The organism is Corynebacterium sp. Marseille-P4321 (genome assembly GCF_903645305.1).
Taxonomy (GTDB): Bacteria; Actinomycetota; Actinomycetes; order Mycobacteriales; family Mycobacteriaceae; genus Corynebacterium.
Genome location: NZ_CAHJXO010000003.1, coordinates 168139 through 282811, shown reverse-complemented (window position 1 = coordinate 282811; position 114673 = coordinate 168139). Strand labels below are relative to the sequence as shown.

General features: G+C 63.9%; 107 protein-coding genes, 4 tRNA genes, 1 pseudogene and 1 CRISPR repeat array (2 of these 113 running past the window's edge). Of the genes and pseudogenes, 74 read left to right on the top strand and 38 right to left on the bottom strand.

Features of this window, described 5'->3' with window-relative positions:
* On the top strand, positions 1-1157 hold the 3' portion of the coding sequence (locus tag HWX32_RS09745; protein ID WP_175935699.1) for an NADH:flavin oxidoreductase. Its footprint begins 130 nt before the window's first position; the window shows 1157 of its 1287 coding nt (coding positions 131-1287); its start codon lies off the left edge, out of view; it ends in the stop codon at positions 1155-1157.
* Between the two features lie 4 nt (positions 1158-1161).
* On the opposite strand, the gene HWX32_RS09740 is transcribed toward HWX32_RS09745, so the two are convergent.
* Positions 1162-2178, bottom strand: coding sequence for an HAD family phosphatase (locus HWX32_RS09740; RefSeq protein ID WP_075469630.1), 1017 nt, complete (start codon positions 2176-2178; stop codon positions 1162-1164).
* Positions 2179-2269: 91 nt separating this feature from the next.
* Between HWX32_RS09740 and HWX32_RS09735 the strand changes: the two genes are divergently transcribed.
* The 11 genes from HWX32_RS09735 (at position 2270) to HWX32_RS09685 (ending at position 14676) form a co-directional block, all read left to right on the top strand.
* On the top strand, positions 2270-2488 hold the full coding sequence (locus HWX32_RS09735) for a glutaredoxin family protein (RefSeq protein WP_075469644.1): 219 nt from the start codon (positions 2270-2272) through the stop codon (positions 2486-2488).
* A gap of 48 nt (positions 2489-2536) precedes the next feature.
* Complete coding sequence (locus HWX32_RS09730; RefSeq protein WP_175935698.1) at positions 2537-3880, top strand: glutamyl-tRNA reductase; 1344 nt, start codon at positions 2537-2539, stop codon at positions 3878-3880.
* Positions 3881-3893: 13 nt separating this feature from the next.
* Positions 3894-4775 carry a hydroxymethylbilane synthase gene (gene hemC / locus HWX32_RS09725; protein WP_175935697.1) on the top strand — a complete coding sequence of 294 codons (882 nt, stop codon included), beginning with the start codon at positions 3894-3896 and terminating at the stop codon, positions 4773-4775.
* A 214-nt stretch (positions 4776-4989) separates the two neighbouring features.
* Complete coding sequence (locus tag HWX32_RS09720) at positions 4990-6684, top strand: uroporphyrinogen-III synthase (protein ID WP_175935696.1); 1695 nt, start codon at positions 4990-4992, stop codon at positions 6682-6684.
* A gap of 21 nt (positions 6685-6705) precedes the next feature.
* Positions 6706-7701: a porphobilinogen synthase gene (gene hemB, locus HWX32_RS09715; protein WP_175935695.1), complete on the top strand. Its 996-nt coding sequence runs from the start codon at positions 6706-6708 to the stop codon at positions 7699-7701.
* A 10-nt stretch (positions 7702-7711) separates the two neighbouring features.
* Positions 7712-8284 (top strand): hypothetical protein, encoded by a 573-nt coding sequence (locus tag HWX32_RS09710; protein WP_175935694.1) that lies wholly within the window; start codon positions 7712-7714, stop codon positions 8282-8284.
* Positions 8285-8779 carry a hypothetical protein gene (locus HWX32_RS09705; RefSeq protein ID WP_175935693.1) on the top strand — a complete coding sequence of 165 codons (495 nt, stop codon included), beginning with the start codon at positions 8285-8287 and terminating at the stop codon, positions 8777-8779.
* 3 nt (positions 8780-8782) lie between these two features.
* Positions 8783-11311 carry a cation-translocating P-type ATPase gene (locus HWX32_RS09700; RefSeq protein ID WP_075469635.1) on the top strand — a complete coding sequence of 843 codons (2529 nt, stop codon included), beginning with the start codon at positions 8783-8785 and terminating at the stop codon, positions 11309-11311.
* A gap of 28 nt (positions 11312-11339) precedes the next feature.
* On the top strand, positions 11340-12434 hold the full coding sequence (hemE, locus tag HWX32_RS09695; RefSeq protein WP_175935692.1) for a uroporphyrinogen decarboxylase: 1095 nt from the start codon (positions 11340-11342) through the stop codon (positions 12432-12434).
* Entirely contained in the window at positions 12434-13822 is a 1389-nt protein-coding gene (locus HWX32_RS09690; RefSeq protein WP_175935691.1) for a protoporphyrinogen oxidase, read from the top strand. The genes hemE and HWX32_RS09690 overlap by 1 nt, the downstream gene beginning before the upstream one ends.
* Positions 13823-13857: 35 nt before the next feature.
* A complete protein-coding gene (locus HWX32_RS09685; protein WP_175935690.1) occupies positions 13858-14676 on the top strand; it encodes a DedA family protein in 819 nt (272 codons plus the stop codon).
* Positions 14677-14720: 44 nt separating this feature from the next.
* Here the strand turns inward: HWX32_RS09685 and HWX32_RS09680 are convergent, their stop codons facing one another.
* On the bottom strand, positions 14721-15563 hold the full coding sequence (locus HWX32_RS09680) for an NAD(P)-dependent oxidoreductase (RefSeq protein ID WP_175935689.1): 843 nt from the start codon (positions 15561-15563) through the stop codon (positions 14721-14723).
* A 20-nt stretch (positions 15564-15583) separates the two neighbouring features.
* On the opposite strand from HWX32_RS09680, the gene hemL reads away from it, so the two are divergent.
* From hemL to HWX32_RS09640, 8 genes are read left to right on the top strand one after another with little or no spacing between them, the layout of a single operon-like run.
* Positions 15584-16900, top strand: coding sequence for a glutamate-1-semialdehyde 2,1-aminomutase (gene hemL / locus HWX32_RS09675; protein ID WP_175935688.1), 1317 nt, complete (start codon positions 15584-15586; stop codon positions 16898-16900).
* A 15-nt stretch (positions 16901-16915) separates the two neighbouring features.
* Positions 16916-17527, top strand: a complete 612-nt coding sequence (locus tag HWX32_RS09670) for a histidine phosphatase family protein (RefSeq protein ID WP_175935687.1) — start codon at positions 16916-16918, stop codon at positions 17525-17527.
* Between the two features lie 41 nt (positions 17528-17568).
* On the top strand, positions 17569-18144 hold the full coding sequence (locus HWX32_RS09665) for a TlpA disulfide reductase family protein (RefSeq protein ID WP_175935686.1): 576 nt from the start codon (positions 17569-17571) through the stop codon (positions 18142-18144).
* Positions 18145-18924, top strand: coding sequence for a cytochrome c biogenesis CcdA family protein (locus tag HWX32_RS09660; RefSeq protein ID WP_175935685.1), 780 nt, complete (start codon positions 18145-18147; stop codon positions 18922-18924). It abuts the gene before it with no gap.
* Positions 18924-20564, top strand: a complete 1641-nt coding sequence (locus HWX32_RS09655) for a cytochrome c biogenesis protein ResB (RefSeq protein ID WP_175935684.1) — start codon at positions 18924-18926, stop codon at positions 20562-20564. Before HWX32_RS09660 ends, HWX32_RS09655 begins: the two co-directional genes overlap by 1 nt.
* 28 nt (positions 20565-20592) lie before the next feature.
* Entirely contained in the window at positions 20593-21636 is a 1044-nt protein-coding gene (gene ccsB / locus HWX32_RS09650) for a c-type cytochrome biogenesis protein CcsB (protein WP_175935683.1), read from the top strand.
* Positions 21636-22631 (top strand): UDP-glucose 4-epimerase GalE, encoded by a 996-nt coding sequence (gene galE / locus HWX32_RS09645; protein ID WP_175935682.1) that lies wholly within the window; start codon positions 21636-21638, stop codon positions 22629-22631. The genes ccsB and galE overlap by 1 nt, the downstream gene beginning before the upstream one ends.
* A complete protein-coding gene (locus tag HWX32_RS09640; protein ID WP_075466094.1) occupies positions 22632-22892 on the top strand; it encodes a helix-turn-helix domain-containing protein in 261 nt (86 codons plus the stop codon).
* On the opposite strand, the gene HWX32_RS09635 is transcribed toward HWX32_RS09640, so the two are convergent.
* On the bottom strand, positions 22889-23161 hold the full coding sequence (locus tag HWX32_RS09635) for a hypothetical protein (protein WP_075466096.1): 273 nt from the start codon (positions 23159-23161) through the stop codon (positions 22889-22891). The two genes, HWX32_RS09640 and HWX32_RS09635, sit on opposite strands and share 4 nt — an antisense overlap.
* 40 nt (positions 23162-23201) lie before the next feature.
* Between HWX32_RS09635 and HWX32_RS09630 the strand changes: the two genes are divergently transcribed.
* Positions 23202-23549 (top strand): DUF4229 domain-containing protein, encoded by a 348-nt coding sequence (locus tag HWX32_RS09630; protein WP_254868393.1) that lies wholly within the window; start codon positions 23202-23204, stop codon positions 23547-23549.
* Positions 23550-23755: 206 nt separating this feature from the next.
* On the top strand, positions 23756-24700 hold the full coding sequence (locus HWX32_RS09625) for a hypothetical protein (RefSeq protein ID WP_175935680.1): 945 nt from the start codon (positions 23756-23758) through the stop codon (positions 24698-24700).
* Between the two features lie 129 nt (positions 24701-24829).
* Here HWX32_RS09625 and HWX32_RS09620 read toward each other — a convergent pair whose 3' ends face one another.
* The 7 genes and pseudogenes from HWX32_RS09620 to HWX32_RS09590 form a co-directional block, all read right to left on the bottom strand.
* Positions 24830-25732 (bottom strand): AEC family transporter, encoded by a 903-nt coding sequence (locus HWX32_RS09620; RefSeq protein WP_175935679.1) that lies wholly within the window; start codon positions 25730-25732, stop codon positions 24830-24832.
* Positions 25733-25742: 10 nt separating this feature from the next.
* Positions 25743-26429 carry a methionine ABC transporter permease gene (locus HWX32_RS09615; RefSeq protein ID WP_175935678.1) on the bottom strand — a complete coding sequence of 229 codons (687 nt, stop codon included), beginning with the start codon at positions 26427-26429 and terminating at the stop codon, positions 25743-25745.
* Entirely contained in the window at positions 26430-27452 is a 1023-nt protein-coding gene (locus tag HWX32_RS09610; RefSeq protein WP_175935677.1) for a methionine ABC transporter ATP-binding protein, read from the bottom strand.
* A 6-nt stretch (positions 27453-27458) separates the two neighbouring features.
* A complete protein-coding gene (locus HWX32_RS09605; RefSeq protein ID WP_175935676.1) occupies positions 27459-28292 on the bottom strand; it encodes a MetQ/NlpA family ABC transporter substrate-binding protein in 834 nt (277 codons plus the stop codon).
* 488 nt (positions 28293-28780) lie between these two features.
* A pseudogene (locus HWX32_RS09600) lies at positions 28781-29698 on the bottom strand (1,4-dihydroxy-2-naphthoate polyprenyltransferase); the annotation flags it as partial.
* Positions 29699-29769: 71 nt separating this feature from the next.
* Complete coding sequence (locus tag HWX32_RS09595) at positions 29770-30357, bottom strand: copper chaperone PCu(A)C (protein ID WP_175935675.1); 588 nt, start codon at positions 30355-30357, stop codon at positions 29770-29772.
* Positions 30358-30474: 117 nt separating this feature from the next.
* Entirely contained in the window at positions 30475-30798 is a 324-nt protein-coding gene (locus HWX32_RS09590; RefSeq protein ID WP_175935674.1) for a helix-turn-helix transcriptional regulator, read from the bottom strand.
* Positions 30799-30853: 55 nt separating this feature from the next.
* Between HWX32_RS09590 and arsB the strand changes: the two genes are divergently transcribed.
* The gene (gene arsB / locus HWX32_RS09585; RefSeq protein WP_175935673.1) at positions 30854-31921 is read left to right on the top strand and encodes an ACR3 family arsenite efflux transporter; all 1068 of its coding nucleotides are present in this window, start codon (positions 30854-30856) and stop codon (positions 31919-31921) included.
* A 9-nt stretch (positions 31922-31930) separates the two neighbouring features.
* A complete protein-coding gene (locus HWX32_RS09580) occupies positions 31931-32332 on the top strand; it encodes a low molecular weight phosphatase family protein (RefSeq protein WP_175935672.1) in 402 nt (133 codons plus the stop codon).
* Here HWX32_RS09580 and HWX32_RS09575 read toward each other — a convergent pair.
* Positions 32329-32484 (bottom strand): hypothetical protein, encoded by a 156-nt coding sequence (locus tag HWX32_RS09575; protein ID WP_175935671.1) that lies wholly within the window; start codon positions 32482-32484, stop codon positions 32329-32331. The genes HWX32_RS09580 and HWX32_RS09575 overlap by 4 nt on opposite strands.
* A gap of 361 nt (positions 32485-32845) precedes the next feature.
* Between HWX32_RS09575 and HWX32_RS09570 the strand changes: the two genes are divergently transcribed.
* Positions 32846-32992, top strand: coding sequence for a hypothetical protein (locus HWX32_RS09570; RefSeq protein WP_175935670.1), 147 nt, complete (start codon positions 32846-32848; stop codon positions 32990-32992).
* A gap of 132 nt (positions 32993-33124) precedes the next feature.
* Here HWX32_RS09570 and HWX32_RS09565 read toward each other — a convergent pair whose 3' ends face one another.
* Together HWX32_RS09565 and HWX32_RS09560 are read right to left on the bottom strand one after the other, a co-directional pair.
* On the bottom strand, positions 33125-38077 hold the full coding sequence (locus HWX32_RS09565) for a DEAD/DEAH box helicase (protein WP_175935869.1): 4953 nt from the start codon (positions 38075-38077) through the stop codon (positions 33125-33127).
* A 195-nt stretch (positions 38078-38272) separates the two neighbouring features.
* Complete coding sequence (locus tag HWX32_RS09560) at positions 38273-40714, bottom strand: DUF262 domain-containing protein (RefSeq protein ID WP_175935669.1); 2442 nt, start codon at positions 40712-40714, stop codon at positions 38273-38275.
* 246 nt (positions 40715-40960) lie between these two features.
* Between HWX32_RS09560 and HWX32_RS09555 the strand changes: the two genes are divergently transcribed.
* From HWX32_RS09555 to HWX32_RS09545, 3 genes are all read left to right on the top strand, one after another.
* The gene (locus HWX32_RS09555; protein ID WP_175935515.1) at positions 40961-41164 is read left to right on the top strand and encodes a hypothetical protein; all 204 of its coding nucleotides are present in this window, start codon (positions 40961-40963) and stop codon (positions 41162-41164) included.
* 242 nt (positions 41165-41406) lie between these two features.
* A complete protein-coding gene (locus HWX32_RS09550; protein ID WP_175935668.1) occupies positions 41407-41841 on the top strand; it encodes a hypothetical protein in 435 nt (144 codons plus the stop codon).
* Positions 41831-42055: a hypothetical protein gene (locus tag HWX32_RS09545; RefSeq protein WP_175935667.1), complete on the top strand. Its 225-nt coding sequence runs from the start codon at positions 41831-41833 to the stop codon at positions 42053-42055. Before HWX32_RS09550 ends, HWX32_RS09545 begins: the two co-directional genes overlap by 11 nt.
* A 108-nt stretch (positions 42056-42163) precedes the next feature.
* On the opposite strand, the gene HWX32_RS09540 is transcribed toward HWX32_RS09545, so the two are convergent.
* Positions 42164-42805, bottom strand: a complete 642-nt coding sequence (locus tag HWX32_RS09540; RefSeq protein ID WP_175935666.1) for a copper chaperone PCu(A)C — start codon at positions 42803-42805, stop codon at positions 42164-42166.
* Positions 42806-43064: 259 nt separating this feature from the next.
* Here HWX32_RS09540 and HWX32_RS09535 point away from each other — a divergent pair, with 259 nt between their 5' ends.
* A complete protein-coding gene (locus tag HWX32_RS09535; protein ID WP_175935665.1) occupies positions 43065-44279 on the top strand; it encodes an ATP-binding protein in 1215 nt (404 codons plus the stop codon).
* A 27-nt stretch (positions 44280-44306) separates the two neighbouring features.
* Here HWX32_RS09535 and menE read toward each other — a convergent pair whose 3' ends face one another.
* A complete protein-coding gene (gene menE, locus HWX32_RS09530) occupies positions 44307-45398 on the bottom strand; it encodes an o-succinylbenzoate--CoA ligase (RefSeq protein WP_217702909.1) in 1092 nt (363 codons plus the stop codon).
* A 251-nt stretch (positions 45399-45649) separates the two neighbouring features.
* On the opposite strand from menE, the gene HWX32_RS09525 reads away from it, so the two are divergent.
* Entirely contained in the window at positions 45650-46723 is a 1074-nt protein-coding gene (locus HWX32_RS09525; RefSeq protein ID WP_175935514.1) for a hypothetical protein, read from the top strand.
* A gap of 68 nt (positions 46724-46791) precedes the next feature.
* Here the strand turns inward: HWX32_RS09525 and HWX32_RS11320 are convergent, their stop codons facing one another.
* Together HWX32_RS11320 and HWX32_RS09515 are read right to left on the bottom strand one after the other, a co-directional pair.
* Positions 46792-48504: a reprolysin-like metallopeptidase gene (locus HWX32_RS11320; protein WP_175935663.1), complete on the bottom strand. Its 1713-nt coding sequence runs from the start codon at positions 48502-48504 to the stop codon at positions 46792-46794.
* Positions 48505-49118: 614 nt separating this feature from the next.
* On the bottom strand, positions 49119-50051 hold the full coding sequence (locus HWX32_RS09515) for a 1,4-dihydroxy-2-naphthoyl-CoA synthase (RefSeq protein WP_075466510.1): 933 nt from the start codon (positions 50049-50051) through the stop codon (positions 49119-49121).
* Between the two features lie 70 nt (positions 50052-50121).
* On the opposite strand from HWX32_RS09515, the gene HWX32_RS09510 reads away from it, so the two are divergent.
* The 10 genes from HWX32_RS09510 to HWX32_RS09465 all read left to right on the top strand — a co-directional run bounded on the left by HWX32_RS09510 (position 50122) and on the right by HWX32_RS09465 (position 59976).
* Positions 50122-50361, top strand: coding sequence for a FeoA family protein (locus HWX32_RS09510; RefSeq protein ID WP_075466498.1), 240 nt, complete (start codon positions 50122-50124; stop codon positions 50359-50361).
* Entirely contained in the window at positions 50361-52307 is a 1947-nt protein-coding gene (gene feoB, locus HWX32_RS09505) for a ferrous iron transport protein B (RefSeq protein WP_175935662.1), read from the top strand. The genes HWX32_RS09510 and feoB overlap by 1 nt, the downstream gene beginning before the upstream one ends.
* Complete coding sequence (locus HWX32_RS09500; protein WP_175935661.1) at positions 52307-52636, top strand: hypothetical protein; 330 nt, start codon at positions 52307-52309, stop codon at positions 52634-52636. Before feoB ends, HWX32_RS09500 begins: the two co-directional genes overlap by 1 nt.
* A complete protein-coding gene (locus HWX32_RS09495; protein WP_175935660.1) occupies positions 52633-53619 on the top strand; it encodes an o-succinylbenzoate synthase in 987 nt (328 codons plus the stop codon). The genes HWX32_RS09500 and HWX32_RS09495 overlap by 4 nt, the downstream gene beginning before the upstream one ends.
* 49 nt (positions 53620-53668) lie before the next feature.
* Positions 53669-55249, top strand: coding sequence for a DASS family sodium-coupled anion symporter (locus HWX32_RS09490; protein WP_175935659.1), 1581 nt, complete (start codon positions 53669-53671; stop codon positions 55247-55249).
* A gap of 130 nt (positions 55250-55379) precedes the next feature.
* On the top strand, positions 55380-55949 hold the full coding sequence (locus tag HWX32_RS09485) for a hypothetical protein (protein WP_175935658.1): 570 nt from the start codon (positions 55380-55382) through the stop codon (positions 55947-55949).
* A gap of 10 nt (positions 55950-55959) precedes the next feature.
* Positions 55960-57576 (top strand): 2-succinyl-5-enolpyruvyl-6-hydroxy-3-cyclohexene-1-carboxylic-acid synthase, encoded by a 1617-nt coding sequence (gene menD / locus HWX32_RS09480; protein ID WP_175935657.1) that lies wholly within the window; start codon positions 55960-55962, stop codon positions 57574-57576.
* Positions 57576-57998, top strand: a complete 423-nt coding sequence (locus HWX32_RS09475) for a DUF3592 domain-containing protein (RefSeq protein WP_175935656.1) — start codon at positions 57576-57578, stop codon at positions 57996-57998. The genes menD and HWX32_RS09475 overlap by 1 nt, the downstream gene beginning before the upstream one ends.
* A gap of 48 nt (positions 57999-58046) precedes the next feature.
* On the top strand, positions 58047-59255 hold the full coding sequence (locus HWX32_RS09470) for a glycosyltransferase family 1 protein (protein ID WP_175935655.1): 1209 nt from the start codon (positions 58047-58049) through the stop codon (positions 59253-59255).
* A gap of 43 nt (positions 59256-59298) precedes the next feature.
* Positions 59299-59976, top strand: coding sequence for a metal-dependent transcriptional regulator (locus HWX32_RS09465; RefSeq protein ID WP_175935654.1), 678 nt, complete (start codon positions 59299-59301; stop codon positions 59974-59976).
* Here HWX32_RS09465 and HWX32_RS09460 read toward each other — a convergent pair.
* From HWX32_RS09460 to HWX32_RS09445, 4 genes are read right to left on the bottom strand one after another with little or no spacing between them, the layout of a single operon-like run.
* Entirely contained in the window at positions 59877-60800 is a 924-nt protein-coding gene (locus HWX32_RS09460) for a metal ABC transporter permease (protein ID WP_175935653.1), read from the bottom strand. The two genes, HWX32_RS09465 and HWX32_RS09460, sit on opposite strands and share 100 nt — an antisense overlap.
* Positions 60797-61522 carry a metal ABC transporter ATP-binding protein gene (locus tag HWX32_RS09455; protein ID WP_175935652.1) on the bottom strand — a complete coding sequence of 242 codons (726 nt, stop codon included), beginning with the start codon at positions 61520-61522 and terminating at the stop codon, positions 60797-60799. The genes HWX32_RS09460 and HWX32_RS09455 overlap by 4 nt, the downstream gene beginning before the upstream one ends.
* The gene (locus HWX32_RS09450; RefSeq protein ID WP_175935651.1) at positions 61519-62442 is read right to left on the bottom strand and encodes a metal ABC transporter substrate-binding protein; all 924 of its coding nucleotides are present in this window, start codon (positions 62440-62442) and stop codon (positions 61519-61521) included. Before HWX32_RS09450 ends, HWX32_RS09455 begins: the two co-directional genes overlap by 4 nt.
* A 46-nt stretch (positions 62443-62488) precedes the next feature.
* Positions 62489-62725 carry a hypothetical protein gene (locus tag HWX32_RS09445; RefSeq protein ID WP_075466476.1) on the bottom strand — a complete coding sequence of 79 codons (237 nt, stop codon included), beginning with the start codon at positions 62723-62725 and terminating at the stop codon, positions 62489-62491.
* A 93-nt stretch (positions 62726-62818) separates the two neighbouring features.
* Here HWX32_RS09445 and HWX32_RS09440 point away from each other — a divergent pair, with 93 nt between their 5' ends.
* Positions 62819-63508 carry a demethylmenaquinone methyltransferase gene (locus HWX32_RS09440; RefSeq protein WP_075466474.1) on the top strand — a complete coding sequence of 230 codons (690 nt, stop codon included), beginning with the start codon at positions 62819-62821 and terminating at the stop codon, positions 63506-63508.
* On the opposite strand, the gene HWX32_RS09435 is transcribed toward HWX32_RS09440, so the two are convergent.
* Complete coding sequence (locus tag HWX32_RS09435) at positions 63505-64752, bottom strand: geranylgeranyl reductase family protein (RefSeq protein ID WP_175935868.1); 1248 nt, start codon at positions 64750-64752, stop codon at positions 63505-63507. The two genes, HWX32_RS09440 and HWX32_RS09435, sit on opposite strands and share 4 nt — an antisense overlap.
* 78 nt (positions 64753-64830) lie before the next feature.
* On the opposite strand from HWX32_RS09435, the gene HWX32_RS09430 reads away from it, so the two are divergent.
* From HWX32_RS09430 to HWX32_RS09360, 15 genes are all read left to right on the top strand, one after another.
* Positions 64831-65850, top strand: coding sequence for a polyprenyl synthetase family protein (locus tag HWX32_RS09430; protein WP_175935650.1), 1020 nt, complete (start codon positions 64831-64833; stop codon positions 65848-65850).
* 65 nt (positions 65851-65915) lie between these two features.
* A tRNA-Tyr gene (locus tag HWX32_RS09425) sits at positions 65916-65997 on the top strand.
* 241 nt (positions 65998-66238) lie between these two features.
* Positions 66239-66311: transfer RNA gene (locus HWX32_RS09420), tRNA-Thr, on the top strand.
* A 52-nt stretch (positions 66312-66363) separates the two neighbouring features.
* Positions 66364-66435 (top strand) — tRNA-Met (locus tag HWX32_RS09415).
* Between the two features lie 59 nt (positions 66436-66494).
* A tRNA-Trp gene (locus HWX32_RS09410) sits at positions 66495-66570 on the top strand.
* A gap of 20 nt (positions 66571-66590) precedes the next feature.
* Positions 66591-66914 carry a preprotein translocase subunit SecE gene (secE, locus tag HWX32_RS09405; protein ID WP_075466470.1) on the top strand — a complete coding sequence of 108 codons (324 nt, stop codon included), beginning with the start codon at positions 66591-66593 and terminating at the stop codon, positions 66912-66914.
* A 113-nt stretch (positions 66915-67027) separates the two neighbouring features.
* Positions 67028-67987, top strand: a complete 960-nt coding sequence (gene nusG / locus HWX32_RS09400; protein WP_254868387.1) for a transcription termination/antitermination protein NusG — start codon at positions 67028-67030, stop codon at positions 67985-67987.
* Positions 67988-68146: 159 nt separating this feature from the next.
* Positions 68147-68575: a 50S ribosomal protein L11 gene (gene rplK, locus HWX32_RS09395; protein WP_075466466.1), complete on the top strand. Its 429-nt coding sequence runs from the start codon at positions 68147-68149 to the stop codon at positions 68573-68575.
* A gap of 90 nt (positions 68576-68665) precedes the next feature.
* Positions 68666-69376, top strand: a complete 711-nt coding sequence (gene rplA, locus HWX32_RS09390) for a 50S ribosomal protein L1 (protein ID WP_075466464.1) — start codon at positions 68666-68668, stop codon at positions 69374-69376.
* 1029 nt (positions 69377-70405) lie between these two features.
* Positions 70406-70930 (top strand): 50S ribosomal protein L10, encoded by a 525-nt coding sequence (rplJ, locus tag HWX32_RS09385; RefSeq protein WP_075466462.1) that lies wholly within the window; start codon positions 70406-70408, stop codon positions 70928-70930.
* Positions 70931-70994: 64 nt separating this feature from the next.
* Positions 70995-71384 carry a 50S ribosomal protein L7/L12 gene (gene rplL, locus HWX32_RS09380; RefSeq protein ID WP_175935649.1) on the top strand — a complete coding sequence of 130 codons (390 nt, stop codon included), beginning with the start codon at positions 70995-70997 and terminating at the stop codon, positions 71382-71384.
* Between the two features lie 78 nt (positions 71385-71462).
* The gene (locus HWX32_RS09375) at positions 71463-72941 is read left to right on the top strand and encodes a succinic semialdehyde dehydrogenase (RefSeq protein WP_175935648.1); all 1479 of its coding nucleotides are present in this window, start codon (positions 71463-71465) and stop codon (positions 72939-72941) included.
* Positions 72942-72952: 11 nt separating this feature from the next.
* Positions 72953-73879: a DUF3068 domain-containing protein gene (locus tag HWX32_RS09370; RefSeq protein ID WP_175935647.1), complete on the top strand. Its 927-nt coding sequence runs from the start codon at positions 72953-72955 to the stop codon at positions 73877-73879.
* A gap of 362 nt (positions 73880-74241) precedes the next feature.
* A complete protein-coding gene (locus HWX32_RS09365) occupies positions 74242-77739 on the top strand; it encodes a DNA-directed RNA polymerase subunit beta (RefSeq protein WP_175935646.1) in 3498 nt (1165 codons plus the stop codon).
* A 71-nt stretch (positions 77740-77810) separates the two neighbouring features.
* The gene (locus HWX32_RS09360) at positions 77811-81809 is read left to right on the top strand and encodes a DNA-directed RNA polymerase subunit beta' (RefSeq protein ID WP_175935645.1); all 3999 of its coding nucleotides are present in this window, start codon (positions 77811-77813) and stop codon (positions 81807-81809) included.
* Between the two features lie 187 nt (positions 81810-81996).
* On the opposite strand, the gene cas2e is transcribed toward HWX32_RS09360, so the two are convergent.
* The 9 genes from cas2e to HWX32_RS09315 form a co-directional block, all read right to left on the bottom strand.
* Positions 81997-82335: a type I-E CRISPR-associated endoribonuclease Cas2e gene (cas2e, locus tag HWX32_RS09355; RefSeq protein WP_175935644.1), complete on the bottom strand. Its 339-nt coding sequence runs from the start codon at positions 82333-82335 to the stop codon at positions 81997-81999.
* The gene (gene cas1e, locus HWX32_RS09350; RefSeq protein ID WP_303049148.1) at positions 82332-83270 is read right to left on the bottom strand and encodes a type I-E CRISPR-associated endonuclease Cas1e; all 939 of its coding nucleotides are present in this window, start codon (positions 83268-83270) and stop codon (positions 82332-82334) included. Before cas1e ends, cas2e begins: the two co-directional genes overlap by 4 nt.
* A gap of 1 nt (position 83271) precedes the next feature.
* Positions 83272-83973: a type I-E CRISPR-associated protein Cas6/Cse3/CasE gene (cas6e, locus tag HWX32_RS09345; protein WP_175935642.1), complete on the bottom strand. Its 702-nt coding sequence runs from the start codon at positions 83971-83973 to the stop codon at positions 83272-83274.
* Complete coding sequence (gene cas5e / locus HWX32_RS09340) at positions 83970-84692, bottom strand: type I-E CRISPR-associated protein Cas5/CasD (RefSeq protein ID WP_175935641.1); 723 nt, start codon at positions 84690-84692, stop codon at positions 83970-83972. Before cas5e ends, cas6e begins: the two co-directional genes overlap by 4 nt.
* Positions 84692-85840, bottom strand: coding sequence for a type I-E CRISPR-associated protein Cas7/Cse4/CasC (cas7e, locus tag HWX32_RS09335; RefSeq protein ID WP_175935640.1), 1149 nt, complete (start codon positions 85838-85840; stop codon positions 84692-84694). The genes cas5e and cas7e overlap by 1 nt, the downstream gene beginning before the upstream one ends.
* 13 nt (positions 85841-85853) lie before the next feature.
* Positions 85854-86501, bottom strand: coding sequence for a type I-E CRISPR-associated protein Cse2/CasB (gene casB / locus HWX32_RS09330; protein ID WP_175935639.1), 648 nt, complete (start codon positions 86499-86501; stop codon positions 85854-85856).
* Positions 86498-88201 carry a type I-E CRISPR-associated protein Cse1/CasA gene (casA, locus tag HWX32_RS09325; RefSeq protein WP_175935638.1) on the bottom strand — a complete coding sequence of 568 codons (1704 nt, stop codon included), beginning with the start codon at positions 88199-88201 and terminating at the stop codon, positions 86498-86500. Before casA ends, casB begins: the two co-directional genes overlap by 4 nt.
* Before the next feature lie 55 nt (positions 88202-88256).
* The gene (gene cas3 / locus HWX32_RS09320; RefSeq protein ID WP_175935637.1) at positions 88257-91058 is read right to left on the bottom strand and encodes a CRISPR-associated helicase Cas3'; all 2802 of its coding nucleotides are present in this window, start codon (positions 91056-91058) and stop codon (positions 88257-88259) included.
* A 203-nt stretch (positions 91059-91261) separates the two neighbouring features.
* Positions 91262-95882: a CRISPR direct-repeat array (repeat unit 28 nt; unit sequence GTGCTCCCCGCGTGAGCGGGGATGAGCC).
* Between the two features lie 389 nt (positions 95883-96271).
* Positions 96272-96547: a hypothetical protein gene (locus HWX32_RS09315; RefSeq protein ID WP_175935636.1), complete on the bottom strand. Its 276-nt coding sequence runs from the start codon at positions 96545-96547 to the stop codon at positions 96272-96274.
* A gap of 109 nt (positions 96548-96656) precedes the next feature.
* Between HWX32_RS09315 and rpsL the strand changes: the two genes are divergently transcribed.
* From rpsL to HWX32_RS09290, 5 genes are all read left to right on the top strand, one after another.
* Complete coding sequence (gene rpsL / locus HWX32_RS09310; protein WP_075466448.1) at positions 96657-97028, top strand: 30S ribosomal protein S12; 372 nt, start codon at positions 96657-96659, stop codon at positions 97026-97028.
* Between the two features lie 3 nt (positions 97029-97031).
* Positions 97032-97499: a 30S ribosomal protein S7 gene (gene rpsG, locus HWX32_RS09305; RefSeq protein ID WP_075466446.1), complete on the top strand. Its 468-nt coding sequence runs from the start codon at positions 97032-97034 to the stop codon at positions 97497-97499.
* Positions 97500-97687: 188 nt separating this feature from the next.
* Positions 97688-99811 carry an elongation factor G gene (gene fusA / locus HWX32_RS09300; RefSeq protein ID WP_175935635.1) on the top strand — a complete coding sequence of 708 codons (2124 nt, stop codon included), beginning with the start codon at positions 97688-97690 and terminating at the stop codon, positions 99809-99811.
* A gap of 282 nt (positions 99812-100093) precedes the next feature.
* Positions 100094-101284 (top strand): elongation factor Tu, encoded by a 1191-nt coding sequence (gene tuf / locus HWX32_RS09295; protein WP_075466442.1) that lies wholly within the window; start codon positions 100094-100096, stop codon positions 101282-101284.
* A 94-nt stretch (positions 101285-101378) separates the two neighbouring features.
* Positions 101379-102065, top strand: a complete 687-nt coding sequence (locus HWX32_RS09290; protein ID WP_175935634.1) for a hypothetical protein — start codon at positions 101379-101381, stop codon at positions 102063-102065.
* Here the strand turns inward: HWX32_RS09290 and HWX32_RS09285 are convergent.
* The 6 genes from HWX32_RS09285 to HWX32_RS09260 all read right to left on the bottom strand — a co-directional run bounded on the left by HWX32_RS09285 (position 102062) and on the right by HWX32_RS09260 (position 105479).
* The gene (locus HWX32_RS09285) at positions 102062-102622 is read right to left on the bottom strand and encodes a hypothetical protein (protein ID WP_175935633.1); all 561 of its coding nucleotides are present in this window, start codon (positions 102620-102622) and stop codon (positions 102062-102064) included. The genes HWX32_RS09290 and HWX32_RS09285 overlap by 4 nt on opposite strands.
* The gene (locus HWX32_RS09280) at positions 102619-103356 is read right to left on the bottom strand and encodes a DUF6286 domain-containing protein (RefSeq protein ID WP_175935632.1); all 738 of its coding nucleotides are present in this window, start codon (positions 103354-103356) and stop codon (positions 102619-102621) included. Before HWX32_RS09280 ends, HWX32_RS09285 begins: the two co-directional genes overlap by 4 nt.
* The gene (locus HWX32_RS09275) at positions 103340-104356 is read right to left on the bottom strand and encodes an Asp23/Gls24 family envelope stress response protein (RefSeq protein ID WP_175935631.1); all 1017 of its coding nucleotides are present in this window, start codon (positions 104354-104356) and stop codon (positions 103340-103342) included. Before HWX32_RS09275 ends, HWX32_RS09280 begins: the two co-directional genes overlap by 17 nt.
* On the bottom strand, positions 104356-104556 hold the full coding sequence (locus tag HWX32_RS09270; RefSeq protein WP_075466432.1) for a hypothetical protein: 201 nt from the start codon (positions 104554-104556) through the stop codon (positions 104356-104358). The genes HWX32_RS09275 and HWX32_RS09270 overlap by 1 nt, the downstream gene beginning before the upstream one ends.
* Before the next feature lie 66 nt (positions 104557-104622).
* On the bottom strand, positions 104623-104925 hold the full coding sequence (locus HWX32_RS09265) for a hypothetical protein (protein ID WP_075466430.1): 303 nt from the start codon (positions 104923-104925) through the stop codon (positions 104623-104625).
* 2 nt (positions 104926-104927) lie between these two features.
* Entirely contained in the window at positions 104928-105479 is a 552-nt protein-coding gene (locus HWX32_RS09260; protein ID WP_175935630.1) for an Asp23/Gls24 family envelope stress response protein, read from the bottom strand.
* A 641-nt stretch (positions 105480-106120) separates the two neighbouring features.
* On the opposite strand from HWX32_RS09260, the gene rpsJ reads away from it, so the two are divergent.
* The 13 genes from rpsJ (at position 106121) to glmS (ending at position 114354) form a co-directional block, all read left to right on the top strand.
* Positions 106121-106426 (top strand): 30S ribosomal protein S10, encoded by a 306-nt coding sequence (gene rpsJ, locus HWX32_RS09255; RefSeq protein WP_075466428.1) that lies wholly within the window; start codon positions 106121-106123, stop codon positions 106424-106426.
* 38 nt (positions 106427-106464) lie between these two features.
* Positions 106465-107121 carry a 50S ribosomal protein L3 gene (gene rplC / locus HWX32_RS09250; protein WP_075466426.1) on the top strand — a complete coding sequence of 219 codons (657 nt, stop codon included), beginning with the start codon at positions 106465-106467 and terminating at the stop codon, positions 107119-107121.
* Positions 107118-107780 carry a 50S ribosomal protein L4 gene (gene rplD / locus HWX32_RS09245; protein ID WP_075466424.1) on the top strand — a complete coding sequence of 221 codons (663 nt, stop codon included), beginning with the start codon at positions 107118-107120 and terminating at the stop codon, positions 107778-107780. Before rplC ends, rplD begins: the two co-directional genes overlap by 4 nt.
* A complete protein-coding gene (gene rplW / locus HWX32_RS09240) occupies positions 107781-108086 on the top strand; it encodes a 50S ribosomal protein L23 (protein ID WP_075466422.1) in 306 nt (101 codons plus the stop codon).
* 42 nt (positions 108087-108128) lie between these two features.
* Positions 108129-108962 (top strand): 50S ribosomal protein L2, encoded by an 834-nt coding sequence (gene rplB, locus HWX32_RS09235; protein WP_075466420.1) that lies wholly within the window; start codon positions 108129-108131, stop codon positions 108960-108962.
* Positions 108963-108978: 16 nt separating this feature from the next.
* Entirely contained in the window at positions 108979-109254 is a 276-nt protein-coding gene (gene rpsS, locus HWX32_RS09230; RefSeq protein ID WP_075466418.1) for a 30S ribosomal protein S19, read from the top strand.
* A 3-nt stretch (positions 109255-109257) separates the two neighbouring features.
* Positions 109258-109617 (top strand): 50S ribosomal protein L22, encoded by a 360-nt coding sequence (gene rplV / locus HWX32_RS09225; RefSeq protein WP_075466416.1) that lies wholly within the window; start codon positions 109258-109260, stop codon positions 109615-109617.
* Positions 109617-110366 (top strand): 30S ribosomal protein S3, encoded by a 750-nt coding sequence (gene rpsC / locus HWX32_RS09220; protein ID WP_075466414.1) that lies wholly within the window; start codon positions 109617-109619, stop codon positions 110364-110366. The genes rplV and rpsC overlap by 1 nt, the downstream gene beginning before the upstream one ends.
* A gap of 3 nt (positions 110367-110369) precedes the next feature.
* A complete protein-coding gene (gene rplP, locus HWX32_RS09215; RefSeq protein WP_175935629.1) occupies positions 110370-110786 on the top strand; it encodes a 50S ribosomal protein L16 in 417 nt (138 codons plus the stop codon).
* Positions 110786-111016, top strand: a complete 231-nt coding sequence (gene rpmC, locus HWX32_RS09210) for a 50S ribosomal protein L29 (protein WP_175935628.1) — start codon at positions 110786-110788, stop codon at positions 111014-111016. Before rplP ends, rpmC begins: the two co-directional genes overlap by 1 nt.
* Positions 111017-111018: 2 nt before the next feature.
* Positions 111019-111342, top strand: coding sequence for a 30S ribosomal protein S17 (gene rpsQ / locus HWX32_RS09205; protein WP_075466408.1), 324 nt, complete (start codon positions 111019-111021; stop codon positions 111340-111342).
* A gap of 129 nt (positions 111343-111471) precedes the next feature.
* Positions 111472-112422 carry an NAD(P)-binding domain-containing protein gene (locus HWX32_RS09200; protein ID WP_175935627.1) on the top strand — a complete coding sequence of 317 codons (951 nt, stop codon included), beginning with the start codon at positions 111472-111474 and terminating at the stop codon, positions 112420-112422.
* Positions 112423-112488: 66 nt separating this feature from the next.
* Positions 112489-114354, top strand: coding sequence for a glutamine--fructose-6-phosphate transaminase (isomerizing) (gene glmS, locus HWX32_RS09195; protein WP_175935626.1), 1866 nt, complete (start codon positions 112489-112491; stop codon positions 114352-114354).
* 4 nt (positions 114355-114358) lie between these two features.
* Here the strand turns inward: glmS and HWX32_RS09190 are convergent, their stop codons facing one another.
* Positions 114359-114673, bottom strand: the 3' end of a protein-coding gene (locus HWX32_RS09190; protein WP_175935625.1) for a carbohydrate kinase. 561 nt of this gene lie beyond the right edge of the window; only the last 315 of its 876 coding nucleotides appear in the window; its start codon lies off the right edge, out of view — the gene reads right to left on this strand; its stop codon occupies positions 114359-114361.

The following is a 114673-nucleotide window of genomic DNA, read 5'->3' as shown; positions in this document are numbered from 1 at the left end:
AGGTCACCGACGAACTCATCGCTTACCATGAGGGCTTCGCCGCAGGTGGGGTTGGCATGACCACCCTGGCGTACTGCGCGACCTCCCCGAAGGGATTCTCCGCCCCGGGTCAGATCCTCATGTCCAAGGACGCGCTGCCGGGTCTGAAGGACTTCACCGCCACCATGCACCAGCACGGTGCGAAGGCGTCGGCGCAGCTGGGGCATGCGGGCCCGGTGGCTACCCGCCAGCAGATCGGCGAGACGCCGTGGGCGCCGAGCCGGTTCATCAACCCGACCAGCTTCAACTACTGCCGCGGTATTGACAAGAGCGAGATCAAGACGGCGGTGCGCGAGTTCGCCGACGCCGCAGAGCTGGCAGCCGAGGCAGGGTTCGACGCGCTTGAGCTGCACTTCGGCCACCTCTACCTGCCCAGCTCCTTCCTGTCCGGCTGGATCAACCGCCGCGACGACGAGTACGGCGGCAACATCGAGAACCGCTCCCGCTTCGCGCGCGAGATCGCGGCGGCGGTGAAGGAGCGCGTGGGCGACGACGTGGCCATCATCGCCAAGATGTCCATGACGGACGGCATCCCGGGCTCCATCGAGCTGCCGGATTCGCTGCAGACGGCGCAGATGCTGGACGCGGACGGCAACGTCGACGCGATCCTGCTCACCCAGGGTTCCTCGGTGCTGCGCCAGATGTGGCTGTTCCGCGGCGACCCGCCGCTGAAGGGCTTCGCGGAGCACATGCCGTTCCCCTTCAACGTGGGTGTGCGCATGTTCGGCAAGCCGATGCTGGGCGACTTCGAGTACAAGGACATGTACATGTTCGACGACGCCCGCCAGTTCCTGGACAAGGTGCACAACTCCAAGCTGATTCTGCTCGGCGGCCTGACGCAGCGCGAGCACTTCGAGAAGGGCTACGCCGAGGGTTTCGAGTTCTTCGAAATCGGCCGTGCGCTGCTGCGCGAGCCCGACATGGTGAAGAAGATCCAGGCGAACGGCAACTACCGCACACTGTGCGACCACAACAACTACTGCATGCCGTCGGTGTTCGGCAAGACGCACTGCATCTACTCGCCGGATTACGCCATGGAGCCGGAGGACCGCCAGATCCGCCCGGAGGAAACCGCAGGTGGTTCGACCACCATCGAGGCTTCGAACCCGAAGAAGTAAAAAACTAGCGTTTTTTCCGCCGCCGCCACACGCCCCAGCCAACAAGCCCGATGAGGGCGGCTGGGGCGGCGGCGCGTTTCACGGCGCGGCGCATGGAGCGGTAGTCGCGCACAGCCCAGCCCTGCTCCTCGGCGTGGCGGCGCAGCGCGCGGTCCGGGTTGATGGCCACCGGCGAGCCGACCATTTCCAGCATGGGCAGGTCGTTGATGGAGTCGGAGTAGGCGGTGCACTGCTCCAAGTCGAGCTTCTGCAGCGCTGCGAGCGCGGCGACTGCGTGCTGCTTGCCGGGGCCGTGCAGGATGTCGCCGACGAGGCGGCCCGTAAATTTGCCGTCTTTTTCTTCCGCCACGGTGCCCAGCGCGCCGGTGAAGCCGAGGCGTTCGGCGAGCGCTTGGCCGATCTGCACGGGGGTCGCGGACACGAGCCAGACCTGCTGGCCCGCGGCGAGGTGCATGGAGGCGAGTTCCACGGTGGCTTCGTAGGATTTGTCGAGCATGTGCTTATCGACGATCTCCCGGCACGCCTCCTTCAAATCCTCGACGTTTTTTCCCTTCACGATCTCCAGCGCCTGTTCGCGGCCCTCCGCGATGTCGTCGGCGTTTTCGGAGCCGGACAGGCGGAAGCGCAGCTGTTTACGCAGGGCGGGCAGGAGTTCTTTCAGCGTGATGAAGCGCTTGCGGAACAGCCCCTCGGCCAAGACGATGAGCGAAGAGCCCTGGATGAGAGTGTTGTCCACGTCGAAGAACGCGGCTGCCTCGGTGTCCTGGGGCACCTCTGGGTCCGGCTGAGTGATCTTTTGCCGGCCCGCGCTGGCGAATGCGCCGCCGACGGAATCCACACCAAGCGCGAAGTCCTCGAGTTTGAGGCCGAAGGTGTCCTCCACGGCGGCGGCCACGGCGGCTTCACCGGCGGTGCGCTGCGCGTCGTCGCCGATGGGCGGCAGCGCGGTGTCTTCGAGGAAGCGGCGCAGGTTGCCGTGCGAGATGGACCATTGCGCGAGGAAGTCGCGCTGTTCGGACATGGTGGTGCGGCCCCTTTCGCTGGCGGTGTTAGCGTGTGCAATCGTACAACGCGCGGGCGAGGAAGGAGCAGGTGTGAAAACGGTTGAGCTGATGGTGCGCGAAAGCTGCGGGTCGTGCGAGAGGGTGGCGGGGCAGATCGCGCCAGTCGTCGAAAAGCATGGCGCGAAGCTGGTGCTTGTCGACGTTGACGCGGACCCTGATGCGGCCGCCGAGTACGGCGACCGCGTGCCCGTTGTGGTCGTCGACGGCGAAGAGTTCGCGTGCTGGGAGGTGGACAACGCCGACCTCGCGGCGGAGTTGGCGCGCTAGACGGCTATACTTTAGTTTGATTTTTGCCGTGCCGAGGGAGGTTTGTTTGTGAGCGTGCTGGTCGTGGGGATGTCGCACAGGTCGGCGCCTGTGGCCCTGCTTGAGCGCCTCAGCATGGATGAGACGGTGCAGCACGGGGCGGGATCTGCGCTGGTTGCGCAGCCTTCGCTGTCGGAGGCGATGATCGTGTCCACCTGCAACCGGCTGGAGGTCTACGCGGTGACTAACGCGTTCCACGCCGGGGTGGAGGACGTGCTGAAGGTGCTCGCGGACGTGTCCAGGGTGGGCGCGCCCGAGCTGCGGCACTACCTCTACGTGCGCTACGCCGACGCGGCCGCGGAGCATATGTTCCGCGTGGTCAGCGGCCTGGATTCGATGGTGGTGGGCGAGCAGCAGATTATCGGCCAGGTGCGCGCCGCCTACGTGGACGCCTCTGAGCGCGGCACGGTGGGCCCGAACCTGCACTCGCTCGCGCAGACGGCACTGCACACCGGCAAGCGGGTGCACGCGGAGACGGCTATCGACGAATCGGGCGCCTCAATGGTCACCGCGGCGCTGGAGGAGACGCTGCGGGCGATGGGGGCGCAGGACTTCTCCGGCACCACGGCGGTGGTGCTCGGCGCCGGCGCGATGAGCTCTTTGGCCGCCACGCACCTGGGCAAGCAGGGCGTGGACCGGCTGGTGATAGCGAACCGCACACGCTCACGCGCGGAACGCCTCGCCGAGCACGCCCGCGAGGCCGGCGTGGCGGCGGACGTGGTGGATTTCTCCGACCGCGCGGACGCCATCGCGGGCGCGGACGTGGTGGTTTCCGCCACAGCCTCCGACGGGTTCACCATCACCCCGGAACTGGTCGGCGGGCCGGTGATGCTCGCGGACCTGTCGCTGCCGCGAGACATCGACGATGCGGTCGCGGACCTGCCGGGCGTGCACCTGGTGAACATCGAATCCCTCAGCGAGTCGCTGAACGGCGCAGATACCGCCGACTCTCGTGCCCTTCGCAGCGCCGAGGCGATCGTGGACGAAGAGGTGCGCCAGTTCAGCTCGGAGCAGCGCATGCGCGAGGTCGCCCCGGCGGTCACGCGCCTGCGCAGGGGAGCGGCCGAGATCTCCGGCCAGGAATTGGAGCGGCTGCGCACGCGGCTGCCCCATCTGCCCGAGGAGGATTTCGAGCAGATCGCGCGGATGGTCAAACGTGTCGTCGATAAGCTTCTGCACGCTCCGACCGTGAAGCTGAAGGAGTTCGCTGCGGCGCCCGAGACCGTGAGCGCGGAAGAGGTGGTCGAGGAGCTGTTCGGCTTCGAGCACACCTCGGTGGCCGTGTCCGCGGAGCGCTTGCCGCTGCTCGGGGAGATGGGCGCACCGGCCGAGAAAGAAACCGGCAAGGAATAGGAAAGGCACGAGGATGCTGCAGATTGGAACCCGCGGGTCGCACCTGGCCACCACTCAGGCCGGGCACGTGCGCGACGCGCTCATCGAGGCCGGATACCCGGCGGAGCTGAAGATTGTCTCCACCGCGGGCGACCTGTCACAGGCGCCGGTGGAGCGCATCGGCGTCGGCGTGTTCACCTCCGCGCTGCGCGAGGAGCTTTTCGCGGGCGGGGTGGATATCGCGGTGCACTCCATGAAGGACCTGCCCACCGCCTACGAGCCGCGCACGCACCTCATCGTGCCGGTGCGCGAGGACAGGCGCGAAGCGCTCATCGCCCGCGACGGGCTCACGCTCGCCGACCTGCCCGAGGGTGCGCGTGTGGGCACTTCCGCGCCGCGGCGCATCTCGCAGCTGCGCGCTGCGCGCCCCGACCTGGACATCCGCCCGCTGCGCGGCAACATTGAGACGCGCATGGGCTACGTGGAAGCAGGCGACCTTGACGCGATCGTGCTCGCCTACGCGGGACTTGCACGCGGCGGCTACGGGGATCGGGCTACGCAGCTGTTCGCGCCGGAAGAGTTCATGCCGGCGCCGGCCCAGGGCGCGCTTGGAGTGGAGTGTCGGGTGGACGACGCCGCGGCGCGCGAGGCGATAGACAGCCTCTTCGACGCTGACGCGGCCGCGCAGGCGCGCGCCGAGCGCACTGTGCTCGCGACGATGGAGGCGGGATGTACTGCGCCGGTGGCTGCCACTGCCACGATTGAAGGCGGCGAGGTGTCGCTGCGCGCCGGCGTGTTCGCCCTCGACGGCTCGCGCCAGCTCACGCACGCCGCGACCGGGCGCGACCCGGAGGCCGTGGGGCGTGAGGTGGCCGAGGAGCTGCTTTCCCGCGGCGCGGCAGAGCTCATGGATTAGCCAGGGGAGTGACCGCGCGGTAGCAGGGGAGTAGCCGGGCGGTAGCTCTGCGGTTTTGATATGGGGCAGCTCGCCTTTAAGGTGGAGATACCATACTAGATTTTCCTCCGTACACCGGGGTCGCCTTAGGGATATTCCTAGGCGCCACTGGCAGTGCGGGGGCAATTGTTTGTGCCTGCAAACCATATTTTTTGAGACCCAGAAGAGATCTTCTATGACACAGTCCGCCCACGCCCCCCAGCCGCTGGGGAAGGTGATCTTCGTGGGGGCAGGACCCGGCAACCCGGAGTTGCTCACCGTCCGCGCCCGCGAGGTGATGGAGTCTAATTCTATAGCGCTCGTTGACCCCGAGGTGTCTGAGGGGGTTCGAAGCGTTGTCGCGTCCGCGCTCACCGTGCCGAAGGCGAAGTTGGAGGAGGCGAACAAGGCCTACGAGAAGCTTTGCGCCGAGGCCAAGGAGGCCGGTGCGCGCCGTAAGCCCCCGCGCCCGGAGCCGCCGACGGCGGCTGAGCTGGAGGAGGTTGAGCTGGGGGAGGGCATCGTCGACAAGCTGAAGCAATCGCTTGACGACGCAGCCTCCGCCTTCGAACGCGGCGACGGCGGCGACGGCGACGTCATCCGCCTGGTGGCCGGCAACCCGCTCACGCGCGATTCGGTGATGGAGGAGATCTCCGCCGTCGCCGCGGCCGGGCTGGAGTTCCAGGTGGTGCCGGGTATGTCGCTGCCGTCGACGGTGCCGTCGTTCGCGGGCATTGCGCTGGGGTCCACCTACACCGAGACCGACCTAGCGAACGAGCCGGTGGACTGGGACCAGCTGGCCCAGGCGCCGCAACCGCTGGTGTTCCAGGCGCTGCAAGAGCACTTAGAGACCATGGCGGCCGCGCTGATGGAGCGTGGCTTCGCGGGCACCACCGCGGTGACCATCACCACGAACGGCACGACGCGGCTGCAGCGCACGTTCGACGCGACGCTGGAAACCGTGGGCAAGCTGGATGCCGACTTGGCCGGTGCGCTGGTGGTCACCCTCGGCACCGTCGCCGACGACCGTTCGAAGTACTCCTGGTGGGAAAACCGGCCGCTGTACGGCTGGCGCGTGCTCGTGCCGCGCGCGAAGGAGCAGGCCGGCCCCATGAACGCCCGGCTGAGCCAGCACGGCGCGATTCCGCACTCCGTGCCCACGATTTCGATGGAGCCGCCGCGCAACCCCGCGCAGATGGACCGCGCGATCAAGGGCATCGTCGAGGGGCGCTACCAGTGGGTGCTGTTTACCTCCGTCAACGCGGTGAACGCTGTGTGGGACAAGTTCGAGGAGTTGGGCCTGGACGCGCGCTCGTTCGCCGGTGTGCACCTGGGTGCGGTGGGGCAGAAGACCGCGGACGCGATCAAGGCCCTCGGCATGCAGGCGGAGCTGGTGCCGCACCGCACGAAGCAAAACGCCGCCGGGTTGGCCGAGGCGTTCCCGGAGTACGTCGAGGACATCGACCCGGTGGGCCGTGTGCTGCTGCCGCGCGCTGATCTGGGCTCCGACGTGCTGGTCGACGGCCTGGTGCAGAAGGGCTGGGAGGTCGACGACGTGGTCGCCTACCGCACCGTGCGCGCCGCCCCGCCGGCGCCGGAGACCCGCGACATGATCAAAACCGGCGGCTTCGACGCCGTGTGTTTCACCTCCCCGTCCACGGTGAAGAACCTGGTGGGCATCGCGGGCAAGCCGCACGCGCGCACGATCATCGCCTGCATCGGCCCGGTCACGGCGCAGGAGGCGCGCGAGCAGGGCTTGCGTGTCGACGTTGTGCCGGAGGAGGCAGACGTGGACCATCTGGTGGACGCACTGGCCGACCACGTGGCGTCGCTGCGCGCCGCAGGACAGCTGCCGCCGCCGCGCAAGAAGCGTCGTAAGGCGGCCAGCTAGCGGGGAACTACAATGGCGCCCATGTCTGAGATCACCCGGCGCCCCAGGCGCCTGCGCCAGAACCCTGCGATGCGCGAGCTCACCGCTGAAACGCGCCTGCACCCGGCGGATTTCATCTTGCCGCTGTTCATCGCCGACGGGCTTGACTCCCCGCGCGAGATCGCGTCCATGCCGGGTGTGTACCAACACACCGCGGACTCGCTGAAGACCATCTGCCACGACGCGCTCGAGGTGGGCGTGAAATGCGTCGACCTGTTCGGCGTCCCGCGCGAGGAGGACAAGGACGCCACCGGATCGGTGGGCATCGCCGAGGACGGCGTGCTCAATGTCGCGCTTGGGCAGCTTCGCGACGAGTTCGGCGACGACCTGCTCATCATGGCCGATACCTGCCTGGACGAGTTCACGGACCACGGGCACTGCGGCGTGCTCGCCCATGATGCCCGCGGCAACGAGTACGTGGACAACGACGCGACGGTTGAGCTGTACTGCGACATGGCACTCGCCCAGGCCCGCGCCGGTGCCCACATTGTGAGCCCGTCCGGGATGATGGACGGCCAGATCGGCGCCATCCGTGCAGCCTTGGACCGCGAGGGCTTCACCGAGGTGGCGATCATGGCCTACTCGGCGAAGTACGCCTCCAAGTTCTTCGGCCCGTTCCGCGACGCCGTCGGCTCCTCGCTCAAGGGCGACCGCCGCACCTACCAGCAGGACCCGGCGAACGTGCGCGAGTCCCTGCTCGAGGTGGATCTGGATGTGGCCGAGGGAGCGGACTTTGTCATGGTGAAGCCCGCCATGCCGTATCTGGATGTGCTTGCCAAGGTGGCGGAGGTCTCCCCGGTGCCGGTTTCGGCCTACCAGGTCTCCGGCGAGTACGCGATGCTTGTGGCCGCCGGGCGCAACGGCTGGCTCGACTTCGAGGAATCGATGATGGAGGCTCTGACATCCATCAAGCGGGCTGGCGCGGAGCAGATTCTCACGTACTACGCGATTGAGGCGGCGAAGCGGATCAATGGCTAGCCTTCCACCCGTGAATCCGCAGGCGCCGTCGCGTGTGGAGCCGCGTGCCGTCGATAAGCAAAATGCTCCAGGCGGCGTGCCCGAGGCCGTGCGCTACATGCTGCTGAGCTGGGCCGTGATGATCGCCGGCGAGTTTTTGCACCAGATTCTTGTGGTCACCGCGGCGGTGCTCGATCCGGCGCCGCTACGCGAACAGGCCAAGGAACAGGCGAAAGCCGCGGGCGAGCAAGCCTCGGACGCGATGTTAAACGTGAGCGTGTACGGCGCGATCGCGGTGATGGCGCTGATCCAGCTTGTCTTCATTCTGCTGCTCGCGCTCGCGCTGCGCGCCATTAAGCAACAGAAGAGCTGGGCGGCGAACGCGCGGCGCCTGCTGCAAGTTTTCGGCGTGTTTTTCGGCGTGCGGGTGCTTACCCTGTTCATGCTGTCGTCGGCCGCGACCTCGCTGCCGGTGGCGTTCTACGCGTTCGATGGCATCATTCAGATCATCCTCGGCGTCGCCGGGGTCATGGGCATCGTGTACTCCGCGGACAAGGCGTCCGTGGAGTGGACAGAATCCAAAGCCAACCGCAAGGAGCAGTAAATGGCAGGCATGTTCCCGACGATGGTGTCGGACCCCGGCGACCGCAACCGCCGCTTCACCGGCGAAGTAGGCGAGCGCTGGCCGGGCACCCTGCGCACCAGCTACTACCTGTGCCTGGTGTCCGCGGTGCTCATGCTGGTGATCGGGTTCGCGCAACTCGCGAAGGGCGCGCCCGCCGACTTCGACCCGGACTCCGGCTCGAAGTTCATGCTTAACCTGCGCGTGCTGGCGTGGGGAAACATCATCTTCGGCATCGGCCTGACGTGTGCCGCCGCCTACTTCCCCAAAGGCTCGAAGACGGCGCGGCGGGTGGCGGCGGCGTTTATCGGGCTGACCATTTTTGTGAACCTTGCGGGATTTGTGGTGAACGTGTCCGGTTGGGCGTCGTTTACCGTGGTGATCGTGCTGGTATTTGCGCTGTTTTTCGCCTTCCGCCCGGACGCCAACGCGTACGTGGACAAAATGAGCGGCGACGTGTGGCAGGGCGTGGAGTAGACCATGGAACAGGGTGGAGGGTTGGAGCGCCTCGACGCATCCATCCAGGCTGCGCACGAAGCGGCGAAACACGCAGGCATCGACCCCACAGCGGCGGCGGTAGACCTCGACGGGGAACTGGTTCGTCCGAACGCCTCCTACGCGTTCAAGCTTGAGGGCGTGGAGGACGGACCCCAACTCAGCGAAATCGAGGCGGCGTTGGAGAACATCAAGGGTGTCTCCGCCAGGCTGGTCTACCCCAACCGCATGGCGTGGGTGACCGCCCCGGCGTCGCTTCCGCTCTCCGCGATCACCGAGGTGATCGAGCGCTTCGGCGTGAGCGCCAACGTTACTGATTCCACCCTGTGGCGCCGCGCCAACGGACGCTACTGGCAGGACCACCCCATGCCACGCCGGGCGAAAAAGCGGCGCAGCGACGAAGCGACGCTGATAGCCCGTGCCCAGGGTTTCGCTGCCCGCGGCCCCCGCGCAGTGCGACCGGCAGGCGACGTGCTGTTTACCGCCCGCGACCTTGTCACGCCGGTGCGCCTGTGGATGGCAGTGGCGCTGACCATCCCGGTGCTCGTGCTCACCTACTTCCCCTCGCTGGAGTTCCCCGGCTGGCAATGGGTTTGCCTCGCACTGGCCACCCCGGTTGCGCTGTGGTGCGCCTCCCCGTTCCACCGCGCGATGGCCGGTGGTGTGCGCCGCGGAATGTCGGCGCTGGACGGGGCGAGCTCTATCGCAATTCTGGCGTCCTACGTGTGGTCGGTGGGAGTGCTGCTGTTTACCGACGTCGGTTCGCTGGGCTACACCTCCTCTGCGGAGTGGGTGCCGCTGAACATGCAGCGCGGCGCGGAGCTCTACCTCGAAGTCAGTTGCGCGGTGACCACGCTGCTCTTGGCGGGGCGCTACTACGCCATCCGGGCGCGCTCGAACCTGCTGCACGAGCTCGATGCGCGCCGACCCGGGGCGGAAACCCAGTACGAGGTGAGCCACCGCCTGCGCCCCGCGGCGGGCGGGGCGGAGAAGCTGCCTGCCACCGAGATCCGGCGCGGCGACGACGTGCTGGTGAAAGCCGGTCAGATTATCCCGGCGGACGGGGAAGTGGTCGGCGGCTCCGGCGAGGTTGACCAGGAGCTGGTGGACACCCGCCGCGACCCCGCGTTGAAGGTCGGCTCCCGGGTGTATGCCGGCACCGTGTTGCGCGCCGGGGAGGTCAAGGTACGCGCCGAGCGCGTCGGCCACACCACGCGCTTCACCGCCATCCAGCGCTGGCTGCGAGATGCCACGCAGCACGAAAACGCGGCCACGCTGGCTGCCACCCGCAGCGCGAACATGCTCATCCCGGCCGCGTACGTCATCGCGGTGCTGGACTTCGGCCTGTGGCTGCTGTTTACCGGAAACTGGAACGCCGCGGTGTCTACGGCGCTGGCGATCCTGATTGTGGTGGCGCCGGTGAGCCTTGCGCTCTCGCCCGCGCTGCCGACGCGCGAGGGCCTGCAGTCCGCGGTGCGAAACGGGGTGCTGGTGCGCGATTCGACCACCATGCGCACCCTGGCCGCCACGGACACGGCCGTGTTCAACCGTGTGGGCACCCTGGTCACGCCAGAGATGCATGTGGAGACGGTCACCGCCGCGCGCGGGGAGAGCACCGAGATGGTGCTGCGCGTCGCCGGCGCCTTGGCCGCGGATTCGGGCCACCCGGCGTCCAAGGCGATGGTGAAGGCAGCGCGTGAGGCCCGCGACGCGCGAAACGGCGACCCGGACCTGCCGAACTGGATCGAGGTGGACGACGAGGAGCCCACGCCCGACGGCGAGCTTGGCGGCCGCGTCACCTTGCACTACGGCCAGCGCACGGAGACCATTACTGCCTCGCTGTGGCGCCCGACCAATCTTTCACAGCTCACCGGCCGTCTCGGCGCGGCTGCGACTGCCGGCGGCACGCCTGTGGTGGTGCGGTGGCAGGGCAAGGACCGCGGCGTGGTCACGCTCTACGACCCTGCGAAGGACGACGCGATCGAGGCTATCGACCGCCTCGAGGCGATGGACGTGGAGACGGTGATGCTCACTCGCGACACCTACCCGGTGGCGCGCCGCTTCGCGGACTTCTTGGGCGTGTCCCAGGTGCTGGCTGGCATCCCGGCGCCGCAGAAACCGGGGGCGGTGCGCGCGCTGCACACCCAGGGAGCGACGGTGGCGATGGTGGGCGACCAAAGCGTGCTGCCCACCTTGCGCGTGGCCGACACCGGCATCCTCTACGCCGGCGGGGACTTAGACGCGGTGCGCACGGACGACACGCGCTGGGAGCGCGCCTGCAGCGTGGTGCTCATCCGCGACGACGTGATGGCGGTGCCGCAGCTCATCGAGCACTCGCGCCGGGTGACCCGCATCGCGAACGCGAACATGACGTTCGCCACCGTGTACAACGCAGCCGCGATCACGCTTGCCGCGGCCGGAGTGCTGCCGCCAGTTGGCGCCACCTTGCTCATGCTGGGAAGTTCCCTGCTCATCGAGGCAAATTCCAGGCGCGCTCGCCGGTTCCCGGGCTGAATCGGCGGCACCGGTAGGCTTGGAAAGCATGACCGGCACCGCACATGGACGCACGCAGAGACGTCAGCTTGCACACGCCCCGCTCATCGACGCCGCCTTGGGCCGCACCCCAACCCGAACCCCGGTGTGGTTCATGCGCCAGGCGGGCCGCTCGCTTCCGGAGTATCGCAAGGTGCGCGAGGGTATTGCCATGCTGGACTCGTGTTTCATGCCGGAGCTGCTCGCCGAAATTACGCTGCAGCCGGTGCGCCGCCACGACGTTGACGCGGCGATTTTGTTCTCCGACATCGTGGTCCCGCTCAAGGCAGCCGGGGTGGACGTGGAGATCGTGCCGGGGAAAGGCCCGGTGGTGGGGGCGCCGGTGAGGAGCCGTCAGGACGTCGATAAGCTGCCTCTGCTCGAAGGCGACGTGCAGGAAGTGGCCGACGGCATCCGGATCATCCTGGACGAGCTCAGCGACACCCAGGCGCTCATCGGCTTCGTGGGGGCGCCTTTTACGCTGGCCAGCTACCTCGTGGAGGGCGGGCCGAGCAAGAACCACGAGCGGACCAAGGCGATGATGCACGCCGACCCGGAGACGTGGCACACGCTCATGCGCCGGCTTGTGCCCACCATCAAGGCGTTCCTGCGCACGCAGGTCGAGGCGGGCATCGACGCGATGCAGCTGTTCGATTCCTGGGCGGGTTTTCTCACCGAGCGCGACTACCGCGAGTATGTCCTGCCGTACTCCACCGAGATCCTGGAGTCGGTCGCGGGCGAGATTCCGCGCATCCACTTCGGCGTGGCCACCGGCGAGCTGCTCGGCGCGATGAGCGAGGCGGGCAGCGAGGTCATGGGCGTCGATTGGCGTGTGCCACTCGACGTTGCGGCAGCACGCTTTACGACGCCACGTGTGCTCCAAGGCAACCTCGACCCCGCCATGCTCTTCGCCGGGGAAGACGTGGTGCGCCGCGAGGTGACCCGCATCAAGGGCGAGGCCGCGCGCGCCATCGACGCAGGCCTGGCCACCGGCCACATTTTCAACCTGGGCCACGGCGTGCTGCCCACCACCGACGCGGACGCCGTGACCGAGGCTGTGCGCATCATCCACGAAGAGCTTGAAGGGCTTGAAGAGGAGGCCTAATGAACATCGCAATCATCGGCGCCGGCTTGGCAGGCCTGACCTGCGCGTACGAGCTGCGCGATACCGGCGCCAAGGTGGACGTGTACGAAGCGACCGACCGTATTGGCGGCAAGCTGCACACCGTCGCGTTCGAGGGCGGGCCAACCGACATGGGCGCGGAAGCTTTCTTGGCGCGCCGCACCGACGCGGTCGAGTTTTTCCGCGAGCTCGGCCTGGGTGACTCGTTGATGGAGCCGTCCGGCCTGCGCTCGCTTGTGTGGGTCGACGGCGAGGCACGCCAGCTGCCGACCGGCGGTGTGATGGGCATCCCGTCCACCTCCGAGACGGTGAAGCACCTGGTCAGCGAGGAGACCGCAGCGCGTATCGACGCCGAAGGCGAGACCGGCTTCGAGTGGGAAATCGGCGGCGACGTCAACGTGGGCGCGCTGGTACGTGAGCGCTACGGAGACGAAGTGGTGGACAACATTGTCTCCGCGCTACTCGGCGGGGTGTACTCCTGCACGGCCGACGACCTGGGCCTGCGCGCCACCGTCCCGCAGCTGGCCGGGGAACTCGACCGCATGGCCGCCGACGGGCTGGTGACCCTCTCCGGCGCCGTGGCGAACCTGGAGCGCTCGCGCCGCGAGATGCCCACCGGCCACGGCGCGGTATTCAACGCGTTCAAGGAGGGCTACCAGGAGGTCTACGAGGCGCTCGCGGAGCAGTCCGGCGCGGACATCTACATCGACGCGTTCATCTCCGGCATCGAACCCGCCCCCAACGGGGGTTTCAAGCTGAAGGGCGGCGAGGACACGGTCTACGACCACGTGATCGTCGCCGTGCCCGCCCCCACCGCCGCGCTGCTGCTCAAGCCGCTCGCGCCCGAGGCCGCGGAGTCGCTCAAGAGCGTGAAGCTGGCGAACTCGGTAGTAGTGGGCATGCGCTTTGCTAACGACGAGGGGCTGCCGCAAAACTCCGGCGTCCTCGTCGCCAACGGCGCCGAAGACGTCACCGCGAAGGCATTCACGTTCTCCTCGCGCAAGTGGCCACACCTCGCCGAGCGGGGCGGCGCACTGGTGCGCGCCAGCTTCGGCCGCTTCGGCGACACCATCGCCATGAGCGCCGACGAGGACGACCTGGTGGACTGGGCCCTCGACGACCTGAAAACCATCACCGGCTTTGACGGCCGCGAAGCCGGCCTGGAGGAAATCTACGTGCAGCGTTGGCTCGGCGGCCTGCCACGCTTCGACGAGCACCACTTGGCCACCGTGGCAGAGGTCCGCGGCGCACTCGAGGGGCTCGACGGCATCTCCGTCACCGGCGCTTGGGCCGCGGGTGTGGGGGTGCCGGCGGTGGTGGCGGACGCACGGGTGGTAGCGGCAGCCGTCGCAAAGCAACTGCAAACCTAGGGGTTTCCGCGCCGCGTGCACTAGGTTGATCACCTATGGAATCACACGCGCGCGACGCCGAGCAGGCCGAAGAATCTTCGGCCCAGACTTCGGCGCAGACTTCGGGGGACACTTCGGCCGAGACTGCGGCGGAGAAGGAGTGGTGGGAAGAAGAGGGCCTGCCGTGGAACTCCAAACCCACGAAGGCGGACTACTGGTGCCTCGCCTGGTTCGGGTTTGCGGGCCTGTTCGGCATGGCCATGATCCCGCTGCGTGCGTGGCTTCTGGGCCTCGACCCGCCGATCATGCTGGCCCTGACCGGCTCGCGCCTCGGCGCGGCATCCACAGGTGCGCTGGCCGCGGTGGGGCAAGCCGACCACTGGCTTGTCATGCTGCTCATCGGCTCCGTGGTGGCCATCAAGTTCGACTGGATCTACTGGTGGGCCGGCAAACTGTGGGGCCGCGGCATCCTGGAAGTGCAGGGCGCGAACTCGAAGCGCGCCGCCCGCAACATCGAGCGTGTCGAAGGGTGGGCGGTGAAGCTCGGCTGGCTGGGCATCTTCCTGGCGTACCTGCCGATCCCGCTGCCCATCGCGTTCGTCGTGTTCGTGCTGATGGGCATTACCGGCATGCCGGTGGGCAAGTTCATGCTTTTGGACTTCATCTCGAAGACGCTGTGGTCGTTTTTGTACCTGGGGCTGGGCTGGTGGATCGGCGAACCCGTGGTGTACGTGCTTGACCAGTACGCGAAGGTGGCCAACTGGATCGCGATCGCCCTGATTGTGGTCGTGTTCGTGGGCGTGTTCCGCAACCAGTCGAAGAAGGAGAAAGCAGCCCAGATGACGATGGGCGGGGCAGTCGACGCGTCTCACTAGCAGGGCCCGTTTCCGGCCGGGGGCAGGGGCGCCAACCAGGCCACCTAGTCCCGGTACACCACCACGGAGGAGAGGTCCTCGTCGCCGTGGCCGGCGTCCTGCTGCGCCTCAAGCGACGCAAGTGCCGCACGCACGGCGGGCAGGTCGGTGCTGTCGGCGGCGTCGAGCATCAACCGCGCGTCCTTCGCAATCGCGTCGACGGAGAAGTCGCCGGGGTCGGTGGAACGCTCACCCAGCACGAACGGGGCTTTCATGTTCACGATGAACTCCAGGCCCGTCCCACGCAGCATCTTCACCACCTGCTCTGCGGAAATGCCCTGCGCGGCACCCAGATCCAGGGCTTCGCGGAACCCCTCCAAGGACACCGCAAGCGCGAGGTTTGCCAGCAGTTTGCCTACGGCTGCGTCGGCGGCCGATTCGACTTCTACCAGGCGTTCCGGGTTGGCGGCGGCCCACGGGGCGACGACAGTGGCGACACGGGAGCGTCGATAAGCATCTGCTCCTCCGACGTACACGCCGAGCTTGCCTTCGCGCGCGGGCGGCAGCGAGCCGACCACCGGGGTGTGCACGAAGCCGGGCACGGCGGCGGCGAACTCGGTGGCGTCGTCGGGCGAGATGGTGGTGGCGTCCGCCCAGGTCACGCCGTCTGGGATGAGGGCGGGTTCGATGACTACGGAGCGGATGTCGTCGGGGCCGAAGAGCGAAGTGATCACCAGCTCTGCGCCCTCGACGGCCTCCGAGGGCGACGCGGCGGCGGTGGCGCCCTTTGCCACCAGCGGTTCGCACTTGGATGCGGTGCGGTTCCACACTGTGAGCTCGTGGTCGCCAACAAGTTTGAGTGCCAGTTCAGTGCCCATGCGGCCGAGGCCTAAAAACGCGATTCTCATATGGCCTACGATAGACAACCATGACTGCCCAGAACCCGACCTCAGCGAACACCACCCGCTCCCACGAGCTTTTCCAGCGCGCTCAGCGCGTGACCCCCGGCGGGGTGAACTCGCCGGTGCGCGCGTTTGGCTCGGTGGGCGGGCAGACCCGGTTCATTGCGAGTGCGCAGGGTTCGCAGCTTATCGACGTGGACGGGAACTCTTACGTGGACCTCGTCGGTTCGTGGGGCCCGATGCTGCACGGCCACGCGCACCCGGAGATTGTGTCCGCGGTCAATGAGGCGCTCTCGCACGGCTTGAGCTTCGGCGCGCCGACGGAGGCGGAGGTGCAGATCGCGGAGATGATCACGCAGCGCACCAGCGTGGATGAGGTGCGCATGGTCAACTCCGGTACCGAGGCGACGATGTCTGCGGTGCGTTTGGCGCGCGGTTTCACTGGCCGGCCAAAGGTGCTCAAGTTTGAGGGTTGCTATCACGGGCACGTGGATGCGTTGTTGGCGTCGGCGGGCTCAGGCTTGGCGACGTTTGCCTTGCCGGATTCCCCGGGCGTAACCGGTGCGCAGGCCGCGGACACCATCGTGGTGCCGTACAACGATGTGGCGGCGGTGGAGCGGGCGTTCCTCGAGCACCCGGGCGAGATCGCGGTGATTATCACGGAAGCGGCCTGCGGCAACATGGGCACCGTCGCCCCGCAGGACAACTTCAACGCGAAGCTGAAGGAGATCGCGCACGCGGACGGTGCGCTGTTGATCGTCGATGAGGTGATGACGGGCTTCCGCACGTCCTACTCCGGCTGGTACGGCGTGGACGGTGTAGCGGGCGACCTGACCACCTTCGGCAAGGTGATTTCCGGCGGGCTGCCGGCGGCGGCGTTCGGTGGGCGCAAGGATGTCATGGAGCGCCTCGCCCCGAATGGGCCGGTGTACCAAGCGGGCACCTTGTCCGGTAACCCGGTTGCCATGGCGGCTGGCATGGCGTCGCTGCGCCTGGCCAGCGAGGATGCGTACCCGGCGCTGCAGGAAAACGCGGACACGTTGGCGCGGCTGATTTCCGAGGCGTTGGAGCGCGAGGGGGTGGCGCACCACATTCAGCGCGCCGCGACGATGCTTTCTGTGCGCTTCGCGGAAGGCGAGGGGACGAACTTCGCCGAGATGCAGGCGGCGGAGACGTTCCGTTACGCCCCGTTCTTCCACGCGCTGCTGGATGCTGGCGTGTACGCGCCGCCGAGCGCATTCGAGACGTGGTTCGTCTCCACCGCTCTGACCGGCGAGGACTTCGGCCGCATCGAAGAGGCGCTCGGCGCGGCAGCGAAGGCCGCGGCGCAGGCTGAGGCTTAGGCGGAGACGTAGGCGATGGAAGAACAAAAGCGCACCACAGTGCACTTGGTCCGCCACGGCGAGGTGTACAACCCGAAACAGGTGCTCTACGGGCGCATGCCGGGCTACCACTTGTCTTCGCGCGGGAAATCCATGGCGGCAAAAACGGCCCGTTTTTTCGAGGGCCGCGACGTGGTATACCTCGCGGCGTCGCCGCTGGAGCGCGCCCAAGAGACGGCGGAACCGATCGCTGAGGTCACGGGACTAGACATCGATACCCGCGAGGACATCATTGAGGCCGCGAACACTTTCGAGGGGCTTCGCACCAAGGGGTGGCGCACGCAGCTGCTCAACCCGATCCGCTGGCGCCACATGACGAACCCGTTCGAGCCGAGCTGGGGCGAGCCGTACGACGAGATTCTTGCGCGCATGCTCAAAGAGGTGGATCACGCGGCGTCGAAGGCCGAGGGCCGCGAGGCTGTGTTGGTGTCGCACCAGCTGCCGATTGTCATGGTGCAGCGCCACGTGCAGGGCAAACGACTGGCGCACATGAGGCGCGAGTGCGACCTGGCCTCGGTGACCTCACTTGTGCTTGAGGCGGGGCGTGTTGTTGACTTTACGTACGCAACGCCCGCTGCATCGATCTAAACAGAGCGATCTGAGAAGAGACCTGAGAAGAGAAGGACCTTATGCGAAAGCTCCTCGCGCCCGTGTGCGCCGCCGCGGCGCTGGTGTTGGCAGGCTGCGGCGCTGGTGGCGACGACGGGGGGACGTTTTCCTTCCATTCGCCGGGCGGGCAGACGGAGATTTTCTACGAGCCGGAGGAGCGCGCCCCGCTCGATGGCTTCGAGGGCGAGAGCCTGATGGAGCCGGGAGAGACGATCGCGTTGTCCGATTTCGACGGGCAGATCGTGGTGCTCAACGCGTGGGGGCAGTGGTGCGCGCCGTGCCGCGCGGAGGTGGACGACTTGCAGGCCGTGCACGAGCATTTGCTTGAAGATGCTGCCGGCACCGTTTTAGGCATCAACGTGCGGGACCCGAACCCGCAGATCGCCCGCGATTTCGTGGTCGATAACGGGGTGACGTACCCGTCCATCTACGACCCGCCGTTTGTCACCGCTGCGCACCTTGGCGGGGTGCCAAGTTCCGTCATCCCCACCACCGTGGTGCTGGACGCGCAGCACCGCCCGGCCGCGGTGTTCCTGCGCGAGATCACGGCGGACGAGCTCATTGAATTGGTGGACAGGCTGAAGGAGGAGGCGTAGATGGGGGAGGCGTTTTCCAGCCTCGCGGCCGACGGGCCCCTTCTGCTCGGCTTGTTCGCGGCGGCGTTGGCGGGGCTGGTGTCGTTCGCCTCGCCGTGCGTGATCCCGCTGGTGCCGGGCTACATGTCGTACCTCACCGGTGTGGTGGGCGGCGAGATGGAGTTCGCCGAGGAGGGTGTGCGCGTGAAGAGCAAGAACACGCGCGTGGCGGGCGCGGCCGCGTTGTTCATCGCGGGGTTCACGCTGGTGTTCTTGCTGGCCACAGTGTCGGTGTTCGGCGTGGTGAGCTTGATCCAGCTCAACGCGGACACGCTCATGCGCGTTGGCGGCGTGGTGACCATCGTGATGGGGCTCGTGTTCATGGGTGCCGTCCCGGCGTTGCAGCGCGACACGCGGCTCAGCCCGAAGCGCTGGACCACGATCCTCGGTGCGCCGCTTTTAGGCGGGGTGTTCGCCCTCGGCTGGACGCCCTGCCTGGGCCCCACGCTCGCGGCGATCATTTCGGTGTCTGTGGGCACCCAGGGGCTTACGGCAGCGCGCGGGGTGCTGCTGGTCGTGGCGTACTGCATCGGTCTGGGCCTGCCGTTTTTGCTGGTGGCGCTGGGGTCGATGCAGGCGGTGAAGTCCATCGACTTTCTTCGTAAGCATTCCCGCGCCATCCAGATCATCGGCGGGGTGCTGATGATCGTGGTGGGGCTCATGCTGCTCACCGGCGCCTGGAGCAACTTCATCGGCTGGACCCGTAACCTGGTCGGCGATTTCGGCGGGACGGTCATCTAATGCTGCAGATGCTGCGGAAGTTTTGGCACTGGCTGACCAGCATGCGCACCGCGCTTCTGCTGCTGTTCGTCCTCGCGCTCGCCGCGGTGCCGGGCGCGCTGTTGCCGCAGCGCCAGGTGAGCAGCTCGCTTGTGGACGACTACTTGCGCGCCAACCCCACCATGGGCCCGATCTACGACAGGCTGCAGCTTTTCGACGTGTTCGAGTCCACCTGGTTCGTCGCAATCGTGCTGCTGCTCATGGTCTCGCTGGTGGGCTGCATCATCCCGCGCTCCATGGATCACTGGCGCGCCTACACCACCCCGCCCACCCGCGCCCCGAAGTACTTGGCCCGCATGCCGATGCACGCTGAGGGTGAAGTGGAAGGGGATCTGGGAAGCGTCGATAAGCATGTGCGCGAAACCCTGTCCAAGTGGCACCTGCAGGCGTACGAACCGGACGAAGACCGCGCCGGCACGTACTCCATTTCGGCGGAGCGCGGGTACGCGCGCGAGCTGATGAACCTGGTGTTCCACATCGGGCTGGTGGCCATGATTGTCACCTTCGCGCTCGGGCGCATGCTCTACTACGAAGGCCAGGTCATCGTGGTGACCAACTCCGAGGCGGAATCGGCGGTGCCGGTGGAGCGCTCCACGGTGTTCTGCAATACCTCCCCCGCGAACTTCGACGTGTTTCGCGCCGGGGCGCTTTTCGACGGCACCGGGCTGACCCCCTTCTGCTTCGACGCACAGAACTTCCGCGCGGACTACCTCAACACCGGCCAAGCGCTCGGGTTCGCCTCCGACATCACCTTCACCGACGACGTGACGAAGCCACAAGACGAGTGGGAGCCGTACACCCTCGAGGTGAACACCCCGCTGCGCGTCGGCGGCGACCGCGTGTACCTGCAGGGCCACGGCTTCGCCCCGCAGATCACCGTGACATGGCCCAACGGCGAATCGCGCACCCAAATGGTGCAGTTTCGGCCCACCGACACCACCACGTTCCTCTCCTCCGGCGTGATGCGCTTCGACCCGCCCGCCGGCATGTACCCGGACCTCACCGAGCGCCGCGAGCACCAGATCGCCGTGGAGGGCAACTTCGCGCCCACCGCCGAGTGGTCCGGCCCCAACGACGACCTGCTGTCCTCCGCGTTCCCACAGATGGACGCCCCGGCGGTGTCCGTGGACGTCTACCGCGGCGACGCCGGCCTGGACACCGGCCGGCCGCAAAACATCTTCGTGCTGGACCAGAACCTCATCGCCGACGGCAGGCTGCAGAAAGTCGAGCGCCTCAACCTCACCCCAGGCCAGGAGGCGACGGTCTCCGACGGCGACGGCGGCGAGGTGACCGTCCGCTTCGACGGTGCCGCCGAGTACGCGAACTACCAGATTTCCCGCGACCCCGTCCAAGGCTGGGTGCTCGCCTCCACCGTGGTGATGATCGCCGCGCTCGCCGGCTCCCTGGCCATTAAGCGCCGCCGGATCTGGGTGCGCCTGCGCCCGCAGCCGGGTGGCAAGGTCGTCGTGGAAATCGCCGGGCTGTCGCGCACCGACCGCGCCGGGTGGGGCCCCGAGTTCGAGCGCATCGTGGAGGAGCTTCTCGGCACCGCGCCGAGCGCCCCGGACGAGGTAGACGAGGACGCGGACATCCTTTTATAAAGCCCCGCTGGTGGGGTAGGTTGAGTTCATGCTTGTCGATTCCACAATGGCAGAGCTCTCCGATCTGACCTTCCGCACCGCGTTCATCATTTACATCGTCGCGCTGATCATGTCGTTCGTGTACTACGGCCGCGTGAACAGCGTCATCGAGGTGCGCCGCGAGAAGCTCAAAGCACAAGCCGCCGCCAGCTCAAAGGTTGCGGTCGGCGCCGGAGGCCCGCCGGTAGTGGAGGGGCAGGAGCTTATCGACGCTTCCGTGTCCGACCCCAATACGGACCCCATTACCGACGAGGAGTACGAGGCCAAACTCGCCTCCGCCCGCAAGTGGGCCGGAATGACGCAGGCGCTGGTGTGGGTCGGCGTGGCGTTGCACCTCGCCGCCTTTGTTACCCGCGGTCTCGCCGCGAGGCGCTTCCCGCTGGGCAACCTGTACGAGTACATCCTGTTCATGACCGCGGTGGTGATGGTGGTCGCCGCCGTGGTGATCCAGCGACGCGGCTGGCACACCGTGTGGCCGTGGCTTCTGTTCCCCATGGTCATCGCGATGTTCTTGAACTCCACGGTGTTCCACATGCAGGCCGCGCCCGTGGTCCCGGCGCTGCAGTCCTACTGGATGCCGGTGCACGTGTCCACCGTGTCCATCGGCGCGTCCGTCGGTTTGGTCTCCGGCGTGTTCGCGCTGCTCTACCTGTTGCGCATGTGGCAGCCAAAGGGGTCCGAGCACGGATTCTTCGGCATGTTGGCGCGCCCGCTGCCGAGCGCGAAGACGCTGGACCAAATCGCGTACAAGACCGCGGTGATCACTCTGCCGCTGTTCGGCATCGGCATCGTCTTCGGCGCTATCTGGGCGGAGGTGGCCTGGGGCCGCTTCTGGGGCTGGGACGCGAAGGAAACCGTCTCCATGATCACGTGGATCCTCTACGCGGCGTACCTTCACGCCCGCGCCACGGCCGGTTGGAAGAGCACCACGGCCGCCTGGATTAACGTGTTCGCCATGGGCATGACCATCTTCAACATGACGTACGTCAACACGGTGCTGGCCAGCCTGCACTCGTACGCGGGGCTGGGATAGTGAAGGTACTCATTACTGGTGGTGCCGGCTACATCGGCTCAACCATCGCGTCGTGCTGCGACGATGCTGGCATCACGCCGGTGATTCTGGATGATTACTCCACCGGCCTGCACGCCTTCGGCGAGCGTTTCGCCTGCTACGAGGGCGACATCGCGGACGTCGAACTGCTGAACCGCATCGGCGAAGAGCATCCGGACATCGACGCAGTGGTGCACTGTGCAGCGAAGATCGTGGTGCCGGAATCCGTCGATAAGCCGCTTGCGTACTACGACAACAACGTGGGCAAATCCATCACCCTGCTGCAGGCGCTGGACCGCCTGGGCGTGCGGCGGTTCATCTTGAGCTCCACGGCGTCGATGTACGAGCCGGGGCCGGACTACATGGTGGACGAATCCAGCCCCGTCGACCCGCAAAGCCCGTACGCGGCGTCGAAGTTCCTGCTGGAGCGGGTGCTTAAAGACACGGCGGCGACCGGCAGGCTGAACGTGATTGCGCTGCGCTACTTCAACCCGATCGGCGCGGACCCGAAGCTGCGCACCGGCCTGCAGAACCCGGCGCCCACGCACGCGATGGGCAAGATGATTGAGGCGCACAACGCAGGTCGGCCTTTCACCGTCACCGGGGTGGACTGGCCCACCCGCGACGGCTCGGGCCTGCGCGACTACATCCATGTCTGGGACCTCGCGCGTGCGCACGTGGCGGTGCTTGAGCGTTTCGACGAGGTGAGCACCGGCTACGACGTGATCAACCTGGGCACCGGCCAGGGCACCACCGTCTTCGAGTTGGCGGAGGCGTTCGGCGAAGCCACCGGCACGCCCTTGGACGTGCGCACCGGCCCCGCCCGCCCGGGCGACGTGGTGGGGTGCGCGAGCCGTACCGACAAGGCGCGCGAGGTGCTGGGCTGGACCGCGGAGCGTTCCATTGCCGACGGGGTGCGCGACGCGCTCGCCTGGGCCGAGAAACTGCCCGCGGTGTTGGCGGGGGAGGAGACCTAGATGACTACACCGCGCAACGCGCCGCGTAAGAAGACCGGCAAGCCGGCTAGCGAGAACCCGAAGCTGATTAAGCTCGGCCAGCAGATCAGCGAGCGCCGCCGCGCCACCGGGCGCCTGCAGCAGGAGGTGGCGGACTCAGCCGGGGTGTCGCGCTCCACCTTGCACACCATCGAGCACGGAGGTGCGGGTGTGCGCTGGGAGAAGCTCATCGCGGTCGCGGAGACGCTGGACCTCGAGATGGTGCTGCGGGAGAAAAATTAGGCGTTTTTTGGGTCGTCCCCGCCACCGCGGCGGCGCCGGCGCTCCTCTTCCTCGAGGCGCTTGCGTTCCGCCTCTTCTTTCGCGCGGCGTTCTTTGAAGCGGTTCTTCTCGATGTTCCACAGGAACTCTTCGTCGTCGTCCGGTCCCTTGATGGCCGGAGGCTGCTCCTTCGCCGGCGTGCCGTAGCGTTCTTTCGAGCCCGGGCCGAAGGCCCGCCACAACAAGAAGATGGCGAGGGCGACCAGGAGGATAAGTAGCACTCTTCCCATGACTTCCAACATACTTGGTCGCCCGTTAGGGTTATGCACTGTGAACGACGCAGCCCGAGCCCCCCAAGACACAGCCGCAGAAGCAGTGGAAGCCCCCGAGGTTGACCCGCGCGCGAAATCCCGTGCGAACAAGGCGGTGGCCCTCTACGGCCTGTACCGCCTGTTGCTGTTTATCGGCCTGACGGTGCTCATCCAGGCGTTCGCCATGCTCATTGGCGCGCCGGTGCCGGTGATCATGTCGGCGCTGTTGGCGCTCATTGTGGCGTTCCCGCTGTCCATGCTGGTGTTCAAGCGCAGCCGCCTCGAGGCGAACGCCGCGGTGGCGGAGCTGCAGCGCCAGCGCACGGAGCGCAAGGAGTGGGTGCGCCGCGAGTTGGACGGGCGCTAGGGGGCTGGGGTCGTCCCCACCCGTCCGCCTGCCCGCCCGTCCCCCCACCGCAAAACCGAGCCAGAGGAAGCGGACCAGGGAGTTATATTCACGCCCCGCCGGTGAATTTAACCGTATGGATCGGGTTTGGTGGCTCGGTGTGGGAAAAGGCGGCGGTTTTTCGTGGGGGAGGGAACCGGGGGCCGCTTGGCGGAGTCTAAGCGTGTATGGGGATCGATAAAGAGAATCAACAGGTGCTGCGGCGCTGGGATCAGCGGAAAAACGAGCTGCGGGGGCAGTTCGTCGATTTGCGCGGGCTGCCGCGAGAGAAACTGCCCGAGATGCGGGGCGAGTGGATCGAGGTGGACCCCGTCATCTGGTTTCCCAAGAAGGTGTGGCGCGAGCTCCCGTTCCACGAGCGGCGCTGGGTCGAGGTGGAGGCCGCCGCGATGAGCAGCAGATCGGCTGTGCTCGTCGGCAGGTCTGCGGCGCGGAAGCTGGGGATGTGGGTGGTGAGCCTGGATGACGAGTGCGTGGAGGTGGCGCTTCCGTCGCAAGGCAGTTCGCCTAACCGTAAAAAGCGGCGGAATTTCATCTTCCGGCGCTCCAGGCTGGTGCCGGAAGAGGTGCTCACCTACGAGGGCCACCGGGTGACTGACCCGGTGCGCACGTTTATCGACATCGCCCGCTACCACGGCTTCGCCGAGGGGCTAATCGCGCTCGATTATGTTCTGCGGCGCGGCAAGACGGTCGACGAAATCGAGCGAAAGATCCGGCTCATGGGCCGGGCGAAGGGGATCGCCGTCGCGCGGCGCTGCCTGAAGTACGGGGTGGCCAACTCGGAATCGCCGTACGAAACCCTCGCCAGGGCGCTGTTAATCGAGGCGGGCATCGGCAATTTGGCTCCGCAATTCGAGGTCGGCGGGAAGTTCGTCGATATTTGCGTCGACGGCTGGCTCGTGATCGAGATCGACGGCGACCTCAAGTACGAGGGGCCGGGCGGGGAAGAGGCGTGGAAGGCGGAGATGAAGCGGCAGAAGTTTATCGGCAATCAGGGGTTCGTCTTCCTCCGGTACAGCCCGGACTTCATCCGCGACTACCCCGAAAAGTTCATCGCGCAGGTGCGGGAGACTCTGGCGTCGCGCGAGGCGCTCGCTCTTCGGATTGGGTAGGGCCGTCCCGCGGCCAAAACCGAGCCACAGGAACCGGTCCATCCGTTTTATTCGCGCTGTCGGTGTAAATATAACACCTTGGATCGCACCCGTTGGCTCGGTTTTGGCGGGGTGGGGCCCGAGAACCCCCTAGAACACCGCGGCGATGACCAGCATGGCCGGCAGCGCGAGGAACGTGGTGAGGAAGACGGTGTCGCGCGAGATCACTTCGCCGGAGCCGTACGTCGCGGCGTAGTTGTACACGTTTTGCGCGGTGGGCAGGGCGGAGAGGATGAGGGCGGCGTAGAGCTCGTCGCCAGTAAGCCCCAGGGCGGTGCCTACCGCCCACGCGATGGCGGGCATGCCCACGAGCTTCAGCGCCGTGGCGGTCAGGGTGGGGCCGCGGTGGGAGGCGAGGACTTTCTCGCCGGTGAGCGAGGCGCCGAAGCTCATCAGGATCAGCGGGATCGATGCCCCGCCGAGAATCTGCAGCGGGGCTAACACCGGCTCCGGCACCTCCACCTCGAGTGCGGAGACCGCAAACCCTGCGAACGCCGCGACGACCACCGGGGCGGTAAGGCCGGACCACATGGACTTCATGAACCCGGACGAGCCGCGGTCCAGGCCGGCGATGATGACGGGGGAGAGTACCGCCATCTGCAGGACGAGGGCGGGGACGACGAAGGTGGCGTCGCCAAGCACGTAGGTGGCAATGGGCAGCCCGATGTTCACCGAGTTGTAGTAGCTTGCCGACGCAGCTCCCGCCATGGTCTCCGCGGTGTCCTGCCTGAACGCCGCGGCGCTGATCGCCCAGTACACCAGCATGGTGGCCGCGGTAGCCACCGCGATCACCAGCACCACCGGCGAGAAGAACGCCGAGGTGTCCGACGTAGCCACGGAGGAAAAGATGAGCGATGGCGTGGCCACGTAAAACGCGATGCGGTTGAGCATCAAGCGCTCATCGCCGGGGCCGATGACGCCTTTTTGCGAAAGCAACCATCCCGCCGCGATGACGGCGAAGATGATTGCGAAGCCGGTGAGTACGTCGAGCACGTCTTCGAGCTTAAGCCCGTGCGCGCTGTGCCAGGTTGTTACCCAGGGATTGGATGGCTTGCACCACGATGATCAGGATGATCACGGTGGTGAGCATGGCCACCGAATCGAACTGTTGGTAGCCGTAGGAGATGGCCAAGTCACCCACGCCGCCGCCGCCAATGGTGCCCGCCATCGCGGTGGCGGAGATCAGGCCCACGGTGGCGGTGGTAATGGCCAGGATGATGGAGCTTTTCGCCTCAGGGAGTAGGAAGTGGCGGATGGTCTGCCACATGGTTGCGCCCATGGAGTCGGCGGCTTCCGTGATGCCGGGGCCGACCTCCAGCAGCGACTGCTCGATAAGCCTTGCGATGAACGGGGCGATGTACAGCGTCAGCGGCACGAGCGCCGCCGTGGTGCCGATGGCGGTGCCCGCGATCACGCGCGTGAAGGGGGAGATGGCCACAAGCAGGATGATGAAAGGAAGGGAACGCACGATGTTCACCAACACGTTGAGCAGCCCGTAGACGAATTTGTTCGGCTTTAGGCCGCCGGGGCGGGTGATCACTAGCGCGAGCGCGAGCGGGATACCCACCAGTGCGCCGATGAACAGGGAGATGCCCACCATGTAGAGCGTCTCGCCGAAGGAGTCGACGTACATGGACGGGGTCACGCGCGAACCGGTCGTGTCGCGCCACCAGGTGTTGAGCTGTTCCATTTACTCCACTTCCTTTGCTTGCACGCCCTCGAGACCGCCCAGCCAGGCAAGAGCGTCCGCGGTGTTGCCGCCGCGCAGGCCGAGCAGGGTGGTGCCCACGGTGGTGTCGGCGAGCTCGGTGCCTGACGACGCCAACAGCTGCGCATCCACACCGAAGTCACTGACCAGGTGGGTAAACACGCCTGCGGCGGCGTCGCCGGTGTGGGTGAGCTGCACGACCCGGTCGTACACGCCGTCCCGGACGGCCGCGTGCACCGCGTCGGGGATCTCGCGGGGCACTACCGTCTCCACGAAGCGCTGGGTGAGCGGGGCCTGCGGGTCGGCGAACACGTCGGCCACACGGCCGAACTCGACCAGCTTGCCGGCTTCCAGCACGGCGACCTCGTCGGCTAGCCGGGCAACGACGTCCATCTGGTGCGTAATCAACAGGATGGTCACGCCCAACTCGGAGTTGATGCGCCGCAACAGGTCCAGGATCTGGGTAGTGGTGAGGGGATCGAGGGCGGACGTGGGCTCGTCGCAAAGCAAAATGCTCGGATTGGTCACCAGTGCACGCGCAATGCCCACGCGCTGGCGCTGACCGCCGGAAAGCTGGCGCGGCTTGTGATCCGCGCGGTCCGCGAGCCCCACCATCTCGAGCGCCTCAGCGACGCGACGCTGCGCCTCCGCCTTCGGCACCTTCGCCAGCACGAGCGGGGTGGCCACGTTCTGCGCCACCGTTTTCGTCTCCAAAAGGTTGTAGTTTTGGAACACCATCGACACCTCGCTGCGCAGGTTGCGCAGCTGCTTCGGGCGCAGCGTGGCGGGCTCAACGCCGAGGGTCTCGACGGTGCCGGACGTGGGAGTTTCCAGCCCATTGACCGTGCGGATCAGCGTGGACTTGCCCGCGCCGGAGGTGCCCACCACACCGGAGACCCCGCCCTTGGGTACGGTAAACGAAATATCGTCCAGCGCCGCGAATTGGCCGGAAGCGGTGTCGAAGGTCTTGGAGACGTGGTTGAAAACGATGGCGTGTTCAGACATGTGGGTTTACTGCAGCGATTCCGGCAGGAACCAGTAGTTGTTCTCGTTGTTGGCGTCGAAGTACTCCTTGAACTCCTCGGAGCGGTACGCGTCAGCCACGGCCTTCGCCCACTCGGAATCCTTCTTGTCCTCGGTGGTGGTGGCCACCAGGATCAGCTCCGGGCGCAGGGTCTCCTGGAAAACCTGCAGCTTCGGATCCAGGCCCGCGGCGTAGCTCATGGAGCCCGGGATAACCGCCCAGTCCAGGTCCGGCAGCGAGCGAGACATATTCGCGGAGTCCATCGGGATGATCTCCAGGTTGTGCACGTTGTCCTTGATGTCCGCCTCGGAGAGCAGTGTGTCGTCCGCGGCGTCGTTCAGGGTGATCCAGCCCGCGTCCACCAGCACGTGGATCGCGCGAGACTTGTTAGAGCCGTCCTGCGGGATGGCCACCGACTGGCCGTCCGCTACCTCGTTGATGTCCGTGTGCTTATCGGAGTACAGGCCAGCCGGCACCGTGGGCACCTCGGTAATCGAGGTAAGGTTCGCGCCCTTCTCCTCGTTAAACACCTTGATCCACGCGGAGTGCTGGTCCACGTTCAGGTCTGCCTGATCCTCGGCGAGCGCCGCGTCGGCCTGGTTCAGGTCGGTGAAGGACTGAAATTCAACGTTGTAGCCCTCCTTCTCCAGGATGGGCGCGACACCGTCGGTGAACAGCTCCGAGTACGGACCAGGGGAGGTGGCCACGCGGATAGTCTTCGTGTCGCCAGCGGCCTCGGTGTCGGCGCTCTCGCCGGAGCAGGCCACCAGGCCAAGGGACAGGGCGGCAGCCGCGGTGACGGCGGTGAGTTTCTTCAGCATTTGCGTGCTTCCTCTCTTCAGGGCAGAATAACCTCCCGAGAGAATAAACAACTCTGTCTATAAGTTCAAAACTAGGCTGTCTAAGGTCTCGTCCGGCGCCGCGAAGTTTGACCCCCAACCATCGCTGAACAGCAAAAATCCCCGGGCGGCACCCGGGGATTATCATTCACGCGGTTGGCTTACTCCGTGATCACCACGTCCGCGTCGCCGTACAGGTCGTTCTCGTCGTACGGGTCCGCGAACGGGCTGTACACCTGCGGCTCGGTGGCAATCACCGGGGTTTCCAGCTCTGTGGACACCTCCGTGCGGGTCTCTGTCTCGGTTTCAGTCTCAGTTTCCGTGACGCTGTCGAAGTATTCGTCGGCGCTGCCGTACTCGTCGCCAGGCACCGCGAGCGGGTCCTCGGCGAACGGGTCCTCTAAGAACGAGTTCTGGCTCGACGGCTCATCCTCGTACGGCACCGTGCGCCCGAGCGCGGCGCCGCCGAACGCGAAGGCGAGAGCGGAAATCAGCGCCCACGCCAGCATCGCGCGGCCGTTCATGCCCAGCACCGGGATAAGGTCCGCGCCCTGCGCGCCGCGGCGCACCACCAGGATGGACGCCACAGCTAGCGGCAGCGCCGCTAGCCCAGCCAGCGACGGCAAAAACGACATGCACAGCGCCACCGACACGATGAACGGCACGAGCGTGAGGACGCAGAACAGGGTGCGCGCGTGCTCGTCGCCAATGCGCACCGCGAGGGTCCGCTTACCCGCGGCCGCGTCCGTGGGGATGTCGCGGATATTGTTCGCCAGGTTCACCGACGCGGAGATCGCACCGACGCCCAAGGCGAGCAGGAAGCCCTCCCAGCTCACAAACCCGGACTGCACGAACTCGGTACCCATCACCGCAACGAGCCCGAAGAATACGAACACGGCCAGCTCGCCGAACCCGGCGTAGCCGTACGGGTGCTCCCCGCCGGTGTAGAACCACGCCGCCAGGATGCAGGCAGCGCCGATGATGATCAGCCACCACGCCCCAGCCGTGATGGTGAGGATAAGCCCCACAACCGCCGCCAACGCGAACGCCGCGTACGCCGCGAGCTTCACTTCCTCCGGCCGGGCGAGCCCGGACGCGGTGAGGCGTGTCGGGCCCGTGCGTCCCTCATCGGTGCCGCGGATGCCGTCGGAGTAATCGTTGGCGTAGTTCACGCCCACGATCAGCGCCCACGACACAATGAGCGCGAGCAGCGCCCGGCCGATGTGCGCCTGGCCGTACAGCGCGGCCGCGCCGGTACCGGCGACCACGGGGGCGATGGCGTTCGGCCACGTATGCGGACGCGCCGCCTGCCACCAATCGTGGAAGGTGGCGGCGTTTCCTGTGCTGGGACCTTGCGGTACGGCGGACTCGGGCGCGGGAGCAGTCATGCCCACCATCATGCCCTGTTCCGCTGGCGGGGGCTAGAGCGTCTCCAGCTCGTCGTGAAGCAAATGCCCCCCTAGTGGTCGTGGCCTTCGCTTCCATCGTGCTCCGCGCCGTGCTGGTGGCCCTGGAGCTCGCCGTCCTCGCCGTAGCTTTCGTCGCCAGGCAGCATGGTGCGAACGGCGATGTCCTTGATCTCGGCGGTGGAGCCGTCCGCGAATTCGAGGGTGACAGTAACGGCGTCGCCGGCCGGGATCTCCGGCGCGTAGTCCATCACCATGAAGTGGTCCGCGCCGGGCTTAAGCTCGTGGGATTCGCCGGCGGGGATGATGATGCCGCCTTCCTTCTGCTGCATCACGCCGTCCACAACCTCATGGATCTCGTAGGATGCCTCGCCCAGGGAGGTGGAGAAACCGGTGAGCTCGATGTCCTCGTCGGTGTTGTTCTGCAGCGTGCCGAAGATGGAGGTCATATCGTTGCCGTCCGGCGCATCCGCGGCGTTCTTAGCGCGCACGGTGGCGTTGAGGAAATCAACGTCGGCGGCGTCCGCGGCTGCAGTGGCCCCGGTGGCGTCGGTAGCGGTAGTGGTCTCCTCGTTCGCGCAGGCGGTGAGGGACAGTGCCAGTGCGCCAGCGGCGCAGGCTGCGAAAACACGGCGGTTCATGGAATGCTCCTTCTGTCTAATCAGGGCATCTGCCCTTGGTGCTGCGGTGCCGCGCTTGCGGGCGGACACGTCATGAGGGAGTAGTCGCGCGCCGGGGCCGGGAAGTTCCCCGGCCTCCTAGTCCATCTGCAGAACCGCGCGGAGGTCGGCAAACGGCTCGGGGCGCACACGGTGGGTCACTACCCGTCCTGAGCGCTCCTTTTCCAGCAGTCCGGCGTCGGTGAGTTTCTTCAGGTGGTGTGACACCGTCGGCTGGCTTAGGCCGGAGAGCTGCGCCAACTCGGTAACGCTCATCGGCTCGCACCCCTCGGCCGCGAGCCGGGAGAGCAACTGAAGGCGGCCCGGTTCCGCCAACACCTTGAATAGGGCGGCGTAGTGCTCGGCCTCATCGTCGTTGAGCGGGCCCGCGCTTAGGGAACAGCATGGCGCATCGGAATTCATGCTCCCACCTTCTCATATTGACGAGCGCCAATACCAGCGCTTACCATTCGCATTGATGAGCATCAATACCAAGCCGCCCCGCCTGTCCTTCCTCGACCGCTTCCTGCCGGTGTGGATCCTGCTGGCCATGGCGCTGGGCCTCGGCCTGGGCCGCGTGGCCCCCGGCTTGGGTAACACGTTGAAGAGCCTGGAGGTCGGCGGCATCTCCCTGCCGATCGCGCTTGGCCTGCTGGTCATGATGTACCCGCCGCTGGCCAAGGTGCGCTACGACAAAACCCGCGAAATCACCGCCGACAAACGCCTGATGACGGTCTCTATTATCCTGAACTGGATCGTCGGCCCCGCGTTCATGTTCGCGCTGGCGTGGATCTTCCTGCCGGACGCCCCGGAGCTGCGCACGGGGCTGATCATCGTGGGGCTGGCCCGCTGCATCGCCATGGTGCTGGTGTGGTCCGACCTGGCGTGCGCGGACAGGGAGGCCACCGCCGTGCTGGTGGCCATCAACTCGGTGTTCCAGGTGCTCATGTTCGGCGTGCTCGGCTGGTTCTACCTGCAGGTGCTCCCGAGCTGGCTGGGCCTGGAAACCACCTCGGCGGACTTCTCCTTCACCGCCATCGTTACCGCAGTCCTCGTTTTCCTTGGCATCCCGCTTCTCGCCGGCGTGTGCTCGCGCATCATCGGCGAGCGCACCAAGGGCCGCGACTGGTACGAGAACACCTTCCTGCCCAAGATCTCCCCGCTGGCGCTCATCGGTCTGCTGTACACGATCGTGCTGCTGTTTTCCCTGCAGGGCGACCAGATTCTTTCGCAGCCGTGGACCGTCGCCCGCGTCGCCGTGCCGCTGCTCATCTACTTCGTGGGCATGTTCACCATCGCGCTGATCGTGACCAAGGCAACCGGCATGAACTACGCCCAATCCGCGTCCGTGTCCTTCACCGCGGCCGGCAACAACTTTGAGCTGGCGATCGCGGTGGCAATCGGCACGTTCGGCGCCGAGTCCGCCCAGGCGCTTGCCGGTACGATCGGCCCCCTCATTGAAATCCCAGTCCTCGTCGGCCTTGTCTACGTCATGCGCGCCCTCGGCCCGCGCCTCTTCCCGGCCGACCCAACCCTTCCCAACTAAGGAGCCCCCATGCGCCCCAAAGTCCTCTTCCTCTGCGTCCGCAACAGCGGCAAATCCCAGATGGCCGCAGCGCTTGCCGAAAAGCACGCGGGCGAGCGCCTCGAGATCCACTCCGCCGGCACCGAGCCCGGCACGAAACTCAACCAGGAATCCGTCGAGGCCATCGCGGAAGTCGGCGCCGACATGTCTCAGGGTGTGCCAAAACCGATCGATCCGGAGGTGCTGCGCACCGCCGACCGCGTGGTGCTGCTTGGCTCCGAGGTCCAGCTCGACGCCCCCAACACGGAGCGTTGGCTTATCGACGAACCTTCGGCCCGCGACATCACCGGACCCGAACGCATGCGCCTGGTGCGCGACGACATCGACGCCCGCGTGCAGAAGCTCGTGAGCGAGCTCCTGGATAAGGCCTAGAACGCCGGCACCATCGGCTTTCGCTGCTTGTGCCGCAACCGGGACGCCTGCATGCGCGCCGGCGAGGTGTCGCGGTAGTGGGTAGTCGAGGGGGAGGTCGCGTACTTCGGATTTGTGGACGGTTTACGGGAGCGTAGCTTCTCTAGCCTCACGCTTACGCATTGTTGCACGAATTACACGGTTGTGCTTTGTACGCGCCAATACGCGACACCATCGACCGTCGCGGCTCAACCATGTACTCGCGCTTCCACAACCAGAGGCTCGCAGACCTCCTCATTGCTGAGGCGGTCATTTGGGAGTCGGCCCTCGCGGAGCCCTAGTAGCCGCCCGCTTATCGACGACTTCGGGTCACCATCCCCGCACGTCACAGCCGTGTCGGGCCCACTTGCTACGTTCTTTGTCGTGCTCGTTGTGGGCACCCCTTCCTAGTGGCGCGCTCGTCTCCGCCACTAGGCGGGACGGGTGCGCTCTCTGGTGAGGGTTCACTCCGACCGTGGGAAGGGGGTGAGATGGATGCCTAAGCGCAAATCCGGTGATCAGCCGGACAAGCCGAAGGCCCGGAAAGCGATCCGTGAAATCGCGATCCGGGCCGTGGGCGGGCTTCTGGCCAATCTGCTCGCGGACATCGTCCGTGAGCTAACAGGCTGGCCAGATAGCTAGTCTCACCAAACCCTCGCGCTGTACCTCAAAGCGGCGCGGGGGCCTAGCCGTGTGGGCCGACATGATTAGCAGTCATGTCGCATCCAATTGTAACCGCTGCGCCGACACGCACAAGAGGTCAACCTGCGTGAGCTATTCTCCCAACCCTCGTACGATTCGGTTCGTCTCCATCGCCACGCGCGTGACCTTGCCAACCAGGTCCACGATGTAGCGCGGGTTTCCTACCTCGTCCGCCCAGTCGTTCGGGTCGTTCACAATCCCGGATGCCTTGTCTTTCTTCACCTGGTACCGGTCGATGATCCACCCGAGCGCCGAGCGCGATCCCAGCTGGTATTCCTCGGCTTCTTCCGGGATCCCGCTGATGGTCACGAACTTGTTGTAGATCATCTTCGTCGTGTCGTTGACGTTCTTCCCAGTTTCGGGGTCCTTCTTCTTCGCCCACTTTGGCTTCAGAACACGCCACGTCTCGCGGTCATCCGGATCACCTTTCACTTCTACCTCAAGCGGGTAGGGCTCAAGATCCTCGTAGTTCACGTGCAGGTCCATCAGCTCTCTACCGGCGGCCGCAAACTTATCGAACTCCTCACGTTCCGAAGGCGTCTCAATATGCGGCAGCATCTTCTTTAGGTCCGCCGCGTACTTTGTGCGGTACTCCGGATCGTGCAGTTTGCCGTACACGAAGTGGAAAATGTCGTCACCGGTGATGTCCTCGCCGAGCGCATCGCGGTACAGCTTCTTCATCTCTTCAGTCACGTTATCCACGCGCAAATACCCGTCGACAACTTCACCTATCTGCCCGTACGTGGACAAGTCGGTTATCTCTCCGGGAAGATCCGAAACGCCGATCAGCTCACCGTCGAGTCTTTCAGTAGTTTTCCATGTGAAGCGCGAGAAAAACTGCCCGCCTCCTGAACCATAAAAGGCTAGATCTGGCACCAACTGGGTCGCCATGACGGAAAAAGGTTTGTCGTTCCCTGGGTTAACGACATAGAAACCAATATTTGGGGTGGAAGGAGAGGGGAACATGCTTGGGAGCCGACCCCTAGTGTTGTTGAGGTCCTCGTCGAAAAACACTTTCTGCTTCTGGAATGGTCGATACTGAGCATTGATGACGGATCCGCCGAGACTGAGCGACTTTCTGGCTTTCAAGCGGTTTGTAAGTCCGAGTGCCCATTTAATAGCAGTGGGATCCGAATACTCCGGAGCACGGTCGAACAGTTCCGAGGAAGTTTCGCCGTCGGTGATCTCTGCCAGCGCGCGATGATAGGTTTTACTTAAACGATTTACGTTAGTCCGTACAGTTTCTTCCGAGAAGTTGTAGACCCAAGCGTCACGATTCGTTGCGAGCCCTAGTGAATAAGAAACGAAGAAGGGTTTCGTGTCTGAATCTTTCTTTACTCCGATGGCGGGATATGTCGAAAACTCAGTGGACCGAACATGAATCCAATCTCCATGTTGATTAGGAGATATATGTTCCCATTCAATCGTCTCTAGCCGCGATTCTTTAACGATTCGGAGCTTTTCAGGTGCTGACAGGTAGTCTCCGATATCTCGGTAGAAAATCCTCGTAGTCTTAGGCTGTTGATCCTTAACAGCAATTAGGATTGCGACAGTTGCACGCGATCCGGACCCGAATACTTTGCCACCTTCGCGTTTGGAAAGCTCACCGGAAGTTCTCTGGTTGCCACGAAGATTGAAGACATAAATGGCTGCGAACTCTTCTTGGAGACTTTTACGAATGCCATCTGCGTTGTTAGCGTCGATCCAGCCACCATTCGTCACGAAAGCCATCACTCCGTGGTCATCGATTCGGTCCGAGGCCCATCTGATTGCCCGAATATACGAATCGTAGAGCTTGTTTTTTAACTGGACTTCCGACCTCGCGGCGTAGGTTTCCTCGATTCTGCGATCCAAGCTTGGATAGATGAGGTTCGCATTATTGTCGTTAGCCGACTTTTGGCCCGCGGAATACGGCGGGTTGCCAACGATCACGTTGATGCGAGCTGCCTTCTGCCTCTCAACGGATGCGTTGTTCTCGGCGAAGATCTCGAGGTCCGGGATGTCATCGTCCTCGTGGATCTGGAAGGTGTCGGCCAACGCGATGCCTGTGAACGGTTCGTACTCGGGTTCGGGTTCGCCGGCGATACGCGCGTGTTCCGTGCGCAGCGCGTTGTACGTCGTCTCGATGTTCACGGCAGAGACGTAGTAGGCCAACAGCATGATCTCGGTAGCGAAGAGCTCGCTCGCGTACTTGCGGGCGAGGTCCTCCGGTTTGATCAAACCGGACTGTAGGAGGCGAACCATGAATGTGGAGGTTCCGGCGAAGGGGTCGAGGATGGTGACGCCTTCGTCGGTAAGCCCCTTACCAAAGTGCATGCGAGAAACGTCGTCGGCGGCGCGGAGGATGAAGTCCACGATTTCCACCGGGGTATAGACGATGCCCAGCGCCTCCGCCTGCTTCTTGAAGGCCTTGCGGAAGAAACGCTCGTACAGATCTTTAATCACTTGCTGCTTGCCGGATGCGCTGGTGACCTCCGACGCGCGGACACGAACAGACTCGTAGAACTTATCAAGGCTGGCGGTTTCGGATTCCAGGTTGGCGTCGGAAAGCGCCTGCACCATACGCTCCATCACCTGGGCGACGGGGTTGTGCTCGATGAAGTCGTGGTCCTCGAAAAGCGCGTTGAACACCGGTGCGGTGATGAGGTGCTGGGAGAGCATGCTGATGGCGTCGTTCCGCGTGATGCCGTCGTTGAGGTTGTTGCGCAAACCTTCCACAAACCGCTCAAACTCGCGCTCAAGCTTCGGACTCGCGTTCTCGAGGAGTTTGTTGATGCGGACGACCTGGTTCTCCGCGATCACTGCAACATCGTCAGCCCAATCTTCCCAATAGGTGCGGGTACCCACCTTGTCCACGAGCTTGGTGTAGATCGCCTCTTGCCAACCCTCTAGCGAGAACAGTGCGACCTGCTGCGCAGTAAGCTCGCCCGAGCTATACGGGGTTGTGTCGGTAGTGGTATCGCTCTTATCGAGCTTCTCCTGATTCTCTTGCTTCTCCTTATACGGATCGATCACCGGCTCCACGATGATCGGAAGCTCTTGCGGCGAACCCTCGTTTAGAGCAATCGAATTTACTTTGGCGTTGAAGCGATCGTCATGCGCTCGCAACGCGTTAAGGATCTGCCAAACGACCTTGAAACGGGTGTTATCGTCGAGCGCTTCAGAAGGCGACTTCCCCGGAGGAACAGCGACGGGGAGGATGATGTAACCGTAGTCTTTGCCTTCGGACTTGCGCATGACGCGGCCGACAGACTGGACCACGTCCACCATCGAGTTGCGAGGGTTGAAGAAGATCACGGAGTCGAGCCCGGGGACATCGACACCCTCTGAAAGACAGCGGGCGTTCGTGAGGATACGGGTTTCGTCTTCATCCATCGAAGCCTCAAGCCACGCGATCTTGTTGCCACGCTCCATCGCGTTCATGCTGCCGTCGACGTGCTGGGCTGCGACCGAGAGATCGACGTTGTGGAGCGAGACATCGTTTAACGCTGCGTGCTCTCGAAGCGTTTCCTGGTGGCTCGCGATGAGGCCCGGGTACGTATCTGCGATAAGTCGCGAGGTCTTGATGTCTTTTGCGAAAGCGACTGTCCGGCGCATGGGGGCCGCGTTCTCTTCGAACCCGCCTTTCCCACCCTGCAGCCGGCCAGAGCGCTTGGCCAGGCCGTTCCATGCTCCAATCATTGCTGAGGCCGTGGATAGGTTCATGCCGTCTTGCGTGTGGCGTGCCATTGCTTCGGCAGCGACATCTTCATCGACTGTCATGACCAAAACGCGGTAGTCGGTGAGTAGGCCTTTATCTACCGCTTCCCCAAAGCCGAGCCGGTGGAACTCGGGGCCGTAGATCGCCTCATCATCCATCGAGGCGATCTCCGCAGAATGCTCCTCAGCTTTGACCTTGATCGAGTCATCGAACAACCGAGGCGTTGCAGTCATGTAAAGGCGGCGCGAAGCTTTTATGTATTCGGGGTCGTGGATGCGGACGAAGTTTGACTCGTCTGTGCCAGCAAGCGTGACGCCGGTGGTGCGGTGTGCTTCGTCGCAAATGACGAGGTCGAAGTCGTTCAGGCCCTTCTCTTGGGCCTCGCGTACGGCAGGCAGCGACTGGTACGTGGAGAAAACGACGTTGAGACCCTTTGCCCGTTTTCCGGAGTCAAAGCGGGCTGCAATGTCAGAGCCATCGGTAGACACGGGGACTTCGAGATCATAGGGAGCGATGTCCTCAGCCTGACGGCTCGCCTTGCTGTCAGAACACACGGCGAAGCTCTTGAGGTCTAGGCGGGCTTGAGCGGTCCATTCTCGCAGGGTCTGCGCCAGGAGGGCGATTGAGGGGACAAGGAACAGAACACGGGCGCGGCCGCCGTTTTCCTCAGCAACCTGTTCGGCAAGGCGCAGTGCGGTAAAGGTCTTGCCCGTTCCGCAGGCCATGATGAGCTTTCCGCGGTCGTGTGACTGGAACCCAGACATCACGTTTTTAATAGCGGCTTGCTGATGTGGGCGAGGCTCGAAGGTCTCGCGCCGCGTGAGGTGCACCTGCATCTCAGAACCGGGGAACACTACGTCCCAGTTGACGGGGGACTCAGCGATCTGGCTATAACCGATACGGCTGGTTGGGATCTGCTGATTTTCTAGAGCTTCCTCCGCGTTCTTCGACCACTTATCCGTGGTGGAAATGATGTAGCGGTGCACGAAGTGCTCGACCGCAGACTCGGTTTCGAAAGAATGCCCCGAGGCTTCGAAAAACGAATCGATGTTTTGCTTCTGGATGTACGTCGAATCCTTGTAAAACTTCGCCTGGATAGCGACCCATTTTCCGTCGTCCTTGCGGCGTGCAACGAGGTCGATACCTGTGTCAGTCTTGCCCCCGTTGTAGCGCCACTTGTCCCAACGCTGCACTTCGTCGAACTGCGCCGAGAGGACAGGATCCGCCTCGAAGAAATTCACCATCAATTTCTCAAACGCGATCCCGTATTTTCCCTGGGGCTGGTTTTCGCGGAGCTGCTCGAGGACTTCACCAAATGACGACATGCGTTTCATTTTGCCGTGCTTGTGCAACGGGGGAGGCGAATTGTCGGAGTGAAGTTGACTCTGCCGTAGGGCGTCCATACCCTTAGGTACTGCTCACGCTTGGTTTCCTTCCTGTGTGAGCGGCCCGCCCAATTATGGTGTTGCAGCACCGGGCGGGCTTTTTCCGTGCCCCTTATTACTGTGGTCCAGGGTCCATCACTCCGCTAGGCGGAGTACCCAAGCGCTGAGGGTCCCGTCGACGATTCTGTTGTGGGTGTATCCCTGGCCGAGCACCGATGCCGCGGCGAGAATTTGACTGATCACCGCAAGTGCTTCAACTTCCGAGGCCTCAGCCGGGTTTCTAGAAGCTAGATAATCCCCGATCGGAGTTCCGCCGAGAAGGCTCGCAGGATTCTCCGGGGCGAATGCTGCGAAGTCCTCGGCAAACTGTTTGCGGAGTTCCATTGTGGAGTCGAGCGGCCCTTTAAGGGACTCCGCTTGGTCAAATTCGTCGAGGTACTTCGTGATGGGCGCATACTTGTTGGCCGAGCGCTCATCTCCATCCGCCTCAGCGGAACCTTGAGTGTCTGCTTGCGTAATAGCCGCACCTTTGAGTGCGCGGAGGGTGAACACTAGCTCATCATTTTCGATCCCAAGGTGGTCGAACAACCCGCGGAGGAAACTGATCTTGGAGTCTGTGTTGGTTGCGGTGAACACGATCAAGCTTTCGTCCACACGCCGCCATTCAGCAGGTGTCTCCTCTTGCGCACGGATGATCTTCAGAGGGCCGTAGTCCTTCACGTACCCCAGAATTTCCGACCTGTGCTCCCGCACCAGGTGTGCAAGCAGCACCCGCACCATCTCAGCCCAGGATTCGACAGTCTGGTGGAAGTCTCCGATCTGGAACGAGACAATTTCCCTGCCCTTAAAACTTCCTTCGTCGCCCATCGGTTCGGTTGGCAGAACTGCAGCAGGGGGTTCAAATGTGGTGGTTGGAGCGATCCAATACTTCAAGGCTTTCTCAGTGAACGCTTCAGTGCGCTCACGCATTTCCTCGACGCCCCAAGAATCTGCAGTCTTGACCATGTCGTTAAGGCGGTAGGGGGTGCCGTTCAGCCCATCCTGCATTGTTTTCTTTCGCTCGAAAGGAGCGTTGGAATATGAGGAGTTGTATCCGGTAACGGTGAGATTGCCGATACGGTTCAGCCAAATCTCATGGATTTCGTCAGCATCCGGTCCAAGTTCTTCCTTCCATGCAGGGGTGAGAGTCTGTGGCATGATGTGCTCGATCGAAATGTCGCCGTTCTGAAGAGCTCTCGAGATATCACGCACATCGTTCGAATCGCCGTTCTCAAGCACGTCGAAGATGTAATCTCGCCACGCCGCGCGCAATGCGTACATGTTCTTCGTGGAGAAGGCTTCGCGGAATTCCGCGTCGCTGGGGAAACGACCTGACCCAGTGCGTCGGAGCAGCGAGTACGCAAAAACTTCTGCATAGGGCTGGCTGTCTGTACGGAGCTTCGACACTTCCGAGAACGCGGTTGCGAAAATCTTGTTCAAGGCGTTGGTCGCAATGCCGACGACGAAGCGGCGCGTGATGTATGACTCGATCGTTTTCAAGACCTTGTAGAAGTCGTCGTATGAGGTCTCGCCGTTTTCGACTTCGCGGAGGAGCGGCATGAGGAACGGGACCGTGACGGCACCACGGATCGGGTTCATGCGCGCAAGCAATCGATCGACTGAAGCATTGCCGGTTGCCGCGTTTTTCAGTTTCTTGAAGTACCCCGAGTACTCGTAAAGATCACCCAGCACGTCTTCCGTTTTCAGATCTCGCTTTGCCACGTACCCCTTGAAAGCCTCGTAGACATCTTGCTCTTTCGGCGTGGAGGACGTCTTCGTTGTGAGATACCAACGGATGAACGCGTCTGTTTCGAAACCACTGTTTTCCTCGATCGGGTTCCAACGTTCTTCGTAGAGTCGAGTCTGCGTTTTGGAGTCATGCCCCATGAGCACGAAGTTGCGGATCTTGTCTGCTTCCTTGAGCTCGAGACCAGTGGAGTTGAGGGACTCGAATATGCGTTGTGCGTCGTCGTATGCCTCCAAGTCGAGGTGCATCACTTCGAGAGCGCGAATGGCGTCCCAAATTTGATCCGCAGTAAACGGAGTTTTCGCAAGCCGCTGGCGGAAGTACCGATAGTTCTCGGTGATGTTCGATCCGTCCACGAACTCTTTCTCCGGTCCAAAAAGGCGACGGTATGCAGCATCATCGTCTTTCACCGGCTTAAGCTTGAATTTCGTTTCGTCTTTGTTCGATCCGACGCGTAGATAGTCGAGTTCGATTTTCTGTGCTAGTTCATCGTCATCCGATTCGATCTCGCCTGCTCGCAAAGCGTTCGCCAAAGCGAGCATCAGGATGCTGACCGTGGTCAGGCGCTGCTGGCCGTCGATAACAACCCACTGCCAGGACCCCTCTGGCTTGCCCACCACGGCACCGAAGAAGTGCTTGGGGCGGTCCTTCTCAATGATCTCCTCAAGGTCTTGGAAGAGCCTTTCGCATTGTTTGATCTGCCAATCATAATTCCGCTGGTAAACCGGGATGAAAAGCGTTTTATGGTTGCCGTCGAAAGCGTTGAGAATGGGGTTAGTTGTGCCCTTCATAGTGAATGGTCTCCAGTGCGATCAATGCGTGCAACGTCAACATATGTGTATCAAACTCACGATTAGGGTTCTGGTTGTCAACGAAGATCGCTTGCCGGCAGGGGCTCGTCGTAAAGCTGCCCCTGCAACTTCCGGTGTTGCGCGATGACCGATGATCCGCATGCGTGCCATCTTTCAAAGGCGTCGCGTCGCCCCATCGAGTAGTAGTTATGAATTGGAACAGGCACGGGCGAAAGGACGGTGCAGATGAACGTGTACACGGTTACCGCAGAGCGCGGTACTAGCGGGGTATGGGTTCTGGAATGCGAAGAATTAGGCGTGGTATCGCAGGCTGAGCAGCTCGGCCAAGCGAAGGCGGCGGTGGTGGAAGCCATCGCGTATCAATCCGGGTTGGAGACGAATGCCTTCGAGGTTGAGGTTGTGCCAGTTTCATCCGAGAGAACTACGTAGCTTCACTTGCCGGGCGGGCAACGCACGTCGACATGCCTGGCGGGTGTCGAAGCGCGAGCCCGTGAATCAGTCGGATAAGCCGAAGGCCCGGAAGGCGATGGTTGAGACCGCGGCCAGCAGCCGGATTGCGCAGACGTGTTCGAGGTCGTGGGGAAAGCCACGATGAACGGCAGCGGAATGTCGCATTCGAGCTATCCCGAAAGTTGAGGGAACCGCTTGCGTGGTTGTCGCGTCTAATGGTCATGAAGAATTGGAAAAATTTCCCATGGCTTGTAAGCGGCCTGGCGGTAGCGGTTGCGTTGTCCTATGGAGTGGCTCTGGCAATGGGACCGCCAAGAATGACATCGCAGGTACTGGATTTCACTGCGAAACTGATCGGCCCCTTGGGCGCGGCGTTCATTGCGTGGGCGGGTGTCTCGCACACCGTGCTGAATTCTCGGAGGCAAGAAACATCCAGAGAATGGCATCAAGATCTACGTTGGGCAACCGAGCTATGCGCGTCAGAAAATCCATTTGAGGTGACGGTGGGAATCGCGCTACTCGACGAGCTTGACGACTATAGCTTCCTGGAGCCTGATCAAGTTAGGATTGTGGGGACGATTTCCGAGACGGTGGCAAACGCGTTTTACCACGATTTCGAAGCTGGCGTTGAAGGGGCTGATGGCGATGACGGATAAGCAGAATTCGGAAGAGCCGCGGCCGCTGCTCATTGCGAAGCGGCCGCCACATATGGGTGAGGTGGCGGCGGCCAAATTCATCATCAAGCGAGTCGAAGAGGGTAAAAGTGACCGAGAGATCACGCCTCTTCTGCGTTGGCTGGCCAACTACGGCCAGGTTGACGAGAGCCGGGTGCCTGACATCGTGCTGCACCCGGAGGATAACGCCCGGTAAGGGAGTGGCACCGGGGTGGGGAGCGTCGATTAGCAAGAAGCCCCTCGATAAAGCGGGTGAGGGGGCGTCGTTGCTTGAGGGGCAGGCGCGCGACCCGATGGGCGGACGTTAGTGCTTGTGCTCGGTCTGTTCCGCGTTCTCGCCGTGGCCCTCGTGCTCCGCGCCGTGTTGGTGGCCCTGGAGCTCGCCGTCCTCGCCGTAGCTTTCGTCGCCGGGCAGCATGGTGCGCACGGCTACATCCTTGATCTCGGCGGTGGAGCCGTCGGCGAACTCGAGGGTGACCGTGACGGTGTCGCCGGCGGGGATCTCGGGGGCGTAGCCCATGATCATGAGGTGCTCGGCGCCGGGGGCGAGGGTGTGGGACTCGCCGGCCGGGATGACGATGCCGGTTTCTTTGGCTTGCATGACGCCGTCGACAACCTCGTGGATCTCGTAGGACGCGTCGCCAAGCGAGGTGGTGAAGCCGGTGAGCTCGATGTCCTCGTCGGTGTTGTTCTGCAGCGTGCCGAAGATGGCGGTCATCTCGGTGCCCTCCGGGGCGTCGGCGGCGGGCTTGGCACGCACGGAAGCGTCGAGGAACTCGATGTCGGTGGCTTCGGTGCCGGCGGTGTTGTTATCGGTGGCCTCCGCTTCGGTGGCCTCGGTAGTTGCGGCGGCCTCGGTTGCGGTGGTGGTCGCCTCGTTCGCGCAAGCGGTGAGGGACAGAGCCAGTGCGACTGCGGCGCAGGCGGTGAGAACGCGACGGTTCATGGGGTCTCCTTTCCTAGCCCGGACCGTTGCCCAGGGGTGGCGGCGCCGCCGTTTCCGGCGGGCATCTCGTGGGGGAGTAGTCGAGCACCGGGGCGCGGAAGTTCCCGGGTGCCCCTGGGGTGCGGGTCTGGTGGGTATGCTTCCGCGCCAAAATGCTGGTTGAAACGGCGCCAAAGTGCTGGTTGAAACGGCGCCAAAGTGCTGGTTGAAACCGCGCCAAAGTGCTGTCTGTGCAGATAGAGGGTATGGTGTGGGAGCTATGGAATACTTGCCGAGACGCGCCGATGAATTGATCTCGGACGCCCTGACTTTCAGCGGGGGTGTCGCAATCCAGGGGGTAAAAGGTGGCGGGAAAACGGAGACGGCGAAGCAATTCGCGAAGAGCATGCTCCGGGTGGATGTAGACCCCAATGTGGCGCCAGCGCTCGGGATAAACCCGGGAAGTCTTCTCGAAGGTGAGACACCACGCCTCGTAGATGAATGGCAAGAGGCACCGCTGCTTTGGGACCTGGCACGGCACGAAATTGATGAGCGACGGGAACCAGGCCAATTCATTTTCACTGGCTCGACTGAGCCGACACAGAACGCAACCAAACACTCCGGGGCGGGGCGGTTTGTGCGGATCACCATGTCAACTATGACTTTCTTCGAGTCCGGGGATTCGGACGGATTGGTTTCTCTTCGCGATGTTGCTGCAGGCGTTGAGGCACCGTTTGTCGCGGGAGAGTTTTCGGATATTCAACTGGCGGAGCGCATGTGTCGTGGCGGGTGGCCAGCGAATGTTTCAGAGTCTCTCGACCATGCGATGAAGCGAAATCGGAGTTACCTGGAATCCATCATCAACGTTGAAATAAACGCAATCGACACCGCTCGACGAGATCCGGAACGTGTCCGAGCTCTTCTGGCATCCCTTGCACGCAATGTGGGGACAGAGTGCGATCTTTCGACGCTCGCCAGCGACGCGGATCTGAACCGGGGAACCGCACAGCAGTACTTGGATGCGTTATCGAGAATTTTCGTTTCCACGGATCAGCCCGCTTGGTCACCCCTGTTACGGTCGCGGACACCGTTGCGAAAATCTCCGAAACGCCACCTGGTGGACCCGGCTTTAGCTATGGCAGCCTTAGACCGACGGCCGAAGGACCTGTTGGCGGATCTGAACTATATGGGGCAGCTTTTTGAGTCTCAGGTCGTTCACGACCTCCGCGTGTACTCCGATAACACTGTTAGCCATGCTCGGTTGAAGAACGGATCGGAGGTCGACGCTGTGGTCACTGTTGACGGCGAAACCATTCTTGTTGAGGTAAAACTAGGCTTCTACCCGCAGGTGATCGAGAAAGCCGCAGAAAGTCTCCACGCTTTCGCTCAGCATCTGGTTGATCAGCCCAGGCTAATGATTGTGACCGGTGGTGGGCCCAGCTACACAAGGCCTGACGGTATTGCCGTCGTTCCGCTGAACAGGCTCAAGCCGTAGAAGGTAGGGCGCAATTCGCTGGTGTGGTTAGCGCTGCGTGAACAGCTCGAGCACGGCTGCGCGGTCGACCTTGCCCGGGCCGAGCTGAGGCAGCGACGGTACGACCTTGATGTCCTTCGGTACTTGCCAACGGGGCAGGTCGTCGAAGGCGTCCATGAGGTCGGCGAGGGTGGCGGAGCCGGTGTAGGCAGCGCAGATGCGTTGCCCGAAACGCTCGTCAGGTGCGCCCACCACGCAGGCCCCGGTCACTCCGTCGATGTGTAGCATGAACTGCTCCAGCACTTCCGGGTGCAGTTTGAAACCGCCTGAGTCGATGATGTTGTCGAGGCGGCCTTGGATGGTGAGGTTGCCGTCGATAAGCATGCCTGCATCCGAAGTGCGGAACCAGCCATCCTTCAAATCATCGGCACTCGGCAGGTTGTCGGCGTTGCGGTAACCGCGCGCCACCATCGGCCCACCGAGATGGATGCGGCCCTCTGCGTCGATGCGCACCTTCGCGCCGGCGATGGGGCGGCCGTTGTAGACACAGCCGCCGGAGGTCTCGCTCGACCCGTACGTGGTCACAGTATGAATGCGGAGTTTTCTCGCGGATTCCAGCAGGCGCGGGTTGGCGGCGGCGCCGCCGATGAGGATGGCGTGGAAACGTCGTAAAGCATCAATGCCCTGAAGCGTCGAGGTGGCCTTCGCCAACTGCATCGGGGTCAACGCGGTGTACGTGCGCTCGCCGGTGTCCGCGAGCTCATGGGCGCGGGCGGCGAACTCGGCGACGTTGAAACCGCGGGAAAGATCCAGGTAGGCGGGCTCGACGCCAGCGACCATGCTGCGCACGAGCACCTGAAGGCCCGCGATGTACGCCGCGGGCATGGCGAGCAGCCACTGGCCCTCGCCGCCGAGCGCCTGATGCGTGGCGTCGGCGCTGGAAATGAGGTTCGCCGGGGTGAGCATCGCGCCCTTCGGCGTGCCCGTGGAACCGGAGGTGGAGACGACCAGGGCGATGTCGTCGTCGATCGGCGCGCCGGGACTCAGAGTGTTGCGCAGCAGGTTAACGCGGGTGCGGTCGTTCGTGGGCACGGGCAGAAGCGTGCGCTGCCCGGTGAGCGCCTCCTCCAGCGCCGGCATGATGGCCAGCGGATTCGCGGGGTCGACGGGCAGCAGCTCCAAGCGGTTCACCTGAGCCAGCGTAGTTGGGGTGGGGTGGTGGGGGTTGGTCGGCTGATGTAGACGCCAACGTTGAGGCCTACAGGTAGGTGGGTTAGGCGCACGTCACTCCTGGGGCTGGCCTGGGATTTTAGTCGGGTGTGTATCACTTTGCGCTAGGGCAGCGATATGGCAGGTGACATGACCGCAACCCAGTTTGAAGGAGACCTCCCATGAAGAAGTTCATCGCGCCGGTCGCAGCAACCGCGACCGCGCTTGCTCTCGTCACCCCGATCGCTCCGGCGAATGCGGCGCAGTTGACGAAAACCATCCAGGACGGCCAGGTGCGTTGCCGTATCGACCTTGGCAGAACCACAGATGCTGAATACGTTGCCGGCACAAAAGCTGGCAACTACGCCAGAACTCTGACGAACGGTGCGGAGGCCATTGCTTTCGTCGACGGCATCGAAGCTGCCGTGAAGGGTGCAAAAGCAGTAGGTGACAAATATGTCGTTACCGACGGTGTGCTGCACGTGCTTTGGGAGCCACGAGGACTGACCACCGAGAAGTCCGTTCTGGTACGCAAGGCCCAGGCACGTGATGCTGCAATTGAGGAGCTGGCCAAGCTGGGCCTGGCAAAGGACGCTGCTGCGTTCTACCTGGATCAGAAAGAAACAGCCCAGAACCCCGAATACGGCATCAACGCGGAACCGACAGCTGAAGCGAAGTGGTACATCGGGATCAACGGTGGCACCAACCTGCTCGCCGCTCCTCCCGCTGGATGGGTGCGCGGCAAGGTCGGTGAATCGCTGGCGAACAAGGTGCCGTCGCTGACCAATGAGCAGCGTTACTGGTTCATTGAGAACGTGAACGCCAGTTACTTCGGCAAGGTGCGCAGCGAGTTGGAGTGGACGTACGAAAGCGTACTGCGAACAGCTACGCAGTGCACTCAGACCGATCCGGTAGTAGTGATGTTCCCGTCATCCTTCACCCCTGGTGTGGAACGGCAACAGTATGCGAAGAACACTGAGCTGCCGAAGCCTGAGGACGCAGCTCCCGCTCCGGCGCCGAAGCCCGACCCGAAACCAGAGACCGAGAAGCCTGCTCCCGAGAATCCGGTCCCGGAGAAGCCCGCTCCGCGCCCGAACCCGAACGAAGGTAAATCCAGCTTCGATGCGGAGCTGAGCAAGGTTATCGGCATCATCGCTGCGGTGCTCGCGGCACTTGGTGCGCTGTTCGGGATCCTCAACGCGCTTGGTGTGAAGGGCCTGCCGACCATCCCGCAGATCCCTGGCCAGTGGGGTTAAACCGCAACTAAATATTCGAAAAGGCGGCCGCCGGGGTTTCCGGTGGCCGCCTTGTTTGGGTTGTGGGGTTAGTTGTTTGCGAGGGCGAAGCCTGCCGCGCCGATGGCTGCGATGAGCGCGATGATGACGGGGATGATGATCGCTGCGATGTTGACTTCGCCGCCGTTTTCGACTTCGTTCTTGGCGTTGTCGAGCTGCTTTACGGCTTGGTCGGCGGCCTGGTTGGCGGTGTTGTTGGCCTGGTTGTTGGCTTGGGTGTTGCCGGCGTTGGCGCCTTCGAGGGTGCGGGTGTTGTTTGTCTGGATGGTGGTTGCGGTGTTGGCGACCACGGTGTTGGTGTCGGTGTTGGTGATGGTGATGTTGACCGGCAGGTTGGTGTATTTCTTCGCCGGGGTGATGCTAAACGTCAGGGTTTTTGCTTGGTTTGCGGCCAGGGTGATGGTTTCTTTCGCGCCTCCGCCGGGGAATGCGGCTTCGATGGTGTAGGTGGCCAGGTCGATGCCGGGGTTTTCTACCTCCACGACCACATCAGCGGCGTCGCTTGGGTTGGTGGTGATGGTGGCGGGGATGGTGTTTCGGATGCGTGCGGTGTAGTTGGCCTCTTCTGCTGCTGCCGCTTGGGCTTGTGCGTTGTGGTTTTCGGCAATCGCGTCGCGATCTTCGTCGGTGAGTTCGCCGCCGAGGTAGGCGTCGGCTTTGCCGATGGTGTGGTTGGCGGGGCTGAGTACGTCCCAGTCGGCCGGGATGGTGCGGGTAACGCCTGCGTCGGTGCGGGTGTAGGCGGTGGTGGAGTAGTCGAAGTGGTTCCACTGGTGGTTGTAGCTCATCACCGAGTGGTAGTCGGGGTGCATGACGTTGTTGTTTAAGCCCTTGACGTAGTCTTTGTGGCCGTTGTGGCGCAGCCCCAGGGTGTGGCCGAACTCGTGGAGGATGGTGTTGCGCAGCTCGTCTTGGGTGCTCATGCCGGCGTGGTTGGCGACGTAGAAGGAGTTACCGCCCACAGTTGCCACACCGGTGGAGTAATCCCTCGGGCCCATCTGGTCGCCGATGACACCCACACGAAACAGGTGCTGGCGCGCCCCAAGGAGGTTCTTCTGGTTTTTGAGCAAGCCGACTGCCTGGTTGACACCGCTAAACGCGTAGCGGGCGTAGTCTTCGGTTTCCCCGCCGAAGAACTGCGGGTAGTTGTCGATGTTGGTGTAGGTGACACCTGCGTCGATGTGGAGGGTGTAGTCGTGTTCGGCGAACTTGTCGACGATTTCATCGAGGATGCGCTTGGTGGGGCGGTAGGTTTTCCGGTTCGCCCGCGCACAGGTTGCCTCATCTGCCTTCGGGGCATCGGTGTGGCAGGCAAGGGTTTCATACTCCGATGCCATCCAGTTCAGCTGCAGGAAGATATCAGCACGATTAGGGTCAGCGCCCCACTGCGGCAGCGGCAGCACCGTGCCGTCTTCAAGGGTCACACCGTGGGTTTCCCACACATCCGGGATACCGTCGCCGTCAGAATCGGTCAGCGCGCCGGCTTCGACACCGTCGATGTCGACAAGCTCATCCACACCGTCAACCTCAGCGCCGGTGTTGGCGTCGTTGATGATCATCTCGGCGATATCAGCGGCCGAGATCTCATCATCGAGGTTGCCGGGACCACCAAGGGCAGCGCCGGAGGAGATTACGTACTCGTCAGCCTGTGCAGCGGCTGCTGCGCTTGCCGGGGTGGCTTGCATGCCGGTGAGGGCAAGTGTTGCGGCCAGCACGGTGGCGATCGTGGTGCGCAGCGACATGATGGTAGCTCTCCTTGAGGTGTGAACCCTTGAGGTGTGGACAAGGTGTGTTTCGTTGTTGACCCCAAGTTTATGCACCAGGTATGCGCAGGTAAAACGCTTGCCCCGCGCACAAGAAAACGGCGTGATCGTTGAACACTTCTTCCCGATTGTTCAACATGGTTAGGTATTTTGACGTGCGGATTGTTCAACCATCCGCCCCGGTGCCGCGCGGTGTGCGGGGAAGTGTTGAACGATCAATCCGCAGTCGGGTGTGGATGGTTCAACAATCCCCAAAACTGCATAGTATGCACCCATTTACAACCCTTACACCGGCCGCACCCTGAAACCCCGCGACCTGCGTGTTCTTCGAAGTGTGTACAACTCACCTGCCGTGGCGTGGTGACCTATAGGCGTTGCCTTAAGGTGGTGGCGCGGGATTGTTGAAACATCGTGGGATTGTTCAACGCTTCCCCACACCCTACTACCCCCGCTATTTACCCCCGCCGGGGTGAGGATCGGCTCACACACCACCAACAACACCCCAAAACAAGGCCCCGGCACGAAGAAAGGGGGCCCGCAGGCCCCCTTTAGCGTCGATAAGCAAGCGCCCCCTGAATCGCGCCCTGTTGTACCTAGTAGTAGAAGGGGAAGTCCTCCCAGTTCGGGTCGCGCTTTTGCAGGAAGGAATCGCGGCCCTCGACGGCTTCGTCGGTCATGTACGCCAGGCGGGTGGCTTCGCCGGCGAAGACCTGCTGGCCCATGAGGCCGTCGTCGACAAGGTTGAAGGCGAATTTGAGCATGCGCTGGGCGGTGGGGGACTTGCCGTTGATTTCGCGGGCGACCTGGATGGCCTCGTCTTCTAGCGAACCGTGGGAAGCCACGATGTTCACCGCGCCCATGCGCTGCATCTCCTCGGCGCTGTAGGTGCGGCCGAGGAAGAAGATCTCGCGCGCGAACTTCTGTCCCACCATCTTCGCCAGGTATGCGGAGCCGTATCCGGCGTCGAAGGAGCCGACATCGGCGTCGGTCTGCTTAAACCGGGCCTCCTCGCGCGACGCGATAGTCATGTCGCACACCACGTGCAGCGAGTGCCCGCCGCCGGCCGCCCAGCCGTTCACCACGGCGATTACCACCTTGGGCATCGTGCGGATGAGGCGCTGCACCTCCAGGATGTGCAGGCGCCCGCCTTCGGCTTTCGCACGCGCCTCGTCGACGGTATCGGCGGTGTCGCCCCCGGCGTATTGGTAGCCGGAGCGGCCGCGGATGCGTTGGTCGCCACCGGAGCAAAACGCCCAGCCGCCGTCCTTCTCGCTCGGCCCGTTGCCGGTGAGCAGCACGACGCCGACGGAGGGGTCGCGGCGCGCGTGGTCGAGTGCCTTATATAACTCGTCGACGGTGTGCGGGCGGAACGCGTTGCGTACCTCGGGCCTGTCGAAGGCGATGCGCACGATCCCGTCGGCGCGCGTTTCGCCCGCGTGGCGGTGATAAGTGATGTCGGTGAAATCGAACCCCTCAACCGCGCGCCATTGCGCTGGGTCGAAGGGTTGGGCGGTGGTGTAACTCATGGGGGTAATGGTAAACACGTTTTCGCCTAAGAGCTTTAAGTTAGGGCAGCCTTGCTTTATTGTTAGGGGTATGCAGCAAGAGCATGTGCTTATCGACGTCCCCGTCGGCCACCGCACCACCATCACCACCGTGGGTTGCCCGACGGCGCGTCGCCTCCGCGAGCTGGGCCTGCGCGCCGGCGCGGACGTTACCGTCATGCAGAAGACGGCCGGCGGCGGCCGCATTATTAAGGTGCGCGGTTCGCACTACGCACTTGGCGCCGAAGCGCTGCGCGGTATTGGCGTGGCGACGCTGGGCCAGGCAGCGTAATGGCCGACTGCCACGGCGCGCCCGTCGCGCAGCACGCGCCCGCGGGTACGCCCACCATCGCGCTGATCGGTGCCCCGAACGCCGGCAAGTCCACCCTGTTTAACGCACTGACCGGCGCGAGCGCCACCACGGGCAACTACCCCGGCACCACTGTGGAGGTCTCGCGCGGCGTGTGGAAGCCGGCGAAGGGCACCCCGAACAAAACCACCTACAACATCGTGGACTTCCCGGGCGCGTACTCGCTCGACCCCGTCAGCCCGGACGAGGCGCTCACCCGCGAACTCCTCCTGGACACTCCGGCGGGGGAGCGGCCGGACCTTGTGATGGTCGCGGTGGACACGGCCAACATTGCGCGAGGCCTATATATTGCAGCCCAAATCGCGGAGCACCCGTACCGCGTCGTGGTGGTGCTGACAAAGGGTGACGTGGCATCGCGCCAGGGCCTCGAGGTGGACCCGGACGTGCTGGCCGCCCAACTTGGAGTGCCGGTCGTGGCGTTGGATCCGCGGCGTAGGGATGTGTCGCGGGTAGCGGAAGCCGTCGATAAGCAAATGCTTGCTCCTTCGGCCCCGGTGCGCGCCGCGGTGCCCGGCGACGAGTTCGCGCAGGCCGACGACCGCTTCGAGTGGATCGACAACGCCGTCGCCGCAGCCACCCTGCGCGACGAGCACCGCGACACCTTCACCGAAACGGTGGACAAGTACGTCCTGCACCCAGTGCTCGGGCCGATCATCTTCCTGTTCGCGATGTTTCTGGTCTTCCAGATCACCACCACCGTCGCAGCCCCCATGCAGGACGGCCTCGACGCGCTGTTCACCGGGCCGCTTACGGATTGGGCAAACGCGGCCCTGGACGCGGTGGGGCTGGGGTACCCGTTTGTGAAGGGCCTGATTGTCGGCGGGCTGATCGGCGGCGTGGGCATGGTGCTCACTTTCGTGCCGCTCATGGCCTTGATGTTCCTGTGCCTGGCCGTGCTGGAGGATTCCGGCTACATGGCCCGCGCCGCAGTGGTGGCCGACCGCCTCATGCGCGCAATCGGGCTGCCGGGCAAGGCCTTCATCCCGCTCATCGTCGGTTTTGGCTGCAACGTCCCGGCGATCTCTGCCACCCGTGTGCTGGCCACGCCGGAGCAGCGCCGCCTCACCGCGCTGCTGGTGCCGTTCACGTCCTGCTCCGCGCGCCTGACCGTGTACGTGATGCTCGCGCAGACGTTCTTTCCCGAGCACGCCGGGTTGGTGGTGTTCGCGATGTACGTCATCTCGATTGCGCTGGTGGTGCTCGCGGGCCTGCTGCTGCGGCACACGCTGTGGCGCACCATGGGCTCGGACCCGCTGGTGATCGACCTGCCCGTGTACCAGTGGCCCACCGCGCGGCTGTCGCTGTCCGTGATGTGGACCAGGCTGAAGGGCTTCCTGCGCACCGCGGGAGGCATCATTGTGGCCACCGTGGTGGTGATCTGGTTCCTGCAGTCCACCCCGGCTGTTGCCGGTCACGGGTGGGGCGATGAGGACCTTGCGCCGGAGGATTCCGTGTACGGCGTGGTCTCCGGTACCGTCGCGCCCGTCTTCGAGCCGGCCGGCTTCGGCTCCTGGTCGCTCACCGGCCCGCTGATCACCGGGTTCCTGGCCAAGGAAGCCGTGATCTCCACCTGGGCCCAGACGTACGCGCTGGAGGATCCCTCGAACGAAGCGCCGGAAGCGCAGGGCACCTCCGATCTCGCCGCCGCGGTACGCGCCGACTTCGATAAGACCTCCGGTGGCCACGGCATCGCCGCGGTGTGGGCGTACATGATCTTCCTCATGGCCTACACCCCGTGCGTGGCCACACTCGCCGCGCAGCGAAGAGAAATAGGAGCGAAGTGGACCATCTTCGGGCTCATTGGCCAGCTCGCGCTGGCGTGGGTGCTCGCGGTCGCCGCGTTCCAGATTTTGAAGGTGTTTATTTGATGTTTGGTTTCAGGCGGGAGCACGTCGATAAGCAACATGCTCAACCGAAGCGGCCGATGGAGGCCGTGGTCGCCGCCATTGAGTCCGGGGCGCGCTCGCGAGCCGAAATCCGGCGCACAACCGGGCTGACCGAATCCACAGTGGACGCCGTCATCGGCCACCTCGAGCGCACCGGGCGCCTCACGCTGGAAGAACTCGGGTCTTCGTGCGCGGGCGGCAACTGCAACTCCTGCATCGCCGCGGCCGCAAATGGCATGACCTGCGCAGACAAGCCGAAACAGAGCGGGCCGGTGGCGCTGGTGCTCACCAAGCGGCCGGGAGTGTCGTGATCCCCGAAGCCGACGAGATCCTCGAGCGCGCACACGTGGTCGCCTTGCCGATGGCGGTGCGGTTCCGCGGCATCACCACCCGCGAGGCATTGCTTATCGACGGCCCCGCGGGCTGGGGCGAGTTCTCCCCATTCATCGAATACGAACCCCACGAGGCGGCCGCCTGGCTGCGCTCCGGCATCGAATCCGCGTTCACCGGTCTGCCCGAGGCTTCAGGCGCCGTCGAGGTCAACGGCACCGTCCCCGCCGTCGATGCCGCGGAGGTCGAAGGGGTGCTTGCGCGCTACCCGGGGGTGCGCACGTTCAAGATCAAGGTGGCGGAGAAGGGGCAATCGCTTGACGACGACCTCCGGCGCGTCGCCGCCGTTCGCGAGCTACGCCCGGGTGCCGCGCTGCGCGTTGACGCGAACCGCGGCTGGAGCGTCGACGAGGCGGTTCGGGCCGCTGACGCGCTCGGGGAGCTGGAGTACATCGAGCAGCCCTGCGCCACGGTGGAGGAGCTCGCCGAGGTGCGTCGGCGCCTCCGTAGTTCTCCGTCGCGTGCTGCCAGGACCCCGATCGCGGCCGACGAATCCATCCGTCGCGCCGCCGACCCGTACCGCGTGGCGGAGCTTGCCGCGGCGGACGTGGCGGTGTGCAAGGTCGCTCCGCTCGGCGGCGTGGGCAACCTGCTGCGCATCGCGAGCGACCTGAAGCTGGACGTCACGGTGGCAAGCGCCCTCGACACCGCGGTGGGCATGGACGCCGGGCTGGTGGCGGCGAAGCTCGCCGGGTCGCGCGCGGCGGGGCTGGCCACGCAGCGGTTGTTTGTGGAGGACGTCGCGGAGCCGCGGGAGCTTGTCGACGGCGCCTTGCCGGTGACGCGCACCACCCCCGACCCGGAACGCCTCCACGCATTACGGGCATCCGGGGCGCGGCGCGATTGGTGGTTTTCCCGCGTTCGCGAGTGTTTGGAGGTGCTGGAGACCTCACTTCGGGGGTAATTTCCCGTTTCTACCTAGCAATAGGTGTAACGGGCGTAAGGTTCCGGCCATGTCTACTCCCGTGACCCACGAGTCGTCCGAACTTTCCGACGGCGACCTTGCGAAATCCCCCGAACCCGGCGAGTGGCGCCGCCAACTCATCGGGCTCATCGCCGGCATCGTGCTGGCTGTCATTGTGTACTGGATCTTCCCGTCCGGCGCGGCCGAGACCGTGCAGCAATCCTCCGGCGCGAAGGCGGACGTGGAGTACTCGGCACAGGCCATGCGTGTCGTCGCCGCGACCACGGTGCTCATGGCGGCGTGGTGGATGACGGAAGCGATCCCGCTCGCCGCCACTGCGCTTTTGCCCATCGCGATCTTCCCCATCATGGGCGTCGCACCGTTCAAGGACGTGTCCTCGCCCTACGCCTCCGCGACGATTTTCCTGTTCATGGGCGGCTTCCTCATGGCGCTCGGCCTGCAGCGCTGGAACCTGCACCGCCGCCTGGCGCTGTACGTGGTGAAGGTGGTGGGCACGTCGCCGAAGCGCATCATCTTGGGCTTCATGCTGGCCACCGGGTTCATGTCCATGTGGGTGTCTAACACCGCCACCGCCGTGGTGATGCTGCCGATTGGTACCTCGGTGCTCATGCTCACCGCGGAGACCGTCGGCGGCATGGACAAGCAGAAGAAGTTCGCCACCGCACTCATGCTGGCCATTGCGTACTCCGCCTCCATCGGTTCGCTCGGCACGCTGATTGGCACCCCGCCGAACGCGCTGCTGAAGGGCTACATGGAGGAAGCGCACGACATCACCATCGGCTTCGGCCAGTGGATGCTCGTCGGCCTGCCGGTGGCCGTGGTGTTCACCTTCATCGCCTGGGGGCTGCTCATCACCGTGTTCAAGCCGGAGATCGACCAGATCCCGGGCGGCAAGGAGCTCATCGACGATGAGATCCGCAAGCTCGGCCCCTGGACGTTCCCGCAGGTTGCCGTGGGCGTGATCTTCCTCGTCGCAGCACTGGCGTGGATCTTCATCCCGCTGGGGATTAGCCGCTACGGCTGGGAGTTCCCGTACGACGACGCCATCGTGGGCATTATCGCCGGCCTGCTCATGTTCACCGTCCCGGCCAAGGGCGACGGCAAGCGCCTGCTGGACTGGGAGACGGCGAACGAGATGCCGTGGGACGTGCTCCTGCTCTTCGGCGGCGGGCTGTCCCTGTCGGCGATGTTCACCTCCACCGGCCTGTCGCTGTGGATCGGTGAGGCCGCCAAGGGCCTGGCCGTCCTGCCGACGTTCCTGCTGCTCGCCGCGGTTGCGACGCTGGTGCTCTTCCTCACCGAGCTGACCTCCAACACCGCCACGGCAGCAACGTTCCTGCCGATTATGGGTGGCGTGGCCGTGGGCATCGGGCTCACCGAGGCCACCGACATGAACGTGCTGCTGCTGGCCATCCCGGTTGCGCTGTCCGCTACCTGTGCGTTCATGCTGCCGGTGGCCACCCCGCCGAACGCGATTGCGTACTCGTCCGGCTACGTCACCATGGGCGAGATGATCAAGGGCGGCGTTTGGCTGAACATCATCGGCCTGGTGCTCATCTCCCTGGCCACCTACTTCATCGCGGTCCCGGTCTTCGGGCTGGTGCTGTAAGAGTGCTGTAGAAGTGCCGTAGGAGCCAACCTGCACACACAACGGGCGCGCCGGCGGGTGCGCCCGTTTTCGTTCCCGGCGTCTTCGGGCTCAATTCTGCACGGCCACGCCGCGCGCTAGGCTTCAGGGCATGGACAACGAGACGCGACAGTACGGGTCGCCGGAGCGCGGCCCGCGCAAGCAGCGCCCGAAGCAGTACTTCCCGGAGGAGAGCTACCGCGAACCCGCGTACGAGGCATCCTACCGGGCAGGGTACGAAGCGGGGTACGAGCGCGAGTACCGCGAACCGGAGTACGCCTACGAGCCGGCATATCGCGAGCCCGCCTACCGTGAGCCCGAGTACGCCCCGCAGCCGCAGGGTTCCAACGCGGGCACGATTGCGCTCGGGGTGCTCGCGGCGGGCTCGTTCGTCGCGGCCGTGAGCCTGTTTTTCCTGTGGCGCGGCGCCGCGGCGGAGGCAGATAAGCCGCCGGTGGTGGAAACCGAGGTGATCACCACCACCGAGACGGAAACGAAGACGGAGACCACCACGAAGTTCCCGTCCATCTTCGGCGAGCGCGACGAGCCGACCGCTACCCTGCCCGACGACGAACCCGCGCCGCCGCCGGCCCCGGAGGCGCCGGAGATCCCGCCGGAGGTGCGCGATGAAGCGCGCGAGATCATCGACCAGCTGCGCGATGGCGCAGGTTCGTGGTTCTAGGAGGTAGGGCATGGATTCAACGACTCTCGCGGCTGCGGTCGCCGAGCGCATCGCCGCGCACTGCACCGATGTGGTGATGTGCCCGGGTTCGCGCAATTCGCCGCTGACCTACGCCTTGCTCGCGCGGGCGGATGTCACGGTGCACATGCGTATCGACGAGCGCGCCGCCGCGTTCACCGCCCTCGGGCTCGCGCGCGTGCAGCGCCGTCATGTTGCCGTGGTCACCACCTCCGGCACCGCTGTGGCGAACTGCTTCCCGGCGCTGGTGGAGGCGCACATGTCGCACACCCCGCTCGCGGTGGTTTCGGCGGATCGCCCCGCGCGCCTGTGGGGCACAGGCGCGAGCCAGACGATTTGGCAGGAGGGCATCTTCGGCCGGTACGCGCGAACGCAGCAGGTGCATGAGCTTGACGACGTCTCCGCGTTGGACTTCTCTTCCCCCCAAGTGCACCTGAACGTCTCCTTCGACACCCCGCTGGTGCCGCAGGCCCTACCGGAGATGGTGGGGGCGCCGCGCCGGGTGGGCCCGGGGGCGCTGAGCCGCGGTGGGTTCTTTACAGACCACGGCGAGGTGGATATTGACATCACCCGCGACACGTTGGTCATCGCGGGTGACGAGGCGTGGGAGGTGCCGGGCTTGGAGCACGTGCCCACCATTGCGGAACCGTCCGCGCCCACGCCCTTCCACCAGGTGCACCCGCTGGCGGCGCGCTTTTTCGCGCAGTCCGAGGTGGCGATTTCGCACGACGGCGGCGACTTCGCGGCGTCGACAAAGCCGGAGCAGGTCGTGGTGGTGGGGCACCCGACGCTGCACCGCGACGTGATGGCGCTGCTGGCGGACCCGGACATCCGGGTGATCGGGTTGAGCCGGACGGAGACGTTCACGGGCCAGCCGGACGTGCGCGGCACCCGCGTGAAGGTTACCGGCCAGCCGACGGATACATGGATCAAGATCTGCGAGGCTGCGGGCGAGGTCGGCGCGGAGACGGTGCGCACGGCGCTTGCCGGTGAGGAGTTCGGCTTCACCGGCCTCCACGTCGCGGCGGCGGTCTGCGACACCTTGGCGGTGGGGGACACGTTCGTGGTGGGGTCGTCGAACCCGGTACGCGACGTGAGCTTTGTCGGCATGCCCTTCGACGGGGTGGACACGTACTCCCCGCGCGGCGCCGCTGGTATCGACGGCACGCTTTCGCAGGCCGTGGGCATCGCGCTGGCCACGCAGGCTCTGCGCCCGGACGAGATTCGTGCCCCGCGCACCGTGGCGCTCGTGGGGGACCTGACGTTCCTGCACGATATCAACGGCCTGCTCATCGGGCCGGACGAGCCGCGCCCGGGCAACCTGACCATCGTGGTGGCCAACGACGATGGCGGCGGCATCTTCGAGGCGCTCGAGCCGGGTGCAGCCGCGGTGCGCGAGCGCTTCGAGCGCGCCTTCGGCACCCCGCACGGCACCGAGATCGCAGACATCGTCGCCGGCTACGGCGCCGATTACCGCCGCGCCGACAACCTGGCAGAGCTGCACGAAGTCCTGCGCGACCTCGAGGCGCAGCCCAGCCCAATCACGGTGGTGGAGGCGCGCACGACACGTGCGACGCGCCGGGCGCTCGCGGAGAGGCTGAATAAGTAATGCGGCTGCGCAGGCGCGCCCACCAGCTCGTGCTGGCGCTCTACGCCTGCGCGCTGTTGTCCTGCGCGGCGATGGTGTTCGGTCCCTGGATCAACGACGCGCGCATTGCGGCGGACCCGGGACGCGGCATCGGCACCGTCACCGACGTGGGACGGCTGCGCACCTACGTCGAGTACGTCGACGAGGAAGGCCAGGTGGTCTCCCCGCCGGGTGGGCTGTTGTACCCCACGGGGCTCGGGCAGGGCCAGCAGGTGTGGGTGACGTACGCGAAGAATGACCCGGATCTGGTGAAGGTGGAGGGGCGCGCCTGGACGCTGTCGCTTATCCCGGCGCTGTCCTCGCTCGCCGTGTCCACCGCGGTGGCGGCTGCGGCGTGGTTCGCGGTCACGCGCTGGGTTCCCGAAAGTTCACGCCGGGTTTAACTGCAGTTGGGCGTACGTTCGGCTTCGGGTGCCACACTTGGGGCCATTATGCGTGTGGGAATTGTGGCGGAATCCTTTTTGCCGAACGTCAACGGCGTGACCAACTCGGTGCTGCGCGTGCTGGAGCACCTTAAGCGTGAGGGCCATGAGGCGATGGTGGTCGCCCCGGGTGCCCGCGACTTCCAGGACGAGATCGCTGATTACCTGGGCTTTCCCATCGTGCGGGTGCCTACGGTGATGATTCCGCTGGTGGATTCGCTGCCGATCGGCGTGCCCACCACCACGGTCACGGCTGCGTTGGCGGAGTTCAAGCCGGATATCGTGCACCTGGCCAGCCCGTTCGTCCTCGGCGGTGCGGGGGCGTTTTCGGCCCGCCAGCTGGGTGTTCCCGCGGTGGGGTTGTACCAGACGGACGTGGCGGGGTTTGCCACGAAGTACCACGCGGCGATGGTGGCAAATATCGCCTGGGATTGGACGCGCACGATTCATAACATGTGCGAGATGACACTCGCGCCGTCCAGCGAGTACATCCGCGAGCTGGAATCCCACGGCATCAAAAACGTGCGCCATTGGGGCCGCGGCGTGGATACGGAGCTGTTCAACCCGTCCAAGCGGTCTGAGGTTCTGCGGCGGGGCTGGGATGCGTCGGCAAGCAAAAAGCTCGTCGGCTTCGTGGGGCGCCTGGCGGCGGAAAAGAGCGTGCACCGGCTGGCGGCGCTGGAGGCGGATCCGGACATTCAGCTGGTGATTGTGGGCGACGGCCCCGAGCGCGACGCCCTGCAGGCGCTGATGCCCACCGCCGTGTTCACCGGGGCGCTCTCCGGCGAGGAGCTGGCGCGCGCGTACGCCTCGCTGGACCTGTTCGTGCACACCGGCGAATTTGAGACGTTCTGCCAGACCATCCAGGAAGCGCAAGCCTCCGGCGTGCCCACCATCGGCCCCCGCGCCGGCGGCCCCATCGACCTGATCATACACGGCGACAACGGGCTTTTGCTCGAGGTGGAGACCTTCGAGCAGGAGCTTTACGACGCCGCGCGGTGGATTCTCGACGACGCCCGCCACACCACACTGCAGGCCGCCGCGCGCGAGTCCGTGGCGGACAAGACCTGGGCCGCGCTCGGCGACCAGCTGCTGGGTTACTACTCCGAGGTCCTGGACGGCTACGAGCGCAACGTGGTGCACCTGTTCGGCCGCGACGTGGCCCTGCCGCGCTGGGCGCCGGCACGCTTAGGCCAGCCGCGCAAGCGTCGTGCGTAGACACCGCGTAGGCGCATGCGCGCCGCCAAGTAGAGTGGCGAGCATGTCCGTCGGCGACCTGTCCACCAGTACCCAGAACTACCTCAAAGGCATCTGGGCGCTTTCGGAGTGGTCAGATACGCCGGTGACACCGTCGTCAGTGGCCAAGCACCTTGGACTGCGCAAATCCACCGTCTCCGACGGGGTGCGCAAGCTCGGCGAGCAGGGCCTGGTGGAACATAAGCCCTACGGCGCCATCGAGCTGACCGACACAGGCCGCACGTACGCGGTGGCGATGATCCGCCGCCACCGCCTGATTGAAACGTTTTTGGTGGAGGCGTTGGGCTACACCTGGGACCAGGTGCACGACGAGGCCGAAAACCTCGAACACTCGGTGAGCGACTTTATGGTCGACCGCATCGACGCGTTTTTGGACTACCCCAGCCGCGACCCCCACGGTGACCCCATCCCCTCAGCCAGCGGGCGTGTTGATGCCCCCGAGGCCGTCCCACTGACCGGCGTGCAGCCGGGGCAGAAGGCCACGATTGAACGCATTGCCGACGACGACCCGAAACTGCTGCAATTCTTCGACAGTCACGGGCTCGTCGTCGGCGCAACCCTCGAGGTGGGAGAGGGTGCCCCTTACTCCGGCGCGGTCGCGGTCCGGCTTGCCGGCGCGGCGGAGGCGGTGCCGCTCGGCGAGGAAGCCACGGATTCCGTCTTCGTGCGCGTGGATGCGTAACGACGACCCCGCAGCACCCCATGCGGGCCGAACAGGTACACCACACCAAACACCACACCTTGGGCGAGCACGATCATGCCGCCAGAGGCCGTGTCCAGGTAGTAGGAGCAGTACAGGCCCACAATCGCACACGCCGCCGACATGGTCGGGGCGATGATCAGCATCGTGCCGAATTTGTTGGTGAGCAGGTAGGCGGTCGCACCCGGGATGATCAGCATCGCCACCACCAGGATCACGCCAACGGCCTGGAGTGCCACCACTGACGTCAGCGCCAGCAGTGCCAGCAGGGCCGCACCGAGCAGGCGCGGATTCAACCCAATCGCGTGTGCATGGGTGGGATCGAACGCGTAGAGGGTGAAGTCGCGCCGCTTGAGCACCAGCACGCTCAACACGATCGCTCCCAGGATGGCCACCTGCAGCAGGTCCCCACGGGACACACCAAGCAGATTGCCGAAGATGATGTGGTTCAGATCCGTGTGCGAAGGGGTTACCGAAATGAGCACGAGCCCCAGCGCGAACATGGTGGTGAACACAATGCCAATGGCCGCATCCTCCTTCACCCGGGACGTATCGCGCACCAGCCCGATCAGTGCCACCGCAAGGAACCCGAACACCACCGCGCCGACGGCAAACGGCACGCCCAGAATGTAGGCCAGCACCACGCCGGGCAGGACAGCGTGGCTTACCGCATCGCCCATCAGCGACCAGCCAACCAACACCAGCCAGCACGACAACAGCGCGCAGACAATCGACGCCACCAGCGATGTTGCCAGGGCGCGCACCATGAACTCGTAGCTGAACGGCTCGGTTAACAGCGAGATCATGCCGGCACCCCCATCCCGAAGCCCTGTACCAAATTGTCCGGCTCTAACACCACTTCAGTCGGGGCGTGCATCAACACCCGGCGGTTCAACAGCACTGTCTCCGGCGCGAGCTGGGGCAAGGCAACCAGGTCGTGCGTCACCACAAAAATAGTGGTGCCTTCTGCCGCGAGGTCACGCAGCAGCTCAGTGATGGTGGCCTCGGAATGTTTGTCCACGCCGGCGAAGGGTTCGTCGAGAAGCATGATGCTCGCACCCTGAGCGATACCGCGGGCGATGAAGGCACGCTTCTTCTGGCCACCCGAAAGCTGACCGATCTGGCGGTCTGCGAACGACTCAAGGTGGGTGCGCTCAAGCGCGCGATCCACAGCCGCAATGTCCTCCGCACGCGCGTGGCGGGTAAAGCCCATGTGGCCGTAGCGGCCCATCATGACCACATCACGCACTGTGACCGGGAACTGCCAGTCCACGTCCTCGCTCTGCGGGACGTAGCCCAGCACCTGCGTCTTGCGGGCGCGCATGGGGTCGATGCCGTTGATACGAACCGTGCCGCGATCCGGCTTGACCAACCCCATGATCGCCTTGAGTAGCGTGGATTTGCCCGCGCCGTTCATCCCGATCAGCCCACAGATACGGCCTGGTTGGACGCTCAAAGTTGCGCCGTCGAGCGCGACGACGTCGCCGTAGCGCACCGCAACATCGTCAACCGCGATTGCGGGGATCACTGCTTGCCCCCGTTCAAACCGTCGATGATCACCTTCGTGTCGTGGCGAATCAGATCCAGGTAGGTCGGCACCGGACCGTTTTCCTCAGAAAGCGAATCGACGTAGAGGGTGCCGCCGTACTCCGCGCCGGTGGCCTTCACGACCTGCATCATCGGCGCGTTAGAGACCGTGGATTCACAGAACACAGACGGGACGTTGTTTTCCTTCACAAACTCGATCGCGCCGGCGATCTGCTGCGGGGTGGCTTCCTGCTCAGCGTTGACCGGCCAGATGTAGCGCTCGGTCAACTTCGCGTCGCGAGCCAGATAGGAGAACGCACCTTCGCAGGTGACCAAGGCGCGCTGCTTGTCGGGGACAGCGGCGAGCTTGGTTTCCAGCTCGTCTTGCACAGCCTGCAGTTCCTGCTTGTATGTTTCGCCGTTGGCCTTGAAATCATCGGCGTGCTCCGGGTCGAGTTCGCTGAACGCGTCGACGATGTTGTCCACGTACTTCTGCACGTTCACCGGACTCATCCAGGCGTGCGGGTTGGGCTTGCCGGCGTAGGCGTCCTCGGCGATGTCGATCGGGTCGACACCTTCGCTGACCACGGCGTGGGGCACGTCCAGGTCGGCGACGAACTGGGAGAACCAGTTTTCCAGGTTCATGCCGTTGTCCAGGATCAGGTCGGCGTCGGAGGCGCGCGAGATGTCGCCCGGGGTGGGCTCGTAGCCGTGGATTTCCGCGCCGGGTTTGGTGATGGACTCCACCCGCAGGTGGTCGCCGGCGACGTTCGAGGCGATGTCCTGGATCACCGTGAACGTGGTGAGCACGACGGGGGTGTCTTTGCCGCCTGCGGTGTCTGCGCTGTCCTGCGAACAGCCTGCCAGGCCGGCAGCAAGCGCAGCCGTGGCGGCGAGCGCGAGCACCTTGGATTTCAACATGTTGGTCCTTTTCTTTCTGTGTTCTTTCTGGGCACTTTCCGTGCGGTTAGAGAAGCGGCGGCGGGCCGACGCGGTGGGACGTGGCAATGAATCGGTCGAGCTTTTGCGGGGATTCGTCGCGCAGGTAGACAGCGAGCAGCCGCATCAGGTTGAGCGTGACGTCTTCCGGATTGGCGCTGGAGCGCACGAGCCGCGCGGACGCGAGGTAGTCGCCTTCGCGTGCGGTCTCGAACAATGCGATGGCTTCGAGCCATGCGCCCATGTTGGAGTCATCAAGTCCCATACCGGCGAATAATAGAGTTCGTTACGCCGAACTTGCAAGTGCTGTGTTGTCGTACGGCCTCCGTTTGTGGGTGGCAAAGTAGACTTGCGCACCATGGCCAAGGCGGATCTGGACAAAAAACCCTTCGACGTTGCCGGCATGTTCGACGACGTGGGCAAAAATTACGACAAAACCAACACTGTGCTGTCGTTCGGCCTGGACAAGCACTGGCGACGCCGCACGCGCGAGCGCCTCAACCTGCAGCCCGGCGAGCTCGTGCTGGATCTCGCCGCCGGCACCGCCGTATCCACTGTGGAGCTGGGCAAGTCCGGCGCGTGGGTGGTGGCCTGCGACTTCTCCCAGGGCATGCTCGCCGCCGGCAAAGACCGCGACGTGCCCAAGGTCGTCGGTGATGCGATGCACCTGCCGTTCGCCGATGGCACCTTCGACGCGGTGACCATCTCCTACGGGCTTCGCAACGTCCACGACTTCGAAGCCGGCCTGCGCGAAATGGCGCGCGTGACCAAGCCGGGCGGGCGCCTGGCCGTCAACGAGTTCTCCACCCCCGTCGTGCCGGGTTTTCGCACCCTGTACAAGGAGTACCTGCCGCTGGCGGTGCCGGCGCTGGCGAAGCTGTTTTCCTCCAACGCGGAGGCCTACGAGTACCTCGCCGAATCCATCCGCGCCTGGCCGGGCCAGGAAGAGCTCGCCGCGGCGATCAACGCCAACGGCTGGTCGGACGCCGGCTGGCAGAACCTCACCGGCGGCATCGTCGCGCTGCATAGCGCGGTCAAGCCGGCCTAGCGAACGTCCCAGAGCGGCTGGTCGCCCGACACCGCCCGCGCGCCCTTGCCGGCCATGCGCCACAGCCTTGCGACGAGGTCCGTGTCCTCCTCGGCCACCAGGTTGCCCATCAGCCGTGCCGCTGCCGGCATGAGGTAGCGCCCGCCCAGCCCGCGCAGTGCCACCGGTCCCGCCAGCGGCAAAAACTGCGGGTACGTCAACAGGCGTGCCAAGGTGCGGGCCAGGGTGAACGCCTCGCCGTAGCGCTCGCGCAGAAGCGCCGGCCAGGCAAGGGTGAGGTCGTCGCCGGCCGCGATCAGCTCGACGGCGGCGACCGCTGTTTCCAGGCCGTAGTCGATGCCCTCGCCGTTGAGCGGGTTCACGCACGCCGCGGCGTCGCCGACCAGCGCCCAGTTCGGCCCCGCCACGTTGGACACAGCCCCGCCCATCGGCAGAAGCGCCGAGGCCACCGACTGCTCCGGCCCAAGCTCCCAGGCCTCGCGCTGTCGCTCGGCGTACTGGCCAAGCAGCTTCTTCGTGTTCACCCGCGCCGGGCGGGCATCGGTAGAAAGCGCGCCGCAGCCCAAGTTCACCTCCCCGTCGCCCAAGGGGAAGATCCAGCCGTAGCCGGGTTGGATGTCACAGGAGGCGTCGCGAAGCTCAACGTGCGAGTGCATCCACTCCTCACCCGAATGCGGCGAGGCGCAGTAGCTGCGGGCGGCGATGCCGTACACCTGGCCGCGGTGCCACGTGCGCCCCAGCATCTTGCCCACGGGCGAGCGCACGCCGTCGGCCACGATCACCCACTTGGCGCGCACCTCCTGTTCCGGGCCCTGAGGGGTCTCCACCGCGGCGATGCGCCCGCCGTCCATCCGTACGCCAGTGGCAGGGCAGGAGTGCCACACCTCGGCGCCGGCGGCCCGGGCGGCATCCACCAGCGCGGCGTCGAACACGCGGCGCGGGCTCGCCGACCCGAAAGTGCCGTACGCCCCGTCGGGCCACGGCGCGGTGACGTCCCCGCCGAAGCCGTGCAGCTTCAGCCCCCGGTTGCGGTAGGCGGGCAGCACATCTTCCAGCCCCAGCCGCTTGAGCGTTGCGACGGCCCGCGGGGTCAGCCCGTCGCCGCAGGTCTTGTCGCGGTCGGGCCCTTGGGCGTCGATAAGCAATGTGCTCAACCCCGCCCGCTGCGAGGCGATCGCCGCGGCCGAACCGCTGGGTCCGGCGCCGACGACGCAGACGTCGAAAAGTTTGCTCACCCGCAACATTGTGCCAGAGCGCATCGCGCCACTTTGATGCTGATACGGTTAGTGAGTCTTATACCCACCTTTGCAAGGACGCTCTCGATGACGCAAGGCACCACCCCGTCCCCGCGCAACGGCTTCAGCGCCAACCTTGGGGGCGAGGAGCTCAACGCACGCATGAAGTCGGGGCTTAGCGCCGTAGAAGACCTGCTCATGCAGGAGCTATCGCGGGGCGAAGACTTCATCACCGACAAAATCACCCACCTCGCTGCCGCCGGCGGGAAACGCTTCCGCCCCATGATGGCGCTGCTGTGCGCCGAGTTTGGGCCCGAGCCGAGGCACGACAACGTCATCCGCGGCGCCGTGGTGACCGAGATGGTGCATCTGGCCACCCTGTACCACGACGACGTGATGGATGAGGCGGAGCGACGCCGCGGCGTGGAATCGGCCAACGAGCGGTGGAGCAACACCGTGGCCATCCTCGCCGGCGACGTCCTGTTCGCCCACGCTTCGCGCCTGATGAGCCAAACGGACCTGGAAACCGTCGCGCACTTCGCCGACACCTTCGAGGAACTGGTCACCGGCCAGATGCGCGAAACCGTCGGCCCGGGCGAGGGCGAGGACCCGGTGGAGCACTACCTGAAGGTCATCGATGAGAAAACGGCCGTGCTCATCGGCTCCGCCGCACACCTGGGTTCGCGGCACTCCGGTGCGTCGCCCGAGGTGGTCGAATCGTGCACCCGCGTGGGTAACGCGGTGGGGATGGTCTTCCAGATCGTCGACGACATCATCGACATCTTCTCCGACCCGGAGCAGTCCGGTAAGACCCCCGGCACCGACCTGCGCGAAGGCGTGTTCACGCTGCCCGTGCTCTACGCGCTGGAGGAAGACTCGGAGGCAGGGGAGGAGTTGCGCGGCATGCTCACAGGGCCATTGCTTGACGACGCTTCCGTCAACCGCGCCCTCGAACTCCTCCGCGCCACCCGCGGCCGCGAGCGCGCGCTGGAAACAGTGCGCGGCTACCTCGATGAGGTGGAGCGCGAGCTCGACGCGCTGCCGGACGTGCCGGCGCGCGAGGCGCTGCGCCAGATGACCCGCCTGACCGTCGACCGCGTGGGGTAGACCTGCGGATTTGCGTTCCGTGCGGTGCGGTGTTGTAGAGTAAATCCCGCACTTTAAACGTGCACGCCAGGTTGCCCGAGCGGCCAAAGGGAGCGGACTGTAAATCCGCCGGCATTGCCTTCAGAAGTTCGAATCTTCTACCTGGCACAGAATAAGGACACCCCGTCGTTTCCATCACGGAAGCGACGGGGTGTTGCCGTTGCGGCGGGTGCGTGCGGTGCGGGGCTCGGTGGCGCGGCGGAGCTTCGTCGTAAAGCGTGCCTTGCGTGGATGCGAAAACGTGAACTGTCCAGGCGATTTGTGTTTGGAAACGGTATCGGGTTAATCTTCTCAAGGCTTCAACGGAGCGGGTCAGAGCGAAAGCGAAGATCCACAACTTAGAGGCTGTGCCCCCTTAGCTCAGTCGGCAGAGCGTTTCCATGGTAAGGAAAAGGTCGACAGTTCGATTCTGTCAGGGGGCTCTGTTGTTTGCTGGGGCTTTCCCACTCGATAAGCGGGCGCCAGCGAGCACATGGCGGTGTAGCTCAGTGGTAGAGCAAGCGACTCATAATCGCTGTGTCGAGAGTTCAATTCTCTCCATCGCTACTCACCTCAAGCGGGTTTCCCGTGGTAGGGTTAGGCGCACTGTTTCCAAGCGGTGCCCTAGGGGCGTGGCGCAATTGGTAGCGCAACGGTCTCCAAAACCGTAGGTTGCAGGTTCGAGTCCTGTCGCCCCTGCCAAAACACATGGAGGAGTTTTCGTGACAAATCCCAACGGCCAGAACCCTTCGCAGCCGACCGGTAAGCGTCAGCTGCGCGGGGTTTCCGCTGTCTCCACCGACACGTACGAGGAGAAGCACGCCCCGGCGAAGCAGGAGCCGAACCCGGAGGAAGAGCGCGGCGGTTCCGTCGGCCAGTTCCCGGGTGAAGTTGTTTCGGAGATGAAGAAAGTCATCTGGCCCACCGGCAGCCAGATGCTCAACTACACCCTCATCGTGTTCGCGTTCATGATCGTCATGACGCTGCTCGTGTGGGGTACCGACCAGCTTGCGGCGTGGCTGATTCGCTGGATCCTCGTCCCTTAAGCTAAACTGCGCAGAGTACACGTTTTCCCGCCGCCTCCAACCGGAGGTAAGGCGGGATAAATTTTTGCCCGGTACCCTGGGCACAACAAACGCGAACCTGTGAGGAGATGACAATGACTGAGGCAAACAAAGACGTCCAAGGTGCAGTTGAAAACAACGAGCAGGAGATGATCGACGAGGGTGCTCCGGTGCAGGAGAGCACCGACCCCACCAACGACGGCGACGACCACCCGGGCGGCACCGACAACGAGGCAGGTGACTCCTCCGACGAGGAGCCTGCGAGTAGCCCCGGGGAAGACACCGTAGCCGACGCTGCCGCTGCAGACGCTGATTCCGCGGAAGCCTCTGAGGTGGAAGAGGAAGCGGTGCAGGATACGGACTTGGCGGTCGCGGAGTCGTCGATAAGCGATGGCGATATAAGCGACTTCGACGCCGAGTACAAGAAGCGCCTGCGCGAGTACACCCGCGAGCTGAAGAAGCAGCCGGGCGACTGGTACATCATCCAGAGCTACTCGGGCTACGAGAACAAGGTGAAGACAAACCTTGACATGCGTATCCAGACCCTTGAGGTGGAGGACTCCATCTACGAGGTTGTCGTGCCCGTCGAGCAGGTGTTGGAGAAGGACAAGAACGGCAAGAACAAGCTGGTCAAGCGCAAGCTTCTGCCCGGCTACGTGCTCGTGCGCATGGACATGAACGACGCGGCGTGGTCCGTGGTGCGCGAAACCCCGGGCGTGACGTCGTTCGTGGGCAACGAGGGCAACGCCACCCCGGTGAAGCACCGTGATGTGGCGAAGTTCCTTCTGCCGAAGTCCGCCGCCGGCGCGAAGCCCGAGGTCACCGCCGAGGGCGAGACCGTGGTGAACATGCCGGAGGAGCAGTCGCCGTCCAAGGTTACGCACGACTACCAGGTGGGCGAGGCCGTGACCATCCTGTCCGGCGCGCTGGCCTCCGTCTCCGCCACGATCAACGCGATCGACCCGGAGACCGGCAAGATCGAGGCGCTCGTGTCCATCTTCGGCCGCGAGACCCCGGTGGAGCTCACCGCCGACCAAATCGAGCGCATCATGTAAGCATTTTGCTTATCGACGGCTCCGTCGGTAACGTTGCACGTCGCCCGTGTCTATTTCGCGGGCGACGTTTTCGTTTCATCCCCGGTGGCTGGCACACGCTGGCATCCGGAAGCTCCCGCGGCTGGCCATTGCCGCAGGTGCTGTACCTAGGAGGTTTTTATGGCAAAGAAGAAGGTCACTGGTCTGATCAAGCTTCAGATCGAGGCTGGCATGGCAAACCCGGCCCCGCCGGTTGGTCCGGCTCTTGGTGCGCACGGCGTGAACATTGTTGAGTTCACCAAGGCGTACAACGCTGCGACCGAGTCCATGCGCGGCAACATTGTCCCGGTGGAGATCACGGTCTACGAGGACCGCTCCTTCGACTTCATCCTGAAGTCCCCGCCGGCTGCGTCCCTGCTGCTCAAGGCTGCTGGCCTGCAGAAGGGCTCCGGCGTTCCGCACACTGACAAGGTGGGCAAGGTCACCTGGGATCAGTGCAAGGAGATCGCGGAGACGAAGAAGAACGACCTCAACGCCCGTGACATCGAGGCTGGTGCGGCGATCATCGCCGGTACCGCGCGCTCCATGGGCATCGACGTGATCAAGTAACACCCCACTTTTTCCGTGGCAGGGCCTTTAGCCTGGCCCGCACCACATTCCCCGCTGCGCTGAGCGAGTGCGGCATGAAAGGAACTGAACATGGCTAAGAAATCCAAGCGTTACCTCGAGCAGCTGGCGAAGGTGGACCGCGAGGCGCTGTACCACCCGCTCGACGCAGTCACCCTGGCGAAGGAGACGTCCTCCGACAAGTACGACGCCACCATCGACGTCGCAATGCGCCTGTCCGTCGACCCGCGCAAGGCCGACCAGCTGGTTCGCGGCACCGTGAACCTGCCGCACGGTACTGGTAAGACCGTCCGCGTGGCTGTCTTCGCTGAGGGCGAGAACGCAACCAAGGCTCAGGAGGCTGGCGCCGACATCGTTGGCACCGACGAGCTGATCGAGCAGATTAACAACGGCCAGATCGACTTCGACGTTGCCATCGCAACGCCGGACCAGATGGCCAAGGTTGGCCGCGTCGCCCGCGTGCTGGGCCCGCGTGGTCTCATGCCGAACCCGAAGACCGGCACCGTCACCCCGGACGTGGCGAAGGCCATCCAGGACTCCAAGGGCGGCAAGATCGCTTTCCGCGTGGACAAGGCTTCGAACCTGCACGCGCTGATCGGCAAGGCATCCTTCACCCCGGAGCAGCTCGCTGAGAACTACGGCGCGCTTCTCGACGAGGTCATCCGCCTCAAGCCCGCATCCGCCAAGGGCATCTACCTGAAGAAGATCGCCGTCTCGGCGACCCAGGGCCCGGGCGTGCCGGTTGACCCGAACGTGCAGAAGAACTACTCCCAGAAGGACTAGTTCCTGGAGTTCTCGGGGTGCTCCGTTTTCCAGGGGTCCTAGCAGTTTCACCCCTGGAAACTGAAGCCTGATACCCGCCACGGCTGCGTTTCTTGCGCGGCCGCGGCGGGTTTCTTTTTGGTGTTCGGGAGCTCGCCAGGCGCTGGTTGCTGGCTGCCGGTTCCCAGCCGCCAGCCGCCAGCCGCCAAGCCGCCAGCCGCCAAGCCGCCAGCCGCCAGCCGCCAGCCGCCAGCCGCCAGCCGCCAGCCGCCAAGCCGCACTTTCCGCCGATAAAGGCGCTGTTCCCCGCCCGGGTTGTAGACCCCAACGCTGGGGTCTACTTCGCCGGCACCGCATGTAGACGCCAGCGCTGGGGTCTACCACAAAAGCGCAGGTCGTAACATCTCTGGCGTCTACAACACACGCTGGGGTCTACTTCAGACCGCCGCAATGTAGACGCCAGCGCTGGGGTCTACAACCGCGAGGCGTGATCGTGCCAAAGATGACATCGGCGGCCGCATTTGCCCGGGAAACGGGAGCGGAATGGTTTTCAACCTTGGGGCTGCCATCTTTCCCACGAGGGCAGGGTGGGGCCCGGCCGCTGCCGCCAAACCCAGCTAGAAGGATTGGCAATTTCGGTGAAAAACGACGAAGTTGCCATCCCAACTAGCTGAATTCAAGGCTGGCGGCCCAGGCCCTACCGCTGGCGGCCCAGGCCCTACCGCTGGCGGCCCAGGCCCTACCGCTGGCGGCCCAGACCCTGCCGACGGCGCGGCCGGGCCCAAAACACCATCCCGCCACACTGCGATTTGGTTCCTCGCGCAACGCCAAGTAAAGTACCCACCCGAAGTTTGAGTAACGCTCAAGTTTCACCGAAGACCGTCGGCCACTCTGGCAACAGAGTCGAAGGTATCCCGCAAGGGGTCGGCCCACGCAGGAGAAACGTGGCACATTCTACGATGCCTCGTGCTTCTGCACGGGGTTTTTCGCTTTCTCTAGCGAAGGGCTCCGGCGGACAGGAAAACGAAGAATCGGAAGGAGGCGTGTGTCATGGCAAACCCGAAGAACACCAAAGAGCTCGAAGAGCTCAAGGGCAAGTTCGCTGAGGCTAACTCCATCGTGCTCACTGAGTACCGTGGCCTGACCGTTGGTCAGCTGCAGGAGCTGCGCGGCGAGCTGGGTTTTGATGTCGAGTACCACGTCGCCAAGAACACCCTCATCAAGATCGCTGCGAACGAGCAGGGGATCGAGGGTCTCGATGATCTTCTCACCGGCCCGACCGCTGTCGCCTTCATTCAGGGCGATGCAGCTGTCGACGCTGCGAAGGTGATGAAGAAGTTCAACAAGGACCACGACGCGTTCGTGATCAAGGGCGGCTTCATGGACGGCAACGTCCTCGATGCTTCCCAGGTCGACGCTCTGGCCGAGATGGACAACCGCGAGACCACCCTTGCGAAGATCGCTGGTGCCTTCCAGGGTTCCTTGGCAAAGGCTGCCGGCCTGTTCCAGGCTCCGGCGTCCAAGACCGCCCGCCTTGTCGCTGCGCTGCAGGACAAGCAGGACGAAGCTGCATAAGACTTACACCACATACAACTGGGCGAACGGGTAAACGGTCGCCCGCAACAGAAAGGATGCCATTATGGCTAAGCTGTCCAAGGACGAGCTCATTGAGCAGTTCAAGGAAATGACCCTCATCGAGCTTTCCGAGTTCCTGAAGGAGTTCGAGGAGGTCTTCGACGTGACCGCTGCTGCTCCGGTTGCCGTTGCGGCTGCTGGTGCTCCGGCTGCTGGCGGCGAGGCTGCCGCTGAGGAGAAGGACGAGTTCGACGTCGTGCTCGAGAACGCTGGCGACAAGAAGATCGGCGTGATCAAGGTCGTGCGCGAGCTGGTTCCGGGCCTGGGCCTGAAGGACGCCAAGGAAATGGTCGAGGGTGCTCCGAAGGCTATCCTCGAGGGTGCCAACAAGGACGACGCCGAGGCTGCGAAGACCAAGCTGGAAGAGGCTGGCGCTACCGTCACCCTCAAGTAAGCACTTTTCGCTTATCTGCGTTTCCCCCGTCTCCGCGTTTCACCGCGGCGGCGGGGGTTTCGCTTACCCTGGGGCGCTATGGAGAAAATGCGCGAGCTTATCGACGTCACCAACCCGGCAACCGGAGCCGTCCTCGGGCAGGTTCCGCGGGGCACCGAGGACGACGTGGAGGAGGCGTTCACCAGGGCCCGGCGGGCGCAGGCGCAGTGGGCGCGGACGAGCTTGGGGGAGCGCGCCCGTGTGCTGAAGCGCCTGCACAACCTGGTCATCGACGGCCGCGATGAGCTGATGGATCTCATCCAGGATGAGAACGGCAAGAATCGTCTCTCGGCGCTGGAAGAAGTGATGGACGTTGCGATGACGGCGCGCTATTACGCCTATAACGGGGCGAAGGTGGTGCGGACGAAGCGTCGTAAAGCATTTGCTCCTGTGCTCACCTCTACCTGGGAGCAGCGCCCGCCGAAGGGCGTGGTGGGCGTGATCGCGCCGTTTAATTACCCGCTTTCGCTGGCGGTGTCGGATGCGCTGCCGGCGTTGATGGCGGGCAATGCGGTGGTGGTCAAGCCGGACGAGCGCACGCCGCTTTCGGCGCTCAAAGCCCAGGAGCTGCTGGCGCTTGCGGGGCTGCCGGACGGGGTGTTCCAGGTGGTCACCGGCACCGGTGAGGAGGTGGGCCAGGCGATCGTGCAGCGTTGCGACTTCCTCATGTTCACCGGTTCCACGGCAACGGGGGCGAAGCTGGCGCAGCAGGCGGCGGCGCGTCTGATTGATTACTCGATGGAACTCGGCGGCAAGAACGCGATGATCGTGGCGCCCGATGCGCCGCTCGAGCGTGCGGTGGAGGGTGCGTGGGCGGCGTGCTTCGCCAACTCGGGGCAGCTGTGCATTTCCATCGAGCGGATGTACGTCCACGCGGATGTGGCGGAGACGTTCATCCCTGCGTTCGTGGAGCGCGTGCGGGGGATGAAGGTGGGTGCGGGGCGCGAGTGGGAGCTGGATATGGGCTCGCAGATTTCGGCCGAGCACACCGACCGCATCGAGGCGTTTGTGAACGACGCGGTGGCGAAGGGCGCCCGTGTGCTTACAGGTGGGCACCGAACGGGGCCCGCGTTTTTCGAGCCCACAGTGCTTATCGACGTTCCCCCGTCCGCCGACCTGCACACCCAGGAAGTGTTCGGCCCCGTGGTGTACGTCGAGGTGGTGGAGTCGCTGGCGCAGGCGGTGAAGCGCGCGAACGCGAGCGACTACGGGCTGAACGCCTCAGTGTGGGCGGCGCCCGCGACTGCCCGGCAGCTCGCGTCGCAGCTGCAGTGCGGCACCGTGAACATCAACGAGGGCTACGCCCCGGCGTGGAGCACGATGGACGCGCCGATGGGTGGCTGGAAACGTTCCGGTACGGGCCGACGCCACGGTGAACACGGCATTTTGAAGTACACCGAGCCGCGCAATGTGACCTTAACGCGCGGGATGAATCTGGTGGCGAACGGGCTGCCGCGCGCCGAGTTCGCCGACGCGATGGCGGCGGCGTTGAAATGGGGCCGGGGGCTGCTGCGCTAAACTGGCGCACCATGCTGCCTAAATCCAGGGTTTTGTCCACGCTGCTCGCCGGGCTCGGCGTGGCGTTGATGGTCGCTGGGTTGCTCGCGCCGCGGGTGCTGCTTTCCGGGGCGCGCCTGCCGTTGGACTTGGGGCAGGCGACGTGGACTATCGAGGACGCGGAGGGCACGCGCGACGGCGAGCCGGCTCCGGTGGTGCGTCAGCTACACATGGAGATCCAGAACCCGTCTGACGACGACACCGCCAGCGTGCGCATCGGCGATACGGTGCGCGCCGGCGATGCGGGCAGCGATTTCGACAACCTCGTCTCCGCGTCCACCTGGTCCTACGTGCTGGACCGGGTCACAGGTAGTGCGCAGGGGGACGCGCAGGTACAGCTGGTGATGGCTATGCCGCCAGCGCAGGTGCCTATCGACGGTGCCTGGTTGAAGTTCCCCGCCCCCGCGCCTAAGGAAGCGGTGCAGGTGTTTGACCCGATGCTGCGCGGATCGACACCCGCGCAGTTCGTGGGTGAGGAAGAGATCGCGGGGCGCACCGTGTACCGCTATTCCCAGGTGGTGGAGCCGACGAACGTTGCGCTGCGATACGCGGACATGCGCAACACGCTGGCTGTGCCGGGTGAAAACGGCGGGCAGATTCGCACCTTCCTCTTCCACCGCGCCGAGCGTGAGCTGCTGGTGGACCAGATCACCGGGGTAGTGGTGGGCATCGACGAGATGGTGGACGACTACTACGCCACGGAAGACGGGCGGGGAGTGCGCAACATCGTCACTTACGACGGGAAGATGGACCGCGCGCAGACCGAGGAACTGCTGCGCCGCCTTGGGAACTCGCACGCGCCGTCGACGCAGCGGGCGTGGCAGTGGGGGATTGCCGGCCTGGGTGCGATGTTGCTGGCGGCGGGATTGATTGGGGCGCTGCGCCCGGGGCGCCGGTAGGTGCCGGGAGTCGCCGGCAGCCGTCGATAAGCCGTCGATAAGCAAAGTGCCCCAAAACGCCGTTGCGGTTGCGGCCTGTGCGCAGATCGGTGTTAGACTTCCCCGCATTGTGGCGACGGGCTGAGGGATCCCGGATCGCCTTTACAAGTTCCAGCTTTTGGTCTAAGCTGAGTCGTTGCGCTGGAAGCCGTCTCCAGCCATCTGCAGAAACCTTGTTCAACGTCAATTTTGGCTGCATTTGACAAGGTGATTTTGCTGTTTCTGGGGGCGGGTCTTCCGAAGCAGACCGAATGCTAACTTTACCTGCGGAAACGCCACCAGCTCGCGCAAGCCAGAGCGGGCTGGGCGACGTACCGCCCAAGGTGCTGGAAGGACCCAACTTGGCAGTCTCAGACCAGACCATGAATATGGCTGATATCCCCGGGGCTCCCGAACGTTACTCGTTCGCGAAGATTAATGAGCCCATTACCGTCCCCGGGCTTCTAGATGTGCAGCTCGAATCCTTTGCGTGGCTCGTGGGCACGGAGGAGTGGCGCGAGCGCGAGCAGGCGAACCGTGGCGCGGACGCCCGCGTGACGAGCGGCCTGGAGGACATCCTCGAGGAGATTTCTCCGATTGAGGATTACTCCGGCAACATGAGCCTGACGCTCTCCGAGCCGCGCTTCGAAGACGTGAAGTACACGATCGACGAGGCGAAAGAGAAGGACATCAACTACTCAGCTCCGCTGTACGTCACTGCGGAGTTCATTAACAACGACACGCAGGAGATCAAGTCCCAGACCGTGTTCATCGGCGATTTCCCGCTGATGACGGACAAGGGCACCTTTATTGTCAACGGCACCGAGCGTGTCGTTGTCTCCCAGCTCGTGCGCTCGCCGGGTGTCTACTTCGACGAGACGATTGATAAGTCCACCGAGCGCCCGCTGCACTCCGTGAAGGTGATCCCGTCGCGCGGTGCGTGGCTGGAGTTTGACGTGGATAAGCGCGACACCGTCGGTGTGCGCATCGACCGCAAGCGCCGCCAGCCGGTCACCGTGCTGCTCAAGGCGCTGGGTTGGACCACGGAGCAGATCACGGAGCGCTTCGGCTTCTCCGAGATCATGATGTCCACGCTGGAAAACGACGGTGTGAACAACACGGACGAGGCGCTGCTGGAGATCTACCGCAAGCAGCGTCCGGGCGAGCAGCCGACGCGCGATCTGGCGCAGTCGCTGCTGGAGAACTCGTTCTTCAAGGCGAAGCGCTACGACCTGGCCCGTGTGGGCCGCTACAAGGTCAACCGCAAGCTGGGGCTCGGTGGCGACCATGACGGTCTGATGGTGCTCACCGAGGAAGACATCGCCACCACGCTGGAGTACCTTGTGCGCCTGCACGCCGGTGAGACCGAGATGACGTCGCCGGAGGGCCAGGTCATCCCGATCAACACCGACGACATCGACCACTTCGGCAACCGCCGCCTGCGCACCGTGGGTGAGCTGATCCAGAACCAGGTCCGCGTCGGCCTGTCCCGCATGGAGCGTGTCGTGCGCGAGCGCATGACCACCCAGGACGCGGAGTCGATCACTCCTACGTCGCTGATTAACGTGCGCCCGGTCTCTGCGGCTATCCGCGAGTTTTTCGGCACCTCGCAGTTGTCGCAGTTCATGGACCAGAACAACTCCCTGTCCGGCCTGACGCACAAGCGCCGCCTGTCCGCGCTCGGCCCGGGCGGCCTGAGCCGTGAGCGTGCCGGCATCGAGGTGCGAGACGTGCACCCGTCGCACTACGGCCGCATGTGCCCGATTGAGACCCCTGAGGGTCCGAACATCGGCCTGATCGGCGCGCTGGCTTCCTACGCCCGCGTAAACCCGTTCGGCTTCATCGAGACGCCGTACCAGAAGGTTGAAAACGGCAAGCTCACCGACCAGATCGACTACCTCACCGCCGACGAGGAGGACCGCTACGCCATCGCGCAGGCGGCCACCCCGATGGACAAGGACGGCAACCTCACCGGTGAGCGCATCGAGGTCCGCCTGAAGGACGGCGACATCGGCGTCGTCGGCCCGCAGGGCGTGGACTACCTCGATATTTCCCCGCGCCAGATGGTTTCCGTCGCGACCGCGATGATCCCGTTCCTGGAGCACGACGACGCGAACCGCGCGCTGATGGGCGCGAACATGCAGAAGCAGGCTGTGCCGCTGCTGCGCTCCGAGGCGGCGTACGTGGCCACCGGTATGGAGCAGCGCGCTGCGTACGACGCGGGCGATGTGGTCATCTCGAAGAAGTCCGGCGTGGTGGAGAACGTCACCGGCGACTTCATCACCGTGATGGACGACGAGGGCGGCCGCGACACCTACATGCTGCGCACGTTCGAGCGCACCAACCAGGGCACCTGCTACAACCAGACCCCGATCGTGGATGCGGGCGAGCGCGTCGAGGCCGGCCAGGTCATCGCCGACGGCCCGGGCACGAAGGACGGCGAGATGGCGCTCGGCCGCAACCTGCTGGTTGCGTTCATGCCGTGGGAAGGCCACAACTACGAGGACGCGATCATCCTCAACCAGCGCGTGGTGGAGGAGGACATCCTCACTTCCGTGCACATCGAGGAGCACGAGATCGACGCCCGCGACACCAAGCTGGGTGCCGAGGAGATCACGCGCGAGATCCCGAACGTCTCGGAGGACGTGCTGAAGGACCTCGACGAGCGCGGCATCATCCGCATCGGTGCGGACGTGCGCGACGGCGACATCCTGGTGGGCAAGGTCACCCCGAAGGGTGAGACCGAGCTGACGCCGGAGGAGCGCCTGCTGCGCGCCATCTTCGGCGAGAAGGCCCGCGAGGTGCGCGACACCTCTCTGAAGGTGCCGCACGGCGAGACCGGCAAGGTCATTGCGGTGCGCCGCTTCTCCCGCGAGGACGACGACGATCTGTCGCCGGGCGTGAACGAGATGATTCGCGTCTACGTTGCACAGAAGCGCAAGATTCAGGACGGCGACAAGATGGCCGGCCGCCACGGCAACAAGGGCGTTGTGGGCAAGATCCTGCCGCAAGAGGACATGCCGTTCATGGCGGACGGCACCCCGGTGGACATCCTGCTGAACACCCACGGTGTTCCGCGTCGTATGAACATCGGCCAGGTCCTCGAGGTGCACCTGGGCTGGCTGGCGAAGGCCGGCTGGACCGTGGACCCGGACGACCCCAAGAACGCCGCGCTTCTGGAGACGCTTCCGGAGCAGCTCTACGACGTCCCGGCCGACTCGCTCACCGCAACCCCGGTGTTCGACGGTGCGACCAACGACGAGATCGAGGGCCTGCTTTCGAACTCGAAGCCGAACCGCGACGGCGACGTCATGGTTGACGGCCAGGGCAAGACCGTGCTTTTCGACGGTCGCTCGGGAGAGCCGTACAAGTACCCGATCTCGGTCGGCTACATGTACATGCTGAAGCTGCACCACCTGGTGGACGAGAAGATCCACGCCCGCTCCACGGGCCCGTACTCCATGATTACGCAGCAGCCGTTGGGCGGTAAGGCCCAGTTCGGCGGCCAGCGCTTCGGCGAGATGGAGGTGTGGGCAATGCAGGCGTACGGTGCCGCCTACACCCTGCAGGAGCTTCTGACCATCAAGTCGGATGACGTGGTGGGCCGTGTGAAGGTCTACGAGGCGATTGTGAAGGGCGACAACATCCCGGACCCGGGTATCCCGGAGTCCTTCAAGGTGTTGCTCAAGGAGCTGCAGTCCCTGTGTCTGAACGTCGAGGTGCTGGCAACTGACGGCACCCCGATGGAGCTCGACGGCGACGACGACGAGTTCGACCAGGCCGGTTCCTCCCTCGGCATCAACCTCTCCCGTGATGAGGGTGCTGCGGCCGATACGGCTTAACGTCGTAAAGCAATTGCTTTTCGACGTCTCGACGAACGATCTTCCAAAAACTACTGAAAAGGAACTTTTACGTGTTTGACGTAAACCTCTTCGACGAGCTTCGCATCGGCCTGGCCACCGCCGACGACATCCGTCGCTGGTCCCACGGCGAGGTGAAGAAGCCGGAAACCATTAACTACCGCACCCTGAAGCCGGAGAAGGACGGCCTGTTCTGCGAGCGCATCTTCGGCCCGACCCGCGACTGGGAGTGCGCCTGCGGCAAGTACAAGCGTGTCCGCTACAAGGGCATCATCTGTGAGCGCTGCGGCGTTGAGGTGACCAAGTCCAAGGTGCGCCGTGAGCGCATGGGCCACATTGAGCTGGCCGCCCCGGTGACGCACATCTGGTACTTCAAGGGTGTGCCGTCGCGTCTGGGCTACTTGCTCGACCTGGCGCCGAAGGACCTTGAGCGCATCATCTACTTCGCTGCGAACATCATCACCTCCATCGACGAGGAGGCACGTCACAACGACATGTCCACCCTCGAGGCGGAAATGATCCTGGAGAAGAAGGAAGTCGAAGCCGACGCCAACTCCGAGATCGCCGACCGCGCGCAGAAGCTGGAGGAGGACCTCGCTGAGCTCGAGGCCTCCGGCGCAACTGCGGCTGCCCGCAAGAAGGTGCAGAACGCGGCCGATAAGGAGATGCAGCACATCCGCGAGGCGGGTGAGCGCGAGGTGGAGCGCCTCGACGAGATCTGGACCACCTTCCAGAAGCTCGCGCCGAAGCAGATGATCATCGACGAGAACCTCTACGAGGAGCTCGTTGACCGCTACGAGGATTACTTCACCGGCGGCATGGGCGCCGAGGCGATCCAGACCTTGATCCGCAACTTCGACCTCGACGCCGAGGCAGAGGAGCTGCGCGGCATCATCGCCGAGGGCAAGGGCCAGCGCAAGGTCCGTGCCCTGAAACGCCTGCGCGTCGTCGCGGCGTTCCAGCGCTCCGGCAACGACCCGGCCGGCATGATCCTGGACGCGATTCCGGTTATCCCGCCGGAGCTGCGCCCGATGGTGCAGCTCGACGGTGGCCGCTTCGCCACCTCGGACCTGAACGACCTGTACCGCCGCGTGATCAACCGCAACAACCGTTTGAAGCGCATGATCGACCTGGGCGCGCCCGAGATCATCGTGAACAACGAGAAGCGCATGCTGCAAGAGTCCGTTGACGCCCTGTTCGACAACGGCCGCCGCGGCCGCCCTGTCACCGGCCCGGGCACCCGCCCGCTGAAGTCCCTGTCCGACCTGCTGAAGGGCAAGCAGGGCCGCTTCCGCCAGAACCTGCTGGGTAAGCGTGTGGACTACTCCGGCCGTTCGGTGATTATCGTCGGCCCGCAGCTGAAGCTGCACGAGTGTGGTCTGCCGAAGCGTATGGCGCTCGAGCTGTTCAAGCCGTTCGTGATGAAGCGCCTGGTGGACAACGACTACGCGCAGAACATCAAGAGCGCGAAGCGCATGGTGGAGCGCCAGCGCCCCGAGGTGTGGGACGTGCTCGAAGAGGCCATTTCGGAGCACCCGGTGCTGCTCAACCGCGCACCGACGCTGCACCGCCTTGGCATCCAGGCGTTCGAGCCGAAGCTGGTTGAGGGTAAGGCCATCCAGCTGCACCCGCTGGCGTGTGAGGCGTTCAACGCCGACTTCGACGGCGACCAGATGGCTGTGCACCTTCCGCTGTCCGCGGAGGCCCAGGCCGAGGCCCGCGTTCTCATGCTGTCCTCGAACAATATCCTGTCCCCGGCGTCCGGCAAGCCGCTGGCTATGCCGCGCCTGGACATGGTGACGGGCCTGTACTTCCTCACGATGCTCAAGGGCGAGAACGAGATCGGCGGCGAGGGCGCGTACGCACCTGCCGACGAGAACGGCCCGGCACGCGGCGTGTACTCCTCCTACCGTGAGGCGATCATGGCGTATGACCGCGGCGTGCTCGGCCTGCAGGCTCCGATCAAGGTGCGCATCGACCACCTGCGCCCGACCCCGGAGATCGAGCAGGAGCAGTTCCCGGACGGCTGGACCAAGGGCCAGGCCTGGATGACCGACACCACGCTCGGCCGCATCATGTTCAACGAGCTGCTGCCGTTCAACTTCCCGTACCAGGAAGGCGCGATGGTGCGTAAGGGCGGCGGTGCCGGCAAGGTGCTGCTCGGCGACATCATCCAGTCGATGGTGGAGAAGTACCCGATGATCACCGTCGCCCAGACGCTGGACAAGATGAAGGACGCCGGCTTCTACTGGGCCACCCGTTCCGGTGTGACCATCTCCATGTCCGACGTGCTCATCCTCCCGAACAAGGAGGAGGTGCTCGAGCAGTACGAGCGCGAGGCCGAAGCTATTGAGCGCAAGTTCTGGGAGAAGGGTGCCCTGACCGAGGAGAACCGCTACGACCGTTTGGTCGAGCTGTGGCAGGACGCCACCAACAAGGTGGGTCAGGCTGTGGAGGACCTCTACCCGGACGACAACCCGATTCCGATGATCGTGAAGTCCGGTGCTGCCGGTAACATGCGCCAGATCTGGACCCTGGCCGGCATGAAGGGCATGGTTGTGAACTCCCGCGGCGAGTACATCACGCGCCCGATCAAGACCTCCTTCCGCGAGGGCTTGAGCGTGATGGAGTACTTCAACAACTCCCACGGTTCCCGTAAGGGCCTGGCGGATACCGCGCTGCGTACCGCCGACTCCGGTTACCTCACCCGTCGTCTGGTGGACGTGGCGCAGGACGTCATCGTCCGCGAGCTGGACTGTGGCACCCACCAGGGTGTCAAGGTGCCGGTGGCGGAGGCGACCGCGAACGGCTTCGTCCGCGACGACCTCGTGGAGACCTCCGTGTCGGGCCGCGTGCTCGCTGCCGACGCGAAGGACGCCGAGGGCAACGTCGTGGTGGCAGCTGACACCGAGCTCTCCGAGGAGCGTATCGACGAGCTCGTCGCCGCCGGTGTGGCCGAGGTGAAGGTGCGCTCCGTGCTCACCTGCCAGACCCCGACCGGTGTGTGCGCGAAGTGCTACGGCAAGTCCATGGCCTCTGGCCAGCTGGTGGACATCGGCGAGGCCGTGGGCATCGTCGCTGCGCAGTCGATTGGTGAGCCGGGTACCCAGCTGACCATGCGTACCTTCCACCAGGGTGGTGTCGGTGGCGACATTACCGGTGGTCTGCCGCGTGTTCAGGAGCTGTTCGAGGCCCGCGTGCCGAAGAACCGCGCCCCGATCGCGTCCGTGGCGGGCACCATCTCGCTCGAGGACGAGGGCAACTTCTGGACGTTGACCATCCACCCGGACGACGGCTCCGACGATGTGGTCTACGAGAAGCTGTCCAAGCGCCAGGGCCTGGCGCAGGTGCGCCGCCCGATGGAGTCCAACCCGGACGCCATGATCGAGCGTGGCCTGCGCGAGGGCGACCACGTGACGGTGGGCGAGCGCCTGCTGCGCGGTGCGGCTGACCCGCACGACGTGCTCGAGGTTCTCGGCCGCCGCGGTGTGGAGAAGCACCTCATCGATGAGGTTCAGGCTGTGTACCGCACCCAGGGTGTGTCGATTCACGACAAGCACATCGAGATCATCATCCGCCAGATGCTGCGTCGCGGCACCGTCATCGACTCGGGCTCCACGGAGTTCCTGCCGGGCACCCTGGTCGACCTCTCCGAGGCACGTCAGGTTAACGCGGCTGCAGTTGCCGACGGCGGCGAGCCGGCGGAGATGCGCTCCGAGATCATGGGTATTACCAAGGCCTCGCTGGCCACGGAGTCCTGGCTGTCGGCGGCCTCCTTCCAGGAGACCACCCGCGTGCTCACGGACGCCGCGATTAACAAGCGCTCCGACAAGCTCATCGGCCTGAAGGAGAACGTGATCATCGGTAAGTTGATCCCGGCCGGTACGGGTATTTCCCGCTACCGCAACATCCAGGTCAAGCCGACCGAGGCGGCGCGTTCCGCGGCGTACTCGATTCCGAGCTTCGGCGACTCCATCTACGGCGACGACGGCTACGGCGAGTTCACCGGCGCCTCCGTCCCGCTGGACGAGTACGGCTTCGAGGAGCTCTAAAGTAGGCCCAGCACTTCTGGCTTAGCTCGGTCTGCTAGCCCGGTCCCCGCTGAGGGGCCGGGCTTTTGCTTTCCGACGGTATCCGCTGCAGGTCGCTATTCTGCGAAATGGACGCGTAGACCGATTTTAGTGCTGTGCGTGGGGGTGTTTCGAAGTTCGGTGTGCGACACCACACGCCCGGGTTTCGCTACCCGCGTCGCCGCCGTTGTTGTCGCGCCCTGCTCCATCCAGTTCGCCTTGCTTGAGAGCTGGGCGATTCAGGTCTCATCATGAGGGTAAGACCATCGAAATCCGTGGGCACCCAATCGTGGCGGTGAGTCCGGAACTCCATTCCTTGCTCGTTATCGGAGGAATACACCAGCAGAGCCCGACCGTCGCGCACGAGCTGCACCGTCCTTTCCCAGAGTAAATCGCGGACGCGTGCAGAGGGCGCTCCGACGAAAGTACCTGGTGTGAGTTCGGTCAGCCATTTGGTTAGGTCACCTCGTAAACCTGCGGGGCACGCAGTGACCACAAGCACGATCATGAATAAATCCCGTCGTTTGCCCAATTTACTCCCGACGCAATGACCTCGAGCTCGCTCCACAGCAGCAGCTCGGCCTCGCTGTACGATTCGTTGTCGGGCACGTTCATTACGAACTTGAGATCGCGGACCATCCTTTGCATGAGTCGTTTCTCGACGACAGCGTCACGCATTATTCGCCGCACAACTAAGGCTGGCTGGCCTTCCTCCCGGGCAACTGCGTCGAAGGCCGCAGGAATGGCAACCTCAGCTTTGTATAGGTCGGCGATGTCGTACACGAATGAACGATCTGTTCCCGTGTGGATGACACCGAGAGCGGGGATGAATCCCATTCCAGCTACTACGGCGTGTGCAATCCCGTACAGCGCGGCACTCGCTGCGGTAAGAGCCTGGTTGATCGGAGACGATGATTCGAAGTCGTTGGGATCGTAGCTTCGGCGATCCCAGTACACTCCAGTGCGCGCCGCCTCAGCTGCGTACACTTTCTTCATTCGTGCTCCCTCACGACCCCTGAGCTTCGCCATGGATAGGCCAGTTAGGTCTTCGCCGGGAAAACGGAGACCGTACATCCGTTTCGCACAATCCAATCGCTTCCTCTGGTGGGAGACGATCTCGGCTTGAAGTTCAGCCATACGCGATGACTTTGCTGGGGGCCGTCCGCTGGCGTAATAGCGAACGCCACGCTCGCCCACCCAAACGGTGGATGTTCCCGCGTCCCCAAGGAGTGCCATTGCAGCGTAGGTGATTCGCGTTCCCGGGCCGAGAAGAAGGACCGCTAACTGCGTGGCCGGGATATGGGCCACTCCACGCTGATCGGTGATGGTGAGCGCATTTCCGTCTCGGTTGACCGTGGCGCGCTCGACATAGAGAAAAGAAATTCGGTCTGCCATCTGGGCCAGAGCGTGTCGGGTAATCGGCAGTTCTTGCGGCGTAGTCAACTTACTTCACCGGCGCCAGTGTGAGCAGCCCGCACCCATACGCACGTGCACGGCCAATACCGTGGGTCAAGCCATGGCGAATCGCTTCGACGTCGGTGATTTCAAGTGTGCCGGAGAAACGGGCCTTAGCGATGCGCACCTGGTTTCTTGCGCTCCGGCCCCCTTTACCCTTCCCGAATACGTCGGTCCATCGCTCGATCACCATCGGCTCGTCACTGGCGGCCCAGCGAGAGCGCTCTTCATCAGAGCAGGGGTCATCGATACGCGGTGCAAGCGTGAAACCCGACTTGGGTGCCTGCTTGTACAGCCAGTCCAATTGATGCTTCACGGAGACGTGCGCTTTCACCTTTCCTCGTTTGCCGTTTGGTTCTGAATAGGTGGGATTGGCAACTATCTCGAAGTGCCAGCGTTGTCCTTTCAGCAGCGAATCGAGGAATCTGGTGTAGTCGGCCGTCTGCGCTGGCCTGCTTTCCCATCCTGCTTGCTCCACGATCACAGCCCCAGTGGGTTTCTCCGGACCAACGATATACAAGACGGACTCATGATCATGCTTGTCCACGCGCCAGAGCACACGAGCATCCTCCTCGGTGATATCCGGTGGGAAGGAAGCTCTAACTGCCGCGTGCATCGACTGCGGGTCAGTGAGCAATTTGCGGCCGCTTCGACGTGCGGGGTTAATTGAGATCCTTGTCAGCGTGCTCACGCTCGCACCACCGTTTCGAAATAGATGTCCCGGGGAGACGAATGCTCTTTGCCTTCGGGATTTTGCATTTCTACGTCACTGCAACGAATAACGTCGCGCCATCCGTAGCGGCGGTGTTGCGGGTCGAACGAAAGAGGAACGTCCTGCCGTGGCACGCCGTTTGTCTCTGTAGCCAATGCATCGCGGTAGAGCGCCAAGAAAACTTGTTTGGGGGACTGTCTTTTATATTGCGCGGTTGCGTACCACGTTCGGTGTTCACGCAGTGCTCGCTCCCCGCCGGTGTCGGCGATGCCAACAACGAGGCCTGGGTGCACCGGGCAGGATCGACGACCCATAAAAAGGGGGTACGCGGGAGCCTTCAACGAGTCTGCGATGCTCTCGAGTAGAGCTCGGTCGTCAGATTCCACTGCTGCGAGGAATGCAGCATCGGAGAGAAAGTAGCGTTTGACCAGCTGTGCAGGCTCGTTCGGTTTGGTTTGCCATTCTTGCGCAGTTTGGTAATCCCGCAGCAGGCTGCCCGATTGATCCACTCTCACCGCCAGGTTGAGAGCCGCCAGATCCTCTATCTCATCCGTTCGGCGCCTCCCCTGGGCAGCGGCAATAAGACCGACAATCCCGGACTTCGTTGGAGTAGTTGCCGTGGCGCGGACTTTGAACCGGGACTCATCGCCCCACGATTGCATCGGCCCCTTCAATAAGAGCAGAAGTGAGTGAGACACTAGTTATCACCTGCGATGCGCTTCAGCTCCATGTCGACGCGTTCTGTGAGACCAGCCAGCGTGGTTTTCTCGGCGATGCCCTCAAACGGCGCAGCGAGCTCACCCATCCCCAGAACAAATGAAGCAAGGGGTGCGAAGCCATACACGTCCTGGACGTCGCGTGCCTCCTGAGCCAGTCGTTCAGCCGCGACCTGGCGCCGAGCCTTCGGGACTTCGTTCTCACGCGTTTCCTCGAGCACGGGAGTCTCAAACGCGTTGACCAGGGAGACGGGACGTGTATCCCGGATTGTCACATACACCAGCTCAGGGAGTGTCTGGTTAGCGAAAGTGTTGATTTTACCGGTGGGCATTGATGCAATGAACGCTTCAATGAACTGACCGGCTGCTTGGCGTGCCGCTTCGCCCGAGTCGAGGTTTTTCTCAAGCCCAGCCAAGTTCACGGTGGCGTAGCGGTACAGCGTTGAGGACATCATTTGCACGGTGCCGATCATGCCCGCACCTGTCTCTTCCCCTTCTTCGGCAAGGTCATCTACTGCGGTGAAGTAGTCGAAATCCGGTGTCGAGCTGTGGATTCCGATGGCGTGTGCCACCTGCACTGCGGCGTCAACGTTGTACGCTGCGTCGTCAGCCACCATGCGACCAAACATGGCCATGTCCACAGAGTGGTTGGTATCCAGAATTGCCTTGGCGTCTTTGCTGGACAGCTTTTCTTCACCACGGGAAAGCAGCTCTTGGACCGCTCGTTCAACCTGTTGCTGGCTGAGGAAGATGAGGTATTTGGTCCGGGGGTAAGGGCTCGGCTCCGGAGCTTCCGGATCATTCTTCTTCGATTTCTTTTCCACCTCCGTCGTGATTCCAGCCGCTTTGAACAGTTTCTGGGTACGAGCGATCGCGTCTTCTTGATCTAGCCCTTCGTCCTCGAGGATGAGAGCGATCTTTTCGGGGAGTCGCTTCGAGCGGTCACCGATCAGCTCCGGATCGAAGTGGGCCTCAAAATACCGGCGGATTGCCCGCTTCCAGGACTGGGAGGAAACCCGCTGCCGTGGTACGCCTCCGAACACTGCTGTCTTTGGAGCTCCAGTGTCGTCACGGTTGATTAGGGACGGGGGGATGGTTTGTAAAGCGTGAATGTCGATGATGAGGGACATGGGAGATGCCTTTCTAGGATGAAGTGACGGGGAAGTCAGGAGTGGTGTTGTCGGAAAGCGGTTCATCTTGCTGGGATGGGCGGAGCATGCCGACCGCGTAATCGCGGCCCCAGCGAAGAAGCACGCCATCGCGGCGCTCCGGGTTCTGCAGGCTGCGCAGGTCCACAGCTAACGCGCCATAGTCGAATGAGAGTTTCTCCCGCTTCAATAAGGAGACCAAGGTGCGGAGGTGAAGCAAACGAGACGCTTCGTCGCGGGCGGTTTGCATGGCGTCGAACCGAGGTTTGAGGGAGCTTGAGTCGCGGAGTGTCTGAAGCCGGCCGCAAGCCAGAGCGAATGAACGTTCCTCCGAATGTGCGGGTGTGTTAGCGCTTTGCATGTGTGATGCAAATAAAGTGAGGGCGTAGTAAGCGGCTGACTCGGATGGGGATGGGGCGTCGCCATGACCAATCTCGCCTTGGCTCAGTGCAGGAGTGAGTGCGCTGAGGACGAGTTGGAGAGCAAGTGGGTCGGTGCCGAACTGGCGTGCTGCGCTCTTCCGAAGCTCTGCCAGTACCCGGCGCGCTTCTGTTCCCTCGATTGATTCGGGCCGTTCAAGATAGCTTGACTGTAATCGGTTTGCCGTGTTTGCCACGCTGAACCGGAGGTTGGGTTTACTCATGGTTGGTCACCTTTCCGGCGAAGTTCCTTTTGTTCTCGTTCGTGCTCACGCAACAAGGGAAGATCTTGGCTGAGACGGTATAACAGATTGCGGTACAGGGATCCGGCACTGATCACGCGGCCCGCACTCTCTTCGCTGCCGTCGACAATGCGGCCGACCAGCGCTTTTTGTCCTGCGCCCCGCACCTTTTCGTCTGCAATCTCGAGGAGCTGATTGCGGATCTGCCGCTGCCAAGCGATCGCTTCGTTCTCGATCTCGTCGAGGTTGAGGTTGCGCAGCCAACGGATGAAGAGAGGTTCCAAGACGGTGTACAGGCGGTCGGCCGCATCTGCGTCAAAGACGTACTCGCCGCCAGCGGCAAGTTCGAGCTGACCGGCGAACCAACCAAGAGAAACAGCGGCGTTTTTGGTTACTTCCGCGGCATCCCTCACATACTGGCGGTGTACGCGAGAGAGGTTGTCGTCCTGTAGGAGCGAGAGGGGGAGACCGATGTCTCCGGTAACCACTGTTCCGACTGACGAACTCTGAGGGCCGTAACCCATCGATACGATGCTGACATCCGCAACTTCGTTGGACCGCTGATGTCGTGCGATCGTTGAGAAATTGATCAGATTGGCGGGCCGTTTGGGGGCGTGGTCAGAGTCAGTGAAACCCGGGTCTGATTCCGTAGCGATAAGCGCGTCGAGAGACCGCCACATGGTGCGTTGCGCGTCGTACGGCTTCGGGTAGAAGGCTAGCTGGCCTTTCTTGGTCTGGTTCTTGCTAAAACGGTACGGCGTCATTGGGTCGCCGAAAATGTTTTTCCCTGCATCGGGAACGCGGTCGCCATTACTGACGAGGACCGAAACCACCAGGTCTCCTTCTGGGAAGAGCCGTATCCGTCGAGACTGCCACGTAGCAAGATCCGCGGCCCCTTGTGGTTGTGGTGCTGGCGGGTCTTTCAGCTTTCCCGCACGGTCGTTTCGCTGGGTCGCAGAGTCGGGTTCCCGTTCCCAAACTGGAAGATCGTCGGACGCGTCCGATGAAAGTACGTCTGCCGTGGTGTTCAGGAGGAGTGTCTCCAACAATGAGCGACCTTTGATGACAGTGCCACCAGTCATCCCAGTCCAGCCAGTGCCGATGGGGTAGCCTTTGCCCCTCTTGACGCGGGGGTCGCCGATGGCACCGGATTTGATGCCGGAGTAGTCGTACGCTTGTGTGTGAATGAGCCAGCGTGCCGCTTCTGCAAACGTCAGGGCCCTGCGGCCTTCATGCGTCCTCATAGTGAAGTAGTCCTGCTCCGCGTCAGGCAGGATTCGGGAAACCGGTTGACGTGTGGCGTTGGTAGTCTCAAGGTCTCCCACCTGCATGAATGGAGCGTCCCTATCAAATAGATCGAACCTGTTTTGGTGCTGGCTAAGGTAATCCAACACGCAGTCATCTCTGCCATCTTCGAGTAGCTTTTGTCTCTTCGCTATGAACCACTGTTCCCACCTCGGCGCGTTCGAGGGGGCGCTGAGGTGGGCTCGCCAAAAGATCGCCAGCAGGACACGCAGTACCGCATAGTCCTGGGTGGGGGAGTCGCCGAGGATTCGAACGGGTGTTGAGGTTCCGTCGAAGATTTGACGGATACTGAGTTCCTCAATGCCCTCAGTGGTTGCGCAGATGATCCATGGCTGCTCGATCAAATTGAACGACGGATGATCGTCTGGCTTTGACACTTCTTTCTCCTTTCTATTGATTGCGGTGGGGCCGAAAGTGACGCTACGGGGTCAGCTAGAGATTACCGCTCTGACCATCGCTAGTTATTTCTAATCCGAGCTCCGAGCTATATCGAACCTTGAATCGGCCAAGTTCTATTTCGCCAGCGTTGTTGAGAGGGAGTGCAAGTTGCCCCTTGAGTAAGTGATGCTTGTTCCATGCTGTCGGAGTCTGCTGCTCCAGAGTGCCGACTACGTCTTCAAAATCACTGTCGTACCTGGTCATTCTTGCGGGGAGTCTGACGGTACTTGACGCAAGCTGGAGTGCCTGGCGGTAGTTTAATTCCGGATTTCCGGTAATCGCCGACTCGGTACCGAACGGGATGTACTCCAGCTCATCGCCAACGATCGGTATGACTTCGACAGTTGGTTCCGTATCGCGAACTTGTGCGGCACCAATTTCATCATCTGCGAGAGTGACGGTGGCCTGTTGTACGTCTCCGAACAGGTCGCCCAGCCTCGTGCAGTCTCTTGGTGACCTCAAGCGGAAGCTCTTCGATCTCCCATGTGCGGCCTGTTCTCGGGCGCTATGCGCGGCCTCCGCTTTTTCCCATTCTTCTCCCCATTCCGGTGGTACGTCATGGTTGTGGCCATAGACCGAACGCACGAGTGCAGCGACATCGTCTGGGCGAGTGAAGACGGTGGGCAGATGCAGGATCGTTGAAAACAGAATCTTGGAACCGTAAATAGCCTGAGCGCCTGATTCGATCACTGGGTACGGGGTGCGGCTCTCGATCCCACGAATGAGCACTTTCGGTTGCCGCAGTTTGGAAGGGCGGTCCGAGTCGGGACGTTGGTGGCGGTGCAGGCGCCCAATACGCTGGATGAGAAGGTCCATAGGCGCGATATCCGTGACTAATACATCTGCGTCGATATCCAAACTTTGTTCTGCCACCTGGGTGGCAACGACGATTTTGCGGTAGGGTCTGCCTTCGCCGCGGTGAACGCCGGGGCCGAGTTCAGAGCGAAGACGGTCTTCTTTCTGTGATCGTTCCCATGCCATAAATCCCGCATGGTGAAGCTCAACTTCGTCGGGGTAGGTCAGGGTTAAGGCCTGATAGGTCTCCTGTGCACGGGCGATTGTGTTGCAGATGATCAGGGCCACACCGCCGTCTTCAAGTAGAGCTTCGATCTGATGCTCCAGCGTCTTGAGGGCATCTTCGACCACCTCGATGGTGGCCTCGAGGTTGGCGGGACTGGGGTCTGGCGTGATGGTGCGCTGGTTGGACGACGAGGCCACAGTGATGAGGGGGTACGCATTCGATGGGTTCGAGATCTCGCGGCCTGTGTACGCCCTGACCAAATTGTTCCGCCGATCAGGCGGGAGGGTAGCGGACATCATGATGACTGTGGCGCCGTAATGCGCAAGCCATTCGAGGGTGGTTTCGAGGTAATCGGAAGTATAGGTATCGTACGCGTGCACTTCGTCGAAGATGATGATCTTTCCTGCCAGTGCCACATGCCGCAGCATGGAGTAGCGCTGACGGAGTGCCATCATAAGGACCTGGTCGATGGTCCCGACAACCACGTTGGAGAGCAAACCGCGGCGCCGCCCGCTCATCCATGCACTTGCAATTACGTTCTCACCTGCCGGGTAATCTTCCCCGATTCCTTTGAACCGAAGATGCTGATACGGCTTGGAAAGCTGATTCTTGGAATGGGCGAGGGACAGTGACGCCACCGATTCCGCTTCGGAGGCGTTCTTGGCCCATGCGATGGTTCGCTCCAGCAAGCCGTTAGCGGTTGCCATCGTTGGTGCCGCGAAGTAAATCCCCTGAGCCCCGGTTGTATTCGCAATAATGTGGGCAGCTGCTAAGGCCGCCTCGGTCTTGCCCACACCCGTTTCAGCCTCAAGGATGATTAGCGTGGGTTCGGTGACGGATTTGGCCGCCTCTGCCATCGCCACCTGCACGTTCCTTGGGCGATAGCCCTCGGGCCAGCCAAACGAGCTTTGGAATAGCTTGTCGACGTCCCCTTCGAGCGCCCTTCCTTTCCACGGTTTTGTGAGGTCGGTTGCTGACATTCCGAACTGGATTCGCTCCTCCTGGCTCCCAGTAACCACCATTGGAAATGCCTCAGGATTGGACGCAATCCAGTCCGCAATAACCGCGAGACCGGTAAGTAATTGCATGGTCGATGGGTCGAGCTCTGAACCGGCCTTCAGAGATTCCAATGTGTTTCGCACGCCTACGGAGTCTGCGATCGTGTCCAGCAGTTCGCGGTGAACCTCCTGCCATTCCTTGGAGTAGGTAGACAGAATCGTCTCAATGTGGTCTCGTTCTCCGTCCGGGGAGGGGAGACCGTGGTGGGCGTCAGCTGCAGAAGCGAGGAACTCCGCGGCGGGGTAATCAAATCCCTGGTCCATGAGCCAGCTTGTGATCAGTACTCCGGAACAGATGCCGTGTGGCATCTTGTCTCGCCCTCTCTCTAAACCGCTCACTCGCAGTGGAAAGCCCGCATCGGCCAGGTTGGAGGTGAGGTGTTCGTATCCCCCTCTTTTCTCAAGCTGAGTTTGGAACTTTAAGCATGCCTTGCCCACGTCATGGGTGCCGGCAAGCCAGATGTATAGATCCCGAACCTGGTCCGCATCCAGGCTCAACCCCTCCATCAAACGATGTTTGATCGGATCTGCAACCCAAGTGTCGTAAACCGCTCCCGCTACTCCGGCCGCATCGATGAGGTGCTGGGGAAGGCTAAGGTTCCCGCTTTCGTCTCCCGATTTCGCCCACAAAGCTTTTGCTCGGTCGCTAAAGGTAGGGGCGGGAGCGGGTGTTCGAGGGGCTTGTTCGATTGGCGGGTGTTCGTGTCGGCCTTCCATGCTCTGCTCCTGTGTACAAGGGCTGTCTCGAGGGTTTTGTTGTATGTGGTGAAAGTTACCAACTTATTTCTCATATAGAAACCCTAAAACCCATCAAAACAAGTTAGATATTTAATATCCGGGTGTGATTTCTCGAAACCGTGAAATATATTTAATCCATCCCCGGATCTCGGGGATGAGCCGTTGTTTTGATGCGTGCGGCTTACCTCCCCGCGTCAGCGGGGTAAGCTGTCCGAGTTGTGGGGCAAGTTGTGCCCTTCCTGCTGTTCAGGAAGGGTGCTCCCCGCGTGAGCGGGGATGAGCCCCGGATAGAGCAGCCGAATCCTAGTCGGCAGGTGTGCTCCCCGCGTGAGCGGGGATGAGCCCGTTGCTCACTCGTGGTTTCCTTTTGCTGCTTTGTGCTCCCCGCGTGAGCGGGGATGAGCCGAGGATGTCTTCGGCGTCGTCGCGGCTGATGGGGTGCTCCCCGCGTGAGCGGGGATGAGCCTATGGAACAAGGGACACCGCCGATGTGGTGTCGGTGCTCCCCGCGTGAGCGGGGATGAGCCCACACCGAATGGATGCAGCGAATCACCCGCGGCGTGCTCCCCGCGTGAGCGGGGATGAGCCCCCATGACCAGCAGCCAGCCCACCCGCGACAAAGTGCTCCCCGCGTGAGCGGGGATGAGCCCCATGCATGGGGGCATCAGTATCAGTGCTTGTTGTGCTCCCCGCGTGAGCGGGGATGAGCCCCCGGCGCGCCCGTCATGGTGCAGAACATCGAAGTGCTCCCCGCGTGAGCGGGGATGAGCCCTGGTCAAACAGCCCGGCGATGATCTGGAACTGGTGCTCCCCGCGTGAGCGGGGATGAGCCCCAGGCCGTCAGAAGTTCACCTAGCCCGGCGCGGTGCTCCCCGCGTGAGCGGGGATGAGCCCTCCAAGTTAAGAGAGGCTAGAGTCCTGGTCAGGTGCTCCCCGCGTGAGCGGGGATGAGCCACCAACTACGTTCACCCCGGCGACGCACTCGCATGGTGCTCCCCGCGTGAGCGGGGATGAGCCCTGACCGCACACCTGTTTCAACCATCCTCACAGGTGCTCCCCGCGTGAGCGGGGATGAGCCCGACTCGGATCTATCGATCGCTTTGCTCGAAGTGTGCTCCCCGCGTGAGCGGGGATGAGCCCGCATTTGCTCCGAGTGCTGCTTCTCAGAGCGGGTGCTCCCCGCGTGAGCGGGGATGAGCCCAAGAATGGGGGCCACAACACCAGTGACGATAAGTGCTCCCCGCGTGAGCGGGGATGAGCCCACCTCAACCCCGGCGGTGACACAGTTCGACACGTGCTCCCCGCGTGAGCGGGGATGAGCCTGAGCACACCGAAGCCCGCTGACGGGTGGATTGGTGCTCCCCGCGTGAGCGGGGATGAGCCCCCGCCACCATCACCAACCACGGCGGCTGGATCGTGCTCCCCGCGTGAGCGGGGATGAGCCGGGCACCCGCTCGCTGACAAGTGGGTGGAAGAGCGTGCTCCCCGCGTGAGCGGGGATGAGCCTCCAGCGACCTGCGGTAGACGGCGCAACCCCCAAGTGCTCCCCGCGTGAGCGGGGATGAGCCCTGCTGGACGCGCTGGGCGAAGCCCCCGCCGTCGTGCTCCCCGCGTGAGCGGGGATGAGCCCCTGGAACCTGCCGACTAGGATTCGGCTGCTCTGTGCTCCCCGCGTGAGCGGGGATGAGCCGGCATAATCGAAAGTCTCGTAGATGAATTCAAGGTGCTCCCCGCGTGAGCGGGGATGAGCCCATTTGTTGTGTGCGCGCACCATGTGAGGGGAAGTGCTCCCCGCGTGAGCGGGGATGAGCCCCGCCTAGAGCCAGTAATCCGGCAGGCCGTCGCGTGCTCCCCGCGTGAGCGGGGATGAGCCCCCGGCGTGCTACCAGTTGCACCAAGGGGAACCGTGCTCCCCGCGTGAGCGGGGATGAGCCCGCGTTCGTGGAGCTTGACGTGACCGTCGATGAGTGCTCCCCGCGTGAGCGGGGATGAGCCCGACAACGACGAGATAGAGGAGGTAGCGGAATGGTGCTCCCCGCGTGAGCGGGGATGAGCCCCCGGGTGTCTGCCAGTCGCGCCGGTTTAACGTGTGCTCCCCGCGTGAGCGGGGATGAGCCCAGCAGGTCGGCCGGGGTGATAGTGGTGTGGAAGTGCTCCCCGCGTGAGCGGGGATGAGCCCAGCTAACGGTCTCCCGAAACGATCCGACTAACGTGCTCCCCGCGTGAGCGGGGATGAGCCCACCGGCTCGAGTAGTTGCGCGCCGAGGCGAGAGTGCTCCCCGCGTGAGCGGGGATGAGCCCGACTGCACCCCACCCTCAGCCACCAAAGGCACGTGCTCCCCGCGTGAGCGGGGATGAGCCCTCCTCACGCTGCACATAAACGAACCGCGTCGCGTGCTCCCCGCGCGAGCGGGGATGAGCCCCTTTGGAGGTCACACATGGCACGCGACTATTAGTGCTCCCCGCGTGAGCGGGGATGAGCCCATGCTGTCATATACGATGTTTACATCGCGCTGGTGCTCCCCGCGTGAGCGGGGATGAGCCCTCCGCGGAGCCGGGCACCCCGTTCTCCGGTTGGTGCTCCCCGCGTGAGCGGGGATGAGCCCTGGTCATTCATAAGCAAACTATCCACGGTGCGGTGCTCCCCGCGTGAGCGGGGATGAGCCCTATCCAAGGAGTTGAATCATGGGTCAGTTTGTGTGCTCCCCGCGTGAGCGGGGATGAGCCACCAGCTGGCGGATAAGGGCATCACCTCGTTTCGTGCTCCCCGCGTGAGCGGGGATGAGCCCTATCCAAGGAGTTGAATCATGGGTCAGTTTGTGTGCTCCCCGCGTGAGCGGGGATGAGCCGCTCGCCCAGTGCACCCCGCAGTCGGTGCTCGGGTGCTCCCCGCGTGAGCGGGGATGAGCCTTTCGCCAGGTCAGCGGGCCGAATGCCGACGAAGTGCTCCCCGCGTGAGCGGGGATGAGCCCCGGGGTGACGAGTTCACCGCCGATGATGTGCGGTGCTCCCCGCGTGAGCGGGGATGAGCCCTGCTGTACGCCTGGTTTAGCAAGAAAGAAGACGTGCTCCCCGCGTGAGCGGGGATGAGCCTCAACCCGGGTGCGTCGGTGCCGATGTCCGGGGGTGCTCCCCGCGTGAGCGGGGATGAGCCGTCCAATTTCGAGAACCTGCTCCGGTTTGACGAGTGCTCCCCGCGTGAGCGGGGATGAGCCGTGTTAAACCCGAGTTCTGGCGAAGCCCCGACAGTGCTCCCCGCGTGAGCGGGGATGAGCCCGGCAGGGTGTCGAACTGTGTCACCGCCGGGGTGTGCTCCCCGCGTGAGCGGGGATGAGCCCACGTCCGCGTTCAACCGCGCCCAGTGGGACGAGTGCTCCCCGCGTGAGCGGGGATGAGCCTGCACATGAACCCACCAACCACGATGGAGAACAGTGCTCCCCGCGTGAGCGGGGATGAGCCCCTTTTACGTGGTCGGTTGATGGTGGAGCGTAAGTGCTCCCCGCGTGAGCGGGGATGAGCCTGCTTTGCTTGAGCTGTACGACCGCGAATGCGGGTGCTCCCCGCGTGAGCGGGGATGAGCCGCCTCCGATTCAGTCCAAAACCTGGACGAGAACGTGCTCCCCGCGTGAGCGGGGATGAGCCCAGCTGTTGGAGGAACTGAATGCCGACGACGACGTGCTCCCCGCGTGAGCGGGGATGAGCCGGAGGGACTGCGTGATGAGCGGTTGCAGGATGGGGTGCTCCCCGCGTGAGCGGGGATGAGCCGGAGGGACTGCGTGATGAGCGGTTGCAGGATGGGGTGCTCCCCGCGTGAGCGGGGATGAGCCGGGAACGTTAAGGGAACGCAACATGGCGCGCAGGTGCTCCCCGCGTGAGCGGGGATGAGCCCACCACTACCCTCGTGCCGGTCCGTGGACTTGAGTGCTCCCCGCGTGAGCGGGGATGAGCCCACGTGCACCCGCTGGTACCCCTCGAACAGCGCGTGCTCCCCGCGTGAGCGGGGATGAGCCCTTTATGGACCGCCTCACACATACAGACGCCAAGTGCTCCCCGCGTGAGCGGGGATGAGCCCTTGCGGTGATCGCAGACGCCTCCACATTGGAGGTGCTCCCCGCGTGAGCGGGGATGAGCCCGGTCACCAGCGTCCGCGCCACCAGAGAAAAGAGTGCTCCCCGCGTGAGCGGGGATGAGCCCGGAGCATGGGCATTCTCCTACTTCGTGGATGCGTGCTCCCCGCGTGAGCGGGGATGAGCCGGGACAGACCCATCTGCGACGCAGACTCTTCCAGTGCTCCCCGCGTGAGCGGGGATGAGCCCTTCGCGGCACAAGATGATCTGCTGTTGTCGCTGTGCTCCCCGCGTGAGCGGGGATGAGCCCCTTGTCGGAAAAAGAATCGTGCTGGCGCGGGAGTGCTCCCCGCGTGAGCGGGGATGAGCCTCCGCCCTAGCCCGCATCGACAACCCCCACTGGGTGCTCCCCGCGTGAGCGGGGATGAGCCTGCTGCGAAGCTGAACGCGCTTGCCGCGCAGAAGTGCTCCCCGCGTGAGCGGGGATGAGTCTAACGGGGGCCTAGTTGCATCAGTAGGCCCGAAGTGCTCCCCGCGTGAGCGGGGATGAGCCGGTTTCGGAATGCGGGCCGTGACCAGAGTTCGGGTGCTCCCCGCGTGAGCGGGGATGAGCCCTCGGCCTGGACACCGTCAAAGCCGACCAGGCAGTGCTCCCCGCGTGAGCGGGGATGAGCCCTCGGCCTGGACACCGTCAAAGCCGACCAGGCAGTGCTCCCCGCGTGAGCGGGGATGAGCCCCAGGCTGCCGAGTAAGACTACTGGGGAATTTAGGGCAATCGCTCGCATAGCATCGGCGCGTCTGGCAGTTGGTTTTACCCCGGCCGAGTGGGAGGCTATGCGGCAACGGGCCGAAGAGTTGCGCGGAGAGAAAGGCGGGCACAAAAGAGCGAAGAATCTCGAGGCGTTGCAGGCGTTCATCGACGCTATACCCGCTCCCGACCAAGACCCCGCCACCGAAGGAGGGCCCCACCTCGACGCGTGCACCTGGTATGGGATGCCCGCGTGGGAGAGCGGCGAAGGTGCAGTCGTGTTCCTGCAGGTTGCTTCCAAGTTGGGGTGAGCGCTACTCCACCCTTGGGGTCCAGGGCACCGCACGGCTTGACGACGGCCCCATGCGGCCCACCGGTTACGCTGTGGCGTCGCTCAGCGGCGACGTGCCGGAGCGCATCAGGGAACTCGTCGGGCGCGCCGCAGGGGCGCCGTAATCAGGAAAGCCGCGCTGCGATGCGTCGTTCGCGCTCAGTGTGTTTCGGCGCGCTTGCGGGGCAAGTGCGGGATGTTCATGGGGATGATGGTACGGGGAATCGTCGAGAAGCGATTTGCTTTCCGGCGATTTCTTGCGGTACCGTTGCCGAGGTTTCGCCCGCGTCCAGCGCGCGGTGCGAAGGTCAAAGAACTCCATGCGACTCGCTCACAAGGTAGTTCATGCACACGGCAGGGCCCCGGAGAAGAGCCCCCATTTTTGCATGTACGGCCACTGTGAAGCGGGACGCGAAACAGAAAGAGCGTGAATGCCTACTATTCAGCAGCTGGTCCGCAAGGGCCGCACCGATAAGAGCCAGAAGGTGGCCACCGCTGCGCTGAAGGGTTCCCCGCAGCGTCGCGGCGTGTGCACCCGCGTGTACACCACCACCCCGAAGAAGCCGAACTCTGCACTCCGTAAGGTCGCGCGTGTGCGCCTGACCTCCGGCATCGAGGTTTCCGCATACATCCCGGGCGAGGGCCACAACCTGCAGGAGCACTCCATGGTGCTCGTGCGCGGTGGTCGTGTGAAGGACCTGCCGGGTGTGCGTTACAAGATCATCCGCGGCGCGCTGGATACCCAGGGCGTCAAGGACCGCAAGCAGGCTCGCTCCCGTTACGGCGCGAAGAAGGGGCAGTAAACAATGCGTAAGCAGCAAGCACCGAAGCGTCCCGTAGTTAAGGATCCGGTTTACGATTCTGAGCTGGTCACCATGCTGGTGAACAAGATCCTGCAGGACGGCAAGAAGTCCACCGCCGAGCGCATCGTGTACGGCGCGCTTGAGCAGTGCCGCGAGAAGACCGGCACCGACCCGGTGGGCACCCTAGAGAAGGCTATCGGCAACATCCGCCCGGACCTCGAGGTTCGCTCCCGCCGTGTTGGTGGCGCGACCTACCAGGTGCCGGTGGACGTGAAGCCGGCTCGTTCCACCACCCTCGCACTGCGTTGGATGGTGACGTTCACCCGTCAGCGCCGCGAGAACTCCATGACGGAGCGCCTCGCTAACGAGATCCTGGATGCATCCAACGGTCTTGGCGCGTCCGTGAAGCGTCGCGAGGACACCCACAAGATGGCTGAGGCCAACCGCGCCTTCGCCCACTACCGCTGGTAGTCCCAGGAGCGATTTGCTTATCGACGATTCGAAGAACCCGGCCATATGTGACTGCGTCCGGGTTCTTTCGCTGATAAGCACAAGCTCACACTGCCAACGAGCACGATCAATGGCAGAATTGACCAAGGACAAATGACCGACACGGCGCTGCATAGGCGTCGACGACCTACAAAGTTGGGGTATTAAACGTGGCACAAGAAGTGCTTAAGGACCTGAACAAGGTCCGCAACATCGGCATCATGGCCCACATCGATGCTGGTAAGACCACCACCACCGAGCGCATCCTGTTCTACACGGGTATCAACCGCAAGGTGGGCGAGACCCACGACGGTGGCGCGACCACCGACTGGATGGAGCAGGAGAAGGAGCGCGGCATCACCATTACCTCCGCCGCGGTGACCTGCTTCTGGGAGGGCAACCAGATCAACATCATCGACACCCCGGGCCACGTCGACTTCACCGTTGAGGTCGAGCGCTCCCTCCGCGTGCTCGATGGCGCCGTCGCCGTCTTCGACGGCAAGGAAGGTGTGGAGCCGCAGTCCGAGCAGGTGTGGCGCCAGGCCGCGAAGTACGACGTGCCGCGCATCTGCTTCGTCAACAAGATGGACAAGCTGGGCGCCGACTTCTTCTACACCGTCGGCACCATCGTCGACCGCCTCGGCGCGAAGCCGTTGGTCATGCAGGTTCCGATCGGCGCTGAGGACGACTTCGACGGCGTGATCGACCTCATCGAGATGAAGGCACTCCTGTGGCCGGGCCGTGTCGAAACCGGCACTCCGCCGCAGATCGAGGAGATCCCGGCGGACCTGCAGGAGCTCGCGGACGAGTACCGCGAGAAGCTGCTCGAGACGGTCGCTGAGTCCGACGAGGAGCTTATGGAGAAGTACTTCGGCGGCGAGGAGCTGACGAAGGAAGAGATCAAGGGCGCCATCCGCAAGATGACCGTGAACTCCGAGATCTACCCGGTGTTCTGCGGTACCGCGTACCGCAACAAGGGCGTCGAGCCGATCCTGGACGCCATCGTCGACTACCTGCCGAACCCGCTGGACATCGGCGAGGTGCACGGCACCTCGGTCGACGGCGATGAGAAGCTGACCCGTAAGCCGAGCGTCGAGGAGCCGTTCTCCGCGCTGGCGTTCAAGATTGCGGTGCACCCGTTCTTCGGCAAGCTCACCTACGTGCGCGTCTACTCCGGCCAGGCCATCCCGGGCGAGCAGATGCTCAACTCCACGAAGTCCAAGAAGGAGCGCGTGGGCAAGCTCTTCCAGATGCACGCGAACAAGGAGAACCCGGTCGAGCACGCTGACGCCGGTAACATCTACGCGTTCATCGGTCTGAAGGAAACCACCACCGGTGATACCCTGTGCAACCCGGATCACCCGATCATCCTGGAGTCCATGGACTTCCCGGATCCGGTTATTCAGGTGGCCATCGAGCCGAAGACCAAGGCCGACCAGGAGAAGCTGGGTACCGCTATCCAGAAGCTGGCGGAAGAGGACCCGACCTTCACCGTCCAGCTGGACGAGGAGACTGGCCAGACCGTTATCGGCGGCATGGGCGAGCTGCACCTCGACGTGCTGGTGGACCGCATGAAGCGCGAATTCAAGGTTGAGGCGAACATCGGTTCCCCGCAGGTTGCGTACCGCGAGACCATCCGCAAGAAGGTCGAGTCTCTGGACTACACCCACAAGAAGCAGACCGGTGGTTCGGGCCAGTTCGCGAAGGTCATCTGCACCATCGAGCCGTACAACCCTGAGCCGGAGGAGCTGGAAGAAGGCGAATCCGCAACCTACAAGTTCGAGAACGCCGTCACCGGTGGTCGCGTGCCGAAGGAGTACATCCCGTCGGTCGACGCAGGTATCCAGGACGCTATGCAGTACGGCTACCTCGCCGGCTACCCGCTGGTGAACATCAAGGCCACCCTCGAGGACGGCGCGTACCACGACGTCGACTCCTCCGAGATGGCGTTCAAGCTCGCCGGCTCCCAGGTGCTCAAGGAGGCCGTCGCCAAGGCGAAGCCCGTCCTGCTCGAGCCGGTCATGGCCGTCGAGGTCGTGACTCCGGAGGAGTACATGGGTACGGTCAACGGCGACATCAGCTCCCGCCGTGGCCAGGTGTACGCAATGGAGGACCGCTCCGGCGCGAAGGTGGTCAAGGCGAAGGTGCCGCTGTCCGAGATGTTCGGCTACATCGGCGACCTGCGTTCTTCCACCGCCGGCCGCGCGAACTTCACCATGGTGTTCGACTCCTACGCTGAGGTTCCGCAGTCCGTGGCGCAGGAGATCATCGACGAGCGCAACGGCAACAAATAGGCCTTTGCCCTAGGGGCCGCGTGCCAGCGGCCCCGGAGGGTAGGGGCCGGGCTGAAGTTGCGGGAAGAACCGCAGTTTCAGCCGGCCGTTACCCTCTCGTTGATCCGGTATTTCAAGGATCGGCCGGTTTGAAAAACGGCTCTTAGATATCTAGGATCTTGTAACTGGCACATTGTGAAATGGCCCCCTACGTAAGCCCAGTAGGGTATGACGTTTGGGGCAAATGTAAATCGACGTGGTTGCGACAAGCGCGTAGCCACCTGAAGTCCAGGAGGACATACCTTGTCTAAGGAAAAGTTCGAGCGCTCTAAGCCGCACGTGAACATCGGCACCATCGGTCACGTCGACCACGGCAAGACCACCACCACTGCCGCTATCACCAAGGTGCTGGCTGACGCTTACCCGGAGGAGAACAAGGCCTTCGCCTTCGACTCCATCGATAAGGCTCCGGAGGAGCGCGAGCGCGGCATCACCATCAACATCTCCCACGTGGAGTACAACACCCCGAAGCGCCACTACGCTCACGTGGACGCCCCGGGCCACGCCGACTACATCAAGAACATGATCACCGGTGCGGCTCAGATGGACGGCGCCATCCTCGTTGTGGCTGCTACCGACGGCCCGATGCCGCAGACCCGTGAGCACGTGCTGCTCGCTCGCCAGGTCGGCGTTCCGTACATCCTTGTTGCGCTGAACAAGTGCGACATGGTTGACGATGAGGAGATCATCGAGCTCGTCGAGATGGAGGTCCGCGAGCTGCTGGCTGAGCAGGACTACGACGAGGACGCTCCGATCGTTCACATCTCCGCTCTGAAGGCTCTTGAGGGCGATGAGAAGTGGGTTCAGTCCGTGCTGGACCTCATGCAGGCCTGCGACGACGCTATCCCGGACCCGGAGCGCGAGACCGACAAGCCGTTCCTGATGCCGATCGAGGACATCTTCACCATTTCCGGTCGCGGTACCGTGGTTACCGGTCGTGTGGAGCGCGGTGTGCTCAACCTCAACGACGAGGTCGAGATCATCGGTATCCGCGAGAAGTCCCAGAAGACCACCGTTACCTCCATCGAGATGTTCAACAAGCTTCTCGACACCGCTGAGGCCGGCGACAACGCCGCTCTGCTGCTCCGTGGTCTGAAGCGCGAGGACGTTGAGCGTGGCCAGGTTGTCATCCACCCGGGCGCTTACACCCCGCACACCAAGTTCGAGGGCTCCGTCTACGTCCTGTCCAAGGACGAGGGTGGCCGCCACACCCCGTTCTTCGACAACTACCGTCCGCAGTTCTACTTCCGCACCACCGACGTGACCGGTGTTGTGAAGCTGCCGGAGGGCACCGAGATGGTCATGCCGGGCGACAACGTTGAGATGTCCGTCGAGCTGATCCAGCCGGTCGCTATGGACGAGGGCCTGCGCTTCGCTATCCGCGAGGGCTCCCGCACCGTCGGCGCTGGCCGCGTTACCAAGATCGTCGAGTAATCAAAGTCCGAGCTTGGGCGCCTAGCCCGAACCGCGTAAGAGGCCGCTTCTCCACAAGGGGAGGCGGCTTTTGCCGTTGCTAAGCTTTTGTGTCGTGCACGATAACGACCCCACCCGCATCCCGGGCATAATCCGCGCCCTCCAAGATGCCTGGGAGGGCCAGCCCGACCTCACGCTGCCTGCCTTCATCGGCATGCTGCACAACAGGGGGCTGACGTGGGGGAGCACGGAAGAGGAGTTGCTTGAATTGCTCGCGAAGGTGCGTCAGGAGCATCCTTCGCTTATCGACGCTCCGTTGGCCACCCCCATCCTCATCACCACCGCATCCCCTGCGCTGTTGGTCACACTCACGCCGGACAGCATGGTGGTGGTGCGCAGTGCCTCGAACCCGGGCAGCATGCCGAGCATCTGGCGCTACGAATCCATGAGACCCGCCGGCCCGGGGCGCCCTTTGGTGCTCACTGACGAGGAAGGCGTGCAGCACCGCTTAGGCGTCGTCACACTGGTGGCGCGTGTAGATGAGGAAACGGCACCTTCCATTAACAGCTTGAAACGCGTTGATGTGGGGAACGCCCGCTGGCTCGTGCAGTTGGAGGGCGGCCGCAGGGCGCTCATCGGCCAACGGGTCCGTCTGTGGGAGCAGCGCCGCCGGGAAGTCGAGGCGACCACAATCGCATGGGAGCGCATTGAGGTGGGTGCGCACATGAAAGTGGCCCCAGCCGGCGGCGGCGAGCCGCTGGTGCTGGGGCCTGTAGAGCGCGTACTGCTCGTCGAGGTTTAAGCGGGAACCCTATCGAGCTGTAGCTTCCACACCGTGTCGATCTCCATAGTGTGGTTTGCCATGCGGAAGTCTTGGTCGGCTGCTTCAACGACCCGCACGATGTCCTCCAAGGGGTAGGAGGGGTTCGCTGTGATGGTGAACGTGGAGGTCGGCCGCTGGCCCACCATTGCTACGCGGCTGGTTGCGTTGTGCACCTCGTCGACGCCTTTGAGCATGTCGCACGCCGCGTCAGATACACGCTGCACGTTGATCAGCGTCTCGCCGTGCTCCGGGTCCGCTGGCATGATCTCGCGGTTAGAAAACGCGCGCGAGCGGATGTTCGCCAGGAGTACCCATAGGCCAAGGATGCCTAGAGCGATCGTCGCGCCGATGAGGGCGTTGATAAACCAGTTTTCATACGGCACGTCGCTCAGTTGACTGCGGTTGAGCTGGCGCACCCCGTCGCTCAAGTACGGGATTTCCCAGTACTCAGCAATGGGTACCAACGCCAGGAGAATGCACAGCACCGCGACGAGGAAGGTGATCAGGCGGTTGAAAAACGACATCGTCTTGGTCATCGCTGCTCATCCTTCACGGGCGCGGTTGTGGTTGTCGTGGTGGTTTCGGTGACCACCACCTGCTCCTCGGGCTGTGCCGGGGCGGTGTCCAGCTGGGCCGCCTGCTGAGTTGCGGTCGTACGGTCCTGAGGCGCGGGGGTTTGTGTGTTCTGGTTCGGCAGCACCTTCACGGCCACGGCGGGCGGCGTTGCGAGGCCCTTGAACTCGTTGTTCAGCGAGCGCGTGACGCGCTCCTGCAACTGCGAGCCACTGCCGTCGTCGGTGACCTCAACGCTTACCTTCTTGCGGTTTGCCTTGGACCGGACATGGTCCATTCCAGTGTCGCGTCGCGTGGCGTCCGTAGCCTTTCGCGCAATGTCCACGGGCCGGGTCCAAATGGACACGGGGGAGTGGACGCGCACGTGAGTGCGGGGGCGTGGCTTGAACGCGAGCACGAGTAGCCACAACCCCACAAGGGCTAGGACCACGGCGATGATCACCGCCGTTACATCGGAAACAAACGAGCCGAGGAAGTCCAGGGCTTGTCCGGTCCAAGACTGGCCCGGGTCTTCGTCCCGGTAGTAGTGGTACCAGAGGTCGCGCCCAGCAACGCCAGCAAGCGCGAGGAGCACGATGCTGGTGATCACCGATACCCATCGCGACCCTGGGTTGCCCAACGGTTCATCGCCCGGGTGCGGGCCGACAGGTTGGTGCACGCCTTCTGGCGCAACTTGCGCGTTAGCGGGTGCGGTCATAGTACTTCACCACCGGTTCGATCCTGATTTCCTTCAACGGCTGCGGTGCAGGCGCACTTGGCACGTACACCGGGGTTGGCGGTGGCGGGGCAATGTGCGCTGGACGCCACTCGGAACGCACCTCGACAGGCCGCTGCGGCGGGCGGTTGATTGACACCTCGCGCATCGGTGGGCGCAGGGGCAGCGAAACCTGCTCTGCGCGGACCGGGTTTCGCACCTCCACCGGTGTGAGCGGCCCCTGCGGCGGCACGTAGGGGGAGTGCACTGCTGCGATCCGGTACGTCGGTGACCACGGGGTGGCCGGGGCGGGTGGGAATGGTACGCGGGCCTCTGTGGGGTACGTGTGCACCTCAGTAAGTGGCCGCGGTGCGGGAACCTCCGGCGAGTATGCAGCAGGCGGCGGGGGCGCGAAAATCTCGGTCTCCACCTCCACCGGCTCCGGTGTTGCGACGCTGGCAACAAGAACGGGCGCAGGAGTTTCAATGTGTTCGACTTCCGGCGGGGCCGGGGTGACCACATCGCGCATCTCATCGATGTTCGAGCTGACCTTGACAGGCGTGAGCTCCTCGCGCTCCTTGGTCTGCGGGTGCACGACCTGCGTAGGCGTGACCTCAATGGGCACCGGAATGACAAACACCTCGTGGTGCGCCACTTCGTCCCAGGTCACACGGCGACCGCTGGCAAGCGCCTCGACGTTCGCCACAGTCACCTTCACTCGTGCGACATCCACGCCGGTTAAGGCTCGCACGTGGGCGATGATGGTGGCGCGCACAGCGTCGGTGATAGCGGCAATCGGTGCCGGGTAGGCGCAGGCGATCTCGGCCTCGATATTCGCGGTGCCGGTGAGCTGATCCAAGCGCACGTCGATGCGCGGGAAGCTGCGGCCGGCTAAGCCCGCGAGTTTGGCGTCAATGTCCTCGCACCCCGGGACCGACGAGGCCGCCACCTCGGCCACGCGCTCAACGGTGCGTTCGCTGACGTGGTAGAAGGTGGTATCCATTAGCCTCGGCCTCTGCCGTTTCCGCCGCCGATCAAGGTGGCAAGGTCCACGCGGCCGTCAAGCTGGGCACCTACGACACCACCGACGATGGTGAACAGCAGCAACCACAGCAGGCCTGCCCAGCCGCCGAAGGTGACAAAGAAAGCCACGACGACACCGATGATGACGCCGACGAGCGCCTTGTTAGCAAAGATATTCATGTGAGAACCACGTTTTCGTGTGTTTTAGAGGTTGGGGCGGGGCGTAGGCAGCTTGCTCAGCTACCGCTATTGTGCGTCGCCCGCGATGACATCGACAAAGTCGACATCTGCGGCGTCCATGACGGCCTTGCGCACGTCTTCCGCCACAGACGGGATGTCCCGGCCTGACTCGACGTCGAAGGTGAAATGGATTTCGTAACCCTGTTTCCCGTCGCGCTCGACGGCACGCAGACCCTCGATGCGCTGACCGGGCAGGTACATCGCAATCTCGCCGACGCGTCCGCCGTAGAGCGTCTTCACGCCCTCTACGGCGACCGCGGCGTCGCGCACGCCCTCCGCAACCTCAGCGGTGACGGGGGAGATAGGCATGATTACTGAAGCGGCTGCTGGTTCACCGGCTGGTTAGGCTGGTTCAGAGCCTGGTAGTTCTGGTTCGGCTCCTCGAAGGTCTGCTCGTTCGAGTTGTCCTGCTCCGGCAGGTGCACGTCGTGCACGGTGACGTCAACACGGTCCACAACCAGGCCGGTCATGCGGGTCACGGCGACGGTGATGTTCTCGCGGATGGCGTTTGCGAGCTCGTGGATAGCAACGCCGTACTCAGCGATGATCGCAACAGCGACGGAAGCGTGGCCGTTGTCCACCGCAACGTTGACACCCTGCTGAACGTTGGTCGAGTTGGTGAAGGTGTCGCGGACCGCACCCCACATACGGGCAGCGCCGCCACCCAAGTTGTGCACGCCGGAAACCTCGCGGGCTGCGATGCCGGCAATCTTGCCCACGACGTTGTCGTCGATAGCGGTGGTGCCGTGATCCGTCTCCAGGTTCTCGTTGCGCGGGCGAACCTGCTCCGGCTCGACTGCCACGGAGGTGGAGTTCGGGGTGGGGGTGTTCTCGTTGGTCTCGTTGAAGTTGTTCTCGGCCATGACGGTCCTTTCGGGTTTGAATGTCTCGACCGCACCCCGGTCTTCTCCGGGGCACGCACGGTCTAGGTGTCCAGCGTACACATTTCGTCGATGGATCCGCCGGGGTCGAAGACGGGTTGATACCAAGTTGCAACAAAGGGGAGGGGGAAGGCTGGAAAAGGAACTCGTCGATAAGCATCTTGCTCTTCACCGACCTGTGTGTTTTAATAGTCGGGTTGCCTTGACATGGCCCGCTACGGAGTTCGCTCCGGGTAGGCGGTGGTGAGGCAAACATGACACCTTCCATACCGGAAGTTCTTCCCGCCGAAAGGTGGGAGCCGGTGAAGGGCCATGGCAAATACACAGCGGCAGTACGCGAGGGTCACGCACCCTTCCCGTGTCTGACACCCAAGATGGCGACAAGCAATTGCCCGCGTCGATCTTTGGGAAGCACTGACGCCCGTGTGTTTGCGGGCCACTCACCTTCCGGAAGTGTCATGACAGTCAATGAAACGACACTGGCGTTGAGCCATGGGCCCAGCCCGGACAACGTTATAGAGAAACTAGAAGCTACAACCCCACCGCTTCGACCCGTTTCTCACTCCGTTCGAAACGAGCGGAAAGGAAAAGGGAGAACGTGGGGATGCGAGGAAGAGGTAAGCGTGGCGGAACAGAAGATCCGCATCAGGCTCAAGGCCTACGACCACGAGGCGATTGACGCATCCGCGAAGAAGATCGTCGAGACGGTCACCCGCACGGGTGCCCGCGTCGTTGGGCCGGTGCCGTTGCCAACCCAGAAGAACGTGTACGCCGTGATTCGTTCTCCCCACAAGTACAAGGATTCTCGCGAGCACTTCGAGATGCGCACGCACAAGCGCCTCATCGACATTCTCGACCCGACGCCGAAGACGGTTGACGCGCTCATGCGCATCGACCTGCCGGCCAGCGTTGACGTGAACATCCAGTAACCGAGTAATCCCCAACGTAAGTAGTGGAGAACCAACACATGTCTGACAACCAGATCAAGGGCATTCTGGGCACCAAGCTCGGCATGACCCAGATCTTCGACGAGGACAACCGCGTTATCCCGGTTACCGTCGTCGAGGCTGGGCCGTGCGTGGTCACCCAGATCCGTACCCCTGAGACCGATGGCTACTCCGCCATCCAGATCGCTTACGGCGACATCGATCCCCGTAAGGTGAACAAGCCGGAATCCGGCCACTTTGAAAAGGCTGGCGTGAACCCGCGTCGCCACGTCGCAGAGATCCGCATGGACGACACCTCCGAGTACGAGGTCGGCCAGGAGTTCAACGCGACCATCTTCGACGGCGACACCTACGTCGACGTCGTGGGCACCACCAAGGGCAAGGGTTACGCCGGCGGCATGAAGCGCCACGGCTTCGCCGGCCAGGGTGCTGCGCACGGTAACCAGGCCTCCCACCGCCGCGTGGGTTCCATCGGTAACGCCGCAACGCCTGCCCGCGTGTTCAAGGGCAAGCGCATGGCTGGCCGCATGGGCGGCAACCGTGTGACCACCCAGAACCTGAAGATTCAACGCATCGACGGCGACAACAACCTCATCCTGATCAAGGGTGCCATCCCGGGCGTTAAGGGTTCCGTTGTTACCGTCAAGACCGCAGTGAAGGGCGGTGCTCACGCATGACGAACCTGACGCTTGACGTCCAGACCGCAGACGGGGCCACCAACGGCTCCGTGGAACTCCCGGCCGAGTACTTCGACCGCGAGGCCTCCGTCGCGCTGATGCACCAGGTTGTGAACGCGCAGCTCGCTGCCGCACGCCAGGGCACCCACGCAACGAAGACCCGCGGCATGGTCTCCGGCGGCGGCCGCAAGCCGTTCCGCCAGAAGGGCACCGGCCGTGCTCGCCAGGGTTCCATCCGCGCTCCGCACTACACCGGCGGCGGCACCGTTCACGGTCCGCAGCCGCGTTCCTACGCGCAGCGCACCCCCAAGAAAATGATCAAGGCAGCCCTCGCGGGTGCCCTGACCAACCGCGCGCAGAACGACCGCATCCACGTGGTTGAAGACCTCGTCCCGGGCCAGACCCCGTCCACGAAGTCCGCACGCGCGTTCATCGAGCGCCTCACGGACCGCAAGTCGGTGTTGCTTGTGATCGGCCGTGATGACCTGAACTCCCAGCGTTCCGCACGGAACCTGCCGAACGTGAAGGTCATTGAGCCGGGACAGCTCAACGCCTACGACGTCCTCAACGCTGACGATGTCGTGTTCTCGGTCGAGGCGCTGCACACCTTCATCAACCGCGGCAACGTAGTGGCTGCAGCTGCGGAGGAGGAGAAGTAAATGGCTAAGATCGCTAACCCGCGCGACATCATCATTGCGCCGGTGCTCTCCGAGAAGAGCTACGGCCTGATGGAGCAGAACACGTACACGTTCTACGTGGACCCGTCCGCGAACAAGACCCAAATCAAGATTGCCGTGGAGGAGATCTTCGGCGTCGACGTTGCTTCGGTGAACACCGTCAACCGTGAGGGCAAGCGCAAGCGCTCCCGCACCGGTTACGGCAAGCGTAAGGACACCAAGCGCGCCTACGTCACCCTCCGCGAGGGCAGCGACTCCATCGACATCTTCGGGGGTGCGACGGCGTAACCGCCATCGCACGACGAAGAAGACGATAGAAAAGGAACCACTATGGCTATTCGTAAGTACAAGCCGACAACTCCGGGTCGCCGTGCCAGCTCTGTCTCCGAGTTCGAGGAGATCACTCGCTCGACCCCGGAGAAGTCGCTCGTGCGCCCGCTCCCGAAGAAGGGCGGCCGCAACTCTCACGGCCACATCACCACCCGTCACCGCGGCGGCGGCCACAAGCGCCAGTACCGCGTTATTGACTTCCGCCGCAACGACAAGGACGGCGTGCCGGCCAAGGTTGCGCACATCGAGTACGACCCGAACCGCACCGCGAACATCGCGCTGCTGCACTACACCGATGGCGAGAAGCGCTACATCATCGCCCCGAAGGGCCTGAAGCAGGGCACCATCGTCGAGTCGGGTCCGAACGCAGACATCAAGGTTGGCAACAACCTGCCGCTGCGCAACATCCCGACCGGTACCACCATCCACGCTGTGGAGCTGAAGCCGGGCGCTGGCGCCAAGCTCGCCCGCTCCGCAGGTACGTCCATCCAGCTGCTGGGTAAGGAAGGCAACTACGCAGTGCTGCGTATGCCGTCTTCTGAGATCCGCCGCGTGGACATTCGCTGCCGCGCCACCGTGGGTGAGGTTGGCAACGCCGACCAGATCAACATCCGCTGGGGTAAGGCCGGCCGCATGCGCTGGAAGGGCTGGCGCCCGACCGTGCGTGGTGTGGTTATGAACCCGGTTGACCACCCGCACGGTGGTGGTGAGGGCAAGACTTCCGGTGGTCGCCACCCGGTCTCGCCGTGGGGCCAGAAGGAAGGCCGCACCCGCAACCCGAACCGTTATTCCAACAACATGATCGTGCGGCGCCGCCGCTCGAAGAAGCGCTAAGAGGAGGTAACAAGACATGCCACGCAGCCTGAAGAAGGGCCCGTTCGTCGACGAGCACCTCCTCAACAAGGTGGACGCTCAGAACGAAGCTGGCACCAAGCAGGTCATCAAGACCTGGTCGCGCCGTTCGACCATTCTCCCCGACTTCATCGGCCACACCTTCGCCGTTCACGACGGCCGTAAGCACGTGCCGGTGTTCATCGATGAGTCCATGGTCGGCCACAAGCTCGGCGAGTTCGCACCGACCAAGACCTTCAAGGGTCACGTTAAGCAAGAGAAGGGACGTCGATAAGCAATGGCTGACACCATCACCACTGCATCCGCGACGGCCAAGTTCGTCCGCGTCTCGCCGATGAAGGCGCGTCGCGTGCTCGCACTCGTCCGCGGCAAGTCCGTGGCTGAGGCGCTCGCGATCCTGAAGTACGCGCCGCAGGACGCCGCGAAGGACGTTGCGAAGGTTGTCGCTTCCGCGGCAGCAAACGCCGAGAACAACTTTGGCCTGGACCCGCGCACGCTCGTCATTGCCGAGTGCTACGCCAACGAGGGCCCGACGATGCGCCGCTACCAGCCGCGCGCCCAGGGCCGTGCCTTCCAGATCCGGAAGCGCACCTCCCACATCACTGTTGTTGTCGAGTCCAAGGAAGGGGCCAACTAATGGGCCAGAAGATTCACCCGCACGGCCTGCGCCTGGGTATCACCGCCGACTGGAAGTCCCACTGGTACGCCGACAAGAACTACGCTGATTACGTCGCCGAAGACATCAAGATCCGCGAGTACCTGCAGAAGAACCTTGAGCGTGCAGGCATCTCCGACATCGTCATCGAGCGCACCCGCGACCGCGTCCGTGTGGACATCCACACCGCGCGCCCGGGCATCGTGATCGGCCGCCGCGGCGCCGAGGCTGACCGCATCCGCCGCGAGCTGGAGAAGCTCACCGGCAAGATGGTCGCGCTGAACATCCTCGAGGTGAAGAACGTCGACGCAGACGCCACCCTGGTTGCGCAGTCCATCGCCGAGCAGCTGGTCAACCGTGTCGCGTTCCGTCGCGCCATGCGTAAGGCGATCCAGTCCGCAATGCGTAACCCGCAGGTCAAGGGCATCAAGGTCATGACCTCCGGCCGTCTCGGCGGCGCCGAGATGTCGCGTGTTGAGCGCTACCACGAGGGTCGCGTTCCGCTGCACACCCTGCGCGCCGAGATTGATTACGGCACCGCAGAGGCACACACCACCTTCGGCGTCATTGGCGTCAAGGTGTGGATCTACAAGGGCGATGTCGTCGGCGGTGTCCGCGAGTCCGAGCTCAACGCCCCGAAGAACGAGCGCGGCGGCCGCGGCGACCGTGACCGCCGCCCGCGCCGCGGCGGCCAGCGCCGCCAGCGCGCAGAGCAGAAGAAGGAGGGCTAATTCATGCTCATCCCTAAGCGCGTGAAGTACCGCCGCCAGCACCGTCCGGGTCGTTCCGGCGTGTCCAAGGGCGGCAACACCGTCACCTTCGGTGATTACGGCCTGCAGGCTCTCGAGCCGGCCTACATCACCAACCGCCAGATTGAGTCCGCTCGTATTGCGATCAACCGCCACGTCAAGCGTGGTGGCAAGGTCTGGATCAACATCTTCCCGGATCGCCCCCTGACCCAGAAGCCGCTCGGCGTGCGTATGGGTTCCGGTAAGGGCCCGGTGGAGAAGTGGGTGGCTAACGTCAAGCCGGGTCGCGTCATGTTCGAGATGTCGTACCCGAACGAAGAGGTTGCCATCGAGGCGCTGCGCCGCGCTGGCGCGAAGCTTCCTTGCAAGACCCGCATTGTCCGGAAGGAGGACCAGTTCTAATGGCTAACGGTACCCCCGCATCCGAGTTCCGCGAGCTCAGCGACGAGGAGCTGACCGCCCGCCTGAACGAGGCGAAGGAAGAGCTGTTCAACCTGCGCTTCCAGCTCGCCACCGGCCAGCTGACCAACAACCGCCGCATCGGCACCGTCAAGCGCGACATCGCACGCATCTACACGGTGCTGCGCGAGCGCGAGCTCGGCCTGTCCGTCGTTCCGGGAGCTGAGGCTTAATCATGAGTGAGGCAAACGTGACTGATACCAACACCGCAGGCAAGGGCCCGAAGCACACCGAGGCTCAGCCGAAGGAGAAGGGCCTGCAGAAGCGCCGCCGTGGATACGTCGTGTCCGACAAGATGGACAAGACGATCGTCGTCGAGGTTGAGGACCGTAAGTCCCACCCGCTGTACGGCAAGATCGTGCGTACCACGCAGCGCGTGAAGGCACACGACGAGGAGAACACCGCCGGCATCGGCGACCTCGTCCGCATCGAGGAGACGCGCCCGCTGTCCAAGGACAAGCACTTCCGTCTCGTCGAGATCATTGAGAAGGCTCGCTAAGCTTCTCGACGATTCCTTGGCTCACCCGCCTCGCCCCGCACGGGCGCGGCGGGTTTCGCCGTTTGCGGGGGCCGCGGGTTACACTCGCCGGTATGAAGCGACTGATGCACCCTAGGGCGGTGCCTTCCGTTGGCTGAGCACCACACTGCCATCGTCGTCGGCGGTGGCCAGTCCGGGCTTGCCACCGCGTTTTACTTGCGGCGCTTCAAAGTGGATTTCATCATCCTGGATAACCAAGAAAAGCCAGGTGGCGCTTGGCTGCACACGTGGCCGTCTCTAACTCTCTTTTCGGCCGCGGGGTTTTCCAATCTGCCTGGTTGGCCTATGCCTCCTCACCCGGGATACCCGCCAGCGAGTCACGTCATTGATTACCTCGAGCGCTACGAGAAACGCTACGAGCTGCCCGTGAGACGGCCTGTAGAGGTCAGCGACGGCGCCCACCAAGGTGGGGTGTTCCATCTGGATACGTCCGCCGGTGAGTTCACGGCGGATCATCTTGTCGCCGCGACGGGCACGTGGTCCGCGCCTTTCGTGCCCCACTACCCGGGCACGTTCCGCGGCAAGCAGTGGCACTCGGCTACCTACCCCGGGCCCGAGCCGTTCCGCGGGAAGAAGGTTGCGGTGGTCGGCGGGGCGAACTCTGGTGCGCAGATCGCCGCGGACCTGATGGGCACGTCGGAGGTCACGTGGTTCACGCGTGAGGAGCCGCGCTGGATGCCGGACGAGGTGGACGGCCGCGATCTTTTTCTGCGTAGCCGCCGCCGGATCCTCGGTGGCAGCGCGGGGCCGGACCTCGGGGACATCGTGGCGCTGCCCCACCTGCGCGAGCTTCGAAACAACGGTGAGCTCTCCGCCACCCCAATGTTCCACAGCCTTGACGAGCTCGACCACGACCACCTGATCTGGTGCACCGGGTTCCGGCCAGCCCTTGGGCCTTTCCGTCAGATCATGAACGGCCGCGAACCCGCCGTCGAGAATCTGCACTTGGTGGGATACGGCAACTGGACCGGCGACGGTTCCGCGACGTTGATGGGAGTGGCGCCGTTTGCGAAGCAGACCGCCCAGGAGATCTCCGGATAGTTTTCACATCTTGCAAGTCAGCCGCGCCTTTCCGCGCATGGGCAAACGGGGTGTAGGTTTTTCCCCATGTGTGGAATCGTCGGATATGTCGGGCCCGTAGGAGGGGACCGCGACGCGAAGAATGTGATCATCGAGGGCCTGCGCAGGCTTGAGTACCGCGGCTACGACTCCGCTGGTGTCGCCGTCGCCCAGGGCAACGCTATCGCGTGCCGCAAGAAGGCGGGCAAGGTCGCCGACTTAGAGGCGGAGATCGCGGACAACCCGCTCGCTGCCTCGAACCTGGGTATCGGCCACACACGCTGGGCCACCCACGGCGGGCCGACGGATGAGAATGCGCACCCGCACGTTGTGGGCGACGGCTCCATGGCGGTTGTGCACAACGGCATCATTGAGAATTTCGCGGCGCTGAAAGCGGAGCTCGTCGATAAGGGCTATGTGTTCGCCTCCGACACGGACACCGAGGTCGCGGGCACATTGCTTTACGACGTCTACGTGTCCGCCGCCGAACGCGACCTCACTAAAGCGATGCAGCTCACCGCAAACCGCCTCGAAGGCGCGTTCACCCTGCTGGCCATCGAAGCCGAGCACCCGGACCGAATCGTGGCCGCGCGCTGGAACTCACCGCTGGTCATCGGCGTTGGCGAGGGCGAGAACTTCCTGTCCTCGGATGTCTCCGGCTTCATCGAGTTCACCCGCGACGCCGTGGAGATGGACAACGGCCAAATTGTCACCCTCACCCCGGACAGCTACGAGGTGACCGACTTCAACGGCGCGCGCGCCGAAGCGAAGCCGTTCCGCGTGGAGTGGGACATCACTGCCGCCGAGAAGGGTGGCTTCAACTCCTTCATGGAAAAGGAGATCCACGATCAGCCGGCCGCCGTGCGCGACACCCTCTACGGCCGCTTCGACGCCCAAGGCAAGCTCACGCTGGACGAGCTGCGTATCGACGAGTCCCTGCTGCGCTCCATCAACAAGATCATCATCGTGGCCTGCGGCACCGCCGCCTACGCGGGTCAGGTTGCGCGTTACGCCATCGAGCACTGGTGCCGCATCCCCACGGAGGTCGAGCTCGCGCACGAATTCCGCTACCGCGACCCGATCGTGGACCAGAACACCCTGGTAGTCGCCGTATCTCAGTCTGGCGAGACCATGGACACGCTCATGGCGGTGCGCCACGCCCGCGAGCAGGGCGCGAAGGTCATCGCGATCTGCAACACCGTGGGTGCCTCCATCCCGCGAGAGGCCGATGCGTTGCTGTACACCTACGCCGGACCCGAGATCGCCGTGGCGTCCACGAAGGCGTTCATCTCCCAGATCGTGGCCGCCTACCTGCTCGCCCTGTACCTCGCGCAGGTGCGCGGCAACAAGTACGCCGACGAGATCAGGGCAATTATCGACGAGCTCCAGGCCATGCCGGAGAAGATCCAGCAGGTGCTTGATCGCGGGGGACAGGTGCGCACTCTGGGCGAGGAGCTCGCAGACTCGAAGTCGGTGCTCTTCCTCGGCCGCCATGTCGGCTTCCCGGTGGCGCTAGAGGGCGCACTGAAGCTCAAGGAAGTGGCCTACCTGCACTCCGAGGGCTTCGCGGCCGGTGAGCTGAAGCACGGCCCGATTGCACTGGTGGAGGAAGGCCAGCCGGTGTTCATCATCGTGCCGAGCAAGAAGTCCCGGAACAACCTGCACGCCAAGGTCGTGTCCAACATCCAGGAGGTCCGCGCACGCGGCGCGGTAACCGTCGTGATTGCAGAGGACGGCGACGAGGATGTCGTGCCGTACGCCGACCACATCATCCGTATCCCGGAATCAGCAGGCCTCATGCAGCCGCTGCTGTCCACCATCCCGCTGCAGATGTTCGCTTGTGCTGTTGCCGAGGCGCGCGGCTTGAACGTGGACCAACCGCGGAACCTGGCGAAGTCCGTCACGGTGGAGTAGCCAGCTACCTCGATCCGGCCAACTCGTGGGCGTGCGGTGTGTCGGCGCCGGGGCGTGAGACGGTGATCGACGCGGCGCGAGCGGCGAACTGAAGAATCTCGCGCCACTCTTCCTCGCCCAGGGAGAGGAGCCCCGCGAGGTCGAGCCCACGGCGGTCGAATTCGTGCACGAGCGCGGCCATCACGGTGTCGCCCGCGCCAATCGTGTCCGCCACCTCTACCTCAATGGAGGGCACTGTGACGGAGCCGAACGGCGCGCGCACCGAGATGCCCTTACCTCCCAAGGTGGTCACTACTACGGGAACGTGGGCGGTGTCGCC

Bases quoted from the DNA above. Each gene is read 5' to 3' on its own strand.
- HWX32_RS09705 (WP_175935693.1), top strand. From the start codon at position 8,285: ATGGCAGGCATGTTCCCGACGATGGTGTCGGACCCCGGCGACCGCAAC.
- rpsC (WP_075466414.1), top strand. From the start codon at position 109,617: ATGGGCCAGAAGATTCACCCGCACGGCCTGCGCCTGGGTATCACCGCC.
- HWX32_RS09560 (WP_175935669.1), bottom strand. From the start codon at position 40,714: ATGAAGGGCACAACTAACCCCATTCTCAACGCTTTCGACGGCAACCAT.
- hemL (WP_175935688.1), top strand. From the start codon at position 15,584: ATGACTGCCCAGAACCCGACCTCAGCGAACACCACCCGCTCCCACGAG.
- casB (WP_175935639.1), bottom strand. From the start codon at position 86,501: ATGAGTAAACCCAACCTCCGGTTCAGCGTGGCAAACACGGCAAACCGA.
- HWX32_RS09525 (WP_175935514.1), top strand. From the start codon at position 45,650: ATGAAGAAGTTCATCGCGCCGGTCGCAGCAACCGCGACCGCGCTTGCT.
- menD (WP_175935657.1), top strand. From the start codon at position 55,960: ATGGATTCAACGACTCTCGCGGCTGCGGTCGCCGAGCGCATCGCCGCG.
- glmS (WP_175935626.1), top strand. From the start codon at position 112,489: ATGTGTGGAATCGTCGGATATGTCGGGCCCGTAGGAGGGGACCGCGAC.
- HWX32_RS09545 (WP_175935667.1), top strand. From the start codon at position 41,831: ATGACGGATAAGCAGAATTCGGAAGAGCCGCGGCCGCTGCTCATTGCG.
- HWX32_RS09565 (WP_175935869.1), bottom strand. From the start codon at position 38,077: ATGTCGTCATTTGGTGAAGTCCTCGAGCAGCTCCGCGAAAACCAGCCC.
- hemC (WP_175935697.1), top strand. From the start codon at position 3,894: ATGCTGCAGATTGGAACCCGCGGGTCGCACCTGGCCACCACTCAGGCC.
- HWX32_RS09485 (WP_175935658.1), top strand. From the start codon at position 55,380: ATGGACAACGAGACGCGACAGTACGGGTCGCCGGAGCGCGGCCCGCGC.
- HWX32_RS09655 (WP_175935684.1), top strand. From the start codon at position 18,924: ATGCTGCAGATGCTGCGGAAGTTTTGGCACTGGCTGACCAGCATGCGC.
- rpsS (WP_075466418.1), top strand. From the start codon at position 108,979: ATGCCACGCAGCCTGAAGAAGGGCCCGTTCGTCGACGAGCACCTCCTC.
- cas2e (WP_175935644.1), bottom strand. From the start codon at position 82,335: ATGATCGTGCTTGTGGTCACTGCGTGCCCCGCAGGTTTACGAGGTGAC.
- HWX32_RS09465 (WP_175935654.1), top strand. From the start codon at position 59,299: ATGTCCGTCGGCGACCTGTCCACCAGTACCCAGAACTACCTCAAAGGC.
- HWX32_RS09535 (WP_175935665.1), top strand. From the start codon at position 43,065: ATGGAATACTTGCCGAGACGCGCCGATGAATTGATCTCGGACGCCCTG.
- HWX32_RS09315 (WP_175935636.1), bottom strand. From the start codon at position 96,547: ATGGAGTTCTTTGACCTTCGCACCGCGCGCTGGACGCGGGCGAAACCT.
- HWX32_RS09550 (WP_175935668.1), top strand. From the start codon at position 41,407: ATGAAGAATTGGAAAAATTTCCCATGGCTTGTAAGCGGCCTGGCGGTA.
- HWX32_RS09275 (WP_175935631.1), bottom strand. From the start codon at position 104,356: ATGGATACCACCTTCTACCACGTCAGCGAACGCACCGTTGAGCGCGTG.
- cas7e (WP_175935640.1), bottom strand. From the start codon at position 85,840: ATGTCCCTCATCATCGACATTCACGCTTTACAAACCATCCCCCCGTCC.
- rplJ (WP_075466462.1), top strand. From the start codon at position 70,406: ATGGCAAACCCGAAGAACACCAAAGAGCTCGAAGAGCTCAAGGGCAAG.
- rpsL (WP_075466448.1), top strand. From the start codon at position 96,657: ATGCCTACTATTCAGCAGCTGGTCCGCAAGGGCCGCACCGATAAGAGC.
- HWX32_RS09460 (WP_175935653.1), bottom strand. From the start codon at position 60,800: ATGATCTCGCTGTTAACCGAGCCGTTCAGCTACGAGTTCATGGTGCGC.
- arsB (WP_175935673.1), top strand. From the start codon at position 30,854: ATGAGCATCAATACCAAGCCGCCCCGCCTGTCCTTCCTCGACCGCTTC.
- HWX32_RS09580 (WP_175935672.1), top strand. From the start codon at position 31,931: ATGCGCCCCAAAGTCCTCTTCCTCTGCGTCCGCAACAGCGGCAAATCC.
- HWX32_RS09280 (WP_175935632.1), bottom strand. From the start codon at position 103,356: ATGACCGCACCCGCTAACGCGCAAGTTGCGCCAGAAGGCGTGCACCAA.
- HWX32_RS09490 (WP_175935659.1), top strand. From the start codon at position 53,669: ATGTCTACTCCCGTGACCCACGAGTCGTCCGAACTTTCCGACGGCGAC.
- HWX32_RS09440 (WP_075466474.1), top strand. From the start codon at position 62,819: ATGGCCAAGGCGGATCTGGACAAAAAACCCTTCGACGTTGCCGGCATG.
- HWX32_RS09470 (WP_175935655.1), top strand. From the start codon at position 58,047: ATGCGTGTGGGAATTGTGGCGGAATCCTTTTTGCCGAACGTCAACGGC.
- rplW (WP_075466422.1), top strand. From the start codon at position 107,781: ATGGCTAAGATCGCTAACCCGCGCGACATCATCATTGCGCCGGTGCTC.
- HWX32_RS09605 (WP_175935676.1), bottom strand. From the start codon at position 28,292: ATGCTGAAGAAACTCACCGCCGTCACCGCGGCTGCCGCCCTGTCCCTT.
- HWX32_RS09625 (WP_175935680.1), top strand. From the start codon at position 23,756: ATGGGGATCGATAAAGAGAATCAACAGGTGCTGCGGCGCTGGGATCAG.
- HWX32_RS09285 (WP_175935633.1), bottom strand. From the start codon at position 102,622: ATGACCAAGACGATGTCGTTTTTCAACCGCCTGATCACCTTCCTCGTC.
- HWX32_RS09740 (WP_075469630.1), bottom strand. From the start codon at position 2,178: ATGTCCGAACAGCGCGACTTCCTCGCGCAATGGTCCATCTCGCACGGC.
- ccsB (WP_175935683.1), top strand. From the start codon at position 20,593: ATGCTTGTCGATTCCACAATGGCAGAGCTCTCCGATCTGACCTTCCGC.
- rplK (WP_075466466.1), top strand. From the start codon at position 68,147: ATGGCAAAGAAGAAGGTCACTGGTCTGATCAAGCTTCAGATCGAGGCT.
- HWX32_RS09450 (WP_175935651.1), bottom strand. From the start codon at position 62,442: ATGTTGAAATCCAAGGTGCTCGCGCTCGCCGCCACGGCTGCGCTTGCT.
- HWX32_RS09260 (WP_175935630.1), bottom strand. From the start codon at position 105,479: ATGGCCGAGAACAACTTCAACGAGACCAACGAGAACACCCCCACCCCG.
- feoB (WP_175935662.1), top strand. From the start codon at position 50,361: ATGGCCGACTGCCACGGCGCGCCCGTCGCGCAGCACGCGCCCGCGGGT.
- HWX32_RS09680 (WP_175935689.1), bottom strand. From the start codon at position 15,563: ATGAGAATCGCGTTTTTAGGCCTCGGCCGCATGGGCACTGAACTGGCA.
- HWX32_RS09640 (WP_075466094.1), top strand. From the start codon at position 22,632: ATGACTACACCGCGCAACGCGCCGCGTAAGAAGACCGGCAAGCCGGCT.
- HWX32_RS09665 (WP_175935686.1), top strand. From the start codon at position 17,569: ATGCGAAAGCTCCTCGCGCCCGTGTGCGCCGCCGCGGCGCTGGTGTTG.
- rplV (WP_075466416.1), top strand. From the start codon at position 109,258: ATGGCTGACACCATCACCACTGCATCCGCGACGGCCAAGTTCGTCCGC.
- HWX32_RS09635 (WP_075466096.1), bottom strand. From the start codon at position 23,161: ATGGGAAGAGTGCTACTTATCCTCCTGGTCGCCCTCGCCATCTTCTTG.
- HWX32_RS09540 (WP_175935666.1), bottom strand. From the start codon at position 42,805: ATGAACCGTCGCGTTCTCACCGCCTGCGCCGCAGTCGCACTGGCTCTG.
- HWX32_RS09700 (WP_075469635.1), top strand. From the start codon at position 8,783: ATGGAACAGGGTGGAGGGTTGGAGCGCCTCGACGCATCCATCCAGGCT.
- HWX32_RS09430 (WP_175935650.1), top strand. From the start codon at position 64,831: ATGACGCAAGGCACCACCCCGTCCCCGCGCAACGGCTTCAGCGCCAAC.
- HWX32_RS09590 (WP_175935674.1), bottom strand. From the start codon at position 30,798: ATGAATTCCGATGCGCCATGCTGTTCCCTAAGCGCGGGCCCGCTCAAC.
- HWX32_RS09685 (WP_175935690.1), top strand. From the start codon at position 13,858: ATGGAATCACACGCGCGCGACGCCGAGCAGGCCGAAGAATCTTCGGCC.
- HWX32_RS09660 (WP_175935685.1), top strand. From the start codon at position 18,145: ATGGGGGAGGCGTTTTCCAGCCTCGCGGCCGACGGGCCCCTTCTGCTC.
- HWX32_RS09375 (WP_175935648.1), top strand. From the start codon at position 71,463: ATGGAGAAAATGCGCGAGCTTATCGACGTCACCAACCCGGCAACCGGA.
- HWX32_RS11320 (WP_175935663.1), bottom strand. From the start codon at position 48,504: ATGTCGCTGCGCACCACGATCGCCACCGTGCTGGCCGCAACACTTGCC.
- rpsQ (WP_075466408.1), top strand. From the start codon at position 111,019: ATGAGTGAGGCAAACGTGACTGATACCAACACCGCAGGCAAGGGCCCG.
- menE (WP_217702909.1), bottom strand. From the start codon at position 45,398: ATGCCGGCGCTGGAGGAGGCGCTCACCGGGCAGCGCACGCTTCTGCCC.
- HWX32_RS09270 (WP_075466432.1), bottom strand. From the start codon at position 104,556: ATGAATATCTTTGCTAACAAGGCGCTCGTCGGCGTCATCATCGGTGTC.
- HWX32_RS09435 (WP_175935868.1), bottom strand. From the start codon at position 64,752: ATGTTGCGGGTGAGCAAACTTTTCGACGTCTGCGTCGTCGGCGCCGGA.
- rplC (WP_075466426.1), top strand. From the start codon at position 106,465: ATGTCTGACAACCAGATCAAGGGCATTCTGGGCACCAAGCTCGGCATG.
- HWX32_RS09515 (WP_075466510.1), bottom strand. From the start codon at position 50,051: ATGAGTTACACCACCGCCCAACCCTTCGACCCAGCGCAATGGCGCGCG.
- HWX32_RS09595 (WP_175935675.1), bottom strand. From the start codon at position 30,357: ATGAACCGCCGTGTTTTCGCAGCCTGCGCCGCTGGCGCACTGGCACTG.
- HWX32_RS09370 (WP_175935647.1), top strand. From the start codon at position 72,953: ATGCTGCCTAAATCCAGGGTTTTGTCCACGCTGCTCGCCGGGCTCGGC.
- HWX32_RS09445 (WP_075466476.1), bottom strand. From the start codon at position 62,725: ATGGGACTTGATGACTCCAACATGGGCGCATGGCTCGAAGCCATCGCA.
- rpsG (WP_075466446.1), top strand. From the start codon at position 97,032: ATGCGTAAGCAGCAAGCACCGAAGCGTCCCGTAGTTAAGGATCCGGTT.
- hemE (WP_175935692.1), top strand. From the start codon at position 11,340: ATGACCGGCACCGCACATGGACGCACGCAGAGACGTCAGCTTGCACAC.
- HWX32_RS09690 (WP_175935691.1), top strand. From the start codon at position 12,434: ATGAACATCGCAATCATCGGCGCCGGCTTGGCAGGCCTGACCTGCGCG.
- rplP (WP_175935629.1), top strand. From the start codon at position 110,370: ATGCTCATCCCTAAGCGCGTGAAGTACCGCCGCCAGCACCGTCCGGGT.
- HWX32_RS09615 (WP_175935678.1), bottom strand. From the start codon at position 26,429: ATGGAACAGCTCAACACCTGGTGGCGCGACACGACCGGTTCGCGCGTG.
- hemB (WP_175935695.1), top strand. From the start codon at position 6,706: ATGTCTGAGATCACCCGGCGCCCCAGGCGCCTGCGCCAGAACCCTGCG.
- cas3 (WP_175935637.1), bottom strand. From the start codon at position 91,058: ATGGAAGGCCGACACGAACACCCGCCAATCGAACAAGCCCCTCGAACA.
- HWX32_RS09265 (WP_075466430.1), bottom strand. From the start codon at position 104,925: ATGCCTATCTCCCCCGTCACCGCTGAGGTTGCGGAGGGCGTGCGCGAC.
- HWX32_RS09500 (WP_175935661.1), top strand. From the start codon at position 52,307: ATGTTTGGTTTCAGGCGGGAGCACGTCGATAAGCAACATGCTCAACCG.
- rpmC (WP_175935628.1), top strand. From the start codon at position 110,786: ATGGCTAACGGTACCCCCGCATCCGAGTTCCGCGAGCTCAGCGACGAG.
- rplD (WP_075466424.1), top strand. From the start codon at position 107,118: ATGACGAACCTGACGCTTGACGTCCAGACCGCAGACGGGGCCACCAAC.
- HWX32_RS09570 (WP_175935670.1), top strand. From the start codon at position 32,846: ATGCCTAAGCGCAAATCCGGTGATCAGCCGGACAAGCCGAAGGCCCGG.
- HWX32_RS09475 (WP_175935656.1), top strand. From the start codon at position 57,576: ATGCGGCTGCGCAGGCGCGCCCACCAGCTCGTGCTGGCGCTCTACGCC.
- rplB (WP_075466420.1), top strand. From the start codon at position 108,129: ATGGCTATTCGTAAGTACAAGCCGACAACTCCGGGTCGCCGTGCCAGC.
- HWX32_RS09555 (WP_175935515.1), top strand. From the start codon at position 40,961: ATGAACGTGTACACGGTTACCGCAGAGCGCGGTACTAGCGGGGTATGG.
- HWX32_RS09610 (WP_175935677.1), bottom strand. From the start codon at position 27,452: ATGTCTGAACACGCCATCGTTTTCAACCACGTCTCCAAGACCTTCGAC.
- HWX32_RS09510 (WP_075466498.1), top strand. From the start codon at position 50,122: ATGCAGCAAGAGCATGTGCTTATCGACGTCCCCGTCGGCCACCGCACC.
- HWX32_RS09720 (WP_175935696.1), top strand. From the start codon at position 4,990: ATGACACAGTCCGCCCACGCCCCCCAGCCGCTGGGGAAGGTGATCTTC.
- rplA (WP_075466464.1), top strand. From the start codon at position 68,666: ATGGCTAAGAAATCCAAGCGTTACCTCGAGCAGCTGGCGAAGGTGGAC.
- nusG (WP_254868387.1), top strand. From the start codon at position 67,028: ATGACTGAGGCAAACAAAGACGTCCAAGGTGCAGTTGAAAACAACGAG.
- HWX32_RS09670 (WP_175935687.1), top strand. From the start codon at position 16,916: ATGGAAGAACAAAAGCGCACCACAGTGCACTTGGTCCGCCACGGCGAG.
- rplL (WP_175935649.1), top strand. From the start codon at position 70,995: ATGGCTAAGCTGTCCAAGGACGAGCTCATTGAGCAGTTCAAGGAAATG.
- HWX32_RS09735 (WP_075469644.1), top strand. From the start codon at position 2,270: ATGGTGCGCGAAAGCTGCGGGTCGTGCGAGAGGGTGGCGGGGCAGATC.